Here is a 115020-nt window from a genome sequence, read left to right on the forward strand (position 1 = left end):
ATCGGACGATATACAGACCGTTCTCGACGACCGTGATACCGGTCGGCTCGGCGAGCCCTTCGAGTTCGGCGGCGTCACGAAACGTCGGGCCAGGCGGTGTGAGCTCCATCCCAACGACGTACCCCGTCGTGAGGACCAATCCAACGACGGGCAGTACGAGGTGGTATCGACTCGCGAGATACACTGGCAGCGCCGCCACGACGATCAGCCCACCGTACCGCCATCCGAGTCCAAGAACCGAATAGTTCGCTGGGCCGACCTCGTACCCGAGGCTGCTGGCGACGATGAGTAGTCCTCCCGCGTGGACGAGCCCGAGAGCGAGACTACCGGCTGCCGCTCGGCTGGCGGGCATACGTGTACCGTCGAATGCACGTGCCTTCTGTGTTTGCCCGGCGCCTCTGACGAAATTCTGAACTACCACTGGCTGAGGACAGACGACTCGCTGAATACAGCAGGTATCGATCTCAGGGGGCTGCGTTCACAGCACTGCGACGGGATTCAGCAGTCCCGGGTTGGCATCGCAGTGACGAACGGGTGGCTCGATTCGAATACAGAGCCACGCTCACACGTTAGGCAGTCTGTGAGGGCGACCACGTGTTCAACCGGTAGATCAGCCGGCCCACATCCAGCACGATGACCGCACCGACTACGGGTTCGAGATACGCTGGTGGGGTCGTCACGGACGCGAGCACGCCGACCACGACGGTGGCAATCCCGACGCGGAGGATCGTGTTCCCAGCCATGTCTCGGACGACGTCATCGGACACCGACGAGGTGGACTCGCTGTAGCCAGCCAGCAACCACGTCCAGCCCGCGAACTTGATGAGAGCACCGAGGAGCACGACGAACGCACCACTTGCGAGCCATTCGATGGCGACGGAGTCGAGGGAGGGCATATCTGGAAAATGTTCCAATAGCAGAATAAAGATTAGTGAAACAGAACAAACATCGCCAACGATCGGTCTACGTGACTATCGGACCGCCGCGGAGATCTCGATCGATACCCGGCGCGATTTAGCAGACGAGGTGGCCGAGCGTGAGACGATGGTCCATCGATTGGCGGTCGACGACTCACCCCCAGGATTACGTTAGCGCGATCACCGGCGTGACGGCTGCCGACGAGGAGTTCGTCGCCGCGACAGTGACTGATCTCCGTGTGAGGCAGGCGTTCGACGTGGCGAAAACCCCGTCTACGCGATGAACGGGTAATCGGTCGGCTGCAGGAGGGAGAAGAGGAGAACGGCAGAGACGAATCCGGAGGCTGGCATGGTTCAGGGACCCCGAGGCAGTACAGGTGCGCACTCGTCGGCGCTTGCGCAGCACCGCTGGCAGAGGCGTGCAGGCCGCAGGTGCTCACAGTTAACTCCTCACGAGGCGATGAGAACGACCGCGACAGCACCGAACGCGATACCGAGGGCCTTCTTGGCCGTGAGTCCTTCGCCCAGAAAGACGATGCCGAGGAGGGCACCACCGACGAGGAACATCCCGAAGATCGGGACGACGACGCTCACCGGCCCAGTCGAGAGCGCACGGAAGTACCCGACGACAGCACCGGCGAGACAGAGGCCGGCTGCGAGTGCGAACTGCACCGGCCGCCCCGTCAGTGACGGGACCGACCACTCGCCGACCAGGAACGCCACGGCCGTCGCCCCCGCTGCGAGGGTGAGGATCGCGATCGGCATGACGGTAAACGTCGGCAGCCCACGCAGTGCGAGTTTCATGAAGAGAAACGCAAAGGAATAGCAGACCATCGCGACCACGGCCCAGAACACGTAGCTCATAGACCGTTCACCACCGAATCTCTCCGTTCCAGGTGCCATCGAAAGGTGTCCATACGGTGAGATATCAGGGGAGGTCACCAAAAATCCCAGTGCCAGGTGAGTGACGAGCCTCGCAGGCGACGGGACACGAGAGCGGGTGGATGACGCGGCCGTCACCCGCCGACGCACGGGTGTGAAGCGTCGGATGACGTCCCACAGAGAGACGATCGTGGTCGGGACGAGGCGGCGAGCACTGCGAGGCACGGGCACCCAGTTCGTCGGTAAGGAGTCCCTCTCGAAACAGCGCCGTCCTCGGATCAAAGGGGGATCTGTCTCGCTGACCTGCTCTGCAAGAGAGCCCAGGGAGGCCGAGTCGTAGTCCTCGTCGACGATGAGGTGTTGCGCGAACCGCCGACAGAGGTCGTGACTGCTGACCTCCTCGAAGTCCGGATCACCAGTCTGTGCGGCTGCGGCCTCAGCCGTGCGCTTCACTGCGGCCCGAATACCACGCTCTGTTAGTAGCTCCACCCGTATCCGGGTGGGCAAGACCTTTGTGTAGTACCGCTGTATCACAGTATATGAGCACCGACACGGACGCCGGCGACGATCGAATGGAGAAGATCAACGTTCGCGTCCCTGAGGCCCTGCTGAAGCGTCTCGATGAAGAGTGGGAGCGGCGTGGCTACTCCAGCAAGTCCGAAGCCATCCGCGATGCGCTGCGTGACTGGGTAAACCCGCCGGTCACGCTGTCCGAGGAAACGGTCGATGCCCTCGAAGAGAGCCGCGAGCAGCGTGAGCGAGGCGAGACGCGGTCTCTCGACGAGGTCGCGGAAAAGTACGACGTGGATATCGACGAGTAGGCACGCATGACCGATGTCGAGATTACGCCGCAAGCAGACGAGCAGCTGGAGGAACTCGAGGCCGAAGCCCGCGAACGCATCCTGAAGAAACTCGCCGAGGCACGGGACTGGACCGAACACCGCCTCGACCCACTCACCGGGTGGCCCTACTACAAACTCCGAGCCGGCGACTACCGCGCCATCATCACCTGGGACCGGAACGACGATTGCCTCATCGTCGAGGCCGTGGGTCACCGAAAGAACGTCTACGATCGCCATCTGCCGCCCTGACGCTGACTAGCTATCCGAAATGAATAACTTCGTTATTTTGCAACAACGCTCGGAGCGCGGATCAGAGACGACTTCTCCCAGTCGTTTGTTGACCGGTTTCGATGATCGATCCCGGTAACCCGTCACGAGGGACCAGTCGGTGTACCAACGCGTCCAAAACGTTATTTCCGGTCGTAGATTCCAGAACGAATACACGGGCACGCCGCTGTGCGACCGCCTTCATCGAACCAGCGCCTCGACTGCACACCATGGACATCACTGAGAGCACGATTCGAGACCGATGTACCGATGCGGTTTTCGAGCGCGGCCAGACCTATCGTGACGAGGGACGAATCCAGCGGATCGAGCGGTACGGCGACGTCGTCACTGCGGCTGTCAGCGGATCACAGCTGTACGACGTCACTATCGACCTGGACGACGAAGCCAGCACGCCACACTGTACGTGTCCGTACGACGGGCCAGGAGATTGCAAGCACGTCGTCGCAGTATTGCTCAAAACAGCTGTGACTCCACCGACAGACGAGAGCGAGCGCGTCGAGGCCATCCTCGACGACGTTCCGGCGGACGACCTACGTGCGTTCGTCACCGACGCACTCGCCACTGACCGGGACTTCCGCGACCGATTTCTCGCTCGGTTTGGCGACACGACAGCCAAAACCGTCGACGAGTACCGTCCCGAAGTCGACCGGCTGTTCGCTCAGCACACGGCGGACGATTCGGTCGTCACGGAGGCCATCGACTTCTCGCAGTTGTTCGACGTTGCCGAGGAGTATCGCACACGAGACGAGTATCAGGCGGCAGCGACCGTCTACCGCGCGCTGTTCGAGGGCATCGACGACAACATCGACCTCGTCGACGCTGCCTACGACCACTATGCCAGGGCGTTTCAGACGGCACTCGACGGCTATGTCGACTGTGTGCTGGCGACGGACTCGGATGCCGAGGCGTTCGAGTCGTACGCCGATGTCGTAGCCGAGCGGGCGTCGACCGGTGCCGCCGTCCACCGAGAACGCTTTCAGAAGGCGCTGGGAGACCTCGAAGCCCGGCGATAACCGACGTCGCCACACCCACGGAGGTAGCGGTTCGGTGACTGACCAGCGCCAGCGCGTTCCGCTCGACGTAGGCCCGCTTGCTCTCCGTCCCCGGTTCGTCGTCGATGGTCACCCAGCAGGAAGGTGAGGTCACGGATGTCCTCGCTGACCCGGCGTTCGAGGTCGAGTTCCGCCATGCGTCGGTCCCGATCCCCAGTCGAGCCGACGCCCCACTCCAGAGACTCGTCCTGAAGATTGTCGAAGTCACCCTCAGACCCGTGTTTAGCGGAATCTGTCGAGCGGTTCTCTGAGAGCCCACTCGTCCCGTGTCGGGTCGAGATTCGACGGTTCGACGCCGCTTTCGGTCAGGATCCCAGCGTGATAGAGCATCGTCTTCAACTGGAACACTGTCGGTGAGTGATACACGTCGCCGTTCTCGAGCTGGTCCCGCTGTAGGTCGCCGTCCGCATCGAGGACGCGTTGCCGCACGTCGTCGGTCCCCCGGATGAACAGTTCGACGGTGAAAGTGGGGCTCTGGTCATGGAGATACTCGACGAGTTCGACGATGGATGGCTCCGGGATGCCGTCGTCGTGCATCGTCTGCAGTTCCTCGACGAGCAGTTTCGTCCCCGGATACTCGTAGACGACGCGGCGAGCCACCTGTCCCCACGTCGGAGCGAGGTCACAGAACCGTGTCCGCGAGCGTTTCCAGTCCGCGAAGCCGTCGAGTGCCGCATCGACCGAGCCGTACTCGCGAAGGGCGAACCTGACGACCTCCCTGCCGAGCGGGCGCAGCTGCACGCCGTCGGGTTCGACTGCGATGAGATCGAGGAATTCCGCCCCCGTCCGCGCCCCGTCGACCGCCTTCACTACCCTCTCCGCGAGGACGTCTTCGGTCCGCGCCTCGTGATATACGGCCAGAGGATAGGCGAGATAGTTCTTCGGGTGGTTGAGACTGAAGTTCGTGTCCGCGACGCCCTGCGCGCTCGCCTGGAAGCGAATCGCCGACACCTCGCTGGACGTTCGATTCCCGACGACCCGCGGTTCGAGTGCTGCCGTGACGGCCCCATCGCCGTCGACGGCCAGGATACCGACGTTCAGTTCGCGAGCCAGGGTTCGTGCTGATTGCGACAGCGAATCCTGGGGTGCCGCGAGGAATGCGACGTTCGCCTCGCCGAGGCGGTCGTACGCCTGGACGATCCCGCGTTCGACGTCCGGCCGTTGGGTGCCGGTGTAGCCTTTCGCCTCGATGGCGATCAGTGGTGGCTCCTCCCCGACGCGGTCGACAGCCAGGAGGTCGTTGTCCACCGGGCGGACGCCGACCAGGTCCGGGTAGCCCGAACCGAGCTGGACGTGGTTGAACGGCGCCAGGCGGTCGCGGACCTCGTCGTCGATCCGCTGGTCGTCGATCCAGCGCTCCTGGGCGAACTGCGTGTCGACGACCGCATACGTGTTCTCCGTATCCTCGTCCGGGAAGAGCCGCCGCTTCGTGTGCGCGAGGACGTGCGGTTCCGTCAACTCGGGGGCCGCACTGGCCATGCGCTGGGTATCTCAGAGTGGTAACTTGAAGATACAGGCCACATCGATACCTCCGGTCGAGGGCTGGGAGTTACCTGGTCTGGCCGATCATATGGTCGGTGACGTCCCATTCCGACTGTCGATCCATACGAGAGATTGCTTCTCTGTCCCACTGAAATTATACTGGAAATTTTATCTGTTGTTCGTATGTGATGTCACGGAATGGGTGACAGTCACTGGACGGCTGCCCTCCAGCAGCTTGACGGTGAGTCTGCTGGGTTGTATGGGCCGGAGTCGTTTCTGGACTACCTGCGGGACAGTGGTGAAGACCCGGGCGACTATCGTACTGCCGCGGAGATTTCGATCGATACCCGGCGCGACCTGGCGACCGCCCTCGCCGAGCACGATACCATGATCCTTCGCTTGGGGCGTGCATCGGAAGGCCGGGGCACGCAGTTCGCCCTGGTCAGGGTTCCGGGCCAACTGGACGACTTCTTCATCGACGAAGCCGGGTTCGACACCGACCAGCGTACGCACCTCGACTTTTCGCCCGGTGGGGCTGACGCCGACGCGATCAGTCAACAGGCTCGAGACATGCTCGAGGTGTATCGAATGCTCCCAAAGTTCTCCGAGTCCTCGCTCGTCAATTTCGCCCTGTCGACAGGGCTGCTCAGTCGGGCGCTCGATCTCGACGTCGAGCAGATCGGGGCCGCCCCCACGACGATCGCCTCCACCTTCGACTTCGAATTCGAGCCGCATCGTGCGCTCCCGACAGTCCTCCACCACAACGGCGGCCAGGTGGAGATCGACGCCATCGTGATGACGCGCCAGGACGGGGAGCGTGTCCTAGTCGTGCTGGAAGCCAAGACCGGGCGAGAGCGAGCGCTCGCCAAGCACAAGCTCTGTTATCCGTATCTGGCGGTCGAACAGGAGCTGTCACCGACAGTTGCCGAAATCATTCCCGTGTATCTCCGCGCGCAAGCGACGGACCGCGGGTTGCTGTACGACATCTACGAATGTACTGGCCCAGGGGAGGGCGAGGAACAGCCCTGTCTCAGTGCAATGGAGGTGGTTGCAGACAGTCACTACTTGCTCGAACTGGACTGACGCTTTTGGACTTCTCTTCTGTGCCACCGTGACGCCGTCTGATCCGGTCGGGGCTACGAGACCGTTTCTCAGTTCTGCCAGTTCCGGAGTGGTTCGAGTGGAAACGGTCGTGGCTGCCGGCCGAAGGCCGGGAGCGGAGGGTGGGGTGGTGGGTCGTGGGCTGGCTGGTTCGCATACTTGGGAGAGAGGGATTTCGCCTTGAGAGACTGGCAACGTTGAGAGAATCTCCCAGGTTCTGCAAGACGACCCGCTGAGTAGTCGATCAGTACAGAAATGACAGCGTGATTTTCGGACATAACTCCCAGTTTTCCATCATTGAAATGTGTGCCTTCGGATAAGAATTAAACCGGCATACAAAGCTCTAAGGAGCGTAATTTCGGTAGTAAAGTAGTCTCGGGAGGATTCGAACCTCCGTCGTTGCCCCCAGAAGGCAACAGGATTGGCCGCTACCCCACGAGACTTTGACATGTTTCGCCGGTCACCGTCATCCGGTTCCCAACGAGACAGTCAATGGTTAGCCGCAGTGGTTAATATGTATTGCGGAGTCCGCGGGCTAACAGCACTGTTACCGAGCCCCATAGTCCGAGAATGGCACAACGATTGCTACCTGAAGAGAAGTGGGCCTCGCACTGGGACAGGGTTACAGAGATTTCTCAGATCGGAATACGGCCCTTATCACGAATCTACTCCTCAGACGGGCTCTCGCCCGGTACGACCTCGTAGTGTTCCTTTCGGTGGCAGTTCGCACAGAGCACAACACACTTTTCAACCTCTGCCAGAACCTCTGCGATCGGATAGCTGTCCGAAATCATCTGCCCAACGCCTAGCCGTTTCTCACCATTGTGATGGAACTGGAGGCAGATCGCCGCATCCTCGTTACAGCAGTGACAGCCACGCGCTCGCTTGTAAGCGTGCGTCCACGCCCGGATTCGTTCCTCTTTGGTCAAAGGGATTTCAGCAGTTGCGAGCTGGGTTGCGACCTCCTCGGTGGCTCTGGTTTCCAGTGACGCACGGGGATCTGCGACGTGTTCGATACTGTCCATGTAGTCGGACGCAGTATGGTGTGATTTCCAGTGGCAGTTCGCACAGATCAGCTCGCATTTCTCCACCTCAGCTCGAATATCCGCCTTCGAGTAGCCACGCGGAACCATCTTGTTGACGTCCGCCTCCTTGTCTTCGCCGTCGAGGTGATGAAAATCGAGGCAAGCTGGATCCGACTCGTTGCATTCGGAACACCCATCACTCGAACTCTTGAGCGTGTGAAGCCACTGTCGGAGCTCTGTTCGCCGCTGGAGCGTCCGCTCCGCGTTCTCGTCTTTGTGTCTGTAGTGCCAGCGTTGATCCTGGGAGAGTTCGGCCCACTCCATCCCATCGGGTAACTCGACGTCGTCGGGCTTGTCCTGGACACGTTTCCCTCTGGAAAAGTTCGTTTCCAGTCCGGCCTGCTCTTTCGCGTCGTTCCACCCATCACAATGCCTGAGGATCGTCGATGCTGACGGCGTGATATCGAGATTTTCGTATTCGGCTTTGGTCGGGGACTCGCCGAGGATCTGTGCAGCTTCTCGAAGTGCCTCAATACAATCTTCTTCCGTAATCATAGCAATCAGTGTTGGACGCGTCTTCGGATTTGAAGTCGCGCCCGCACCCCTCAGGGGCACATAAAATTCACATAAGAGAGTATGAGATTCACCCTGCTATCGTGATAATTTACGTTATCTACGTCTGTCCGATCAGTATCCTGCAGTGCTTCGATGCAGTCTTGTTCGGTCGCCACCGCCCATTCCTGGCGACAGAAAGATCACCAGCGGCGAATGGCGGACAACAGCGGTCTACGCCGGCGAATACACGTAGTACTTCTCGTGACCGGATCGTTCCATCGAAACGTCCGGTAACTCGGTCAGCCACGACCGAACCGTACTCCCACGCCGATCAACACTCGCACCCGAAAGCGTCGTCTCCTCGCGTAGGAACGAATCGATCGCATCCATCGAGAGTTTACCTTCGGCCCGAAGCTGTTCGTAGACCAGTTCGACGACCTCGACGGAACGGATCGCCGCACACCGAAGCTCACGCTCCCGCGGCGAACCCAGTTCGGCGTCGAGATACTCGGCGCCGGCAGCCGTCACCCCCCAGCGCTGGACGTCCCGCGAGCCGACGGGAGGCTCTTTCCGCGCCCAGCCCAGCGCCGTCGCCGAATTGGCGTTGATGTAGGTGTGGCGGTCACTCAACTCTCCCGCGTAAAGCGTGCCCTGATTGACCCAGGAGCGGAGACTGGCCGCCGTCCCATCGGTTTCACGCATCGCCGCCAGCACGGCACGCATCCGCTCGAAGTTCGGCGACAATGGAACCTCACTCGCCGGGATGGCCTCGTCACTCCGTTCGAGCGTCTGCCAGAAGCCGTCGTGGAGCTCGAACTCGTCCCCGTGATCAGTCGACACGACACCCAACTCGCGATCAACCATGGCCGCCGAGAGGTCGCGACCCGACACCAGCTTCACAGGGAGCCGCTCGGCCGTCTCCACCGCGGGGCCGGTGAACGAACTCGTGGTGATGAACGTCCCGATCTGATAGTCGCTGTCGAGCAGGGCTCCGGCGAAGCGGTGGACGCGATCACTGCCGACCGTGTTGTCGGTCGCGTTCCGTTTGGCCTGCACGCCGAAGTCGGCCGCCACCCAGTCGTGATCGAGCCGTCCCTCGATATCGATGCCGCCGTCGTGTGACTGGGGCGTTACCGACAGCGAGGCAAAGGACAGTGACTCACCGAGGACGACCTTACAGAGGACCTCGAACTCCGTGGGGGACAGTGAGTACGCCCGGTCGAGCACCTGGTCCTGAGCGACCGCACGTTGCATACTACCTACTATCGCGGTGACCTGATAAGTCGATTACCCATCGGGAGACAACACAGGATCAGTAACGTCGATCCCGCGGCCGCCGCCCACGTAACCGGCCTGGCGTCTCCCCGGGCGGCTTCGGTGCCCGCCCAGTATCCCGAACGCTCGACTCCCAGTGACGCACTTCGTATCCGGCCTGCGTCTCGGAGATGGAACCCTCGTAGTCACGATACACCACACGACCAGACTCCTCTATTCTGGAGAACGAGAATTTGTAGTCCGCGCTGTGATCGGCGGGATCGGACTCGATCGACCGGTCCTGATACGAATACGATTTCGCGTCCAGTTCGTTAGCGCGACAGAAGCCGTTGATGAACGCCTCGAGCGCCGCATCGGGGGTCTGGCCACTGTAGCGTTGCTGTGTCATCTGTTCAACCCTCCACGAGACCGGCTGGGCCGGTCTTCACTGATAGGTGTTTGCTCGCCATCACCCATTTTGGCGACAGAAACCTCACCGGCGACGAGTGGAAACCACCGGCTATGGCGCTCGAAGTCGGCTCCTAGCGCTCGGTAGCAGGGCCAGACAACGAACTTCGTACTCCTCGACGCCCGGGGGGTCGAGACAGCGAAGATACTTATCGAAGGCGTATCACACCCTGCGTAGACGGACGATGCCCTCCACGCACGCAGTGTCTGCAGTTCCTGATCGAGGTCACCAATGAACCGACGCACCGCACTCAAAAGCCTGGCAGCAGTTGGGAGTGTTCCGCTCGCGGGGTGTGCAGCCATCCGTGGGGCCGGTCAGTCGGGAACAGTCCTCGGCAAGATTACAGTCGTCAATTCGTCTCTCGTCCCGAACCGGATTCGCCTCCTGGTGGTCCGTGATGAGACCGACCTGCTCGATCGGACGCTCTCGCTACCCGCGATCGACGCTGCAAACGGCACGCCTGGGACGGTTATTGCGCCGTCGTGGCCCGAGACGCAGGGAGAGTATACCATTCACGCCCATCACATCGAGGAGTCCGGCGAGCGAGAGTCCACCTCCTGGGAGTACACGTTCACACAGGACGACTACGACAGGTACTACGGGGACAGTCACGAGGATCCGGGCTGTCTCGGAGCCGTCGTCACGGTCGGCAGTCTCAACGAGAGTGCGAACCCCGCAATCGGGATCAGTCCCACGTACATGGAGACTCCCTGTGGCACACCGGAGTCCCGATAGGTCGGATGCACGGAGGGTGAGCGGCTGATTCATCTTCTCCTGGCAGACCCCAATCCACTGAAATATGGTCATCCAAACTCCCGATGAGACGGGTCACGCCACCCACGACGAACGAGCAGGAATCGGCCGCCAGCGACCACGAACTGGTCAGCCGCGTGCTCGCGTCACTCGACCGGACGAGATTCAGGGAACTGGTAGCCCCCGTCGAGGATCTCCTCGTGCGGCTGGTAGAGTCGGACCAGATAGGTCCACTCCGGGGGCGTGTAGAGGAAGTTCGGTTGATCGGGGTCACCGCCGAAGTGGATCGTGACACCGCCGTCGTCGTTGCGCGCCGCGGTCACGTTGTTCACCGAGTACGCGTCGTACTCGTTCGCCGCGAGATACCAGTCGCTGTCGTAGACGGTGACCGACCAGAACCCGTCGACGGGGACCTCGTCGACGGTGAGGGTATGTGGCGTCTCGCCGTCGTTCTGGTCGGGAACCCGCGAGAGGTAGAGCGCTTCGGATTCCGGAAACCCGAACGTCGTCACGCTCTGGAGCAAGAACTTCACGGGGTGAACCTCGTCGACGTCCCCACAGGCGCCCCGAAAGTCGTCCATCGTTTTGCTGATCGTGACGATCGCGTCGTGGAGGTCGTCGCGGGAGTGGGTGTCCCAGTCGGGAAGCGCCAACGTACCAGCCGAGTCCTGGCTCACTGTGAGGTCGTCCTGTAATCGCTGGGCGGTCGCTACGTCGTCCGGATCGTCGGGGTCGACGAACGTGCGGACTGCGACACAGACGTACCGGGTCCCGATGTCGTCCTGTGTCAACGTGTACTCGCCGGGACCATATTCGAAGAGCTTGACGTACTGATCCTCGTTGAGGACGATCATCGACTGGTAGCGGTCACCGGAGTCCGGCATGGTGATAGTGACCGGGTCGGTCAGGTCGAAGACGGCGAGCGAGTAGAGCGTGTCACGGTTCATCATGGCTTCGACCTGCTTGTCGAGGGGAGTGAGCGTTCGGTAGTGATAGAACTCGCCGAACCCGCCCCAGTCAGCGAAGCGCTCCATCTCGGCGTGCAACTGTGCGCGCGGGAAGGTCTCCCACGTAACCGGGGTCGGCCCGTCGTCTGTGCTCATGACTCCCGTCTTCGGCCTCGTGGCACTTTGTTAATTTCTCGAACCCCATACCGAATAGATATCGCTCGCTTACTTGGAGACTGGAAAGGTTGGGTTGCAACCGCAGTGAGAACCACGGTGAATCGCGCGACCGCGTGAGGGGGTGCGCTCAGCGGCTCTCGCGAACGCGCTGGGAGAGTTCGTCGGCGGTCTCGAGCGCATCACGGACCATCGGCGGGGTGACTGCGAACGGCTGGTTGTGGATCGTCTCGTCGTCGGCACAGGCCGCCTCGGCGACGACGTCGAGGTCCTCGTCGGCTGGGGCGTCGAGCCCGATGTCCGAGAGCGTGACCGGGAGCCCGATCTCCAGCGAGAAATCGACGTAGTCCTCGATGAAGGCGTCGTCGCGGCCTTCGAGGACGAGCTGTGTGATCGTCCCGATGTTGACCTTCTCGCCGTGGGTCGCGTCGTGGGTCGCCTCCAGTTGGGTGAGCCCGTTGTGGATCGAGTGGGCTGCCGCCAGGCCGCCGCTCTCGAAGCCGAGACCGCTGAGGAGCGTGTTCGCCTCCGTCACGGCCTCGACGCTCTCGGTGACGGCGTCGCGCTCGACCGCGTCGACGGCGGCGACGCCGTGGTCGCGCAGCGTCTCGTAACAGAGGTGCGCTAGTTCGTGGCCGGCTCTGGTGGGCGTCCCGCCGACGACGTTCTCCCCGTCCGAGCGCGCGGTCGCGTCGGCCTCGAACCACGTCGCGAGGCCGTCGGCGGTCCCCGACCGGAAAAAGCGGGTGGGCGCGTCCGCAACGACGTCGGTGTCCACCAGCACGAGATCCGGGTGATCGTCGTAGAACCAGTACTCCTGGAACTCGCCGGCCTCGCTGTAGATGACCGAGAGCGCGCTCGTCGGCGCGTCGGTCGAAGCGACCGTCGGCATCGACACCATCGCACACCCGAGGTGCTGCCGAACGGCTTTCGCGGTGTCGAGCGCCTTCCCGCCGCCCGCTCCGATGAGTATGTCTGCCCCTCGCTCCTCGGCGAGCTCGGTGATGCGGTCGACCTCGGCTTCCGAGGCCTCACCGTTGAATTCGACTGCGGTCGCAGTGAGGCCCGCAGCCTCCAGACTCGCCAGGACGCCGTCCTCGAGGATGCCGAGGACGACGTCGTCGGCGAGCAACAGCGCCTCGTCGCCGAGTGACTGCGCGTGCGTACCGATCTCGTCGGCGACGCCACGTCCCTGGACGTACGACGCCGGCGATTTGAATATCCGTGCCATCGTGTATCAGCGAGTGTAGGCTCGGCGCGCCGATAGTGCTTGTGCTCGCACGACCAGTATGACACGCCAATAGTGCTCTATCCGTCTATTGAGGGTGGTTTCCCACGGAAGAAATCGGCACGTATGAGCATCCCCCACCGCGTGAACACCGCCCAGACACCCGCTCGAACGCGCTGAGGAGGGGTACTGGTTGTAGTTGGAGGGGGAACGAGGGGGTTCGTGGCGAGGGTCTCGGCCAGCCAGCGCACGAGCGCGGTCACCGTCAAAGGAGCAAAACACCGACGCTCGTGAACTACACCACGAAGCCGACCGGTCAAATCCCAGAGCGAGGGTGAAACGGGCCGCAGGACCGGAGTCGCGAGGGCCTTCGCAGTCACTGACATCGCCCCTCGCTCGACCGTCTCCACTGAACCCATCGCCGGCTGTGTCACGAGTCAGTCCCGACAGCATCGTGTCGCCGGGAAGGAAGACGAACCAGTACTGAGGGAGCACTCACCGGACCGGGCTCGCTCCCGAGCCCCCTTCCTGCTCACGCGCCGAGAGACGCTCTTCGAGGTCGGCCACGAACTCCATCGTCGCCAGGTTGAGCGCCACACCCACCGGGGCGACGCCGATCGTGCCGAGCACGATTCCAAGTGGTCCAAGGTTCACCACCACGACCGTCACGACCGCCGACACGGCCAAAACGAGGGCAGCGAACCGCAGTGCGAACCCGAGATACGGCCCGCCCGCCGTCGCGAGCGCGTACGATCGCTTCGCCGCTGGCACGAGCCCGGTTTCGTGGAGGACCAGCAGATACGGCGTCGCGAAGAAGAGGTACGAGCCGACGATGATCGCGGGGAAGAGGACGACGAACAGCGGCCCGGCAGCACGCAGCCCGCCCTGCATTGCGAGCAAAACGAGGGGCCCGACGAGGACGAGTGGGACGAGTTCGTAGAGGAGAAACTCCCAGAAGTACGTGCGCGCGTTCGCGGCGAAGTCGAACGCGTCTGTCGCGAGCACGTCTCGGAGACTGCCGAAGTAGCCCGCCAGCAGTCCGGCCTTCACCGCGATCCCCAGCGGGACGAAGAGCAGGGCCGCAGGCGTCGAGACCGGGAGGCCGGTCGACACCGTGACGCCGGTGTTCGGGACGCTGGTGAACTGCCAGACGTCGACGACCCCCACCGGCAACCCGAGTTTGAAGCCGACGTGCTGGCCGTCGAACTGGAGGACCTGCTCGATCTTCCGGGTGTTCAGCAGCGCCGTCACGAAGGGCACGAGCGCCAACGCGAGGTGACGCGACGCACGCTCCCAGCCAGCGACGAGCCGCTCCGTGAATGCCGACATCACGACCACCCCCGGACCGAGTGCGTCGGCGTGGACGACGACGGCGCGGGACAGTGCCCGTAGGTGGGCCGGAGAGGACGATACCAGAGACTGTAGCGAGTACCGACGGGGAGGGGGACCATACGGCATCGTCCCCAGCCACGGCTGATAATTGCATCGGAGGGATGACAACTGCACAGATGTGTCCCAGGAACTGCACGACGGAGACCTGCAGCCGACGAAGACGAGACGACTCCGCCATCAGTGGTTCTCGGCGTCGCGTGTACTCGGAGGCTGACTGACCGCCGCGCTGCCGAACAGTCGACTGACTACCCCGTGCAGTCCGTGTGACCCGACTACCAGGCACCCACCCCGGCAGTAGTTATAATTCTGTCACAACAGAAGATATATTATAGCGAATACTCATTAAAACGAGTATGCACGACTTGACAGGATTCCAACGAGACCTGCTGTACGTCATCGCCGGAACGGACGAGCCACACGGCCTGGAGATCAAGGACGAACTCGAAGAGTACTACGAGACGGAGATCCACCACGGGCGGCTGTATCCGAATCTGGATACGCTCGTCGAGAAGGGACTCGTCGAGAAAGGGGAACACGACCGGCGGACGAACTGGTATCGCCTGACCAGGCGGGGGAAGCGTGAACTCACGGCCCGCGCCGAGTGGGAACGGCAGTACGTCGACGCGGTGCCAGAGGCAAAAACGGCGTGAACACTGCGGCGAGCGGGTCGACTCGCCCGTCCTACTCCGTTGCGAGAGGGTGAGGGTAGCGGACGCGATGGGTTCAAACGGCCACCGCCGCTAGCCCGACGCAGGATGGTGTCCGAGGCCGAAATCGAACGCTTGCGCCGGGAGGCCGATACCATCATGACTCGGATCCAGGCGGTCGACGAGGCCCTCGAACGGGCCCGGCACGAAGCCGGCGACCACTGGGACGACGGCGAACTCGAACTCACGCTGGAGACGCCCCAGGGCGACTCGCTCGACGTCCAGCTCGATCTCGACGCGGACGCGGCGACCAACGCCCAGTCCCGCTACGAACGCGCCAAGGAACTCGAAGCAGCACTCGAACAGAAACAGGCTGTGGTCGGCCAACTCGCACCGCTGCCCGCCGACCCAGTGGCGTACCTGCTCCTCTATCACCTCGATACCGTCGAAGGCAACTACCCGCGGTCGATGGCCGGCCACCTCGACGCCGAGCGGAAACACGTCGAATCCCTCTGCGAGGAGATGGTGCAGTCGGGGCTGCTCGAACGGGTCGAGTCGGGGACCGTCAAGCAGCGCCGCGTGAAAGCCAAGAAGGCTGACGAAGTCCGCCAGCACCACACCTATTACCGGCTGTCCCGCGAGGGCGATCACCTGCTCCGGTTCCTGGACGACGATGAAGGGCAACTGAACGTGCTCCGACATCTGCCGGACGGCCGGACGCTCGCACAGCGACTGGCACGCGGCGGCCCCGACTACCCGCGGATGACCGCCGAGGAACTCGACATGGAGTTCGAGTACGTCCGCCACCTGTACCGGGCGCTCCGGCGCGTCGGTCTCGTCACCGTCTACGAGGGCAGTACGATCAAGGGGAGCGAGCGAAAGCTCAAACCCAAAGACGAGACCCATCGCAAACACACCTATTATGTCACCACGGCGTCGGCCGAGCAGTTGCTCCGGGAGTTCGAGGACTGAGCAGAGATTCCTGGGAAAGCAACAGTACGAGAGCCGTAGCATCTAAATTCCCTCGAAGGACGCACCAGCTCGGAACGTTTTTAACCAACGGTGAAACGACCAGGCGTGGCGTTGGTTAAGAGAGGGAGAACAGCGGTTCCGCGACCAGCGTCAACCGTCTCGGCGCCGATCGCTGTCTGCAGGGAACTCGAGCACGACGACGCTCCCGCGTGGATCGTTGGCCTCGAAGCTGAGTCGGCCGTTCGAGAGCTGGACGACCCAGTAGACGAACCAGAGACCGATCCCCGAGCCGTGATACAGCGAATCGATGTCGCCCTGTCCGGAGAGAATCTGCCGTTCCTGCTCGGGAATGCCGGGGCCGTTGTCCGCGATGCGAACCGTGACCGAGTCGGACGCGACAGAGACGGAGACCGTCACGACGGGGGCACGGTCACAGTGTTCGATCGCGTTCTGGAGCAGTTCCGCGATCGCCTCGTCGAGTTCGTCGATGGCGACGGCCGTCGCCTCCGCAGGTGCCTCGACGTCGATCGTCGCCGCTGGCCAGGTCTGTCGAGCGGCTGCGACCTGGTCTTCGAGGACCGTCGTCACGTCCATCGCCCGCGGGCGTTGGTTCTCCGCGATGAGGCGGACGATCTTCCGTTCCGTGTCCGCTTTCGAGAGAAGCGACCGGACCGTCTCGCGGACGACGGACGCGTCGGCTGCGGCGTCGGTGTCGGCCGCCGCTTCGATCTGTTCCACGTGGCCCAGAATGACGTTCATGTCGTTGCGGAGGTTGTGACGGAGCACGCGGTCCAGGACCAGCAGGTGACGTTCCCGGTTTTTGCGCTCCGTGGTGTCGATCTGGATGGCGACGAACTCGTCGATGCTGCCGTCCGCGTCGACGATCGGCGTGATCGTCTGATTGGCGTAGTACCGCTCGCCGGATTTGCGCTCGTTGACGATCTCTTCCCGCCAGGTCTCTCCGTCGAGAATCGTCGCCCACAGGTCCTCGTAGTACGACGCGTCGTGTTCGCCCGAGGAGAGTATCCGCGGCGTCTCGCCGAGCGCCTCGGCTTCCGCGTAGCCGGTGATCTCCTCGAAGGCGGGGTTGACGTACTGGATCTCCTCGTCGCGGTCGGTGATGTAGATGGCCGCGCCGGCGGCTTCGACGGCCTGCCGGAACCGTCTGAGCGTCTGTTCGCGCTCTCGCCGATCGGTCACGTCGCGCCTGATAAACAGGACGCGGTCGTCGGCTCCGACCGTTCTGATGCGGGCGGTCCGCCCCTCGTACCAGCGGGGTTCGTCGCCGTCGTGCAGTGCGTACTCGATCCGTTCGGTGGCACCCGTCTCGACCGTCGTCTCGATCGCGTCGCGGATCGCGTCAGCCACCACGTCGGGGCGCACGTCCGCGACACGCTCCCCCGCGAGGTCCGCAGACATCTCGGACGGGCCACTCGCGAACACGTCTCGACAGCGGCCGTCGGCGTCGAAGACCACCAGATCGTCCGGGGACGCCGCCACGGTCGCTTCGAGGTACGTCTGGTTCCGTCGGAGTTCCCGGTTCGCCTCCCTGAGCCTGTCCTTGATCGCTGCCTCGCGACGGGTGTACTGCAAGAGGTAGTAGACGACCACGACCCCCAGGACGCTCACGACGAGCCCCGGGAGTTCAGCGAACCGCGGCACGAGATCGAACAGCGTGAGCAACTGCCGAGTCGCCATGAGCGAAAGCAGCAGCGTCAAAAACCCGAAGCGGAAGTCACGGACGCGATAGAGGAGATAGAGAGAGAAAGCCACGCCACACAGCCGCAGACAGATCGAAACAGCCAGTGTGACGCTTAACGGTTCGAGCATTCGTCGGTCGAGACAGAACGTAAGCAAATCGAGACGAATAATCTGTTGGTATCGCTGCCATAATCGAACTTTCCATCAGTTTAAAATACATGTGTGTAGTTCTATGGTTCTCGGACACAGAGATCCAACCGACGTGCGCTTCCAGTTAGACATACAGACAGTCACGGACGGAAACACGTAGTATTGACTGTGATAACACTGCCACCGCCACCGTCATCCGAGTAGCGAGACAGGGAGTGGAATCGGACACGGTCTGTGTCATTGCAGTGGCTTTATCCGTCGTCTGTAAGATATCGAGTTCGAGAATGCCGCCCCTCGACGCTCGAGATCTGTTGGAGAACGTCGCCGATGGCGTCGTGGTCCACGACGCAGAGACCGGGGAGATACGCGACGTCAACGGCCGTTTCTGTGACCTGTCCGGCTATGACCGCGAGGAACTGCTCGGAGCGACCGTCGATCTGGTGAGCGTCGAGGCACCTGGCTACGAACACGAGGCCGCTCAGGAGTTACTGGCCCAGGCACAGCGAGAAGGAGCAGTGAAGTTCGAGTGGCGAAACGAGACGAAGGCAGGCGAGGTCTACCCCGTCGAAGTGCACCTCTCGATCGGTCCCGATGGCGAGTTCGCTGTCGCGACCGTTCGCGACAGTAGCGAGCGCAAAGCGCGCGAACGGGAGCAGCGAGAGATGGCTGAGTACCGCGATGCGATCTTCGAGAGCATTCCCTTTCCCGTCTACGCGCTGGACGTCGAAGACTACGCGGTCGAACACGCGAACACGCTCGCGAAGGTGCAAGCGGGGGACACCTGCTACGAGGTGACACACCAGCGAGACGAGCCCTGTGACGAGGGAAGCGAGGAGACCCTGGCGTGCCCGCTCTCGGAAGTCCAGCGAACGGGCGAGTCAGTGGCCGTCGAACACACTCACTACGATGCGGACGGGACCGAGCGCATCTACGAGGTCCACGCCTCCCCGATTTTCGACGACGACGGCAACGTCGCACAGATCGTCGAGAGTAACGTCGACATCACCGATCGGGTCGAGTACCGGCAACGGCTGGAAACCCAGCGCGACGACCTGGAACTGCTCAATCAGGTAGTCCGTCACGACATCCGGAACGACCTGCAGCTCGTGCTCACGTACGCCGAGCTACTGGAAGATCGCGTGGCTGCCGAGGAGCGAGCCTACGTGGAGACGCTGCTCGAAAGCACGCGCAACGCGATCGAGGTGACCACGACGGCCCGTGAGATGGCAGACGTGATGCTCCGGGACGACCACACGCGACAGCGGGTCAGTCTCAGACAGACGCTGCTCAGCGAACTCGACGAGGTTCGCTCCGCGCAGTCGAGCGCCCTCGTGTCCGTCGATGGCGCCATCCCGGACGTCACCGTGCTGGCGAACGACATGTTGGACTCCGTGTTCCGGAATCTGCTCCAGAACGCGATCCAGCACAACGACGCGGAGATTCCCGAAGTAACCGTCTCGGCGACGGTCGGTGCTGACACGGTCACCGTCGAGATCGCAGATAACGGGCCTGGGGTGCCCGACGAGCAGAAAGAGGCGATCTTCGGGAAGGGCGAGAAAGGGCTCGACAGCAGTGGCACGGGACTGGGCCTCTACCTCGTCCGGACGCTCATCGAGAGTTACGGTGGCGACATCTGGGTGGCGGACAGAGCAGAGCATCGCTCCGCAGGCAACCGGCCGCAGACCGGTGACAGAGAGGGACAAAGTCCCTCAGCCAACCGAACTTCGTCCGACGACGACCCGGAGGGTGCAGTTTTCGTCGTCGAGTTGCCGCGCGGCGAGTGAGACGCCAGGCGTCGCTCATCGCCCGTGTCGAGGACGGACGAGACGCCGAGGGTCTCGAATCTGGTCAGCCGACGTGCGTGACGAAATCGTAGCACAGTTCCCGGCAGCGGTCGTCGATGGTCTCCGGCGTCGCGTACCGGACCGAGTCGAAGTACCTGTCGTGGTCGCCGTGGCGGTCCGTGGACTCGTCGATGTACACGCCGTACACCGGGACCGACAGCGAGGAGACGTACTGCCGATACGCGGCTTCGTGATCCGGATAACCGTCCGTGACGACGAGGATCAGGTGGTTGTCGAACGACCCGTCCAGCAGTTCCGCTCGCGCGAAGGCGAGACTGTGCGAGAGCGGCGTCCCGCCTCGGGTTTTCGCCGAAAACAGGCGGTTGCGGTGGTCCGCCGGATCAGCACCAAACGGCACCTCGAGGTGAGGGACGTTCTCGTACACCGAGAGCACTGACACGTCGGCCCCGACCGAGTAGAGGCCGCGGCCCAACTGGTACACCGCCCGCTGGGCGTGTTTGATCGCAGCGCCGCGCATCGAGACGGACCTGTCGAGGACGAACTGGACCGAGTACTCGTTGTCCTCGCCGTCGCGCATCTCCGAGCGAACGTTCCGCCGGCCAGTGACGGCGTAGGGGAGCTGTGACGATTCGAGCCGACCACGTTCGGTCCCGTAGCGGCGACTGCTGGTCCGCTCTTGCTGGAGCGTGGCGCGGAGAATCCGGGCGATCGTCTTCGCCTGCCGCTCGCATTCGTTGATCTCGTTGATCGTGATCCCCGTCCGCGACCAGTCGGTCGGGATCGTGATGCCGCCGTCGAGGCCGGTGAACGAGTGGGTCACCTGCTTCTCGTCCGGGGCAGCGTCGCCGCCGGACCGATCCCGGGCGGCCCGACTCGCCTGCTCGTGGTTCGCGAGGGTTTCCTCGTACTCGTCCGTGTCGACCGCCGTGTACGACTCGAAGGTGACCGGGTCGTGGTCGGGCGTAGCGTCGTCGCTGTCGTCGGTGGCGTCGTCGTCGGCTGACCCGTCACACAATTCCGACAGCAACTCCGTCGCGTCCGGATCGCCGTCGCCAGCGTCGGACCCACCGGCCTGCGCACGCTCCCCGCGACCGTCCTGGGGCTCGTCAGTACCCGGCGACTGCGTCGTCGACCGGGCCGCAGCAGCGGGCGTCGACTGCTGGCCGATCCCGACCGAAAAGTCGCTCCTGATGCCGGTTTCCGGGATCGCGACGTCGGGGAGGTCCGCGTGGACGTGCCGGGCGAACTCGAAGAACAGGGCGGCACGCTCCGCGCCGTCCGGTTCAGTCACGGCCTCGGTCATCACGGTCTCGATCCGGTCGTCGAACTGGTCGACGGAGACCCGTCTGGAGAACACGTGACTTCCGACGAACGCCGAGACCCGTCCGGCGTCGGCGTCCGGTTCCCACGCGACGACCGTGACGTCGCCGTCGACGACCGATTGCCAGATCCCCGAGTCGTAGAAGCCGTGGTCCAGCAGGCCGAAACCGATCGCCTCGACCGCGCCGAGACAGGTCCGCTGCCGGTGCGGGGCGACCAGGTTCTCGTAACTCAGGATCAGCTCGTCCCGGAGGTCGAACTCGCGGTCGAGAAACGCGTCGATACAGGCGTCCTCGCCCGCGTTGAACAGGAAGCGAAACAGGGACGCGAGCTCGGGGCTCGAATCCGACGCCGATCGCGCCTCGGCGAGACACTGCTCACTGTGTCGCCTGTAGGCGTCGAAATCGCTCCAGCGGAGGTGGCCGATGCCGTGGAAGGTCAGCGTCTCCTGTTCGACGAGAGTCCACACCGGCGCCGGCAGCTCCGAGACGCGCTGGTCGACCGGGTCGGCAGGCACGTCGATGCGGTGGCCGTCCTGCAGTCGGCTGTTGCGAGCGTGGTCGCCGAGGCGGACCTGCGTCGCCGTGCTGGTGCTGATCTTCGCCAGCCTGTCGAGGTGCTCCTCGCGGCGATCGCCGTGCCGGAGCGCGTCGTCGACCGGTGGCGCCGCCTCGTCGTCGTCCGCGTCAGTGCCTGAAGAGTGAAACGGGAGTCGCATGACTACCCGGCGTACGTTTCGATCGTCTTCTCGACGGAGCTCCGGTGGCCGGACTGTTCGGGGAACCGGTCGACGTACGCCGTTTTGGCGGCCTCTTTCGGCCGCATGAAGCCGTCTTCGAGGAACTCCGCGGCCCGAATCATCGAGCGGAGGGTGATCGGCTTCGGGAGCGCACCGTCGAGATAGGCCTGGCGCAGTTCGCGGCCGATCTCGACGACCTGCCGAACGTCGACCCGCCGCGTCGACGACAGGTCGACTTCCTCCAGGACGATCTCGACCTCCTGGTGCTGGTCGAGGTACTCGAATCTGAGGCTGTGCAGGCGGCTCTCGTAGGCCTTGTTGAGCTGGTTCGAGCCGGCGTAGTTCACGTTGCGCGTCCCGATGAACCGGAAGTCGTCGTGGACGGTGATCGTCTCGCCTTTCTCGGGGATCGTGACCACGGCCTCGCCCTTCTCGGTCGCCGAGTGCAGCAGCGAGGAGACGTCGCCGGAGATCATGTCGTGTTCGTCGGCCACGAACCAGCCGCCGTAGCGCATGCACTTGGTGAGGACGCCGTCGACCCACTGCATCTCGGTCGCGCCGTCGTGGCTGTACACCTCGTAGTGGCCCAGCAGATACGACATGCGGACTTCCTCCGAGAAGTTCACCTGCTCGACGCCGACGTTGACCTGCTGGGCGAGGTGGAGGATCGCCTCTGACTTCCCGGTGCCCGTCTCGCCTTTGAGATCGAGGTGGTTGCCGTGTTTCAGGGCGTGTGCCATCACGTCGAGTTCGGTCTTGCCGGCACGCACCGGGCGCTCGTAGTAGGTGTCGTGACCGGTCGGCACGGTCAACGCGTCGGGCACGTCCGTGCGAATTGCCAGCCCCTTGTACGTGCCAGCGGCGGCGTCCGTCGTCGCCGACTCATCGTCGGCAGTCGTCTCGCCCATGGACGACAGCGCCCCGTCGCGCTGGACCCACTGCATGAACTGCGCGGGGCCGAGGTCGTCGAGTTTCGCTGCCGCCGAATCAGAGCGCTGCCAGGTCGTGAGCAGCGACACGCCCTGCTGTTCGAGCACGCCGGCGTCCGTGATCCAGCCCCGCGACACCCACCGCCCGAACGCGTCCGGTCGCGACCCGGCCGCTTCGAGGCTCCCGTTCGGCCCGTCCTCGGGGTCGTACGTCGCCCGTTTCGCGTAGTCGACGAACCCCAGCACGTCCGACCGCAACTGGTCTGGGCCGTCGTGGCTTCGACCCGTCTCTGACCGTGCCACGTCGGTGGTCTCGCTTTCAGCGTCGGACTGGGACGATGAGGAGTCGGACATGTGATTCGTGGTCGCTACTGCACTGGTGGAGTGGAGGTCGTCACACCCGGGCCGTCTCCGTCGGTTCGCCGGCGGACTGCCGCTCGCGTCGGCTGCGAGTGGGGCGTGCCCGCGACTCCGAGAGCGGCAGTGTGCATGTGTTCGTTCGGGCGAACTTGGGCCTGGGAAATCATAAACCTCTGGACTAGAGTCGCGAGTCGAGAGGGCAGCAGCCGTTCGACTCGCGCCGTCCGGTTCGTCGATCTATTGTGTCTATAGGGGGTGATTTCCCACGGAACGAGTCCCAGAGAGCGACCGACAACGGACTGGCGAGGGGGACTGAGACGCCCGCTCGGGCGTGTTCCGACGGTTACACTGATCCTGGCTGGACACGAAACGAGGGGGTTCACGGCGGGCGCTCGGGCAGCGATCCCGGGCGACGCGTCGGCCGATCAGGGAGACCCAGCGACCTCGACTGCGACTTCGTTCCGCCGCATGAACGGCGGCGTCCACGGGTCGTTGTACCGCAACAGCACGGGCTCGCCGACGGGGTCCAGCCCCGCGGCGTCGAGCGTCGACAGCAGGTCCCGCTCCTGCCGCTCGACCCGCCAGTCAGGGGCGTACCAGGAGAACCGCGTCACCGCCATCGTCTTCGCCGGCTCGGTCCGCAGCGACACGGTCTGATCTGTCGGTACCGGCGCCGTGTCGGGGCTGTACGCCGCGGGCAGGTAGAACGCCATCTGCACGTCCTCGCTCCCAGTCGTTCCGGACTGGACGGGCCCCGTCATCGCGATCGACTCACTACCCTGGGTTTCGACCGGCGCGGTCATCGCGATCGACTCGCTCCCCGCGTTTTCCCCCGAGATGTACCGGAAGAGCCGTCGGAACGCCGTTCGCTGATCCGGCGCCGTCGTTTCGACGAGGACAGTCTCCGGGTAGCGCCGCAGTTCGACGCCGTCCAGCGTCTCCAGCCGCTCGTACGGGACCGATTCGGCCGAGCGCGTCGAGTAGAGTCCCCAGGTGATCCAGCCGGCGAGCAGTGCGCCGCCGCCGACGAGCGCGGCTTTCGTCCGCCGTTGCATACGCGCTCATTCGCCGGCCACGGGGAAGAATGACGCGCCCGGACCGACGGGACTGGACTCTGGCGGCCGATCCGGGAATCACCGCAGTGACCGCGGCTCAGACGCTCAGCCGTTCGGTCGGACCGTCTTCTCGCCGCTGTTGGAGACGTTGATGTTCACCGAGCCGTTGACGGGCACCGTCACGTTCGACCGGCGGACGACGGTCCCCTCGCCGTCGGTCACGACGAGGCGCACCGAGGTGCCGCTGCCGCCGCTGTCCGTCTCGTTCCGGTCGGTGATGTTCACGTCGCTGCCGGTGACGAACGCGCGCACTTTGTTCGTCTTCGAGACGAGGATCGTCTTCCCGCTGTTGGCGTTCACGAAGCCGGTGTAGGTGAGCCCGTTGCTGCTGTCCGGGATGACCTTCACCTGCCAGTAGAGCGTGTCACCGCGGACGACCGGAACCGGCTCGACCGCCTCGACGTTGTTCAGGCGCGCGACGTCCTTGTGCTGGCGGATGAACTTCGTGGCCTTCTGCGGGCCGATCTGGGCGTCGTCGTAGCGTTTGATCGCCGCCGCGCCCGTCTGGCCGTCGAACGTCCAGACTTCGTAGACGCCGCTGCCCGAGCCGGTCGGCTCGGTCGCGACGTAGTGGGTCAGTTCCGGGCTGTCGTCGGACTCGGTCGGGACGGTGACCGGCCAGTCGTTGCCGTCAGCCGGCAGATCGGCCATCTCCAGGACGCCTTCCTTCCAGAACCACTTGTTCAGCGCCCCCTGCTTGTACTTCATCGAGTTGACCTTGTAGCGAACGAGGCTGTAGGGGTAGACGCTCTGGCCGTTCAGTAGGTCGACGCTGGCCACCTTCTTCGCGGGGATGTCACGGATAGACCCGTCCTGGTCCACGACCTGCACGCCGCCGAAGTGCGGGACGGCGTACAGCTGCGGGAGCGGGAAGAGCTTGAACTGCCACTCGTGGGTGACGTACGACTGGGCGAGGTAGGCCTCGCCGTCCTGTTCGAACACGAACCGGGTGTCGGGCTGGTGGTTCACGTCCAGCCGATCGAGGTTGGTGCGGTACCCGAACGAGTCGGTGAACACCTGCCCGACCCCGTGTGTGAACTCGGTTTCGCGGACGCTGACGCGCTTTTCGGACTGTTCCATGTCCACGTAGACGGCCCCGTGCTGGGTCCCCAGCCACGCGACCATCGGATTGTCGGGAGCCAGTCCGTACGACCACGTGTACGTGTCGTTGGTGTACGTGATGTCGGATTCGGTCGTCCGATACTGCGGGAACTGCATCGACGACTGGGCGTACTTGTCACCGACTTGCCGCGGCAGCACGCGCGTGTGTGCTTTCGAGCTGTTGGGGAGGGTATCGACCGTCTGGACGTTCGCCTGCATCGCGTCGGCCGTGTGCTCGTGGGCGTAGATGCCGCCGACCACTGGCCCGACGAACAGTCCCATCACGACGACGATCCCGAGGCCGAGCGTGACGCCCGCCGTCGTCGCTCTGGCCCCGCCGACGGCGACGCCGACCACCAGCACGAGCAGCCCGATTCCGGTCCACCACACCAGCGACGGCGTCGCGACGACCGCCAGGTAGCCGAGCGACTGGACGACCGGGAGAAAGAGGACGACGCCGACCAGCAACAGGACCAGTCCGAGGACGGCGGCGACCGCCAGGGCTCTGCCGGAGAGGTCGGGAATCTCATCAGGGCGCGGTGGCTGTCCACCGTTGAGGAGGGTAATCAGCTCGCGTAACATAGGTGGCATTAGCAACATCGCTGACATTACTCCACTGGTTTCCGACTGGCCCCCCGGACGAGCTCGCCGCACTGCCCAGACAGTCGACTCGTGGCGAACGTCAGTTCCCGCGCCGACGAGAAGCGAGTCCGGCAGTTGTCGGTGGGTGTCGACCCCACACGGTGCACCGCTCCAGACAGAGCTGCATTCATAGTGAGGTGAAAAATAGTCCCATCCGGAACCTGTGGAGATCGACGTACTGTATATATTTTCACACATTGAGAACGCTCGATGCGCTTTCTTTCCGTCCCCTGGAAGTCGTCATCGTCGCGGGACGGATCCAGCTCCTTCAGCCCGACTGCGCCGTATCCCGTGATTGCGGGGCTCATGTCATCCCGCACTCCGATTTCTCGACGAGACCGAGAAGCGCGTAGATATTACGTCTCGCCGACGCGAGAGACGAGGTCGTCCCGCACTCGGTTCGCTCGACACTGGACTCCGCATGGCCAACTCAGCATAACTGGGAGGGCAGAACACGCACCCAGGATGCGCAATTGACAATTGTTGGGATGTGAAGGAGAGGTGTGTGCATCGACGTACACCGTCGAGGTTTTCGAATTATCTTCCATGAAAATGGAAAATTGCAGAACATACCAAAACAGCTAAACAGCTAGCTGTTGGCTCTCCAATACAATGGAGGAAGTTGGGAGGGGCTCCAACGTGTGTGAACATGCGACGCTCTCTGAGAAAGTAATTACAGACATCGCGAAGCGGGAAGGCGTCTCGCCGACGGAACTGACGCCGCTTCACGCGGTCGTCGATCCGGACGCGCTCGACGCACTGTTTCAGCCGACGCCGGACTCGGTCCGCATGGACGGCGACGTCTCCTTTCGCTACTGTGGCTACAGGGTGACGGCCAACGCGGACGGCTGCGTCGAGTTGACGCGACTGGACGGGTAGCCCGGAACGTCGAGTCGAATCGTATTTACTCGCGAGAAAAAACCACGAACCGAATGGCAGCGACCGTGCGGCAGTACGTCGACGTCTGTCTCCACCCGCAGCATCTCGTCCGAACGCTCGCGATCACGGCCCTCGTCGGGACCTGGCTCACGCTGTACAACCAGGGACACCTCCTCGTGGCTGGCGAGGTCTCGACCGCGCTGCTGGGCAAAGTCGCGCTCAACTACCTCACCCCGTTCGTCGTCTCGAACTGGGGGCTGATCTCCCGCGAGGCCGACGACGAGTAACTGCCGCCACCGAGGAACAGACGGCGACGACCGAGGACATCGAGACACTCCGAGCGGAAGTCGAAGAGCAGGCCCGGTGACGCCGGACAGGTGCGCGTGAACGGTTACAGTTACTGAAAGAGGCCTCATTCTACAACGTTGTGAGATAGTGTCGGCGCGTGAGAGGGGAATCCGTGTAACCAGCGGAGAGAAACGAACGATCTTGCAACACAGCCGCTGCACGGTTATATAAAGCGTGTCCAATTACAGCACCACAGATAACAGGTGTTTTTGTGTCGACACTAGTGATGGCAGCTCAGTCGGGAGCAGGCACGCTCGCACCGGACGGGGAAACTGACGCAGGCGCGTTCTGGCGGCACACATTCGAGACGCTCATCGAACAGCTTCCCGAACCCGCGTTCGTCGTCGACGACGACGGCACCATCACGCACTGGAACGACGGGGCGGAAGCGTTCACCGGATACGACGAGTCCGAGGTGCTCGGCAGGCCGGCCTACGACGTGTTCAACACGAAGGGGCAGAGCGAGACGCTCGCCGAGACGGTCGCACGCACGGGCGAGGTCGTTCGGGAAGACGACATCCGGTCGGCGGAAACCGCATCGGGCGAGACGTTCCACGCGCGCGTGCTCGGCGTTCCGATCACCGCGCCGTCGGGCGAGATCGTCGGCGCCGTCGAGATCATGACCCGCGTCACCGAACTCATCGAACAGCGGGAGGCGATCCGGGAACTCCAGTCGCAGATGTCGACCGACGTCGAGAGCGCGGTCGAGGAACTCCGCGACTCGGCGACCGACGTCGCGGAGAACTCACAGGAGATCAGCGACCTCGCCCAGAGCCAGACGGACAACCTCACCGAGGTACAGTCGGAAGTCTCGACGTTCAGCGCGACCGTCGAGGAGATCGCCTCCAGCGCCGAAGAAGTGAGCAGCCAGAGCAACGAGGCGCGCGAACTGGCCGAGGACTCGGCGGAGACGGCGACCGAGACCATCGACACCATGAGCGAGGTGACCGCGTCGGCCGACGACGTCGCCGACGACGCCCAGCACCTGCGCGAGCGGATCGAGGACATCGACGAACTCGTCCACGTCATCAACGACATCGCCGACCAGACGAACATTCTCGCGCTCAACGCCTCCATCGAGGCCGCCCGCGCCGATCAGAGCGGTGACGGGTTCGCCGTCGTCGCCGACGAAGTCAAAACCCTCGCCGAGGAGTCCAAACAGCAGGCCGACGAGATCGACGAGATCGTCACCGAAATCCGGGAGCTGACGATCGAGACCGTCGAGAACGTCGACGCGACGAACGACGAGATCCACCAGTCCGTGACCAAGCTCCGGGAACTCGCGGACAATCAGCAGGCGATCGTCGAGGCGATCCAGGACACCGACGAGGGCATCCGCGAGATCGCCACCACGACCGACGAACAGGCCGCCAGCGCCGAAGAGATCGCCAGCATGGTGGACGACGTCGTCGCCGACAGCCAGAACGTCGCCGGTGCCGTCGACGACGTCGCCGCGGCCAACGAAGAGCAGACCATGATGGTCCAGGACATCGAGGAGAACGTCCAGCAACTCGAAGCCGAGATCGAGGCACGCCTGGACTGACCGGCCGGCGAGTCCCCAGTCACCCGTCTCGGAATCGGTATCTGGGTCCGCCCCATGAAGATCGGTAGTAGATGCTTAGTGCTGGCCCGTGAGCGTATGCGACGGGTAACAACGGGACGCGGCGACGTTTCACCGCCGTGAGATGGGGACCTCGCGTCCGTCGCCGCCGAGTACTGGCGAGTCTCGGTGTTGTGAGCACCGGCGTGGTCGGAGGGTGTTCCCTCCTCGATCCAGCGCGGAACCAGGACCCGTCGTCCCCGCTGTGGACGCCACAACAGATCCCCCGGCGCGAGAAACCGACGGTCGACCCGGAGTTCGAGACGCGCCTCGACGCCGTCGAAGCGGGGGCCGACCCGACCGGCGAGACGCCGATCGATCACCTGCTCACCGACCACACCGAGGAGACGCTGCTCGTGTTTCCCGACGGCCAGTACGCGGTCGAGAACGTGACGATCGAGCGTCCGAGGAACCTCGGCTGGCGGGCGGCCGACGGCGCCACGCCGACGCTGGTCCCTGCCGAGTCGACGCCGGCCGGTGGGTCCGAGTGGCTCTCGTTCAGTGACGCGGAGAACCTGGTACTCGACGGGCTCACCTACGACTTCCGTCGGCCCGGAACCAGTGGCGGGACGGTCATCAGCGGGCCGGGCGACGTGCTCGTCCGCGACCTGACCGTGCGCGGTGAGTTCGATCGCCACGATCAGCAGTTGCTCCGGATCGACGTGACCGACGACGACGGCGTGGCGCTCGTCGAGCGACTCGTCGCCAGCGGCACTCGCCAACCCGGCGTGAACACGACCGGTCCCTACGTCGGGCGCCACCACGCTGGCACGGTGTTTTTCAGCGACTGCCGCCTGTCGCAGTTCTCCGACAACGCGATCTACGCGTCGCCCCCGGGCGGACAGAACGGCGAGTTCGACGCCGAGGACGGGCTGGTCGTCGTCGACGGGGGCCTGTTCAGAAACAACAACATCGCCAGCATCCGCCTTGGGTCGACGGGGGCGACCGCGCGGAACGCGACCATCGTCGTCGACGAGACGCCGCCCCACCCGAACGGGCTCGACGTCCGAGGCATCAGACTCCGGGGCATGCGAGAGCAGGTCGTCGACAACTGCACGATCAAGTACGGCCCGAACGCGGGCATCGGCACTGGGGCGATCGCGATTCACGGCGACAACGGGCGTGCGACCGTCCGGAACACGCAGATTCTGATGGACCGGAACGAGATGGACGCGATCCGGGCGAAGGCCCCCGACGTCGACGGCCCGGTCGGCGTCGTGCTCGAGAACGTCGACATCACCGGGTCGGCCGGCGGCAAGAGCGCGATCCGCATCGACGAGCGCCCCGAGACGGTCCTCCACCGCTGTTCGGTCCAGCAGACCGGTCGTCACCGGAACGGCGTTCTCCTGGTCGATTCCGGCCGCAGCGTCCTCTCGGAGACGACGATCGCCGTCACCGGCCAACCGCTCGTCACGCGGAACTCGCCGGTCGAGACCGCCCACCTGGAGACAACGCGGCTCCCGTCTGACGACTAGCTGTCCGCAAGAGTTGCCGTTTTGCCCGTGACCGGACGTAGTCCACACGTAGAACTGGTGAAAGCTACAGACGTGTAAAGCAATCTTGTTGTTTCCATCTCTAGAACGTAATCAAATATTTGCCAAACTTAGCTGACTGGTAAGTAGACCTATCCAAATAGCGTGTGAGTATTGGTATCTGATAGTTGTATAAATCTACTCTGACAGAAGAGAATTAATTAAGGCATCTATTCCTCGCGCTATGGTGAAACGGCAGCAACCAGAGCGTGATCGATCTAACGTGGATTCGGACAGTAAGCGGGGACTACTCGGGCGGCGTTCGATGCTGAAGCTGGTCGGGGCGACGGCGGCCGTGGGGCTGCTCGGGTCGACGACCGTCACGGCCCAGCAGATTTCGACGGACTTCATCAGCGAGGTCGAAGCGGTTCGGACCGCCAGTGCCGGCTACGGGGCGACCGTGACGGCCGCCGACGCCGACTACACGGTCGGGACCAGCGACGAACTGCTCGACGCGCTCGGGACCGCATCGAGCGGCGAGATCGTCTTCGTCCGGGGCGACGCGGAGATCGACCTGAGCGGGCGCGAAGACGTCGAGATTCCCGGCGGCGTCACGCTCGCCTCCGACCGGCGCGTGAACGGTGCGAGTGGTGGACTGATCTACTCCGACGACCACGTCGGGCGCTTTCTCACCACCGGCGGTGACGACGTGCGCGTGACCGGACTCCGAGTCCGCGGCCCGCACCCGGAAGGGTTCTTCGAGACGGACGACATCTGGGACCACCTCGGCATCGGGTTCCAGGTCGACCACGACGACGTCGAGGTGGACAACTGCGTCATCGAAGGGTGGCCCATCGCCGGCATCAAGCCCGAAGACGGCAACGACACCCACATCCACCACAACCGCATCGAGAACAACGCCGGGGACGGCATGGGATACGGCATCCAGGTCCAGAGCGATCAGATCATCATCGAGTACAACTCCTTCGGCCTCAACCGCCACTGCATCGCCTCGAACGGCGGCAGCGGCGTCGGCTACACCGCCCGGTACAACGTCACCGGACCGGAGCAGGAGGACCACGCCTTCGACGTCCACGAGCCCGGCGGAGACTTCTTCGACATCCACCACAACTGGTTCCAGCACACCGAGACGATCCACGGCAGCGAGATCGAGGCGATCAAGATCCGCGGCGTCCCGGACGACGTCTGTACGGTCCACCACAACCTCTTCGCCCACGAGGACCCGGCGGAGGGTCCCGACTCCGACGAGGGGATCGTCATCAATCAGGACGCCGGCAGCAGCGACTGGGAGAACATGGAGGTCTACGAGAACGAGTACGGCGTCACCGATCCGTCGGGCATCTCCTCACCCGACGACGGCAGCGACTCCGGCGGCACCGACGACCCGACGACCACGAAGACCCTCGAGTATCAGGCTGCGGCTAACCCGGACCCGATGACGGTCTCGTTCACCGTCGATGGGTCCGTGAGCCGGGGGAGCGAAGCGGAGGACGTCGATACGATCGAGGCGGGCAACAACGGCACCGTAACGGCGACAAGCGTCAGCTTTGATCCGGAAGCGCTGGACTCCTGGCACGTCACCGGCGACATCGTCGACTACGAGATCAGCGGCGGCGACCTCGAACGCGTCACCTACGACGGGACCGACACCACCTTCGAGGAGATCGTCGGCCAGCAGTCGAGGGACGACGGGAGCAGCGGTGACGGGTCGAACGACGGCTCGGACAGCGGCTCCGACGGCTCCGACGGCTCCGACGACTCCGGCAGCGACGGCGGGTCTGACGGCGGCTCCGACGGCGACACGCAGACGCTGTCGAACACGCTCATCGTCGACGGGACCGAGGGCGACGACTTCGGCACCTACGAAGTCACGGTCAGCGGTCGCATCGAGGCGGCGGAGTCACTGAGCAGCGACGGGACGTGGGGCACCCAGCAACACGTCTCTCCGGACGGAACGCGGGCCTACGGCCTCATCTACGGCAACGCCGACGGGTTCCGGTTCTCCGGACAGCTCACCGGCATCAGCATCGACGGCGACGCAAAGGTGACCGTCACCAGCGCCGAATAAGCGCTGCTCCCCGGTCGATACCGATTCGGAGCGGCGAGCGACGCCGGGCGTTCGGAAGCAACTGCTTTCAGCCGAGAAGCAACCACTAACAATGGGGTACTACGCTGGAACTTCGGAGCAAATGAGCTTCCGCGTCCGGTCGTATATCGTCTCACCAAAAGCGCTCGTGCTGGTAATCGTCGGCGCTGGCGTGTTGGGGATGCTCGTCCAGCAGGTGTACTCCAACCCCTACTCGACGGCGATTCCACCGCTGCTCATCTGCGGTGGGATCGTCGGCTGGGGCGTCCGGAACGAAGCGGAGTTTCACGCCCCGATTACGGTGTCGGACAGGGGTCTGGTGATAAGCTACGTTTTGGTCGCCGCCGGCGTCCTGGTCGCCTACGCCAGCACGGGGTTCCACAGGCCGTTCGATCTGCCTGTGTTACTGCTCCTCCTGTACGTCGTCACGCTCGCGTGCGTGTTCATGCTCGAGCGGGCCGACGTCGCCGTCGCGCTCGTCGCACTCACGGGCGTGTTGCATCGCGGCTTCGTCTACTATTCGAGTTCCGTCCAGGTCGGGTTGGACCCGCTCTTTCACACGAGCGTCGCCGCTGCGATCAGAGACACCGCACAGCTCACACCGCTCGCGTACTCGAAGTACTGGTACGCGCCCTTTTTCCACCTGCTGACGGCGGCGACCTCGGGCGGCCTCGGGGTGTCCGTCCGGGACGCAGCCTTCCTGACGACGATCATCGCGACCGTCGTGCCGGTCGTCACCATCGCGATCGTCCTCGGTCGGATCTGGCAACCCCACGTCGGCGCGCTCGGCGCCTTCCTGTTCGTGGCGTCTCGACTGAGCGTCGAACAGACGGCCAACACCGGTCCCGAGTCGCTCGGGATCACGCTGTTCGTCCTGCTTCTCGCGCTCGCGATCAGCTACCTGGAGTACGGGACCGACTCGCGGTCGACGCTGTTCGCCTTCGGGGTCACCCTGCTGGTCCTCGTGTTCACCCACCAGTTCAGCCTCTTCGTGGCGGCGCTCGCGATCAGCGTCTACACCGGCGTTCAGGTGCTGTGGCGAGGGCGACCGGGGAGACGAGAGATCACCCTCTGGGGACTCCTGGTTTCGGCCGTCGCGTTCCAGACGTCGATCACGAAGTACGACGGGCCGGCCGGCGGCGGCGAGCCGTTTCTCGTCGAAGTCGCGGGCGGCATCCTGACCGACCTCACCACGTCGGTGTCCCGCGGCGGTCGGGTCGAATCGCTCCCGCACCTCCGGGACGTCACGCTGTCGGGCGCCGACAGCAGCGGCCTCCCCCTGGTTCTCAGTCTCGCGATCCTGTACGGCTTCGCCGTCGCGGGCGCGATTTACTGGATCTCACAGGATCGGGAGTTCCACGTGCGGACCGGGTTGGGCCTCGGCGTGGTCGTGACCACGCTCAGCGCGATCGGTCTCGGCACGCCCCTGCTCGGGATGAACGCCCTGCTGCCCGGGCGGTGGTTCCTGTACCTGGTGCCGCTGCTCGCGATCTTCGCGGCGCCTGGGGTCGCGATGACCGCCAGCGCCGGCGCCCGACTGCTGTCCGGGCGACGCGCGAGCCGCGGCAGCGTCGTGTTGAGCGTGGCGCTCGTCCTCGCGCTCCCGTACCTCCTGTTCGCCATCGGGAGCGTCGCCACGTCGGTCGATGGCCCGTACTTCGACGACGCACCGGGTGCGGCGCGCGCCGCGACGAACGCGACCGAGGCCGACCTCTACCGCTTCCTCGACCAGCACGGCCCCGGTGAGGAGTTACCGGCCAGAGGCGCGGAGAACCCGTACGACGACTCCCGAACGAACATCGTGGCCGACCACGTCGCCAAGCAGGTCATCTCGCGGCACTACCACCAGCCGGCAGTGTACTACAAAACACACGTGGGAGACTCCGGGCCGGCCTACGAGACGAACGCGCTGCTCGTCCACCGCGCGTACGCTCGGACCCCCCACGTCTCCTACGACATCGAGTATCTCGACGAGGAATACCGCGTGTTCGGGCCGCTTCCGACCCCCAAGCACCCCCAGATCGTGTACTCGAACGGCCCCGATCGCGTGTTGTTCGTGAACCAGTCGAGTTCGGACTGACCCGCCGAGACGCCCCACGTCCGAGCAGCGGTCTGCCGGTCGCGGAGCGCGTGACCGCTCCCGACAGCCGCATCGCTCGGGTGACAGAGACCCCCAGCCAGCGACCCACCCACCCATGCCAGACAGCTCCGACACACGCACCGACGAGTCCCGTCCCTCCAGACGCGATTACCTCGTGACAGCCGGCAGCCTCGGCACCGGATTGGCCGGCGGCTGTCTCGGGGCCGACCCGCCCCAGCCAGCGCAGTCCGACGCCGACCCCACCGCGACCAGCCAGCCAGCGAACCGACGGGAAGACTTCCTCTGGCTCGGCAGCGGCCTGTGGCGCGACGAGGCGATTCGGCGGAACCTGTTCGCGTTCGCACGTCGCCACGACCTCGCGGTCGTGCTCGTCCAGCCGACGCCGAGCAACGGCTCGCTCGTCGAGGCGTTCAGGCCGCCGCTCGAAGCCGCCAGCGAGTTCGGGCTCGACGTCTGGCTCAACGCCGGCCTCGTGACCCAGGCGTCGGCAGAGACCCTCGTTACGGACGACGACGCCCGCGCGGACCACCTCGACCGCCTCCGGGCGGTCGCGCGCCTGCACGGCGAGTTGTTCGAGAGCGGCCGGATCATCTGCTGGCAGGAGGCGCCGGTCATGGGGCAGTGGACCGCAGACGGCGACTGGAATCCGCGGTCCGTCGACAACCTCCTCGAGTTCGGGCCGGACCTGTTCGCCGCCCAGCAGCGCGCCGTCGCCGCGGCGAACGACGCGCTCGCCGTCGGGATCTTCGTCCACTACCCCTACATCGTCGACTCGAAGTGGCCCGAGGTGTTCCCGGAACTGACGGACCGGCTCCGGGCGCACGACGCCCCGCCGGACTTCGGCTTCACCGACTTCTATCGCGGCTGGTACGAGATGGCCGCCGGACCGGAGCCGGCCAACGCGGCGGTTCGCAGCCTCCTCTCGAACGCCCGGGACGCGCTCGGCGACCGCCCCGTGTTCTACCTCGGCCAGAGCCACACGATCAATCCGGCCCACACGCCGAGCAAGCAGGCGCTGCGGATGAATCTGCGAGCCGCCACCGAGACGGGCGCAGCCGGCATCGGCTGGTACCTCGGCGGGAACTACGTGCCGACCAAGCAGGGATTCGACCCGTTCGTCCCCAACGACGAGGGGGTCGACTTCCGGAGCGACGCCGTCAACACGCTGACCGTCGCCCGCGATCGCTTCCTGTACGCGTGGCTGGCGACGCGGCAGGCCGCGCGCGACTTCAGCGCCGACGACGCGTTCGACCTCTGGCTGGTCGGCGACGAGTTCGGGCTCTACGACCACCGGCTGTCGGTGCGGACCGTCGACGGCGCCTGGGAGTACCTCGGGGACTTCGGCGGGTACGCTGACGGCGACTACCCCGGCGACAGCGCGGTCACCAACCGGGCGACCGCGTTCCGCGGGCTCAGTCGCGAGCGCTTCCTCGCGGACGGGACGCTCACGTGTCGCGTCGAGACCCGCACCGAGAGCGACGGCGCCCGCCTGCAGGCAGCGGCCGTGATGCCCTGCGACCCGGCCGCCTACGTGACCGAGCGCGAAATCGCGGCGGTCGCTGGTGGCGTCGTTCCGCTGTGGCCGTTTCAACTCGGGCGAACGACGGGGGGAACCACGTTACCACCGGGGTCGACGCGCCGCGTCGCGGTTCCCGTCACCGACGACGGCACGCGGTCGCTCGCACACCTCCGTCACCCCGAGTTCGTCGCGGCGTACCAGCGACTGGCGTCGCTCGAAGCGCGAACCGACCTCGATCCGGCAGCCCGGTTCGACCTGTGGGTCCGCGGAAGCGGCCTCGCGGACCCGTCGTCGCTCCCCTCGCTCCGTGACCGGGACGGCACTGCGAGAGCGCCGGCTGAGCTGGGCGTCACCGCCACGACCGACGGGCTGGCCATCTGCCACGGTCTCGAACGGACCCGGTTCCTCGACGGGGACGGCCTGCAGCCGGTGAACGACGCCGACGCGGCCGTGGAAGCGGTCTACGCGATGCCCTACGCCGGAACCGCCGCGTTCCGCTCGCCGACGCGAGCGGCCGCGCTGCTGGCAGCACAACCCGAGGAGGCGCGGCTCTTCAGCCTCGACGCCGTCGGATCGGTGTGAACCGCGTCCCGGGGACCGAGCGGCCCGCGGACGAACGCCCGCCCGCCGAAAGATTCATGGTATGCTAACCCATACCATGAGATGTCGAGGTGATCTAACAGTCTACTCGAGACGCGACCCGTCGCTCCTGGCCGTACAGACCGCTGACACCCAGTCATCTCGTTCCTGCACGTGAGCCGCCAGTGCCACCCTGGCCTATTCGCTCGTTTCCGTTGGACTCGCCGCCGAGCAACTGCGCGCGATACGAGCCGAGCAGACCTGTCGCCGTCCAGTGTTCCGGCTCGCTCGTCTGCACTCGGGAGCGTCGCGACACGTCGGACTACGACCGCGTAAAAGATGGAGACGACCGCCAGATGTCGCGGGGAAACAGATTGTCCCGATTCCATGTCGACGCCGATTCCAGAGTGGGGTGGAGCCACGTTGCCGTCCCGCGACACCAGAACCCAGCCACGGGTTGGTAAAAACTGACGGGGTGCGTTTTCAAGATGTTAGAATCCCTGTGAGTCGGGGCCAGAACGTGACACTCGTCACCGAGTTTCGTGCTGTGTTTCTGAACGTTCTTTAGACTGGGTTCCGAAGGCGAGGTAGTGGCCCCTCGACAGAGGCTGACGCGGGAACTGGTTGCCGGAGTCGTGAGTGGCGTCGGCGCAGTCGCGAGCGCGGTCAATCTCCTGCACCTGTTCGAGGAGACCGGCGTCGTCGCGATCGTGACGGGCGTCCTGGTACCGATGGGGCTCTCGGTCACGCTCGTCGGCAGTGGCTACTGGCTCTATACGAGCGCTATCGAGACGGAGTTCGTCCCGCGAGTCGGCGTGTGGTTCGTCAGTGGCGTCGTCGGCATGGCAGCGATCGGAGCCGTCCTGCTCGTGTATCAGTCCGCCGAAGACGGGGTGATTCGGCACGGTTGGTTCGTCCTGGGGAACTTGCTGACGACGGGGGGCATCGGTGGCTTCGTCGTCGGTGTCTACGACGCGCGACAGCGCCAGCACCAGCGCGACCTCTCGGATTCGCGCGCACGGTACCGGACGCTGACCGACGTGGCACCGGACGCGATGGTCGTCGCCGACAGCGAGACCGGGGAGATCATCGACGCCAACGCGGAAGCCGAGACGTTGTTCGGTCGCTCGCGAGACGAACTGGTCGGGATGCACCAGACTGCGCTCCACCCCACAGACCGGACCGACGCGTATCGGGAGCTGTTCGAGCGCCACGTCGACGCCGAGAAACAGGTGATGACGGCGCTCCCGGACGGCTCTGACATTCACGTGGTGACCGGCGACGGCGAGACGGTGCCGGTCGAGATCAACGCCGCAGTCTTCGAACAACGCGACCGGTCGCTGGTGCTGGGCATGTTCAGAGACGTCTCGCGACGCAAAGCACGAGAGCGGGAGATGGAACGGACCACCGAAGAACTCGAAATCCTGAACCGCGTCGTTCGACACGACATCCGCAACGACATGGAAGTCGTCAGCAGTTGGCTCGACCTGCTCGACGACCACGTCGATCCGGAGGGCGAGGAGATCATCGACCGCGTCACGAACGCGACCGCCCACACGATCGAACTCACGGACGTCGCGCGCGACTACGTCAAGGTCATCACCGGCCAGGAAACGCAGGACCACACCCGGGTGTCTCTCGCACGCGTGCTCACCGAGGAGGTCGAAACCCGCCGCACGACGTATCCTGACGCCGAGTTCACGATCGAGGACCCGCTCCCGTCCGTCGAGGTCGTCGCGAACGAAATGCTGTCGTCCGTCTTCCGGAACCTGCTGAACAACGCCGTCCAGCACAACGACAAAGCGACGCCTCGAGTGTGGGTCTCGGTCGAGACGTCGCCGGAGACGGTCACCGTCCGCATCGCGGACAACGGCCCCGGCGTCCCGGACGACCGGAAGGACGACGTCTTCGGCAAAGGAGCGAAGGGCCTCGAGAGCCCCGGCACCGGGATCGGCCTGTACCTCGTACAGCAACTCGTCGCCGAGTACGGGGGCGACGTCTGGGTGACCGACAGGGACCCACAGGGAGCCACCGCCAGTCAGCCGGTAGCCGACGCCGGCACGACGACGGCCGCCGGTTCGGACGCGCAGGCCGAGCACGCGGCCGACGCCGACGGCGCCGTCTTCGTCGTCGAACTCCAGCGCGCCGACTCCTGACGCTGGACGAGTAGGTGACCGAGAAGCGTCACCGTGACGGACGACAGCATCGCCGACGAGCAGCGACGAGAGAAGGCGTCGCTCGAAACCGCTCTCAGGAGAGGTCGGGGACGAGCGGGGCGTCCGCTACGCGCGCCTCTGCCGAGCGTTTGTGGAGGCCGCCGTCCGCGCGAATGGTCGGCTGGCTGGCGGTGGTCTCGCTCGAAACGTCGGGCACGATCGGTGCAAACGCCTCGTTTCGCATCGTATCTCTACCGTCTACCTCCTCCACCATAAACCTTCATCATCTATCATCGCATTCCCGGCAACGTTTGTCGGCAACGGCGTGGTACCACTTGTCTCGGTTGTTTGCCGACCTTCAGCGACGTGCAGGAGTCACAGAGCACAGGCTCACCGAATGCCGTAGAAGACTGCTAAGAACGTTGCGAGACGGACGGCCGCTATCGTGCCGTCAAGGACCCCAGCACGTCGCGCAGTTCGGACGCGCCGGCGACGCTGACACAGGAGATGAAGGCGACTGTCCCGAGTTTGCCGCCGGCGCCCGCGAAGACTGGTGTGACCACGACGAACACCAGCCCACACAGCACTCCAGCGAGGGCGACGGCGCGTTCCGTCACCAGTCGGTCGGGCGAGGACATCCCGACGAACGAGGCACAGAAGGCAGCGGCGGCGAGCGTGCCGCCGACCGTCGGCAGAGCCACGGGGAGCGCGACGCCGGCAACGACGCCGACGAGCGCCGAGCCGATCACGGCACCGAGATCGAAGCGGACGGACAGCGCGAACGTCGCGACGGCACCGACGACGGTCACCGGCACGATCAGGGAGGCACGCCCCCACTGGATCGGCGTCCCGCTGGCGAACGTGGCGCCGGACAGGGCGACCGTCGTGAGGCACCCGAACAGCGCGAGCGTCCCGAGTTTGCCGCCGTAGCCACCGAAGGACTCGGTCGCGGCGACGAACGCCAGCCCGGCGACCACGCCCGCGACGCCGAGAGAGGCGACGGACGGAAACACCGCGGGTGACGCCATCCCGACGAACGAGCCGCAGTAGACCGGGACGTCGACCTCGGGGAGCGCGACGCCGGCCGCCAGCCCGACAGCGGCCGACGCGAGCACCGGCCCGAAGCCGGCGTGGACGCTCAGCCCGTAGGTGAGAGCAGCCCCGGCGACAACGGCCACCACGTCGCGGCCGTCGCGGTGCGTGAATCCGGTCGCACCCAGTTGTCCGACCACGTGGTCGCGCTCCACGACGGCAGCGAACCCGCCGACGAGCAAGACGCCGCCCTCCAGGGTGAGCGCACCCATCGAGAGGGCAGCCGGTGCCGCGAGCGCGTTCACCAGCAGGGCGACCGGCGTCACCACGAGGGCGACGTAGCCAGCGCGCTGTATCGTCCCGTACACAGACGCCACTACGGAGCGTGCAAGGAGAGCGTTCTGGTTCACGGCGGCCGCGCCGTCACGAGACGGCCGACCGGCTCACGAAACCGAACGAGCCGCAGAAACGGATGGTTGGGTCGGACGCCGACCTCAGGAGAGGTCGGGAACGAGCGGGGCGTCCGCTACGCGTGCCTCTGCCGAGCGTTTGTGAAGGCCGCCGTCCGCGCGAATGGCCGGCTGGCTGGTGGTCGTCTCGCTCGAAACCTCGGGCACGATCGGTGCAAACGCCTCGTCTCGCATCGTATCTACACCGTCGAACTCCTCCACCATAAACCTTCATCATCTATCATCGTATTAGCGGCAAGGATTGTCGCCAGCACTCCGTCGCCACCCGACGGACCCGGGTCTCGTTACGCTGCGGCGGACTCGACCCACGAGAGGAGGTCCTCGGCACCGATGAACCCCTCGGCGCGCTGGTCGACTGGCTCGCCGTCGACGAAGAGGACGAACAGCGGGACGCTCTTGACCGTGAAGCGGTCGACGAGCGGCGGATCGTCGCGGGGATTGACGAGCGCGACCGCCGCCTCGGTTTCCCGTGCGACGTTCCCGAGCACCGGTTCCATGCTCTGGCAGATGGTGCACCCCTCGGTGTAGAACTCGACGAGGGCGAGGTCGTGCCCCGAGACGAACTCGTCGAGCGCGTCCTCGTCGGCCAGGTTCGTCGGGCGGGTCGTCGGCGATTCGTCGTCGGACATACCTGTCCTAGGAGACGACGCTGGTTAAGGACGCTGCGAGAGTGACCCCCACACCCGTCACAGCAGCGCCGACACGGCGAGGCCGAGCGCCAGCACCAGGCCGGGCGCGTCCCGCCGGCCCAACGTCAGGCGCGGCAGCGTGGGGTTCCACGCGAAACAGCGGGCCTGCAACGCCAGCGAGAACGCGTCCGAGCGAGCGAACGCCCGCCGCAGCCCCGCCGTCGCGACGAGTTGCATTCGGTCTGTCAGCGGCCGCTCGGTGCCGAGGCGCGCGTGGAGCGCCTCGCGAGCGCGCACCAGATCGTCGATCAACACCGGCAGGAACCGGAACACGAAGGCGACGCCCATCCCCAGGAACTGGCCGGGCTTGCCGGGGACCAGCCACTGGACCGCCGCCCGGGACTCCCGGGTCGGCGTCGTGTGGACGTACGCCGCGCTCACGAACAGGATCAGGAGCACGCGATAGCTCGCCAGTGCCGGAAAACGCGCCTCGGCAATCGAGAACCACGGCGACCCCAGCGTCAGCCCCTCGAGCAGCGGCGCGACGAGGAGGATCGGAAGCGCGACGCGAACGTCCGACAGCGTCGAAAGCGGCGAGAGCCGCGCCGCTCCCACGATCGCGAGCGCCACCACGGTCAGCACCGCGAGGCCGCGCGGCGTCGTGTGGGCGAACGCGGCGACGGCGAAGCCCGCCTGGATCGCGAGTTTCGTCCGCGGGTCGAGCGCGTGGCCGACCGACGATCCCGGTTCGTATCTCAGCATGGTCGAACGTCGAACCCGGACAGGTCGTCCATGACGGCGTCGGGCGTACCGTCGAGCGCCACGTCCCCGTCGTGCAGGACGACGACGCGGTCGGCCACCGCGGCGAGGTCGCGCAGGTCGTGCGTGACGACGACGACGCCGGTTCCCTGGTCGTGGAGTGCGGTCAGTCGGTCGAGGACGGCCTCGCGAGCGGGCGCGTCGAGGCTCGCCAGCGGTTCGTCCAGCACGAGGTGGTCCGGCTCCATGGCGAGCGCGCCGGCGATGGCGACCCGGGCCTGCTCGCCGCCGGAGAGCTGATCGACGCGTTCGTCGCCGCGACCGGTCAGTCGGACGGTGTCGAGCGCCTCGCTCACGCGGCGATCGATCTCGGCGTGGGAGAGCCCGAGGTTCTCCGGGCCGAACGCCACGTCCGCGCGGACGGTCGCCGCGACGAACTGGTCGCGCGGGTCCTGGAACACCATGCCAACGGCCGTGCGTGCGGCCACGAGATCGTCACTGACGGGCCGTCCGTTGACCAGCACCTCGCCCGCGTTGGGGTCTGCCAGCCCGTTGAAGTGCCGGACGAGCGTCGTCTTCCCGGCGCCGTTGGGACCGGCCACCAGGACGAACTCCCCGTCCTCGATCGCGAGGTCGACGCCGTCGAGGACAGGGGTCTCGTCGTAGCGGTGGACCAGGTCGCGCGTTTCGATCATTCCGCGACGAACGCGTCGCTGCGGACGATGCCGACCGCAGCGGCGATCTTGAACGCCTCGGCCGGGATGAACGCCGCCGAGCCGGCCATGAAGGCCGCGACCGGCCCCATCCCAAGGACGAGCATGAGTCCGACGGTCCCGAAGGCGTAGATGAGCGCCGTCCCGACGAGCATCGCGCCGACGAGCCGGACGAGTCCCGCCTCGCGCGGGTTGCCGACGGTGAGCCCGCCGTGGACCACGGCGCCGACGACGAACGCGGCGACCGGCCAGGCCCACAGGTAGCCGGCCGTCGCGCCGACGAGTTGGCCGAAGCCGGCCGCGCCCCCGCTGAACACCGGTGCGCCGACGGCGCCAGCGAACAGGTACAGGACGAGCGAGGCACCGCCCCAGACCGGCCCGAGGAAGATGCCCGCGAGGAAGACGCCCAGCACCTGCAGCGTGACCGGCGCCGGCGAGAACGGGTTGGGGAAGCTGACGTACGCGAACGCGCCAACGAGCGCCGCGAACAGCGCCGCCCGTCCGATGTTTTCGACGACCTCCTCGCCGACGAGGTCCACCTCGTGCGTGTCGGTGCTCACCGCGACCACCCGGCGTACCGAGCCTGACGTGTCATTGGTCGCCACTCACTCGTCGACCGGATTGAACACTTCGGTTGACGGCTCGTCGTGCGCCAGCCGCAGCAGACCGAGTGGCAAAACGGGACTGGAGCCGGCTAGTCCTCAGTCCAGTACCCGAGGTCTTCTTTCTCGGTGCCACAGTTCGGGCAGGTCGCCGGGAGTCCGCCGTCGATCTCACCCATCTCGCCACAGACCGTACACCGCCACACGAGTTCGGCCTCCCCGAACTCGTGGCCGGACCGAGCGTGTTCGATGCTCAGCCCTTCGACTCCCTGGCGAGTCGTGACGAAGAACCCAGCTTCCTCCATCCCCCGTATCTCGCCGAGGACGTTCCCGTCGTCGTTGTAGACGACTTCGCCGAACGAGATCGATTCCGCCGCTTTCTCTGCGTCGTGCTCGCCCTCTTCGGCGGGCGTCTCTCCGCGTCCACTCATGCGCGCGTTTCGCGCTCGACGCGCTTGAATGCTCTGACACGTGCAAGCACGTCGCAAGGTCGTGGCGCTCACCGCGCTCGTGGCCGACGAGACGTCGTCGAGCGATGGCCGAAAGCGCATTTGCCAACCCCTATTGTCCGGCCGTCCGTGCCCTCGCGTATGCAGGAGTTCGTCGCCGAGAACCTCGAGTACTACGGCGAGACCCAGGGCGTGCTCCCCGAACGGCTGGACGCGTTCGGCGAGCAGTACCGTGAACAGGGGTACCTCACGCGCGAGCAGTTGTACGACGTCGCCTACGAGTCCTCGACGCGCAGCGCCTACCACGTCGAGTCGAACCCCGAGGCCCGCTGCCGGGAGGTCACGGCGAACGTCCTCACGGTCGACGGTGACTTCTCGAAGATTCAGCTCATCACCGGCCTCAGCGGGTTCAAGGCGCCCACCGCCTCGTGCGTGCTGGCCGCTCTCGATCCGGAGCGTCACGCAGTGGTCGACACGCGCGTGTGGGCCTCGCTGGACCGGCTGGACTACCTCGACGGCCGCAAGGAGAGCTTCGACGCCGCGGACTACGTGACGATGATCGAGCCGATCAGAGCGATCGCCGCCGACACCGACTACACGGCGGCCGAAGTGGGATACGCCCTGTTCGCCTACGACGACAAGGTCCGCGAGGGCACGCTCCACTAGCCACGGCCGAACTCACTGGTCGGAGTCGGAATCGTCGTCCTCCTCGTCCGCGTCGGACCAGTCGTCGGCGTCGATCGCCTCGCCGTCCGGGTCCGCGTCCCACATCTCGTCGAGGTCGTCCGTTCCGTCCTCGGTTGCATCGCCCATCCAGTCGTCGTCGAGGTCGTCCGTTCCGTCCTCGGTTGCATCGCCCATCCAGTCGTCGTCGAGGTCGTCCGTTCCGTCCTCGACGTCGGAGAACTCGCCGTCAGTATCGCCCGACTCGTCGGTCTCGTCGGCCCACGAGGTGTCGATGCCGCCGAACTGGGACTGCTCGGAGTCCGTGTCGGCGTCGTCGCCTGCCGACTCGGTCGCTTCGTCCGACTCCGTGGACTGTGCAGCGTCGAGTTCGTCCGCCCACGCGAAGCTGCGGTCGTCCGACTGCGGCGGGTCGACGTCGACGTCGTCCACCCAGGACGCCTCATCCGAGGATTCGTCCTCGACCGTCTCGGCCCACGACTCCACCACGTCCTTCGTCTCGCCGTCGCCGTCGTCGGCCACCTCGGCACTGCTGTCGCCGCCGGTCGAGGCGTCGTCGACGTCCGCCCACGACCCACCGTCGTCCCGTTCGGCGTGGTCGTCTGCCGGCTCGTCGGGTTCGTCGGCTGGCTCCTCGTCGAACGCGTCCGGCTCGACGGCCCCGTCGTCGGCGACCGACGAGACGTCGATGTCGCCCGCTTGCGAGGTCTGAATGCCGTCCGTCCACGGATCACCGGTCGAGTCCGCCGCTGACTCGTCGATAGCTTCGTCCCAGCCGTCGTCCGGGAGGTCCCGACCAACCTCGGCCTCGTTGTCAGGACCGCTGGCCGTCCGCTCGTCGGGAGCGTCCGACATCGAGGGATCGCCCTCGTCGGGTTCGGCGCCAGCCGCGTCTGCGTCCACAGCGGCATCGCCCTCGTCGGTCTCGAAGTCGGGAGTGTCCGCCGATTCGTCCGGCTCGAACTCGGGAGCCTCGTCGTCTCCCGCGTCCGGTTCGGCGACGTCGATGTCCGGCGTCCAGTCGTCGTCGGCGTCGACCAGTGCGTCGTCGAGGTCCGCCAGGTCGGCGGCCGCGTCCGCCTGGTCCTCGTCGCGGACGGCGTCGTCACCGTCGTCCAGCGTCTCGTCGACCACCGACTCGTCGCCGGAGTCCTCCAGGTCGGTTGTGTCCACGTCCGCGAGCAGATCGTCGTCGATGTCCGCCGGCCCGGCGATCGCGTCGTCGGGCGACCACCCGTCGTCGCCGGTGTCATCGTCTGGCGCCCCACCGAACGGCCCGTCGTCGGCCACCGGCTCGTCGAGCTCGCCGGGTTCGGACCCAACGTCGTCGAATACCGCGTCCGCGTCCGTCATCGGCTCGTCGGCCTGGGCATCCACGTCCGGCGCTGACTCTTCGGTCTCGCTCTCGGCGGTGACGGCGTCCTGGGACCCGTCGAACGGCGCGTCGTCGAGGTCGTCCGTCGGCGAGATGTCGATCGCGTCCTCGCTCACCGTGGCCGTGACGCTCGTCCCGCCGCGGTCCTTGTTCACGAACACCAGGGACGAGATCCGGTCGTCCTCGACGTTGATGAGGATCGTGAACGGGTCGTCGGTGGGCGTCGCGTGCGCCTGCCGCCTCGCGCCCGGCGGAATCTCGACCCAGTAGTCGAAGACGACTTCGTCGATCGTGTGGCAGCGGAATCGACAGATCAGCGCTCGCTCCGCGGCGTTGCGGAGGGTGAACGTGCCCGGCACCGGCGCTCTCGTCGTCGGGACCGACGCCTCGGCCTCCTCGTCGTCGGCCACGACCAGATCGGTCGCGTCGGCCGCCGCGTCCTCGCCGGCAGCGTCCCAGTCAGCGGCCGCGTCCATCGGGTCGTCGGTGGCCGAGTCGTCGTCCCAGTCGGCGTCGGTCCCGGTCGCGGTAGCGGTCTCGGACTGGGCACCGCCCCCGGCGGCTGCCGCGTTTGCGGTTGTCTCGCCGCCACCGACGTCGATCGGTTCGTCGGTCGGTCCCCCCGTCGCGCCGCCGGCACCGCCTGCGGGACCGCCGGCCGCAGCCCCGGCGGCTCCAGCACCACCGAAGTCGCCAGTGCCGCCCCCTGCGTCGGGACCGGCCCCGCCCGGACCGCCGAACCCGTCGGCGTCGCCGCCAGTCTCACCGAAGCCGTCGAAGTTCCGGCCCGCACCGGTCGAGTCCGGTCCCGAGTCGCCGCCGATGTCGAAGCGGTTGAACACGACGGTCAGGTCGACCAGCGGCGTGCGCCTGTCCAGCGCTTCGAGCGGATCGTCCACGAGGTCCCACAGCAGAAACAGGAATCCCGCGAGGAAGATCGAGACGATCGCGACGACGATGAAGATCGACAGCAGCGACATCTCGTCGTCGCCCGACGTGTTCGCGGCCGATCCTGCACCCGGCGTCGCGGTCGTCGGCTGCTCGCCGAGCGTCGACGCTGAGTCCGGCGTGACCAGCGGGGGCTGTGGCAGCGCAGACGACGTGCGACCGCCGAGTTTGAGTAACCAGCCGGTTCCCGGCCAGCCACGAGGGCTCCCACTCTCCCCGGCGAACACGTAACCGCCGTCGGGCGCAGCCGCGACCCCTGCGAACGAGTCGTAGCTCTGTCCGCCGTAGCTCCGGTTCCACGCCCGCGTGCCGTCGGCCCAGACGTTCACCGCCACGGCGTCGGTCAATCCGGACGCTTCCCGGCTCGTGCCGGCGAGCAGGTATCCCCCGTCCGCAGTCGGCTCCACGTCGTTGAACAGGCCCCCGGTGTACGCCCGACTCCAGCGCGTCGTTCCGTCGGCGTCCATCCGGAGCGCCCAGCCCCGCTCACCCTCACCGAACGACCGACTCGCCCCGGCGAGGATAACCCCGCCGTCGGCGGTTCCCTCCGCGGCCAGGAAGCGGTCGCCGGATCGGCCACCAAAGAACAGCTTGCGCTCGCGCTCGCCGTCGTTTCCGACCAGCAACACCAGTCCGTCGGGTCGCGGGTAGGCGATCGACGACGTCTGTCCGGCGAGCACGTAGCCGCCGGCCTGTCGCGGCTCGATCGCGGTCAGCGCGTCGCTGACCCTGACGTCGTAGCGTCGCGTCCAGTCGAGTTGGCCGTCCGACTGCAGCTTGACCAGCCACCCGTCGGTGTTGCCACCGTCGGAGTACGTCCCGACGACGAGGAACCCGTCACTCGTCCGCTGCACGTCGGCGAAGCGGTCGTCGCCGGGACCCCCGGTCGCGATTCGCCACTCGACGTCACCGTGACGATCGATCTTCAGCACCCAGCCGTCCTCCTGGTCCGTTCCCCGGTCGACGGTCGCGCCGACGAGCAGGGCACCGCCGTCGTCCGTCGGAGTCACGTCAGTGAGCACGTCGTCCGTCTCCCCGCCGTAGCTCCGGTTCCAGCGCTCGGTGCCGTTGATCGAGGCGGTCAGCACCCAGCCGTCGAGTTGGGACCCGTCCGCCGTGGTGATCGAGCCGACGGCGAACGCGGTTCCGTTCCGGGTGACCTCTACCTGATTGATGGTCCCGGCAGTCGGTCCGTACGTGCGATTCCACCGTTCGGGTGGTGGGTCCGCCGGCGTCGCCGCTGCATCCGTCGGAGTCGCTGTCGCCGCGGCTGTCGGTGCGGCCACGCTCCCGCCGACCGACGGCAGCGAAAGCAGCGCCAGGACCGCGACGAACGCGACGAGTCGCCGGCGAGACCCCATCGTATGCTGCCTCTCGGGTACCAGACACTAAGTGTTCGGGGCCGTGTCGAGCATCGAGACGCCACCAGCGAGGGCACGTCGCCGGCACCGGCCGGCCGCGCGAGTCAGTCGTTTCGGTTGAAACCGGGCTGCGACCCCGCGTCCGGCGGCGACGCGGCGACCCAGTTGGCCTCGTCCAGCACGAACGTCGAGATTCGGGCGGCGACCTCGCGCGCGGACTCCTCGCTGGTGAAAAAGGAGAGCTGTCCGAGTGACTTGCCGATGCTCCGACTCACTTCCGTCGTGGGCCGACTCTCGTCGCCGACGATCGACTCGACTTCGCGGGTGACCCGTTCGTCCAGTTCCGACACCGCCGGCTCGGCGAGTTCAGAGTCGGCCGGAAGCAGGTCGTACGTGATGGCGAACCCTTCCTCGTACTGCTCGATCGCGAAGAAGGGGAGTTCGTCCGCTTCGGCCGCCTCGTACTGCTCTTCGACGGTCGTTCGGTTCTCGTACAGTGGAACCTCGGAGGGATCGTAACCTGCTGGCACAGCTAGCCCTAGCAGCCAATGCGGTATGTACCTGTTCCCGCCCCGGCCGTCAGATGTTCGTGGCACCGTCAGACTGAAAACATCTCGACTCGAAACGAAGGATGGCGCAGTCGCTGTGTCCGTGCCAGCACACGACATCGTGGTCACTGTGCCAGTGCGGTGACAGGCCAGCCCGAGCAGACGACGCGACGACATGGGGATTATCACTGATCCGTCCGCCTGTCACCGCGGTATTCCACTTTCGAGCGCGTGAGCCACGGCTGTCCCGCCGGCTACTCGGCGAGCGCGAATGACGCCGGCGACACCTCGCGCACGAAGACGACGCCGTCGTACACCGTCCCTGGAGCGGCCGGCAGCGGAACGGCGCCCTTCTGCGCTGCGCGCGGGACGGAAAACTGTATCTTCGAGGTGCCGTCGAGCCACGACGCGATAGCGGATCGCTCACGCGCCGACGCGACGTCCAGGAACAGCCGCGGCGAGGAAGCGTCCGCGAGCGTCGCCGCGAGCGTTCCCTCGACTGGCCCACCGAGTTCGTACGTTCCGAATTTAGTCCGATCGTGGTTCTTCGGTGCCGTGAACGAACCCGTCCCGAACAGCATCCCCAGCGAGTAGTAGTCGTCGCCGAACCGCTCGGTCAGGTACTGGCCCATCCGCGCCCCCTGCTGATCGGGGTTGCTGTAGCCCCGCATCGTGTGGTTCGAGTTGCCCATCACGACGGCGCGCTCCGAGCCAGTCCAGTCGCGAAGCCACGCGACGTTCTCCGCCATCATCTCGTCGCGGACCTCCTTTCCCCGGAGGTAGTTTTGGTCGGCGAGCGCCGCCTGGAACTGCAGTCCCGTCTCCAGCGTCTCGACGTGCCGCTCGACGAGTTGCCACTCGGACTCCGAAGTCTGTTCGACGTACGCCCGTTTCCGAGCCTGCAACCGCTTTCGGAGGTCCTCGACGAGCGACGCCCGGGCGTCGGTCAGCAGGTCGCCGTGTGATCCCTGGTAGAGGGGCTTCGTGAGCGGTTTCAGTGCGTCGTCGATCGTCCCCAGGTAGTCCGGGTCGACGCGCTCCAGGTACGACCTGATCGCAGCGGCGTTGCGGTCGAAGTGCTGGGCGTCGTACCCGCGGACCACCACCTTGTCCGATTCGGAGCGACCCTCGTTGAACCCCCGGAGCCACTCGAACAGCTGCTCGATCCGGTCGCTCTGCCAGAAGTAGAACTGCAGCGACGACATCGCCGTTTCGAGGTCGCCCTCGCCGCGCGTGACGTAGGCGTTGACGGACGCGAAGTCGCCGAGCGTTCCCTCGATGGCGAGCAGCCGGTAGCCGTGGTCGCCGACGAGCCGGCGAACGAGCTGGCCGGGGATCGCCTTGAACTCCCGGACGCCGTGTGAGTTCTCGCCGATGCCGACGATGGGCGTCTCCGCCAGCGTCTCGGCGACGGCGTCCAGGTTCTCCGAGTCGTCGGTCAGCTCGAACGGGACGGCTTCGCGCTCGATGGCTCCGAGAAGCGCTGACGACCCGTCGGCCGTGGTCGTCCGCGTCGAGTCTGCCGTTTCCTCTGGACCGGGAGTCCCGGTGGTCGTGCCAGTCGTCTCGGTTTGTTCGCTGTCGCTCCCGGCGCACCCGGCGAGGACACCGCAACTCGCCGCGGCGGCCAGGCTGACGAACCGTCGACGTGAAATGGAGGGCGTCGATCGCATTGGTCTCACGCCGACCTATCACCGTCGGCGTAAAGGAGCCGGGTGCAGAGTTTCGAAGCCTGAAGTCGTGCTGTCAGCGGCAGGACGTGACACGGTCCACTCACGGCAGTCGGAAGCAGGAACGCGGGGAAGCCTCCACAGCGGCTGTTCGACACCGGAATCACCGGCGGTCGCCCAGCCAGCGACGAGTTGGCGAGATGGCGTCAATCGACACCTACTTTCCCCAGAGGCGGCGAGAGAGTCGTATGTACGTCGGACGCTTCATCGTGGTCGCACCGGATCGCGCAGCATACCGCGTCTCCTCGCGGTCGTTCCCGAACCGCCAGGTCATCGAACGCGAGGGCGGCACGCTCACGGTCGTCCCGACGGACGACGCCGAGGAGACGGACAACCCCTACATCTCCTACAACTGTCTGCGCCAGACCGACGACGCGGCGGTCATCGGCAACGGGACGCAGGTCGATCCCATCACCGAGAAACTCGAGCTGGGCTACCCCGCGCGGGACGCGCTGGCGGAGTCCCTGCTCGCGCTCGACTACGAGAAAGACGACTACGACACGCCGCGCATCGCGGGCGTGGTCGGCGACGAGGAGAGTTACATCGGCATCGTCCGCCGCGACGCGCTGCTCGTCGAAGCCGTCGACGAACCGACGCTCGTCGCGACCTACGAGAAAGACACCCCGGAAGCCCACGGCCTCGTCAACGAGGACGCCGCGGGCATCGCCACCGAGCTGTACGACCTGGAGTTCGAGCACGCCGTCTGTGCCGCCGGCGTCGCGAAAACCGACGACGGCTTCGAGACGGCCGTCGAGAACGGCGAGTAAGTCGGCCACCAGTTCCGCGGGGGACTTTTCCGCCTCGGCTACGAGGACTCGACCATGCAACTGGGCGTCGTCTCGGACATCCACAGCAACAGGGTGGCGTTCGAGGCCGTCCTCGACGACATGCCGGCCGTGGACGGGTACGTCTGCGCGGGCGACGTCGTCGGGTACGGCCCCTGGCCGGCCGAGTGTCTCGACCTCGTTCGGGACCTCGACGCGCCGACGGTGATGGGCAACCACGACCGGGCGGTCGCCACCGGCGCCTCGTTCTCGTTCAACAGCATGGCCGCCGCCGGTGCCGAGTACAGCCGCGACCAGCTCTCCGAAGAACAGGTCGACTGGCTGTACGCCCTCCCGACCGAACGGACCGAGTTCGAGGGCCGCGTCAAGATCGTCCACGGTCATCCCGACGACCCCGATCGCTACACCTATCCCTCGCTGTTCAAAGCTGACCTGCTCGACGACGAGGACGTCCTCGTGATGGGCCACACGCACGTTCAGGCCCACGAGGCCTTCGACGAGGGGATCGTGATGAACCCCGGCAGCGTCGGCCAGCCCCGCGACGGCGACCCCCGCGCCGCCTACGCGATCGTAGACCTCGACGCGATGACGGTCGAGGAACACCGCGTCGAGTACGACATCGCAGCCGTCGAGGAGGCCGTCGCGGATGCCGGCCTCCCCGCGAAGATCGGGAAGCGGCTGCACAGAGGGCGCTGACTAATCGTCACTCCGCGACCGGTTCCAGGCGCGCCGAGAAGTGGCGCAGTTCCTCGATCGGCGGCTCGTCGACGATCTCGTAGCCCGAGACCTCGTCGCGACGCTCGAAGACGGCTTCGACGGTTTCGGCGACGTGTTCGATGTGTTCGCGGTGATACGTGCGCCGCGGCAGCGCTAGCCGGACGTACTCCGGGCGGTCCGTGTCCGGGAACGCGAAGCTCCCGAGTTCCACCGCTCGGACGCCGCCCTCCCGATACAGTTCACAGACGAGCGCCTGCCCCGGGAACTCAGTCGACGGAATAGCCGGGAAGAACGCGCCGGCGTCGACGTACACCGCGTGGCCGCCCACGGGTTCGACGATCGGGATTTCCGCGTCCCGAAGCAGACCGGCGAGTTCCCGGACCTGGCCGATGCGGTGTTCGAGGTAGGGCAGTTCGACGGCTTCCCGCAGCCCGACGGCCAGCGCCGCCAGGTCCCGGCCCGCCATCCCGCCGTAGGTTGGAAAGCCCTCGTAGAGGATCGCGCGCTGTTTGCAGTGCTCGAAGAGGTCCGGATCGCGCATCGCCGCGAACCCGCCGATGTTCGCGATGCCGTCTTTCTTCCCGCTCATGACGACCGCGTCCGCGAGTCCGAGTTGCTCGCGCGCGATCGCCTGGATCGACGCGTCCTCGTACCCCGGCTCCCGGCTCGGGGCTTCGTCGCTCGCACCATCCGAGGGACTTCGTCCCTCGCGTTCCCGCACGAAGTACGCGTTCTCGGCGAACCGACAGGCGTCGATCACGAACGTCGCGTCGATCTCGTCTGCGAACTCCCTGACTGCGCGGGTGTTCTCGACGCTCACCGGCTGGCCCGCGTTCGAGTTGTTCGTGATCGTGAGCACGACGACCGGGACGGCGTCGGCACCCACGTCGTCGACGTGCTCGCGGGCACGCTCGACGGAGAAGTTGCCGTCGAAGGAATTGCCCTCGTCTGCGGATTCGGCGCTATCGACGGGACAGTCCACGGCGACGCCGCCGTTCGCGGCGACGTGGGCGCGGGTCGTGTCGAAGTGCGTGTTGTTGAGGACGTGGTCGCCCTCGGAGACGAGCGTGCCGTAGAGGACGTTCTCGGCACCGCGGCCCTGGTGTGTGGGAACGACCTGCTCGAACCCCATAACGTCCTGGACGGCCGCTTGCAGGCGGTCGAAACTGTCGCTCCCGGCGTAGGCCTCGTCGCCTTCCAGCATGGCGGCCCACTGGGCGTCGCTCATCGTTCCGGTGCCGCTGTCGGTCAGGAGGTCGACGAACACGTTCTCGGAGTCGAGGTTGAAGACGTTGTACCCGGCCTCTGCGAGGGCAGCCTCCCGTTCCTCGCGTGGCGGGAGAGTCGTGACGCCGGCCATCTTCGTGACGTACGATCGCATATCCGCCGCCAGGGCAGCCAGTGACTTAGTCCTCGGCGGCCAGACGTGTGCAGAAAAGCACCGATGTGTGCGGCAACGTCGGCGATCGGACGCCGACGCGGTTAGTTGTCGAAGACGCCCTGGATGAGTCGGAGCGCGTCCTCACCGTTCTCCCAGTCGACGAACACTGCGACCGAGGTCGCCGAGGTGATGACGTCCTGGACGTTGATGTGGTCCTCGGCGAGCGGTTCGACGATGCGGTGGACGATGCCCGGCTCGGTCTGGAGTTCGCCGCCGGTGACCCGGATGACCGCGAACGGGTCCGCGACGGTGATCGACGAGAGGGTCTCGGAGTCGACGACCGCGTCGTGGAGCAGCGTCTCGGCCTCTTCGGCGTAGTCTTCGTTCAGATAGAACGTGATCGAGTCCATCCCCGAGGAGACCGCGTCGATGTTGATGTCCTCGTCTGCGAGCGCGGTCGAGAGTTCCGAGAGGATGCCCGGGCGGTTCCGGATGGCCCGGCCGGCGATGGTCAGGCAGGCCAGTTTGTCCTCCTGGAGGTCGATGAGGTTCTCGAACTCGCCCTCGATGTTCGTCCCGCCGGTCATGATGTCGCCGTGCTGATAGTGGACGACGCGGACGCCCATCTCCGAATCCTTGTAGGTGAGCGCGCTCGGTGCGACCACTTCGGCACCGCGGAACGAGAGGTTGCGGAGTTCGTCGACGGTGATCTCGCCGACGTTGCGCGCGCCTTCGACGACGCGCGGGTCACCGGTCATGACGCCTTCGACGTCGGTGACGATGACGACCTCGTCGGCGTTCATGTACTTCCCGAGCATGACGGCCGAGGTGTCGGAGCCACCGCGGCCCAGCGTCGTGACGTTCCCGGCGTGGTCCTGCGCGAGGAAGCCGGTGATGACGGGCACGACGTCGTCGTTGTGCATCTGCTCTGCGAGCACCTTCGCGCGGCGGGTGGTCTCCTCGACGTCGACCTCACCGTGTTCGTTCGTGATGACCGGCCAGTCTTCGCTGCCCGGTTCGAGGAAGACGGCGTTGACCCCGCGTGCGGAGAGCGCGCCCTTGAGCATGCGGACGGAGGTCCGCTCGCCCATGCTGACGATCTCGGCGCGGTCGGCCTCGTCGGCCTCGTACTGGATCTCGTCGAGCAGGAAGTCCGTGGTCGACCCCATGGCGCTGGCGACGACCGCGACCTCGTGGCCGTTCTCGACGGCGGCCGTGATCGAGTCGGCGGCACGGTTGACCCGGTCGCCGTTCCCGAGACTGGTTCCGCCGAACTTCGCGACTACGCGCATCCGCCCACCTCCAGGTGTGTGTGGTTGTGGCTCATGTTCGCTGGCTTGTCTAGCGGCGGGGATAACTGCTTTCATTTGCAGGATGTCGGACCGGTTAGCAGTCTCACAGCACGGGCGACAGAAGCCGGGGAGTGCCCGACATCGATTTGTGGATAAACGTTTTGGCCAGTGAGGGGAAACACGAGTGCATGGACGTCCGCGACGCCGTCGAGGCAGACGCCGACCGTCTGGCGGAACTCACCGGCGCGCCCACCGACGTCATGACGAACCTCGTCCACGACCGGACGGTCAGGGTCGCGGTCGACGACGACAGCATCGTCGGCTTCGTCAGCTACGACGCCCGCGAGCGAACGGTCCACGTCACCCAGCTCGAAGGGTCGCCGGACACCTGCGACCGGCTCCTCGAAGAGCCCGTCCGGTTCGCCGAGCGCGAGGACATGGCCGTCGAACTGCTCGTGCCCGAACCGAACGACGACATCAAAACCGCCGCCGACGACGCTGGCTTCGACCAGGTTGGGTCGGGGCCGCTGTTCGACGGCACCCCGACCGTGAAGTACCGACTCGATAGCTAACCCGTTCCACCCGAACTGTTCGTGTCCCGAGTCCGTGACGGCGCGCTCGCCCTCAGCCGGCGAGTCGCACCATGGCAGGTCCTCATCGTGTCCGCCGTCGTCACGGTCCTCCTCCCGCTCGACATCCTGCTTATGATCGAAGACCCGATCTTCGTCTGGCACGACGACCAGCTGCTGTTCGTCTTTACCTCGGGGATCGACACCTGGGTGCCGCCACTGTCGGTGACGGCAATCGCGTTCGGGTTCGGGATGGCAGGCGCTCACGTCGGCACGAGCGCCAGCGAGCAACCACGGCGAACCGCAGCCATCGGGATCGCTGCCGGGTATCTCCGGTGGGTGGTCGCATTCGTCGGATTGTCGCTGGGCAGTTTGCAACTTGCCGGGTACGCGGCAGTAGCAGTAACTGGTGGTCCTTTCTGGTACGGATTAGTGTTTTTCTGGCTTCTATTCTCCGCGGTCGCCGCGATTGTCTTCACGACCGGCGTCGGAGTTGGGTTCCTGTCGAAATACGTACGATGACTACGCGGTAGTGAAGAGCAGTAACGACGGGAAGAGGCTCACGCGAACTTTCGGATCGTCAGGTTCAGCGTGTCCAGATCGACGATCGGCGCCATCGCGCAGTCCGGGTCGATGTTCACGCTCTTCTGGAAGTCCGTCTGGGCCTGCCAGCACCCGGAGTTGATCGTCAGCACGTTGTGGTACTTCCCGTAGCCGAACTTGTGGACGTGGCCCGAATGGAACACGTCCGGCACCTCGTCGATGACCAGGTAGTCCTTCTCTTCGGGTGCGAGGCGGGTGTGGCCGCCGAACTGCGGGGCGACGTGGCGTTTCTTCAGGAGCTGGTACATCGCCTTGTGGGGCTCGTCGTAGCTGGCCTTGTCCTCGGGGAGTTCGGCGATCACTTCGTCCAGCGAGACGCCGTGGTACAGCAGGAAGGAGACGCCCTCGACGGTGATCGTCGACGGGTTCGAGTGGATCGAGCAGTCGTGGGCCGACATGATCTCGCGGAGTTCCTCGTCGAAGCCCGGCTGGGGTTCCGCGAGGCGGACGGCGTCGTGGTTGCCCGGGATCATCCGGATCTCCATGTCGCCGGGGACTTCCTTGAGGTGTTCGCTGAACGCCTCGTACTGGTCGTAGATGTCGATGATCGAGAGTTCCTCGTCCTGGTCGGGGTAGATGCCGACGCCCTCGACCATGTCGCCGGCGATGAGGAGGTACTCGACGTGTTCGGCGTCCTCCGTGTGGAGCCAGTCGGTAAAGCGGTGCCAGGCGTCGGCCATGAACTCCTGACTGCCGACGTGGACGTCGCTGATGAGCGCTGCACTGACCTCGCGGTCGGCCGTCGACGGCTGGTAGGTGCGCGGGATCTCGGGGAAGTAGAGGTTGTCCACGAACAGAATGCCGTCGCCGTCAGCGTTGTCGTCCGAGAGCGTCCCCTCGACGGCGATCACCTCGTCGAACAGCAACTCGTCGACGAGGTCCGCGATGTCCCTGTCTTTCATCACGAGACAGGGGTACGTTCCGTTCGTGTCCTCCAGTTCGATCAACCAGTGCCCGCTGGCGGTCGAACGAATGTCAGACACCATCCCGACGATCGCGGCCTCGCTCCCGCCCGCCATGGCCTGGAGCGCGTCCGTCGGGCGGTGATTGATCCGCCCGCGCAACTGCCCGGCGAGTTTCTCGTAGCGGTCGCGAAACACCGCGACGAAGTCGCTGTACTCCCCCGTCCCGGTCGACTGTCCGGTCATGTCCCCCGCCACCTCGACGACGTGCTGGGACGTGTCGATCGTCCGGCCAGTTTCGGGTGCGTCACCCTGTCCCGGTGACCCCCCTGTTTCGACTGGAGTCTCTCCACGGGGAGCGTTTGGTTCACTGGACGTGTGGGATTCGGTTCCAGTCGAACCGGAGGGGTCGTCGGGCGCAGGTGCGGTCGTCGCAGGGGGTTCGCCTGGCGACGCAGTGGCAGCGGCACTTCCGTCGGTCGTCCCACCACCAGGACCGTCAGTGGCGCTGGCCAGGGCCGTTCGAACGTGATCGACGGTGAGTTTGATCGCGTCGTCGGGGGCGGTTTCGAGTGCGCGGTCGAGCGCGCGTTCCGGATCGCCGGCGTTGGCGAGCAGCGTCACGGCTTCGCGTTCGGCGTTGTACCCGCGCTTGGCGAGGGCTGTGACGATGCGAGCCGGCGTCTCCAGTGGCACGGAAAGTCAGTGGAGTCGACCAAACAAAAAGGATAGCGAATCGAGGGTGGTGGACATCGACCGGAACGTACCGGGCGGGACCTGGGCACAGAGTGTAGTACGAATGTGTGCCAGGAGACACCAGTGCGGTGACACACAAAGTTGAAGCAGTGGCCGAGATAATCCTGTTTCGATGAGTGATCGTAGTGAGGAGCGGAGGGGGCCGCGGTCCGAATCGTCGTCGTCCCCGGGTGACACACGGGGGGGTTCCTTTCTCGACGATTTCCTCGGGAGTATCTTCGCCGTTCTCGGCATCGGACTCCTGCTGTTTGCGATCAGTGGCGTCTGGCCGCCGATGGTCGCAATCGAGAGTCCCAGCATGGAGCCCAACATCGACACCGGTGATCTGGTCTTCGTCATGGAAGAACACCGGTTCCCGGGACCGCGATCGGTCCGGGACACGGGGGTCGTCCCCGTCTACCGGGCACAGAAGTCCGGCTACGCGAAGTTCAACCTCCCCGGAGACGTGATCATCTACGCACCTGACGGCGACACGGAGGCGACGCCGGTGATCCACCGCGCCGTCTTCTGGGTCAACGAGAGCGAAAACTGGTACCAGACGAAGGCCCAGAACAAGTTCCTCCCGGAAGACAAGCGCAGCTGTGAGGCGCTCGAGTACTGTCCGGCGAATCACTCCGGGTTCGTCACACTCGGAGACAACAACCCGACGTACGACCAGCTCGGGTCGTCCGGCGTCTCCGGCATCGTCAAGCCCGAGTGGGTGATCGGCACCGCCGAGTTCCGGATGCCGATCATCGGACGGCTCCGCCTGGGCGTCGGCTCCGTCTCACCGGTTCCGAGCGTCGAAGCAGCCGAGATCGCGGTCAGCTAAACGCCGCAAAAAGTTTCTCTCAGTTGTCGAAGCGCGCCTGCACGAACGGCTGGATGTCCTCGATGTCCCCGAGACGCGAGTCGCTGAGAAGGACCGCTTCCGTCTCCTCGATAGGAACCGAGAGGCTGATCTCCTTGGTCCGGCCGTAGCGGCCTTTGCTCACGACGACGGCGTTGACGATCCCGAGCATGTCCAGTTCGGAGATGAGGTCGGTGACCCGACGCTGCGTGAGCGTGTCGGCGTCGATCTCCTCGCAGAGCCGCTTGTAGATGTTGTACACCTCGCCGGTGTTGATGTTGTGGACGCCGTTTTTCTCCAGGAGGATGATCGAAAAGAGGACGAGTTTCGACTGCGTGGGGAGCGTCCGCACGACCTCGACCACGCGGTCGAGTTCGATCTTCTCCTGGGCGCGCCGGACGTGGTCTTCCTCGACGCGTTCGGTCTGGCCGCGCTCTGCGAGTTCGCCCGCCGTCCGGAGCAAGTCGAGCGCACGCCGGGCGTCACCGTGTTCCTGTGCGGCGAAGGCGGCACACAGCGGGATGACGTCGTCCGAGAGCGCGTCGTTCTCGAAGGCGACCTCCGAGCGGTGCTGGAGGATGTCCCGGAGCTGGTTGGCGTCGTACGGCGGGAAGACGATCTCCTCCTCGCCGAGGCTCGACTTGACGCGAGGATCGAGGAAGTCGGTGAACTTCAGGTCGTTGCTGATCCCCATGATCGACACCCGGGATTTCTCCAGTTCGGAGTTCATCCGCGAGAGGTTGTAGAGTGTGTCGTCGCCGCTCTTCTCGACGAGTTTGTCGATCTCGTCGAGCATGATGACGACCACGCGTTCGTGGTAGTCGACGGCGTCGAAAAAGGTGTTGTACACGCGGTCGGTCGGCCACCCGGTCATCGGCACCTCCTCGAACTCGTCGCGGTCGTCGCGGAGCTGTTCGATCTTCGCGTCGAGGTCCGCCACGGTCTCGACGTCGAGGTCTGACTCCCCGAGCACTGTGTCGTCTTCGCGTGCGCGCTCGCGCAGGTCCTCCAATTCGTCGAGGCGGTCGTCGATGACGCCACGGTTCTTCTCGATGAACTTGTTGGCGAGTTGGGCGAGGACGCGATACTGGGTGTCGGTCACCTCGCAGTTGATGTACTCGACCTCACAGGGAACCTCGTACTTCTGGGAGGTCGTCTCCAGTTCCTCGCTGACGAACTTCGCGCTCGCGGTCTTGCCAGTGCCGGTCTTCCCGTAGATGAGGATGTTCGACGGCGTGTCCCCGCGCAGCGCGGTCACGAGGATCGTCGCCATGTTGTTGATCTGTTCTTCGCGATGGGGAAGCTTGTGTGGCGTGTAGGAGGGACGCAACACCTCCTTGTTCTCGAAGATCGGGGCGCCACTCAGGAGATCGTCGAACAGGCCCCGTGAGGCCTCGTCCGCGTCCTCACCACTGGGCGTCTCTTCTAAGACCACGTCGTCGAGTGACGGGCCGTCGTCCTCGCCACCGAGTGACGGCCCGTCACCGGTCGTCTCGTCTGGGCCGACGCTTATCGAGGGGGCATCATCGTCGACCTCGTCCGCGAGGTCGTCGACCGAAGCCCGACCGTCAGGCCGGTCTGAACCGCCCGTGTTCACGCCGGAGTCATCTGATTCGTTCCCGCCGTCTGTCATATGTGCGACCCCTCCGTTTCAGGTGGAGAGAGATACCTCGCGCCCCAGGAAACACCGCGAAACAGGGTAGAGATGCGATCATTACGCTGATTCGCGAATTTCGGGACGTCCAGTTGAACCACAAGAACCCGTGGTTGACTTCGTATTAAACATTTCGATAGTTAAGGATGAACGGGGGGACAATCGGACCTTGCTGCGACCATTGGAACGCAGCAGTCCTCTCTGAGAGGACAGCATACGGAACCAGTTGCGTCCACACGATCCGATCGAGAGTCTCCGCTATGCAGTCGGACTACGGGTCGGAGAGCAGCGGTTCCCGTCCAGCGCCTGCGGTGTGCTGACGCGAGATGAGAACCACCGACCCGAGCAGCGACTGACTACTCGGTCGATCATATATGATACCTATTTGAGAGAATAGAGAGTCGAGCAGTCAGCCAGCTCGACCCGGTTAGAGTGTCGCCATCCGAGGGGGTCGACATGAAGCGTCGGCACCGTGCAGTGCAGACGACCGAATTGCATCGAGAGAGATTCTCTCCCACAGAACCCCCCCACCCCTTCGTTTCGGGTGGAGTTGGGTTCAAAGGGGGGTGGGGGGACCCCCTCCAGCAAAGAAGTCTCTAGATAGAAGAAAAGCTTAAGTTATACCCAGCAAAACCAAATCCGTACTAGACAAAAACAGACTAGAGTTAGGGAGTTTGCTAGGGAAAGGCCTAGAACAGCAGTGTGAACAACTCTAGCTAGAGGTTTCGAAGTTGCGGGACACTCTTGCGGGACCCCCCTCCCCTCCCTCTTCTCACCGTTCCAGTTGAAACAAGGGGGTGGGGGGCTAGTCCCCGCCAGTCGATCCGGCCTTGCTCCACGGTACTCGTCCCGTTCCCATCGGTTGATCTGTTGACCTCTGCTATGATGCTCTCTGGTAAAGGACCCCTTCTTTCAATTCGAACGCCCTTCCCGGAGTTCTTCGATCACTGCTAGAGGCTGTTACTCGAGGGTGTCTTGATACAGCGGGAAGATCGGTTCGAGTCGAACCGCTCCCCTCCTCGTACAGGTATCTCGTCGAAGTGAGAATTTCGAACGGGAGACATCCACGCACAGTCGCGTCTGGGACGTCAGCTGGCCGCAGGACCTGTCCTCCCCGTCGTTTCGCGTCCGCTCTCCCTCTCGCGGTTTTCCGTTTACATATCGGAATATTTATGTATGTCTGACGTACACTTAAGTGAATCCGATAGGCAAGTTTCCTCAGAGGCTCTCTCGAGTCGATTCGAGGGAGCGGGAGGCACCAGGATGGGACTGATCACGGACATCCGAGACAGCATTTCGAGAGCGATAACGTCGTTGTTCTCCGAGGAGGACCCGAAGCGGATCGGCATTTACGGGCCACCGAACGCCGGGAAGACGACGTTGGCGAACCGAATCGCGCGCGACTGGACTGGCGACGCCGTCGGTCCGGAGAGTCACATTCCCCACGAGACTCGTCGCGCACGCAGGAAAGAGAACGTCGAGATCGAGCGCAACGGCAAATCCGTCACCATCGACGTCGTCGACACCCCCGGTGTGACGACCAAGGTCGATTACACGGAGTTTCTCGAACACGACATGGAGAAAGACGACGCGGTCAGGCGCTCGCGCGAGGCCACCGAAGGCGTCGCCGAAGCGATGCACTGGCTGCGAGAGGACGTCGACGGCGTCCTGTACGTGCTCGACTCGACGGAGGACCCGTTCACGCAGGTCAACACGATGCTGGTCGGCATCATCGAGAGCCAGGATCTGCCCGTCTTGATCCTCGCGAACAAGACGGACCTGCCCGAGTCGAACGTGCGCCGGATCGAGAACGCGTTCCCGCAACACGAGACCATCCCGCTCTCCGCGCTCGAGGGTGACAACATGGACGAGGTCTACGACAAGATTGCGGACTACTTCGGGTGATATCGATGGCAGAAGTCAAAAAAGCAGACGACGGCGTTCAGATCGACCTCATCAGCGGCGAACGGATGGAGGGCATGGCCTCCATGGAGAAGATCCGGATGATCCTCGATGGCGTCCACGACGGCAACATCGTCATCTTAGAAGAGGGACTCTCGCCCGACGAAGAGTCGAAACTGATCGAAGTCACGATGACCGAGATCAGTCCCGACGAGTTCAACGGCATCGAGATCGAGACCTACCCCAAGTCCGATTCCTCTGATGGCGGGTTGTTCAACCGCCTGATGGGCAAAGACACCGATACGAAGAAACTCACCGTCATCGGCCCGGCGAACCAGATCGAGACGCTGCACAAAGACGAGACGCTCATCAGCGCCTTGGTATCCCGGAAATAATGCCCCACCAGTGTACGAACTGCGGCCTGTCGTTCGAGGACGGGTCGAAGGAGATGCTCTCGGGCTGTCCCGACTGCGGTGGCAACAAGTTCCAGTTCCACCCGTCGGACGACGACGTCCCCGAGGAACCCGACACGACGGCCGAGCCACCGGAGCCACCCGGCCCGGACAGTTCGGTCGCTCGCACCGTCGGGAACGCTGCGGCGACCGTTCGGAACCTGGTCGGCGGCTCCGACGCCGGATCTCCGGAGCCAGACGCGACGTCACTGGACGACGCCTCGACGGGTGCACGCACAACTGACTCGTCTGACGCCGCCCCGACGACCGAGGACACGGCACAGGCGAACGCCCGCAGTGAGGTCGTCAGCCCCGACGAGATCCCGAGCAGCGGCTGGGGCCCGACCGACGACACGGACGCCGTCCAGTCGGACGCACCGACGGTATCACCATCCGCCTCCGACGCCGAACCCGCTGGGGAACAGCAGGCCGACGAACTCGCCGAAGACCGGCCCGACCTCGCCCAACTCCGCGAGGAGCTCAACGATCAGTTCGAGAGCATCAAGATCCTCAGCCCGGGCACGTACGAACTCAACCTGATGGAACTCTACGACCGCGAAGAGTACATCATCGCCCTGCAGGAAGACGGTCGTTACACCATCCAGGTGCCCGAAACCTGGCACGAGTAATTCTTTCCCGCCGATCGTGAGTGCTGTACTGCCTGTCCGCTCCGTTACCTGACGGACTGCCCGGCACAATCGTTATATTCGATGCCAAGGATTCTCCCACCTGTAACTCATGCGCCGACGAACCGCACGCCTCTGCGAGTGGGCGGCCCTCGTCGGGGCGGACCTGCCCGACGAGTTCGCCTGCGACCGCCAGGACCCGCCTTCCACTGACCGGTAAACAGCTGTCGCTGGGGGGATCGCCGTCGAAAGAAATCGTGTGTTCGCCTGCAGCGACGACTGCCGATCAGGAGATCTTGTCGTACTGCTCGGAGAGCTTGTCGGCAGCCTCGTCGAGCAGGTCCTCCTCTTTCTCGGAGAGGTCCCAGTCGACGACTTCCTCGACGCCGTCGGCCCCGAGCTTGACTGGGACGCCGAGACCGACGTCGTCGTAGCCGTACTCGCCGTCGAGCTTGAGGGAGGCGGGCAGCACTTCCCCCGTGTCGCGGATGACGGCCTCGACCATGTGGGCGACGCCCGTCGCCGGACCCCACTCGGTCGCGCCCTTGCGCTCGATGACGTTCATGGCGCTCTCCTGGAGGTCTTCGAGGATCTCTTCCTGCTCGTCCTCGGAGAACTCGAGATCCTGGCCGTTGACGCGAACCTTCGAGAACACGGGGACCTGTGCGTCACCGTGCTCGCCGAGGATGGTGGCTTCGACGTTCTGGACCGGCTCGTCGAGGCGCTCGGAGAGGACGTAGCGGAACCGCGCGGAGTCGAGGCGGCCACCGAAGCCGATGACTTTGTGACGGTCGCGGTCGCCGACCTCGTACTGGTGGCGGTTCAGCAGGTCCACCGGGTTCGAGGTGGTGATCGAGACGAAATCATCCGAGTGCTCTTCGAGCTGGGAGATGATGTCGTCCATGATCGGGGCGTTGTCGCCCGCGAGGTCGATACGCGTCTGGCCCGGCTGGCGCGGGATGCCCGCCGTGATGACGACCACGTCGGAGCCGGCGGTGTCCTCGTAGCCGCCCTGGCGGATCGTGGTGTTCGCGTCGTACGCGACGCCGTGGTTCGTGTCGGCCGCCTGGCCGACCGTGACGTCTTCCTGCTCCGGGATGTCGACGTAGACGAGTTCGTCGGCGATGTCCCGCAGCGCGATGTTGTAGCCCGCTGCCGCACCGACGGTGCCCGCCGCACCGACTATGCTAACTTTCGTCATATCGCCTGGAACTGGCGCTCCCGAGGGATTAACTTCTTTCGATACCCCGTCACACCTGTCATGTCCAGTGGTTTTTGCGACCGCCCGCTGGCAGCGTCGGGCGTCACTCGCTCTCGCAAAGCCTTTTCCACCCGAACCGACTCCCTACGTATATGAGCGAGTTCGACAAGGAAGCCGAACGCGAGAAATTGCGCGAGAAGTACGAGCGCGACAAGCAGAACCGAGAGTCGACCGAGCGCATGAGCGACCTCCTCCTCAAGGGCGCGACGATGACCAACAGCCACTGTGGCACTTGCGGCGATCCGATCTTCCGCCACGAGGGCCAGCAGTTCTGTCCGACCTGCCAGGAAGTCGTCGGCGAAGACGAGGGCGAGCAGTCACAGACCACCCCCCAGGACGTCTCGGCCAGTGGACCTGAAACGGAGGGGGTGGGGGGTGTCGAACCGGACGAACCGGCCGACGCGACAGATTCGGTCGACGCCGACGCGACCCCTGAACCGACCTCCCCGTCTCCCTCGCAGCCGCCGGTTCCGTCGGAGAACGAGTTGCCCGATACTGCGCGTGCACGCGACGGGACAACGGGAGTTCCGGACACGACGACTCCACCTGCAACGGACGTTCAACCCCAGCAACAGGAACGCGTTTCCGACGTCGACGGCGAGTCACTGGCGAACGCTCGTGCGTCGCTCACTCGCACGGTAACCCGCCTCGCACAGCAGGCCGAGGCGAGTGAGGACCTCGAACGCGCCCGCGCGTACCTGGCCGCAACTGAGGAGGCGGCCGACGCGCTCGCGGCGGTCAAACGAGCGGACAAATAACCCCTCCGTTTCCAGTCGAACTCTGCTGTCACCCGTCGTAGTCGCTGCCGACCACGTCGCGGATGCGGTCGGCCGTCACCTGGCCGACGCCGTCGACGTCCAGCAGGTCCTCCTCGTCGGCGGTCATGACCGCTTCGACGCTGCCGAAGTGGTCGAGCAGCGATCGTGCGGTGACCGGCCCCACGTCGCCGATCGAGGCGACGACGTACTCCTGCTGTTCGGCCAGCGTCTTCGACTGTTTCTCCCCGTGGACGCTCACCTCGCGGTCGGCGGTCTCCTGTTCGCGGGTGGCGATGACCTCCAGCATGTCGGCGGTCTCGTCCTCGTCGGCGGTTCTGAGGACGCTCACGCCGAAGTCGATCACGAGCGCCGAGAGCGCGCCCCGGACGGCGTTCGGGTGAACGTTGCGCTCGCCGTAGAGGTCGCCGCCCTCGATGATGACCACCGGACGCGTGTAGTGACGACTGGCGTCGCCGACCTGCTCGAACATCGAGCGATCTCCACCGGTGAGCGTGTCCAGGAAGTCCCCGACCGTCTTGCGTTCGACGACGACCCGGTCCGAGAGGACGTAGTCGCCCACTTCCAGCGTCTCCAGCCGCGTCTCGACGCCCTCGCGCGTCGAGAGGTCGCGGGCGATGGTCGAATCGAGTTCGCGCTGGTCGGCCACGATCTCGACGCCCTCCGCCTGGGGTTCGGCCTCGGCGACGACCCCCTCCGTTTCGTCTCCACCGTCGGACCTGTCACTGCTTTCGCCCCCCGTTTCGTCTCCACCCCCCGACCCATCTCCGGTCGACCCCCCGGTTTCGTCTGCAGCAGCAGACCCGTCGCCCGTCTGTCCCGCGCTGTCGGCGGCGGTGGCTTCGTCGGCAGCGAACGCAGTCAGTCCGGACTGTCCCGCGTCCGGCTTGGTTGCGGACTCGCCACCGTTCGTGGCCGTTTGCCCCTTCGTTTCATGTGCAACACCTTCACTAGCGGGGTCGGGGGCGGCTGTCTCGCCCGGATCGGTTTCGCCGGATTCGTCCTCCTCGGGATCTCCCCCGGCTGCGGCTCCGTCGTCCCCGTACTCGTCGACGCCGGGCTGTTCGACGAGTTCCGCCTCGATTTCGCCTGCGACGGATTTGAGGTCGCGCAGCTCGCGTTTCATCCGTTTCTCGTCGTTGCGGGACTTCCAGAAGTACGCCTCGTCGCGGGTGTCCTCGGCGAGCAACACGACGACCTGGCCTTGGGTCTGGCGGCCGGTCCGCCCTTTCCGCTGGATGGACCGAATCGCCGTGGGCACTGGTTCGTAGAACAGGACCAGATCGACTTCGGGCACGTCCAGTCCCTCTTCGGCGACGGACGTCGAGACCAGCACCTCGAACTCCCCGGCCCGGAAGTCGTCGAGGGTCTCCTGCTGCTGTGTTTGCGTCATCCCGTCGCTGCCCTCGGTGTCGCTCTGGCCGACGAACTTGTGCGTCTCGAAGTGCTGGCCCAGAAACTCCGTCAGGGTCTCTGCCGTGTCGCGGGACTCCGTGAAGACGATGACTCGCTCGCCGTCGTTGAGCCCCAGCGTCTCCGCCAGGAGGATGCGCGTCTGGCGGAACTTCGGGTGCAGGTCGTCGTAGTCTTCGGCCCGGCGCATCGACTCGCGGACTTTCGGGTCCGACACCAGTCGCTGGTCTGCCTTCGAGGCGCCCGAACTCCGGGCGGCGTTTTTCAGCCGCTCGAAGTAGCGCCGCAGGGACTCGACGCTCTGGGTCTCGACGTAGTTCACTGCGGTGTTTAACTTCCGGATCTCGGCGTGGAGGCTCATCCCCTTGTACCCCTCCGACTGGTCGTTGTCCATCAACTCCCGCAACTTGCCCTGAATCCTGACCAGCTCCTTTTCCGAGAGGTCGGGACTCGTCTTGTTCGTCACTCCCAGTTCCTTGAGTTTGGTCAGGCGGTCTTTGATGACGTCGTTGAGGGAATCCCGGATCTCCAGCACTTCCTCGGGGAGTTCGACGCGCTTCCACTCCACGTCGGTGTCGTGGGTGTGTTCGGCCACGTCGGCGTCGCGCTCGGTCATCACCTCGACCTCACGAACACCGAGGTTCTCGCACACCTGCAGGATGGCTTCCTCGTCGCCGCCCGGTGAGGCGCTCATCGCGGTGACGAGCGGGTCCTCGGCGTCGGCGTGATAGCGCTCGGCGATGTAGTTGTACGCGTAGTCGCCGCTGGCGCGGTGACACTCGTCGAAGGTGCAGTGCGTCACGTCGGCCAGCGAGACCCGATTGCCGACGAGGTCGTTCTCGACGACCTGGGGCGTCGCGATGACGATTCTCGCGTCGTCCCACAGTTCGGCGCGGTCGTCCGGACGGACCTCGCCGGTGAAGACGACGATCTCGTCGTCGGGGATCTGGAGGGCTTCCCGGTAGAAGTCGGCGTGCTGGTTGACGAGCGGTTTCGTCGGCGCGAGAAAGAGCGCTTTCCCGCCGCGTTCGTGGAGGCGATGGGCGGTCACCAGCAGGCTGACGGACGTTTTCCCCAGCCCCGTCGGGAGACAGACGAGCGTGTGGTCGGCGAGCGCGGCGTCGGCCAGTTGGAGCTGGTACTGGCGTTCCTCCAGCAGCCCGTCGGTCAGGAGCGGGTGTTCGATGTTGTCGACCTCGTCGGTCGCTGCCATTATCCCCCGTATCCGTCCATCCCGGTTAAGGGTTCGCGTACCGCGGCGAAAGTAATCAGAACGTGACTGCGGGGAGATACAGCAGCCCGACGGTCATCGCGACGGCCGCGTAGATCGGAATCGTCAGGTTGTCGTCGACGACGAAGCCGTGGACGATGGGCTTGACGCCGTCGGCGACCATCGCCGCGAGGCCGCCCAGGATCGCCGCCGGCAGCGGCACCCAGATCGACGCGATGAGCGTGCAGACGCCGAACATCGTCACGAGCACGAGCGGTCGCTTGATCGTGCGCAGTTCGTCGGCACTGAGCTGCCCGCTGATCGGATCGGCGAGCGTGAGCATCAGAATCGCCGGAATCGCGATCCGCGGCTCGAAGACGATGCCCGTCAGCGACCCGCTGAACACGTACATCGCGTAGCCGGCGACGCTGTCCTGTTCGTACTCCCGGGTGAGCTTCTCGAAGACGATCCAGTTCCACCCGAAACCCAGGCGAACGATCTCTAGAACGACGGTGATAGCGACGCCTGCGGCGAGAACGTAGCGGATGGACTCCCACGTGAGATACGGCGAGTGGATGAACCGCTGGTTCAACAGGTACAGCGCCGGAATCCCCGCACCACTGGCGTGGACCAGTTTGCGGGCGATCTCGTTGGCCATTAGAGATCGGCGACGGACGTCTCACCTGCACGGAGCGCCCGCAACTGCGCTGCTAGATCCCCGATCCCCACCCTCGCTTGTGCCGTCGAGTCACGGTCCCGAACCGTGACGGTGTCGTCTTCGAGCGTGTCGTAGTCGACGGTCACGCAGAAGGGCGTCCCCACCTCGTCCTGTCTGCGGTAGCGTCGACCGATCGACCCCGATTCGTCGTAGGCGACCTCGAACCCGGCCGCGCGCAACTCGTCAGCGACCTCGCGTGCCCGCTCGCCCAGACCGTCCTTCGCCATCAGCGGGAAGACCGCGACGGTCTTGGGCGCGACTTCCGGCGGCAGCGAGAGCACCGTCCGCTCTTCGTCCTCGTCGTCGGTCTCGCTCTCTTCTTCGCTGACCTCGTCCTCGCGGTAGCTGTGCGCCAGGACGGTGTACACCAACCGATCGACGCCGAAGGACGGCTCGACGACGTGAGGCGTGATGTGCTCGCCCGATTCGGTCACTTCCTCGACGCCGAACCCCGTCTTTTCCACTGGAACCGTCTTCTCGTCGCCGTCGACCTCGACGGTGACCTCGTCGCCCTCGAAGGCAGCCCGGTCGCGTTCGGCCAGGGCTTCGAGCGCGTCGGCCACGGCAGCGGCGTCGCCGCCGAACTCCGGCCCGAGGTAGCTCATGTCCGGATCGACGGTGGCGCGCTCCACAGTAATGGGATCGTCGTACTGTTTGAAGACGGTGAAGTCCTCGTCTGCGTACTCGCCGTGTTTCGAGAGGTCGTAGTCGCCCCGGTAGGCGAAGCCGGTGATCTCGATCCAGTCGCCGCCGATCTCGGCTTCGGCGTCCCAGCAGTCCGCCGCGTAGTGGGCGAGTTCCCCCTCGTTGTGCTGGCGGTAGCGGAACCGGTCCATGTCCACGCCGATGCGTGCGTACCAGTCCTTGGCGACGCCCAGGTAGTAGGCCACCCAGTCGCTGGCGATGACGTCCTCGGCGACGGCGTCCCCGATGGTCATCGACGTCGGCTCGCCGTCGTCGTCGGCCTGCGCGGCGGCCGAGTACAGCGTCACCTCGACGTCCTCGACCTGCGAGAGCGGCGGTTCGTCGGTCTCGGGGTCGATGAAGTGCTCTAGCTCTGCTTGCGCGAACTCGCGCAGTCGGATCAGGCCCTTCCGGGGGCTGATCTCGTTGCGGTAGGCCGCGCCGACCTGCGCGACGCCGAACGGGAGCTGTCCGCGGGCGTACTCCTTGAGTCGCGGGAACTCCACGAACATGCCCTGGGCGGTCTCCGGGCGGAGGTAGCCCGGCGAGGAGCTGCCGGGACCGATGTTCGTCTCGAACATGAGGTTGAAGTCGTCGACCGACTCGCCGGCGAGTTCGGTGCCACAGGTCGGACAGACCAGGTCTTCCTCGGCGATGATGTCCTCGACCTCGGGGATCGGGATGGATTCCGCTTCCTCGATGTCGGTGTTGTCCTCGACGAGGTGGTCCGCGCGGTGGGAGGTCCCGCACTCGGGGCACTCGATGATCATGTCGTCGAAGCCGTCCAGATGGCCCGACGCCTCGAAGACGGGTTCGGGCATCACGTTGGGCGATTCGATCTCCATGTGGCCCTCGCGGCGGACGAACCGATCGCGCCAGGCGTCCTGGACGTTCTCCTTGAGCGTTGCACCTTCGGGGCCGTAGACGTAGAAGCCCGCGACGCCGCCGTAGGCCTCGCTGGACTGGAAGAAAAAGCCCCGGCGTTTCGCCAGTTCCGTCAGTCTCGCTGTGTCGTCTGTCATAGCGCTCGCAGTAGGTCGATGTCCTGGACGATGCCGGTGAGCGTGTCGCCGCCGACCAGCGGAATCTGTTCGATGTCGTTGTCGATCATCTTCTGGGCGGCGTCCTGTGCGGTCCGGCGCTTCGAGACGGTGATGAGGCCATCGGTCATGAACTCACGGACCGGCCGGGCCGGAATCTCGACGTTGCGGGTCGGCATGTAGCTGTTGCCGACGGCCTTGACCGACTCCCACTTCCAGTCGTCGTCCTCGTCGGCGATGGACTCGCCGGTGTCGTCCTCGCCCTCGACGACGCGGGCGACGTCTAAGATGTCGACCTCGGTGATCATCCCGCACATCTCGCCGTCCTCGTCGAGGACGACGCCGTAGGGGACGTCCGCGTGGGACAGTTCCTGTTCGGCGACCGGCAGCGGCGTCTCGACGTAGACGCAGTTGACCTCGCGCGTGGCCAGGTCGCCCAGTTCGGTCTCCCCGTCGACGTCACCCGTCGCGATCGCGTGGACGACGTCGGTGATGGTGACGATGCCTTCGAGTTTGCCGTCGACGACCGGGACCCGACGGGCGTGTTCGTCCACCATCAGCTTCGCGACCTCGGTGATGTCGGTGTCGGCGGTCGTGGTCGGGACTTCTTCGACCAGCAGGGCGAGCTGGTCTTCGTCCGGCTGTTCGATCAGGGCGTCGCGGGAGACGATGCCGCGGAACTCTTCGCCAGCGTCCGTCTGTTTGATCACTGGCACCGACGAGAACGCCCGCTCCTGGAGGTACTCGAGCACGTCGTCCCGGGTCCCCGGAATCTCCACGGTGACGACCTCGGAACGCGGCGTCATGGCGTCTGCGACCTTCATATTGCCCCTAACTCCTGTCTGCTCCTACAAAGTCCTTGCACATTGGTCGGCTTCCGGCCGACGGGTTTGCTCGCCGCGGACTTGGCCCGCCAACCGACCTTTTCCGTCCTCGCGTTCGGGCTCTGTGCCCCGTCACGACGGACTCACCGGCCGCCGCGTGCGTCGCCGTCGACGCTCTCTGCCGGTGATTGCTGGTTCTTACCGTCCAGGCGGCGTCTTCCTCACTGCTCGCTCGAGCTCTCGGGAGTGTCCGTTGCGCTATGTATGCGTACAGTTCCCTTGCCATATGTGGATACTTGGCACGAATTCGGCACGTTTATATGTGGGTGTGTAACAGTAACACACATGGCGCCCGACGCAGCCATCACGGAAGAAGTCGCGCAGTGTGAAGTCATGGGTTCGGTCGACAGCGGCGAGGTCGACCAGTTCGTCCTCGCGGACCCGAGCCAGGACGACTCCTGGATGACGGTCGCACTGACGGACGCGAAAGGCCTCAACGCGTGGTGCTGACTGCGTCTCGGGCTCTCGGCCCTCGTTTCTCTTCGACCGGTCGGTGACTCGATCGGGGACGGCCGCCAACAGTCAAGATTTTTGAGCGACCGGTTCGTTCAGGTCGATATGGATTATCGCGAAGTCGAGGGTGCTCGGGAGTACGTCGCTCGACTGGAACACGGTCGGGGCTGGCGCGAACAGATCGAGGACTTCGCCGACGAGGAGGGCATCGACGCGGCCTTCTTCATCGGCCTCGGCGCGGTGCAGGACGCCACCCTCATGTTCTACGACCAGGACGACCAGGAGTACTACGACGTCGAGTTCGACGAGCCGTTCGAGGTCGTCCCCGCGGTCGGGAACATCTCCTGGCTCTACGAGGACCGCTTCGCGCACACCCACATGACGCTCTCGCGCGAGGACGGTAGCGTCGTCGCCGGTCACCTGGACGAAGCGACGACCTTCGCCGGCGAACTGTACGTTCGGGAGTTCGACGCGGAACTGGACCGCGAACACGACGAGACCACCGACCTGGACCTCTGGCCCCTGTAGATGCGCGAGGAGGACGAACAGTACTTCGAGCGGCTCGAAGCCGAACTCGACGATGCGTTCGACGTGGCGACGGCGGCCCGCGAGCGCGGCGGCGACCCCACGAAAGACGTGGAGATCCCGACCGCCCGCGACATGGCCGACCGCGTCGAGAACATTCTGGGCATCGACGGCGTCGCCGAGCGCGTCCGCGAGTTAGAAGGCGAGATGAGCCGCGAGGAGGCGGCCCTGGAACTCGTCGAGGACTTCGTCGAGGGCACCGTCGGCGACTACGACACCGACGTCGAGAAGGTGGAGGGCGCGGTCCGCACTGCGGTCGCGCTCCTCACTGAGGGTGTCGTCGCCGCCCCCATCGAGGGAATCGACCGCGTCGAAGTCCTCCAGAACGACGACGGCTCCGAGTTCGTCAACGTCTACTACGCCGGTCCGATCCGGTCTGCGGGAGGCACTGCGCAGGCGCTGTCCGTCCTGGTAGCCGACTACGCCCGGACGCTGCTGGGCATGGACGAGTACAAGGCTCGCGACGACGAGATCGGCCGCTACGCAGAAGAGATCGAACTGTACGACAAGGACACCGGGCTCCAGTACTCGCCCAAGGAGAAGGAGACGAAGTTCATCGCCGAGAACATGCCCATCATGCTCGACGGCGAGGCCACGGGCGACGAGGAGGTCTCGGGCTATCGGGACCTCGAACGCGTCGACTCGAACTCCGCCCGCGGCGGGATGTGTCTCGTCCTCGCAGAGGGGATCGCGCTCAAGGCCCCCAAGATCCAGCGCTACACGCGCAATCTCGACGAGGTCGACTGGCCCTGGCTCCAGGACCTCATCGACGGGACCATCGGGAAGGACGACAGTGGTGACGAAGCAGAAGGCGACGGTGACGAGGAGGCGGCCGACGGCGACGACGCCGACGACGAGGAGGAGTCAGAACCCGCTGGCCCGCCCCGCGTCGAGGAGTCCACGAAGTTCCTCCGGGACCTGATTGCCGGTCGCCCGGTGTTCACCCATCCGTGCGAACCCGGCGGGTTTCGACTCCGCTACGGCCGCGCACGGAACCACGGCTTCGCGACGGCGGGCGTCCACCCCGCGACGATGCACCTCGTCGACGATTTCCTCGCGACCGGGACCCAGATTAAAACTGAGCGCCCCGGGAAGGCCGCGGGCGTCGTCCCCGTCGATAGCATCGAAGGGCCCACGGTGAGACTCGCCAACGGCGACGTCCGGCGCATCGACGACCCCGCAGAGGCGCTGGAAGTCCGGAACGGCGTCGAGAAGATACTTGACCTCGGCGAGTACCTGGTGAACTACGGGGAGTTCGTCGAGAACAATCATCCACTGGCTCCAGCCAGCTACACCATCGAGTGGTGGGAACAGGACTTCGAGGCGAGCGGCGCCGACGTACAGGCGATGCGCGATTCGGTCGCCGTCGATCTCGACGATCCCTCTGCAGAGGAAGCCATCGAGTGGGCCGTCGCGTACGATGCGCCCCTGCACCCGAAGTACACCTACTGCTGGCACGACGTCTCCGTCGATCAGTTCGAGACGCTGGCGGACGCGATGGAGGACGCCCGTGTTGCAGAAACAGACGGCGCAGCCCTGTCGGGTGACGCAGGTACCACAGGTGACGGTGACCTCGTCGTCCCCCGGCAGGACGACGCCGAGGTGGCGACGATCCTCGAACACCTGCTGGTCGAACACCACCGCGGCGAGGACCGACTGACCATCCCCGACTGGAAGCCGCTCGTCCGATCGCTGGGCTTTACCGAGCGACTGGATCGAGAGTGGGCAGTCGAGGACCTCTCGACGGCGGCCCGCGAGTACGCCGACGGCGAGAACGCCATCGAGGCCGTCAACGAGGTCGCCCCCTTCGAGATTCGGGAACGTGCGCCCACCCGCATCGGTAACCGGATGGGCCGGCCCGAGAAATCGATGTCGCGCGACCTCTCGCCGGCCGTCCACACGCTGTTTCCCATCGGTGAGGCCGGCGGCAGCCAGCGTGACGTGAGCAAGGCGGCCTCGGCCGGTGACGACATCGACGGCACCCTCGGGGAGGTCGAAGTGCAGGTCGGCCGCCGCCGCTGTACCGAGTGTGGCACCGAGACCTACAAGGCGCGCTGTCCGGACTGCAACGGCACTACCGACGCCGTCTACATCTGCCGCGACTGCGACATCGAGGTCGAACCCGACCCCTCCGGCCGCGCGGAGTGTCACCGCTGTGAGAGCATGGCCTCGCCAGTGCAGACGAAGACGGTCAACATTCGCGAGGAGTTCCACGAGGCCCTCGAAACCGTGGGCGAGCGCGAGAACGCCTTTGACATCGTCAAGGGCGTCAAGGGACTGTCCTCGAAGATGAAGACGCCCGAACCCATCGAGAAGGGGATCATGCGGGCGAAACACGGCGTCTCCTCGTTCAAGGACGGCACCGTCCGCTACGACATGACCGACCTCCCGGTGACGGCCGTTCGTCCGGAAGAACTCGACGTCACCGCCGACCAGTTCCGCGCGCTGGGCTACGAGTACGACATCCACGGCGACCCGCTCCAGCACGACGACCAACTGGTCGAACTCAAGGTCCAGGACATCGTCCTCTCGGACGGCGCGGCCGAGCACATGCTCAAGACCGCCGACTTCGTCGACGACCTCCTGGAGAGCTACTACGGCCTGGAACCGTACTACGACCTGGAGGACCGCCAGGAACTCGTCGGGGAACTCGTCTTCGGGATGGCACCACACACGAGCGCGGCGACGGTGGGGCGAGTTATCGGATTTACGTCAGCTGCCGTCGGGTACGCGCATCCGTATTTCCACGCCGCGAAACGGCGGAACTGCTTCCATCCGGAGACGGAGATCACATACGAGGACGAAAGCGGAACGCTACGACGGCAGTCCATCGCACAGTTCGTCGAACGACGACTGGACGATCCACGTGTCGACGACTTTGGGGCGATCGTTCAGGAACTGGACGGTGAGATTCGCGTCCAGTCCATCGATGACGACGGAAATTGGGTGCGAAAACCAGTCGAAGCAGTCTCGAAACACCCGGTACCGGACCACCTGGTCGAAATCGAAACCGGTAGTGGACGAACGATAACTGTCACGCCGGACCATTCGATGGTGCGGTGGGACGATGGACCGAGCGACGTCGAGGCACACGAGTTGGCTGAGGGCGATGCAGTCCCGCTGTTCGGGGATCGCTGCGTGGGTTCTGAAACCGCTTGCTCGAAGCCGTCGGTCGCTGACGGCGGGACGAACGTTGAAATAGTAGAACGGGTCGAATTCGTCCCGTCTGATGTCGAAAATACGTACAGCCTCACGGTCGCGGACACGAACCGAGTCGTTGCGAACGGAATCGGTGTCGGCCAATGCGACGGCGACGAGGACTGTGTGATGTTGTTGCTCGATGGCCTCCTCAACTTCAGCAAAAAGTATCTCCCGGACAAGCGCGGCGGAAGCGTTGCCGAAGACTCCAGACTCGTCGCGGTCGACCCCGACGACAACGTCCGGTTCCTGACCTTCGAGGAGTTCTGGAACGAACTCGAGTCGCCGCTGGATGTCGACGGGAAGTTCCGGAAGCGTACTTGCTACGAAGAAGGCTGGCAGACCTACGCGTTCGACGAGAACCACGAGGCGTCGCTCCAGCCGATCGAAAAGGCAATTCGCTACCGCGCCGACGAGGAACTCGTCCGAATCGAGACGCAGTTCGGCCGTTCGCTCGAATTGACCAAACATCATAGCCTCTTCCGATACGACGATGGTGTCGAGGAGGTCGCGGGGGCAGATCTCTCAGAGGGCGACCTTATCGTTGCACCTCGGGAACTCGATGTCGAGACCGAACAGACGACGATCGATGTCACAGAGTGCGTCGACGAACCGTACGTCGTTATCGACGACCACGTCGAGGATCTGCTGACGACGGCTTGGGAGACGACCGAACGGGGGAGCCAAACACATCAGGCGTTCGACTCCGGCCTCGCATATCGCCTCTCGAAAAGCAAGATTTCTTACGACCGGTTCGAGCGTATCCTCGATCTTGCTGGTTTTCAGGTCCCACGAGACGTGGAGATCGGTCTCAAAGGATCGTCTGCTGGAATCTCAGGAACTATCGAGGTCGACGAGGACTTCGCGTGGCTGCTTGGACTGTTCGTCGCGGAGGGAACTACGTCTAGCGTCTGTCCGGCGATTCATAACGCCGACGAGGAACTGATCGACCGGGCTGCTGAGATTATCGAGACGACGCTCGGCCACGAACCCGGCCGTCGCTGGTCGAACCGTGCGTACGAACTTAGGTTCCCAGCTGTATTCCGAGAGGTGCTGTACGAACTCGGTTTCGAGGACGCCGACTCCTACAATTCCAGTCAAAAGATCGTTCCGGAGTGCATCCTGAATGCTCCTCGCGATACTGTTATCGCGTTCCTCCGTGGTTTTGTCGAGGGTGATGGGAGCGACTCAGCCGACGGCAACGTGACGACGGTCGGATTCCACACGACGAGCGAGGACGTCAAAGACGGTATCGTCTTTTTGCTCCACCGGCTGGGGCTGGTCGCGAACGTCTCGGCAAAAACCAACCGTGAGGGGAACCGACAGGATATCTATACCGTAACGGTTTCCGGTGGCGCAACCGATAATCCGCTCCACAGGATCTTTGCCGGCGAGGACCCGTACTACCCCAAGAGCCTCGTCGTCTCTATTCCTGACGCGTTGATGGATATTCGCGAGATGCACATCGAGGGGGTCAAGCAATTGATCCCGAAGTACCTGCTGCGTCGGGAGAACATCTCACTGGAGAAACTCCGAGATATCGTCCGGGAACTCGAATCCCGTGACCTTCCCGAACCCGCCAAGGAGAAGCTCAAGGAACTGCGGCCACTCGTCGACGGTGACCTCTCGTATCTCCGCGTCAAGACCGTCGAAACCGTCGACTACGACGGGCATCTCTACGACCTACAGGTCGGCGGCGAGCCGATCTTCACCGCAAATTGGCTGTACGCCCACAACTCTATGGACGCGCCGCTGGTGATGTCCTCGCGGATCGACCCCTCGGAGATCGACGACGAGGCCCACAACATGGACATCGTCGACCAGTACCCCCGGAAGTTCTACGAGGCCACCCGGGAGATGGCCGACCCCGAGGAGGTCGAGGACCTCATCACCATCGCCGAGGAGAACCTCGGCACCGACCGCGAGTACACGGACTTCCGGCACACCCACGACACCTCGAACATCGCGCTCGGACCGGATCTGTCGGCGTACAAGACCCTCGACGACATGATGACGAAGATGGACGCCCAACTGGAACTCTCCAGGAAACTCCGGGCGGTCGACCAGACCGACGTGGCCGAGCGGGTCATCGAGGGCCACTTCCTCCCGGACATCATCGGGAATCTGCGCGCGTTCTCGCGCCAGGAGACCCGCTGTCTGGACTGCGGCGAGAAGTACCGGCGGGTGCCCTTGACCGGCGACTGCCGGGAGTGTGGCGGCAACATGACGCTGACCGTCCATCACGGCTCGGTCAACAAGTACATCGACACCGCGATCCAGGTCGCCGAAGAGTACGGCGCTCGCGAGTACACGAAACAGCGCCTGCGCATCTTGGAGAAGTCCATCGAGCGCATCTTCGAGAACGACCACAACAAGCAGAGCGGCATCGGCGATTTCATGTAGTACCTTTTTACTTCGTCGGGGTTCCTCGCTCGCTAGCGCTCGCTGCGGGAACCTCTCCTCGTAAAAATCTACGCTCAAAACTGCTCCGTGCTCGCGATGCTCGCACGGAGTGAACCGCGCGCCACGGGCGCGCGGATGCTGGTGGGGACCGCACCGCCGCTTTCGCTTCAAGGGTACTGAAAAACTATCGGTAGAACGCCACTAAGCAGCTTTATCTCCCTTGCCACCGAATAGCACGGTATATGAGTGATTCTGCCGAGAGAGACCGGCTCGCGTTCGGTGAGACCGTCTACGACGAGGATGGCAACGAACTGGGGCGCATCCGCGGCTTCGACGAGCACGGCTTCTACGTGACCCTGGAGGAGGGTATGGAGGGCCTCTCCGAAGAGCACGTCACGTCGGGCCACGAGTTCGGCGAGGCCGAACTGATGTGGCGCTGCTGGGAGTGCGGGGAGATGGGCGAACTCGACGAGGACATCCCGGAAGCCTGTCCGTCCTGTGGCGCGCCCAAAGAGGACATCTATTACTGGACCGAGGACTGACGGGCCACCGTGGACGTCGTCGTCTTCGGTGCCGGAAGCCTCGGGTCGCTCGTCGGTGGGCTGCTCGCTCGCGAGCACCAGGTGACGCTCGTCGGCCGCGACCCGCACGTCGACGCGATCGCCACCGACGGCCTCCGCGTCGACGGGGAATTCGAGTTTCTCGTCCGGCCCGACGCAGTCACGTCGCTGCCGGCCGACGTTCGGGCTGATCTCGCCGTCGTCACGGTCAAAGCCGACGACACGGCCGCCGCCGCCAGCGCACTGGCGGACTGTGACCTGCGAGCGGCGCTCTCGCTCCAGAACGGCATGGGCAACGAGGCGACGCTGGCCGCCCACCTCGACTGTCCGGTGCTCGCCGGCACGTGTACGTACGGCGCACTGCTGGCCGAGGCAGGTCGCGTCACCTGCACCGGCGTGGGTGAGATCGCGCTCGGCCCACCCGAGGGCGGTACTGCGGCGGAAGCAGACGAGGTGGGTGACGCCTTCGAACGGGCGGGATTTGAGACGACCGTCGCCGACGACATGCCCCGGCGACTCTGGGAGAAACTGGCGGTCAACGCGGGCATCAACGCGACGACGGCGCTGGCTCGCGTCGAGAACGGTGCGCTGCTGGACGGGCCGGCGCACGCTGTCGCGACGGCCGCCGCCCGGGAGGCGGCACGCGCTGCGCAGGCCGCGGGCGTCGATCTCCCGGTCGCCGACGCGGCGGCTGCGGTCGAGGCCGTCGCCGACGCGACGGCGGCGAACACGTCGTCGATGCACCAGGACGTGCGCGCCGAGCGACGGACCGAGGTCGACGCGATCAACGGCTACGTCGCCGACCGGGCCGAGAACGCGCCGGTCAACCGGACGCTCGCTCGCCTCTTACGGGCCTGGGAACGGTCGCGGGGCCTGCGATGACCGCGTCGGACGTGACGGAGTGCGCTCAGTGCAGTCGCCGTCGAGCCGCGGCCCCGTGCAGCAACGAACGTGTCATGTGTTGTCAAAAGCCGAACGAAGATGTTCGGAACGAACGTTTTGCGCCTCCTCTTTGAACGTCCTGTCGCAACGATGTCTCAATCGATCTACGGCGAAATCGGTGGCCGCGACGCAGTCGAAGCAGTCGTCTCGGACTTCTACGACGCCGTCCTCGCCGACGAGCGTATCAGCCACTACTTCGAGGACCAGGACATGGCGGAACTGCGCGCACACCAGATTCAGTTCATCAGTTCGGTCACGGGCGGACCAGTCGAGTACTCGGGTGCGGACATGCGCGAGGCCCACGCACACCTCGACCTCGACGAGCGCGACTTTCGGGCAGTGGCCGACCACCTCGAAGCGGCACTGCGGGCGAACGGCGTCGCCGATTCGAACGTGGAGCGGATTCTCGAACGCGTCGCGGATCTGAAAGCACCAATTCTCGATCAGTAGTCGCTCGCACGGCTCGTTGCCGGTCGTCCCTCGACGACGTGGGTGAGATACCGGTCGCACATCCGTTCTTTCACTGACACGTCCGTGTCGACGGCGGAGAAGTTGCAAAAGTTTAGTGGGGTCCCGCGCCGAGTCGCTGGTGATGGAAATCTTCGGGTCGAGTGGCGTCCGCGGGGTGGCAAACGAGTACCTCAACCCGGAGTTCGTCTGCCACATCGCCCAGGCCGCGGGGTCCGTCTGGAACACCGACCGCGCAGCGATCGCTCGCGATACCCGCGCGACCGGGCAGATGCTGGCCAATTCCGCGTCCAGCGGCCTCGCCAGCGTCGGCTGTGACGTCGACCGCCTCGGCGTCGTCCCGACGCCCGGCCTCCAGGCCTACTGCGAGGCCGAGAGCGTCCCCGGCCTCATGGTGACGGCCTCGCACAACCCGCCGGCGTACAACGGCGTGAAACTCATCGGGGCGAGTGGTGTGGAACTCTCCCTGGGCACGCTCGAACGCGTCGAAGAGCGCCTCCTCTCGGAGGACTACGCGACCGTCCCGTGGGACGAAACCGGCGCCGAGACGCGCGTCGAGAACGCGCGCCGGGCCTACGTCGACCAACTCCTGGCCGCAGTCGACCGCGACCGCATCGCCGACGGGAACCTCACGGTCGCGCTCGATCCCGGCCACGGCGCGGGCGCGCTCACCAGCCCGGATTTCTTCCGCGAACTCGGCTGTGAGGTCGTCACCGTCAACGCCCAAGAGGACGGTCACTTTCCGGGGCGTAATCCCGAACCGATCGCCGAGAACCTCGCAGACCTCGGGCGACTGGTCCGCGTGGCCGACGCCGACGTGGGGATCGCTCACGACGGGGACGCCGACCGCGCGATCTTCTTCGACGAACGCGGCGAGTTCGTCGAGGGCGACGCCGCACTCGCGGCGCTGGCGGCGGCTGAACTCGACGCTGGCGACGTGGCCGTCTCCGCGGTGAACGTCTCCCAGCGGCTGGTCGACGTCGCCGACGTCGCCGGTGCGGACCTGTCGCTGACGCCCATCGGCAGCACGAACATCATGACTCGCATCCGCGACCTCCAGGGCGAAGGGGAGTCGGTCCCGATCGCCGGCGAGGGCAACGGCGGCATCATCTTCCCGAACTACCGGATGACGCGCGACGGCGCCTACACCGCCGCGCGCTTCCTCGAACTCGTGGCCGAGCAGCCGGCCAGCGAGATCGTCGCCCCCTACGACGACTACCACCTGCTCCGGATGGACATCGAGTACGAGGACGACGGCCAGCGCCGCGCACTGCTCGACGCTGCCGAACGCGTCGCGACCGAGTCCGGCGCGACGCTGGACACCACGGACGGCTACCGCCTCGACTACGGGGACAGCTGGGTGCTCGCCCGCCCGAGCGGCACGGAACCGGTCGTCCGCATCTACGCCGAGTCCAGCGACCCCGGTCGTGCGGCCGACCTCGCAGAAGAGATGCACGAGGCGATGACCGACGCGAAAGCGCGGGCGTAACGCGCCTACGCGTCCGGCAGCTCCGCCAACGTCGCTTCCAACTGTTCTCTGGCCTCCCGCGTGTTCGCCAGTTTCTCGGCGACGGCACCGCTCGCGAGGCGCTCTCGCTGTTCCTCGGTGAGTTGCTCGCGGGCGCGGGCGCTCTGGCGCAGCCGTTCGAAGTCCTCGTCGCCGAGCAGGTCGCGAACGTCGCGGAGCCGTTCGATCACGTCGTCGGCTGCGAACCGGCCGACGACCTGGACCAGTTCCCGGATGCGCCACTGGAGTTCCGCGGCCGGCTTCGGCGGCCACTCGATCTGGAGCGGGCCGGCGTCGAGCCGTCGGAGGTACGTCTGGCTGGTCGCGACGTTGCGCTTGAGTGCGTCGGCGTCGTCGACGTAGTGGTCGAGCTTCGATTTCGAGTAGTCGGCGTACTCCTGGATCTGAGTGATCGATTCGGTCCCGGCCTCGGCGGTCTCGACGTACTCACGGAGGTCCGGCGGCGGGTCCCGATAGGGAACCAGCGGGAAGGCCGTCGTCGCCGCGACGAACGACAGCACGTCGCGGGCGCTCGCCTCCCGCTTGAACGTCTTGAACGCCTCGGCGATGGCGTCGTTGTAAGTCTCGATCGGCTCTCGAATGCGCTCGACGGGCGCGTCGAGGTCCGCGTCCCCCAGTCGCTGGAGCGATTCGAGGTCGTCGACCTGTTCGCCGAGTTCGCGCACGCGCCGGCGCGCTCGTTTGCGAAGCTTCCGATACCGACTCTTCGTGGCGTCTCGCTCCGTGAGCAGCGCTACGTCGTCGGCGACTGGCGAGAGGATCTCACGTGCCTGCGCGAAGTCCGACTCGGTGAGCCGGCGCTGTTGCATCACGTCGTCGACCTCCTCGAACCGCTCGCGATGCGGGAGGTCGTCGGGCAGGTGGTCGATGAACTGCGCCATCGCTTCCTGGAACTCGATGAAGACCTTGAAATCGCCGTCCCCGGTCGCTTCCTCCTCGTAGCGGTCGAACAGCGACTGCAACTCCTCGTAGTGGTCGGCGATCCGCTGGAGCTGTGCCTCGTCGCGCTCGTCGACCCGGGCCGTCGCCCGCTCGTAGGCGTCGTGTGCGGCGTCCAGGTCAGCGATCAGTTCGGCGACGTCGTCGCGGTCGGTCGCCGGGTCGTCACTCATCGTAGACGTCGTCGGGATCGAACACCTGTTCGCCGACGACGTCACCCTCGATGGTCCGATAGAAACACGACTCGTAGCCAGTGTGACAGGCGCCGCCGGTCTGTTCGACGACGTACAGCAGCGCGTCGCCGTCGCAGTCGACCCGAATCTCCTCGACCTCCTGAACGTGCCCGCTCGATCCCCCTTTCTGCCAGAGTTCGTCGCGGCTGCGCGAGTAGTAGTGCGCGAGGCCGGTCTCGCGCGTTCGCTCGACTGCCTCCTCGGTGACGTAGGCGAGCATCAACACCGCCCCCGACGAGGCGTCCTGTGCGACCGCTGGCAACAGTTCCTGCTCGTCGAAGGCCAACTCGACGTCCGTTTCGTCCATACCCCTCCTGTCTCCCTTCCGGCCGATATGTCTTGTGTCGGGTCCCCTAGAAGCCCATGGTGCCGATGAGTGCGTAGAGGACGTCCCCGTACACTAGGCTGACCACCAGACCGACGAACATCGGGACGAGGAAGGGCACGCCCGGCGTGAGCCAGACGGTGTCTTCGGTGGTCAGCACCTCCAGCCCACCGCGGAGTTCCTCGGCCGACGTGCCGTAGGCCGTCCCCGGAATGTCGTCGAGGAACGCCTCGGCGCCCCACGGGTCGTCTGCGGTCTCGAACTCGGGGATCACTGCCCGGTCCCGCCGCTCGGCCAGTCCGTCCGCGTCGGGCGTCGATCGCTCCTCTTTCACTGATTTGCCCCCGTCAGTCACGGGAATCGACCCGTCGCCGGCGGGATTCGGGTCCTCGGGAAGCGTGGTGGGATCACGGTAGTGGTCGGGGTTCTCGCGCACCTCGGCGAGGGTCACGCCGCGCCACCGGAGGTACATCCGGAGGGCGTCCAGGTCGAGGCCGCCGCGCGTGAACCCGTCGGGATTCTCCAGGAGGCGGCCGTACTCCTCGGTGGCCGCGTCCCAGGTGATGGGCCGGCCGACGAACATCGCCTTCCCGACGTGGCCGCCCAGGGCGTTCCGCACCATCAGCACGAACGGGTAGGCGATGCCGATGACGACCGTGTTCGAGAGGACGGTCATCGAGAACACGCCGAGCGTCGGGACGACCTGCGGGAACGCCATCGTCGGCAGGAAGTACGTCGGGTAGGTCGGGAACAGCAGCGCCAGGGTGATGAGCCCCTTCGCGTCGGCGCCGCCGAAGCCGCCGAGCCACCAGAAGCCGTAGGCTAGTGGGACGATGAACCCGACGCTGAACAGCACGCGGAAGAGAAAGCGCGCCTCGTTGACGTAGGTCATCGTGCTGCCGGTGTAGACGAGCCACCCCTCCCAGGCGAGCGTGAGCACGCCGAGGACGAGCAGCGGCAACCACGTCTGGTTGGGGACGCGCCGCGTTCGGATGTCGAGCCAGGCGGCCCACCCGAACACGGGGACGGCGAGAAGGCGCAACAGATCGGGCGCAGAGCCGAGCGACGACAGCTCGGATGCGAGGTCAAGCGAGAGCACGTTCGCCCGGTGCCGCGGCTAGACATTAGCGTTTGCGGCAATGTGCGATCCCGAAAAGGCGAGAACCGCGTTAGATGACGCGGTTCTGCAGGTAGTCGAGGTGCTTTGCGTTGTAGACGATCTTGACCTCGTCGGCGTCGGGGCTGCCGATGCAGGTCAGGCGGACGTTCTTGTCTTCGACCTCTTCGTCCGAGAGGATCTGCTGCATGTCCATGTCGATTTCGCCTTCGACGACGATGGCAGCGCAGTTCGCACAGGCGCCGGCGCGGCACGAGAAGGGCCAGTCGTAGCCCTGTGCCTCGGCGGCTTCGAGGATGTACTCGCCTTCGTTGACCTCGAGAACACCGTAGTCCTCGTCGTCGAGGCCGGCGTCTGCCGCCTCCTCGAAGGTCCCCTCGTCGTACATGTCCCAGCCGTGATCGTCCAGTACTTCGTAATTAAGGTACTCTACCGTGGGCATCAACGTGACCGTTCGACCCCCTGACTGTTAGACTTTGCTGTTCCTGAGCCTCGCTCGCGGAAAAAATGATGACAAACACACCTGCAATCCGGGCGAACAGTTAAAAGAGCGGGACGAACCGGAAGATAAGGTACGAGGCCGCGGTCGCGATCCCCGGCACGATGTTCTGGAGGAACACGACCCGCGCGGTCGTCGACGGCTCGAACAGGTCGGCCGCCTTCGGGATGTCCTCCGATTCCTCCTCGCCGATGGGCTTGCGATCCGTCTCGCTCGGGGTCCCTCCTTCGCCGCCGACCGTCGGCGCGTCGTCCGCGTCGGCAGTCAGCGCGCCGACCGAGACGTCCACCTCTTTCCCACCGCTTTTGACCGTCTCGGAGAGTTTGACCGTCCGGGTCGCTCGCCCCCAGCCCAGGCCGACGATGCTCATCGTCGCGATGATGACGAAACTCGCCGGGATGCCCAGCGCCGAGAGGAAAGTCACCAGCGTCGAACTCACGGTCGCCACGACGAGCGCGGCCAGAATGGGCAGATCCGTCAGGTCGTTCCCCACCGTGTCCATCGTCCGCCGGGCGATGGTGAACGCACCGAGGCCGATCGCTGCTCCCCCGAGCAGGATACCGTCGATGAGTCCCAGTTGGTTACTGCCGACTAGGGGCGCGACGGCGTTGGCGACGTTCGACGCCCCGGCCGAGAACGCCATGTAACAACCGATGAGGATGACCAGCACCGTTCCGATGAACTCCCGCTGTGTCGTCCCCGGGCCGAGCGTCGGCCGGGGCACGGCGCCCGAGCGGTCGACTGCCAGCAGCGACCCCTCCGACTGGGTGATTGCGAACCACTCGACCAGTCGCGGGTAGAAGTACCGGCCGACGACGCCGCTCACCCAGAACGCCGCCAGCGGGGAGACCAGCCACCAGGAGACGATCTCTCCCATCTTCGCCCAGTTGAGCGTCCCCTGGGCCAGGCCCAGGCCGGCGATGGCTCCCACGGCCGTCATCGAGGTGGAGGCGGGGACGCCGACGATGTTCGAGAGGAACAGGGCGAACCCGATGAAGAACAACACGGCGATCGAGGCCTCGATGGTGAACGCGCTCTGGGGGACGATTTCCCCGCCCATCGTCTTGACGACCTCGGTGCCGACGGTGATGCCGCCCAGCAGCGCGAACACCGTCATCAGAACAGCGGCCCCGAACTTCGAGATCGTCTTCGCACCGACGGCGGGCCCGAACGCGACGCCCGTCGACGACCCGCCGATGTTGAACCCCACGAAGACAGCGACGAGAAGGCCGATTGCCAGCAGTACCGATACCATATTACTGCGTGTGGTTCCCGGCGGTTAAACGGTGGCGTTTAGCCACCTCGCACCGCCCCGCCGGCTCACGATCACTCCCCGGTTGCGTCGCCCGGCTCGTCGACCGCGTCCGGGTCCGGCTCGCCCGGCAGCCGTTCCCGCTCGGAGGCCAGTTCGTCGCTCACGTCTTCGGTCGTCTTCTTGACGTCCTCGCTTTGGGCTTTGGCGTCGGCCGTCTCCGCGCGGAGGCTGGCGGCTTCGTCGCGCAACTGACTCGCCTGTGCTGCGAGTTCGTCTTGCGTCTTTCCCTCGATCTGGCCAACGTCGGCTTCGGTCGCCGTCTCGGCCAGCGTCTCGGCGGCCGATTCCAGTTTGTCAGCCCGCGCTTCCAGTTCGTCGGCAGTCGTCGCCAGTTCGTCGGCGGTGTCGGTCACCTCGCCGGCGTGTGCTTCGAGCGTCGCCGCCTGCGTGGCGACGTTGGTCGACTCCCGGTCGAGGACGCGTGCGAGGACGAGGAGTTGCAGGGTGCCGACGACGACGAACGCCGCGATGGCGATCGCGCCGGCCGTTTCCAGCACCGCGACGGTCCCGGGTGCTACGTCGACGCTGCCGACTCTGACGACGGCGTTCGCGAGAACGAGCACCACCGTCACCAGCACCACTGCGCGGACGAACTGCCGGTACAATCGCGCGTGGCTGCCGAACATGAGCCGTTCGAGCGCCCGACCGAGCCAGCGGAGTCCCGGGACTTGCGGTGTCATTGCCCGCAGGTGTCGCCCGGGCGTGAAAAGCCTTTGTCCGGACCGCACACGATGTCACCCGTTTACAAAAAACCCATATCGGATGTTTGCAACGGGATTCTCATGGAACGGAAACAGGTTCTCGCCTGTCTCGCGGTCGCCGTGCTCGCGTTCGGTGCGGGGTGTAGCGGGTTCCTCGGCAACTCCGAGTCCACCGCGACGCCCGGAACGGGAACCGACGCGACGGAATCACAGCGGCCCGTCGCGGTCGACGGCTCGCTCGACGCGACCGCCCTGTTCGCCATGCACAACGACACCGTGCGGTCGGCGGAGACGTTCACGCAAGTGGGCACTGTCGGTGGTGTGTTCGACACCACGATGCGTGCTAACGTCTCGTCCGGTGAAGTCCGCGCCACGATCGAGCGATCCGGGGGACGCAACTCGACTGCCGTCTACGTCGACGAGACCGGGACGCAGTACTCGCGAGTGGTGACCGCGAGCGGAACGGAGTACTACGTCACCGATGGACTGAACGACGGGCCGGACGACCTCTGGAAGGTCACCGCCCGGCCCGACGAGAACCCGATCGGCTCGGCGACGATTCGCGCGATCACGGCGACCAACTGGACCGTCCAGGGGAACACTACCTCCGAGGGAACGACGCTCCTCCGGTTCACCGCGAGCGGTCTCGACGCGACGGACCGGTACGACGCCGCGACCGCGTCGTCGTTCACCGCCGAACTCCTGGTCGAACCCGGCCGCGGAATCCGGAAACTGAACGAGACGGTCACCCGACCCGGAGAGAACGGATCGACGAAGCGATTCAGCATCGTCGTCGAGTACACCGACTTCGACACGACAGCCGTCGACGCGCCCGACTGGACCGACGAGGCGCGCGCGCAGGCGGCCGACGGCTGACTCGCGAGCCGCCCGCCGACAGCGAACCGATATGTTTTCCGCCGCCGGCGTCACAGGTGCTGGCATGTTCCCCGAGTTCGAGGTCGTCCCCGCCGTCGACATGCAGGACGGGCAGGTCGTCCAGCTGGTCGGTGGCGAGCGCGGCACCGAGACGACGTACGGCGATCCCGTCGAAGCCGCCGAGCGCTGGGTCGACGCCGGCGCGCGGACGCTCCACCTGGTCGATCTCGACGGTGCCTTCGAAGGCGAACGACAGAACGCACCCGCCGTCGACGCCATCCTCGACGCGGTCGACGTGCCGGTCCAGCTCGGCGGCGGCATCCGCACCGTCGACGACGCGACCGACCTGCTCGCGCGCGGCCTCGATCGCGTCATTCTCGGCACGGCAGCCGTCGAGAACCCCGAGATCGTCGCCGACATCAGCGAGGAGTACCCCGGCTCGGTGACGGTCAGTCTCGACGCGAAAGACGGCGAGGTCGTCGTCTCGGGCTGGACCGAGAGCACCGGTCTCGATCCTGCCGACGCGGCCGAGCGCTACGAGGATCTGGGTGCCGGCGCGATCCTCTTCACCGACGTCGACGTCGAGGGGCAACTCGAAGGCGTCCGCACCGACCCGGTCCGGCGCGTCGTCGAAGCCGTCGACATCCCCGTCGTCGCCAGCGGTGGCGTCGCGACCATCGACGACGTGGTCGCGCTCAAGAACGCCGGTGCCAGCGCCGTCGTCGTCGGGAGCGCCCTCTACGAGGGACAGTTCACGCTCGACGAAGCGATGGCCGCGGTCGACGACTAGCGCCGGGCGTCCGCGGGCGTCACGCGGTCGCTCGTGAGGTCGCCCAGCGGTTGCTCGACGGTGTAGGACGGCGTCTCGACCCGGATGGACGAGTCGTCGGTCACGTCACTGAAGTGCAACTGCAGTTCGTAGCTGCCGTCGGCGGCGATGGGCGCGGCTTCGCGCTGGCCGGTGGGGTCGTGCCACGCCCAGGCGTCGCCGCCGGCGTCCGCCGGGGCCGTTTCGCCGCGGATCAGGCGCTTGGGCGGACGGGTGGCGACCTGCTGGCCGTTCATCGGATACTCCCGCTCGTGCCACTCGCCGAACCCCTCGTCCAGGGCGAACACGTTCTCGTAGCCAGCGTCGATGAGCGTCTCGGCGCGCATCGAGGAGAGGTGGTGCGGGCAGCCGCAGTAGGTGACGATGAAGTCGTCTGTCGGCCAGTTTTCGACCGTGCCGAGCGGCGTCTCGACCGAACTCAGCACCGCGCCGCGGACGTGGGATCGCTGATAGCTCAGCTGGCCGCGCGCGTCCGCGAACCGCGCTGCGCGTGCGGTGTACCAGTCGTAGGCGACGTCGATGGGGACCAGCGAAATCGTCGTTCCGTTGCGGTCGAGCGTGTCGAAGGAACTCGGATCGACGGTGGAGGGCGGCGCGCTCCCGTCGGCTACGTCGGCAGGCGGGCAGCCGCCCGTCTCGTTTCCGGTGCAGGCGGCTGACGCCCGGATCGTCGACCCGGAGTTCCCACCGAGTCCGAGACACCCGGTGAGTCCAGTTGTGATACCCAGGGCAGCGAGGTACCGGCGGCGGTTCATCGCCTAGTATTCTGCAACCGAGTCACAAAAACGCTGGTACACCCAGCAATCGGCTGAGGGGTACTCGGTCAGAGTTGTTCGCGACGACCGTGCGACTGCTTGACGTTCGGCCGACGGCTCCCGATGTGGGGCAGCAAGAGCAGGTACGTTCCCGCGGCGACCAGTAGCGCGCCCAGCGGGACGGTCGTCATCGTGTTGAACAGGAGCACCCCTGTCAGCAGTACCAGAACCGCGACCGCACTTCGCTTGCCCATGGCTCCCCGTTTGCGATTGTTCCCCATATAGCTATGTCAGACGATCGTCATCCTCGCGTCATCGTCCCGCCGCCCGCGTGCGGTTCGCTCCTGACGGGGGTGGCGCTGGGCTGTGCGACGGCGGCTGGACGAGCGGAATCACCTTATGGCAGGACTGTCTTGAGAGAGGTATGACCGAGCGGACTGGGGCAGTGACGCGCGAGACCGCCGAGACGGAGATCGAGGTCACGCTGGCCCTCGACGGCGACGGCGACGCGACGGTAGACACCGGGATCGGCTTCTTCGACCACATGCTGGAATCGTTCGCCAAACACGGCCTGTTCGACGTGACCGTCCAGTGCGACGGCGATCTGGAGATCGACGATCACCACACCATCGAGGACGTGGCGATCACGCTCGGCCAGGCCATCGACGAGGCGCTGGGCGACAAGCGGGGCATCCGCCGCTACGCCGACCGGAAGGTCCCGCTCGACGAGGCCGTCGCCGAGGTCGTCGTCGACGTCTCGGGCCGGCCGTACTTCGCGTTCGACGGCGCGTTCGCCCAGGAACGAGTCGGCGAGTTCACGAGCCACATGGGCAAACACTTCCTGCGCTCGCTGTCGACCAACGCCGGCCTGACGCTGCACGCCAGCGTCACCGGCGAGAACGCTCACCACCAGATCGAGGCGCTGTTCAAGAGTCTCGCCCGCGCGCTCGACGACGCCACGCGGATCGACGAGCGACGGAGCGACACGCCGAGCACGAAAGGCGAACTGTAGGGTTATCCCTGGCCGACCATCTGGTCTTCGTCGTCCCACTCGCGCTGGCGGAGTTCGTACTTCTGAACTTTCCCGGTGGCAGTCGTCGGAATCTCGTCGACGAACTCGAACTCGTGGACGGCCTTGTAGCCGGCCAGGCGCTCTTTCGTGTACTCCGTGAGTTCCTCTGGCGTGACGCCCGGGTTCTCCGTATCACCGTTCGCGGGGATGACGTACGCTTTGGGCGTCTCGCCCCACTCCTCGCTCGGCGCCGGGATGACGGCGACGCTGCCGACGGCGTCGTGGTCGAACAGCGTGTCCTCCAGTTCGACCGAGGAGATGTTCTCCCCGCCGGAGATGATGATGTCCTTCTTGCGGTCCTGGATGGAGATCATGCCGTCCTCGTTGACCACCGCGAGGTCGCCCGTGTGGAACCAGCCGTCGAGGCGGTCGTGGAACGCGTCCTCGGTCTCTTCGGGTTTGTTCCAGTAGCGCTCCATCACCTGGTTGCCGCGGACGACGACTTCGCCGATGGTCTCGTCGTCGCGGGGGACGTCCTCGCCGTCCTCGTCGACGACGCGGAGTTCCGTGCCGATCGGGGCGATGCCCTGGCGCTGCTTGAGGGAGAACCGCAGGCCGCCCTCGTCGGGGATTAGCCGGCGGGCGTCGGACGTGGCGATGAGCGGGCCGGTCTCGGTCGCGCCGTACAGCTGGGTGAACTCCCAGCCGAACTCGTTTTCGGTGTGGCGGATCGTCGCGCTCGGCGGCGCGCTCCCGGCGGCGGTCACGCGCACCGGGTTGTCACCGCTGTACGCCGGGTCGTTCTCTTCGGCGTACTCTTTCAGCATCGAGAGCACCGTCGGCGCACCGCAGAGGAACGAGACGTCCTCGGTCGCGATGGCGTCGAACACGTCCTCGGCCTCCACGCCGCGCGTGCAGACGTGTTTCGCGCCGCGGCCGGTGACGGCGTAGATGTGGCCCCAGCCGTTGACGTGGAACATCGGCAGCGTCCACAGGTAGACGTCGTCGTCGGTGAGGTGGTGGTGGATCGTCACCAACTGGGCGTGGAGCGACTCGGTGCGGTGGGTCCGACAGACGCCCTTCGGGTCGCCGGTGGTGCCCGACGTGTAGTTGATGGTGATGACGTCGTCCTCGGACATCTCCGGGCGCTCGTAGTCGGCGGGGTCGGCGTCGTCGAGGAACGCCTCGAAGTCCAGCCAGTCGCCGTCGATGGCCGCGGGGTCGTTCGTCACGAACACGTCGGCGGGCACTTCCTCACGGATCGCCTCGATCTTGCTGGCGTACTCGTAGTCGGCGTAGACGACGTCACACCCGGAGTCGGCGAGCAGGTACTCGTAGTCCTCGGGCGTGAGCCGGTAGTTCAGCGGCACGTGAATCGCGCCGGTCTGCATCGCCCCGAAGGCGGCTTCGAGGTGGTAGTGTGTGTTCGGATCGAGGACCGCGACGCGGTCGCCCTTCTCGACGCCGCGCGCCTGGAGCGCGGCCGAGAACCGGTCGACGCGGTCACCGAACTCGTCGTAGGTGAACCGCTCACCGTCGGTGCCGACGATGGCTTCGTAATCGCCGTAGTACGTTCGGGCGCGGTCGAGAAAGTCCGTCACGAGCAATTGTTTTTTCATTCATGAGGGACTCGACGCTCGAACGAACTAAACGCTACGCTTGCAACTTCGATCCGACAATTGGGAGTAACTTACGGATTAGAGTCAAATAATTGCACTTTAGTTGTAGAATAGAACCAACACACTCGCGGCGTGCGTTCTCAGGCTGGCAGACAGTACTGTGCCGCGCCGATGAGCGTGTCGATGGGCTGGTAGATGAGGTCGTGAATCGGCGGGTACGGAACGGGCACGCCGAGCAGGACGAGGCCGTGCGAGAGGGGAAGGTACCCGAGCACGAGGAACGCGACGCCGAGGCCGCGGTGGACGCGCCCCAGCCACTGTTTCGGCGCGGCGTTGACGACCGTCCCGTACACGAACAGCGACGGGAACGTTCCCGCGCCGAGGACGCCGAGCGCGACCGCTCCTTCGACGGGGTCGCCCCGTGCCAGCGCGTAGAGGTACGCCGGGAACAGGAGTGGACAGGGGAGCGCGGCGTGCAGTGCGCCCAGGCCGAGGATACGCGGCCCCTCGACCCAGGTGTCGACCCGCGCGGTGAGTTTGGCCGCGACGCCGCCGGCAGCCTCGATGCGCGCCAGCGGCCCGCCCGCGCCGCCGCGGAGGTAGCTCACGCCGACGAGAACCACCACCGTCCCGACGACGACGCCGACGACCGCGCGGACGCCGTTGGCCGCCTGGGCGATGGCCGCCGCGTCGTAGACGACCGACCCGATCGCCCCCATGAGCCCGCCGACGAGCGCGTACGTCGCGGTGCGCCCGGTGTTAAAGAGCAGGTGCTGGCGGATCTCGCCGAACGAGACCGGCCCGTCGTCGCCCATCCGCGAGGCGTACATCGTCACGAGCGGGCCGCACATCCCGAGACAGTGGGCGCCGCCGAGCAGGCCCACTGTGAAGAACACGACGAGTTCGAGCTGCGGGGCGAAGGCGTATGCGCCCCCGACCATCTCACTCCTCCCGCTCTCGCAGGGTGGCCAGGTCGCTCTGGACGTCCCTCCAGGTCACCGTGTCGCTCTGGGTGCTCTCGGAGCCGCCCGACGCGGCCGACAGCTTGTACGTCCGCTCGACGTAGCCCTGTTTGTTCGCCAGCAACACCACGCCCGAGTGGGCGAACATGTACATGTCCATGTTCTGGGGCGTCGTCTTGGTGAAGCTCACGCCGTAGGTTTCCTGCACGACCTCCTTGGCCCGCTGTTTGTTCTCCGGCCGGAGATACTCCCAGGTGCCGGTGTCGAGGTCGACGTTGTAGCTTTCGGCGTACTCGCGGAACCGCTCCGCGTCGTCGCGCGCGGGGTCGAAGGTGATCTCGGCGAACGCCACGCTGTCGGCGTAGTCGTTCTCGATCGCGTGGTCCTGTACGCCCTCCAGGATCGCGGTCAGCCGCGGACACATCGTCTGACAGTACGTGTAGATGAACGTCATCACGAGGTCCTGGCCCGCGTAGTCGTCCGGAATCGACCGCGTCTCGTCAGCGAGCGCAGCCGGGACGCTCGCCGAGGGTACCTTGTCGCCGTGGGTCGGGAAGGGAAGCGCGTCGGCGTTGCCGCCCCAGTCTTTCGCGTCGAGATAGGTGTTCCCGTCACTGGCGCTCCCACCGCTTCCGCCCAAGATGTTCGAACAACCGGCGAGGCTAGCGAGCGTGCCGGCACCGATGGTCCCGAGCACTGATCGCCGCGAGAGAGGTGACCGCGTCATGCCCGTAGCTTCGACTCGCCCCTCTTTAATGCTGTAGTACGTTCCTCGAACGCGGGACTGCGTGGTCACCCGCTCGCGTCTTCGAGCAGTCCGTCGACCAGGCGCATGAACCGGTCGACGAAGCGCTCGGCGTACGTCGGGGCGACTTCGGCCAGCAACAGCGCGGTCTCCTGGGGCCGTTCGAGATAGAGCGTGACGCGACCCCGGTCGTCGCGGCGTTTCTCGACCACCTCGCGCTCGACCAGGCGATCGAGGTGGTACTCCAGTGTGGAGCGCGCGACGCCCATCTCGTCGGCGAGCGCGCCCGGACGGCGGCCGTCCTTGGCCAGCAGCGCGGCGACCAGCTCCCGCGTGGTCTCGCGTCGGAGCAGCGCGATGGTGCCTTTCTCCCACTCGTCGTAGCCCGTCGGGTAGTAGTGGGTCTGGCCGTACAGCGAGACCCGTTCGAGGTCGCCGTTGCGCACCAGCCGCGAGACGTGGTGCTGGACCTGGCCCGTCGCCTGGTCGAGCGCGTCGACGATGCCGCGGAAGTGACTCCCCGGGTGTTCGCGGACGTACTGGTCGACCTCCGTTCGGGAGCTAGTCATGGCTCACCTCCTCGTCACGCTCCTCGGCAGGGGGCCGGCGCGCGACCGTGTGGGCGGCTGCCGCGAGCAAGATGACGATCGTAGCGTCCGCGAGCAAATCCACCTGTCGATCCACCGCCGGGACCAGCACGTCGGCGGCGACCAGCCGGCCCACCAGCACTTGCCCGGCGAACGCGAGCAACGCCAGGACGACGAACAGGTACGCGAGCGAGCGTCGCCGCACCAGCGCGGTCACGCCGACGCCGAGCAACAACAGGGACCCGACAACGGCGATCGGCATCGCGACGACGACCGGCAGATTCGTTGCTCCGACCGAAACGGTGGGAACGGTGACCAGGCGTCCCACCGGCAACCCGAGCGAGCCCAGCCCCGCCAGGACCGTGCCGGCACCGAGCAGCAGGAAGGCGCCGCCGACCGCGCGGGCACCGACGCGACCGAGTCGAACGGAATTCACGACGAGTCCGAACGCGAGCAGCGCTGGGAGCGTACCGAGTCCGAGCGCCGCGAGCGCCGCGGCCCCGCCGAGCGGGTCGCCGAGCGCGAACGCGTAGAGGTACGCCGGGTACAACAGGGGACACGGGAACAGTCCGTGTGCGAACCCCAGCGCGGCGGTCCGTGGCCCGCCGAGCCAGGCGTCGAGGCGGCGACGAACCGTCCGGCTCACCCGGCCCAGCGGTGCCCAGAGCGTCTGTGCGTTTCCAGCGAGCAGCGGGTTCGGCGTCCCCGCGAGGTGGGCGAGTCCCGACGCCGCGACGACGAGACCGACGACGACGCCGACGACGCCGCGAAGCGCCCCGAACGGTGCCGGGAACGTGCCGACCGCACCGGCGACGAGGCTGCCGGCGAGACCGAACACCCCGCCGAGCAGCGCGTAACTGCCCGTCCGGCCGAGATTGAACAGGGCGTGCTGTCCGAGCGCGCGACGCCGACCGTCTGGCATGCGATCCGCGTACAGCGAGACGAGCGGGCCACACATCCCGACGCAGTGGCCACTCCCGAGAAACCCCACGAGCGCGAACAGTCCGAGCGTGACCGGCGTCTGTTCCAGACCCGTCCCGACCATACCGTCACTCCGCACCCGACACCCAGAAAGCCCCGCTCCGTTCTCACCTTCGAGGAACGTACTCCAGCATTTAAGTCCGCGACGAAGGTTAGCGTGTCCGCTCGGCTGCGGCGAACCAAACGGATATACCCGCTGCGTCCGTCGATGCCCGCATGTTCGAGGACATTATGGAGAAGTTCGAGGGCAGCCCGAGTCAGCAGGCTGTCATCCGGCTGCTGCTCGAACGCGGGTTCTCCGTCAACGACGAGGGGCGGGTCGTCTCCGGCGGGATCGAGATCCCCAACACCGGCATCGCCCGGGAGATCGGCGTCGACCGCCGCGTCGTCGACTCGACCACCGACGCCATCCTCGAGGACCCCGAACTCCGCCGCATCTTCCAGAACATCTCCCAGATTCCCAGCCTGATGGATCTCGCGCCGGTGCTTGACCTGAACGTGCTCACCGTCGACGTCATCGACACCGAGCAGCCGGGCATCGTCGCCGAGATCACCGGCCTCATCTCCGAGGAAGGCATCTCGATGCGCCAGACCGTCAGCGAAGACCCCGAGTTCGCCGTCGACCCCAAACTGTACATCATCACCGAGACGGAACTCCCGGGCCACCTCATCAACGAGATCCGGAACCTGGAGTACGTCAGGAAGATCGAACTGCAGTGACTACCGCAGTTCGACGTAGGGCGGTGCTTCGCGCGGCTCCACGACGCGGGCGTGACCGGGCGTTCCGGCGGGAGACTTCGGCACCGAGAGGTACTGGAGTTGGTCGGCGCCCCGCCAGGTCCGGATGACCTGGTCGGCCGCGCCAGCGAAGAAACTGGTGAGGCGATCGCCGATCACCTCCCGATCGACGGTCAACACGAGCGTCAAGGTGTAGGCGTCGTCGTTCATGAGGTTCCCGCTCGTCCAGTAGAACAGCTGTCTGGCCTGATTCGCGTCGACCAGGTGCTGGAGCGTCGCCTGTTCGAGCACCGCCACCGCCTCGTCGACCTGCCCCCTGAGCCGGTCGACGAGCGTCCGAATCGCCTCCTGGACGCTCCCCTCGACTTCCTGGAGGACGACGTTCTCGCTGGGGAGCTCCGCCAGCGTCGGATCGTCCGGGCCGTGGCTGATCGGGTCGATCAGGTACAGCTGGTTGCGCTCCATCAGCTCCCGGACGGGACCGACCTGCTCGGCGAGCAATCCGTCGACGCGGTTACACAGTTCCCCGGGCGCCGTGATGAGGACGACGGGCCTGTCCTGTTCGACCGCCCGGGCGCACAGCGACGCGGTGATCGGCCAGTGGTCGGCGGTTCCCTCGTGTTCGAAGACGGTCGTCCCGCCGCGGACGAATCCCCCCGTCAGCTCGTCGAACGACGTGATGCCCGTCCGGAAGGGCCGCTCGCTCGTCGCCCACTCCCGGGCGGCGACCGTGACGCCGTCGTCGTCGTGGGCGAGCGCGTGCCGGCGCGTGTCGTGGTCGACGCCGCGGAGTTTCTGGACGCGAAGGAACGTGCGTGCGTCCCCTTCGACCTCCTCGCGCCAACAGCTGAGGACGCCGTGAGCGGCCCGGTCCAGGTCACTCGACTCGTCTCTCGTCGTGGTTAGCAGTGCCGTGGCGTCGTGGGCGTCGAGCCGTTCGAGCAGCCGGAACAGCCCTTCGCGGCCCCGCTGGCGGTCCGGAGCGACGTGGACCAGCCCGGGTGCCCCGTCGACGACGACCCGGTCCCAGTCGGCCTCGGTGAGGCGCTCGATGAGCGCCCCGTAGGCGGTCGTCGCCGTCTCGTCGGCGGTCTCGAACCGGACGCCGCCGCGCTCGTCCTCGCGGTGTGCGGCGGCGACCGTGAGCCCGTCCGCTTCGGGCAGCGACAGCGACGACCTGACGACCTCGCGCGGCTCGTCGGTCGTGACGTACAGACAGTCCTCGGCGGCGGCCAGCCCGGCGTCGAGAAACTGGACCGCGAGTCGGCTCTTGCCGACGCCGGACCGGCCCCGGACCAGGAGCGTCCGCCCGTCCGGGATGCCCCCACCCAGCATCTCGTCGAGTGTCGCATCACCTGTCGAACACGGCATACTAGGTACGTGTTCTCATCGCACATATAAGCACGCCTTCACTTCGCCGGGTCGGCGATCGCGAAACCCGTATCACAGTTCCGCTCGAACGGACGGCCGTGACCGACAGCTACCGGACGCTCGCCGGCCGCGGTGAGGCCGCCTTCGAGATCTCCGGCTCGGAGTTCATCGGCCACGCGGCCCCCGTCACCGACGTGGACGCCGCCGAGGCGTTCATCGCCGAGGTCTCGGCCGAATACGACGACGCCACCCACAACGTTCCGGCCTACCGCATCCGCGCGGAGCCGCTCAAAGAGTGGGCGAGCGACGCCGACGAGCCGACCGGTTCGGCGGGCAAACCGTCGCTGAACGTCCTCCAGCAGGAGGACCTGGAGAACGTCGCGGTGGTCGTCACCCGGTACTACGGCGGGACGAAACTCGGCGTCGGCGGCCTCGCCCGAGCGTACGCTCGCGGGGTCAAGGAGGCGATCGACGCCGCCGGCATCGTCGAGGAGCGGCCCCACGAGGAGTTCGCCGTCACCGTCGAGTACGACGACTCGGGGACCGTTCGCGGCATCTTAGAGTCCTCACCCGGCGAGTTCGAGGCGGCCTACGAAGCCGCGGTCAGCTTCGCCGTCCGGATTCCCGTCGAGGACGCGGCGGCCGTCCGGGATCGAATCCGAAGCGCGACCAGCGGCCGGGCGACCATCGAGCGGGAGTGACCCTCGGGCTACCGGAACACGAGGACCTGCTGGGCGCCGTCGTGGAGTTCGACCGAGCTCGGGATGTGCTCCCTGAACTCCTTTTTGTTCTTCCCGTTGATGTAGCCCCCGCGCGTCTTGATCTCCTCGTTCCCGGCGCTTTTGAGCATCCTGTCCGTGGTGATGGCGACGTTCTTCTTGCCCGCTTCCTCGCCCGCCAACAGGAGCGCCGGAATCCCCACTGTATCGATCATGTAGTTGGTACCATCGTAGATCCCTGCCGGAAGCTGTGCCTCGACGAACCAGTCGTTACTCTTGACCACGTTCGAGCGGACGCTCCCGCCCAGTTCGAGGAGCTTCAGGTCGGGCGCCGCCTCCGCGACGGGTTTGATCGGCCAGTCACCGATGGCGAACGTCACGTCTAACGACCCCTCCTGTAGCTTCGTCATCGCCGTCGACAGCCCGACGTTGCGCAAGCTGAACTCGGCGCCGGACTGGGTCAGGATCTGATTCGCGTTGGACGCTAACCGACTGTTCGTCTTCCCGACGTTCACCGTCGCGCCGGAGAGGTCGCTAACTTTCTCTGCCTGCAGGTCCGGCCGCGCTACGACCGTCACCGGCATCGGGTACAGCGACACCACTGCTCTGAGCTTCGTGTTTTTCGTACTGATCCCCTTCATCCCGGCCCCTTTCTTGGCGAACACGGCGGCGTCCGCGCCCGCGACGGCGAACTCGCCCGTTCCGTCGTTCAGGCGCTTGAGCGCCGTGGCCGCCGTCACGCCCTCTCGGAGCTTGAACTCCCGCGCGTCTCGCGTATTGAGGATCGAAACGAGTTCCTTGGACAGCTGTTTGTTCGTGTCTCCGTAGTACCAGTCTGTCGTTCCGTTGCCACCACCACCACCGCCGATACCGCCTCCCCCACACCCCGCGAGGGCAGCGGCACTGGCAGCGCAGCCAGCGGCGAGAAATTGACGTCGCGTCGACTCCCTCGACATGTATAATTTCTATTTGGTTTGTAGATATTAATATTATGTGGCAGAGTCGATATCCGCGATACTCGCCGCGGAGTCTCCGCAGACCTCCGTTTCGACTGCGCCGACAGTCCCGTTGCTGCACGGGGTTTCCAACTGAAACAAAGGGGTTGCGACGCCGCCCGACGAGTCGGGGTGCGCGGTCCGTCGCTCCCGTCAGGTCGTCCGGAACGCGCGGTCACCAGCATCGCCGAGGCCGGGAACGATAAATCCATCGTCATCGAGCCGGTCGTCGATACTGACCGTCACGACGTCCGCGGCCGGATACTGCTCGGTGACGCGTTCGATCCCCGGCGGCGCGCTCACAGCAGAGAGGACGAACAGCGCGTCCGGCGTGCCCGCGTCCAGCACCCGGTCGAGCACGGTGCACATCGTCGACCCCGTCGCCAGCATCGGGTCCGCGACGACGACCGTGTCCGACTCGGTGATCTCGGGGAGTTTCGCGTAGTCGATGTCGATCGGGAACTCGCCGTCGCTGTTCATCCCGGCGTCCTCGTTGCGCCCGGCGCTGATGACGCCCTGTTTGGCCGTCGGGAACGCTTTCAGCAGTCCCTCGACGAACGGCGTCGCCGCCCGGAGCACGTTGACGATGACCACGTCGTCCAGGCCGGAGACCCGTTCGCCCGTCGTCTCCGTGAGCGGCGTCTCGATCGGGACTTCCTCGGTCGCCATCGCCCCGTCGATGAGCTCGTACCCGCAGATGCGCCCCAGTTTCACCAGTCCCTTCCGGAAGGCTACCTGTTCCGTGTCGGCGCTCCTGAGCTCCGAGAGCGTGTGGCGCGCCAGCGCGTGCGTGACGACGTGCGCTGCTCCCCGTTGCTCGATGGTCATACGTGGGCTATCGACTGCTGTCGGCTTATACTTTCGAACCGTCCGAGGCGGCCGCCCGCGACGACGAGCCCGGTCCCGTTCACCCGTCGCCGGGAACCTGAATCGTCTCGCCGTCGTAGATCGCCGTCTCCGGGACGGAAACGGTCGCCGTCGTCGGTGACGAGCCGCCGACGCGCACCGTGTACGACCCGACGGCGCTGACGCCGCTGTCCGTGCCGCCCTCGCTCGGCGACACCCCGTCGGCGGTGGGGTACGGGACCGTGACTGCGAACGTCCCGTTCTCCGAGACCGTCGTTCGCTGTTCGTACGTGAACGTCCGTCCGGTGTTGGTTCGCAGCTGGAGCGCGACGCGCACGGGCGTCGTTCCGTTCCCGCTGGCCGTCTCGACCTGGCCGGTGAGCGTCGCGCCGGGCACGCGCTCGAACGACTTCACGCGCGACTCCTGCCGGACGTTGTACGCGTACACGTCGGGCCGCTGGAGGAGCTGTAGCGTTCGCGACGTGAGCATGCTGTTGTACCAGCCGACGGACTGAGCACCTCCCGTCTGCGTGGTCTGTGCGAGGTTCAGGAACTGCGTGGTCTCGTTCGACTCGTGGACGAGCCGGTAGTGGGACAACCCGCCGGCGTCCTGGAAGTACAACCGCGACATCATCGTCCGCCGGAACTGCTCGTTGAGCGCGTTCACGCGGACCTGTTGATCGGTTCCGACGAACCGGTCGCCGCTGACGCGCTGTAAGGTGACCTCCTGTGGCGAGACGTACTCCTCGAAGCCCGGTCCGATCCACGTCGCGATCGGCCTGAACTTGTTGTTGCGGTCTCCCGGACTGGCGCCGGACGCCGCGACCATCTGGTCGTCGATCACGACGTACCGGACGTCCTCGCTCGCCTCCTGGGCGGTCCGAGACTGCGCGTACGACTGCAGCTCCGGTCGCATCGACTCGATCTGGCCCGACTCGTCGACCATCGACGTCACCGAGGTCGACCCGTTCATGGCTGGCAGGGCGTCGAGCAGCAGGTTGGCGGTCGGTTCGGACTTCGCCTGGAAGAACGCCGCGGCGACCCGCGGCCCTTGCTGGAACGGGTTCGCCACCGGCACGCGCCGTGCGCTGTGGGTGATCCAGTGCCCGTAATCCCACCAGGACATGACGCCGTAGGCGCGCTCCGGATACGCGAAGTCGCCGTCTGCGGGCCGGTCGTACTGTTCGGTGTAGTCGAGACCCGGCTCCGGCGTCCCGTCGTGCATCCACTCCAGCTCCTGTTGCCACGCCATGTCCGCGCCGCTGGCGTACTCGGCGGTCTGCCACGACGGGTGGAGGCCGCCGGCCGCCACGACGTTCCCGGGGACGATCAGCAGGAGCACGATCAGCCCGGCGACGACCTGCGTGGTCTCGGGCCGCCGCAGCGCCGCCCACGAGTCGAGACCCAGCTGGCCGACCAGGAGCCACCAGATGGCGAGCGCCGCGAGAATCACGACGTTGACGGCCAGATAGTAGCCGAACCGGACCATCGTGAAGTACGCCGACAGCATCGTGAGCGTCCACAGCAACAGGAACAGTTCCGCGGGGCGGTCCCGCCGAACGACTCGGCGGACCAGGACGAGAAAGCCCACGAGCGCGAGCAGGACGATCGGTCCGTAGGCGCCCACCAGACCGCCGACCGTTCCGGGGGACAGCTCGGCCACCGTCAGCCCGGTCGCCGATTTGAGGAGGCCGAAACTGTAGACCCGGACGACGAGTTCTTCGAGGAGTCCGAGCACGCTCGGCGCGACCAGCGCCGTCACCGCGAGCGCTGCGACGAGCAGGCCGACCACGATGCCGGGATACGCCAACGGGTCGTAGTTGTTCCGCGAGACGTACCGCGAGATGCCCAGGAGGACGACGGCGCCGGCGGCGATGCCGAAACAGACGAGCGGCTGCAGCAGCGAGAACGCGGTCGCTTCCAGGACGTACTCCGTGGCGTACAGTAGCGTCAGGACGCCTGCGACCGTCATCGACCCGACGACGCCGAACGCCAGGTAGTCGAGCGGCGTCCGGTGGAGGTGGTCGCGGATCGCCTGGAGGACGACGAACACGCCCATCGTGAACACGAGCATCACGCCTGGCCCCCAGGTCATGAGGTAGGAGGCGATGAGGACGCCCCCCGCGGCCGCGGCGACGACTGGTCGTTTGAGCGCCGCCCAGTCGCCCGCTCGGAGGTCGGCGACGAGCGGCGTCTCGCGATACCCGCTGGTCAGCGCGTACACGAAGCCGAACGCGGCGAGCGTTCCGAAGAACGCCTCGGCAGACTGGTGGTCGGCGACCCCGATGACCGTCCGGTAGAGGAAGCCGCCGCTCACCAGCGCGAGCAGGGCCGCGGCGACGACGCCGGCCCGGCGGTCGTAGAGACGCGCCGTGACCAGATACACGGGGATCGCCGTGACGGCGCCGAAGACGGCCGGCGCGTAGGCGGTGACGACGTTGCTGAGGTAGGGCGACGGCGAGCCGAGACCGACGACGAGCGCGGCGAGCGCGATGAGCTGGTCGAACAGCCCACCGAAGCCCGAGTGGCGCCCGGTGCCGTACGGGAACTGCGAGTAGGGGTCGAACTGCTGGGTAGCGGGGAAGTTGTCGACGACGAACTGCACGACGCGCGCGTGGTACCAGGCGTCGTTACCGCTGAAGTAGACCTGGCCCTGGAGAAAGACGCTGTCTGCGTCCAGGGTTCGGACCCAAAACATGAATCCCACGATCGCGACGAGCGCGATGGGAACGCTGTACTTCTCGATGAGGGAGGGCATCCGACGTTGGCTCATCGGTTGTCCGATACCTCTTCTGGCGGGGTGATAACTCCGATGGAATCCAGGAGTGGTTCGGTGCCGGCGCCGCCGAGGCAGGCCCTCGACCGGCCGTATCGACAGTCGCCAGTCAGTACTCGACGCCCAGCTCGTCCAGCAGCGTCAGCGCCGCCTCGTGGGACGACGGCGGGCCGCGGCCGGTCACGAGGTCGCCGTCGACCCGCACGGAGGTGTCCGCATCGAGGTCGGCGTCCCAGTTCCCGCCGGCGGCTTTCACCTCGTCTTCGACCCAGTAGGGGAGTTTGCGGCCGTCGGGCATCAGGTCGCGGTCGTCGACGATCCCTTCCTCCCAGGCGTTCGGGAAGCCGGTCACGTCCCGGCCCGCGACGAGCAGGTCCCCGTCGGAGCCCCGCGTGAACGCGAGGATGCCGACGGCGTGACAGACGACGAGCGCCTTTCTGTCACCGTCCTCGACGGCGGTCCGCAGTGCGTCCCGCGCGTGGCGGTCCTGCGTGATGTCCCACTCGGTGCCGTGGCCGCCCGGGAACACGACCGCGTCGTACTCGCTGGCGTCGGCGTCGGCCAGCGCGATGGGATCGTTCAGGCGGTCGTCGGTCTCGTGGACCTCTTTGACGTGCGCCGCGGTCTCCTCGCCGACCTCGTCGGGGTCGATCGACCGCTCGTCGATGACCGGCGGATTCCCCGTCGGCGTCGCGACCGTGACGTCGACGCCGGCGTCCGAAAGCGTGGTGAGCGGCTCGACACATTCCTCGCCCCAGTAGCCTTCCTCGCTGACGATGAACAGTGCTGTTGTCATCCGGGGGTCCGTATGGCATCGAACCCTAAAAGTTCAGGCGTGCTACTGGCGGAGCACGACCAGGTACGTCAGGACGGCGACCAGTATCGTCCCGGTCGCCACGTTCCGCAGGGTGAACGAACTCAGGTCGAGGAACGCCAGTCCCCAGACGACGACGGTGCTGAACAGGGCCGACAGCAGCAAATCGAGCACCAGCAACACGCGGATGTCCCCGTCCGACATACCGTGGTCGTCTCGCCCCGTGCTGTTATCTCTGTGGGTCCGCGCTGGGACCGCCCTTCGATCCGCGTCGCCTCACGCCACAGTAGCTTTAGGTGCCCGCTGCCAGGGTCCGGTATGCGCGAGGTCGAGGCGAGCCGGTTCGTTCGCGCGACGCTCCCGGAACTCGAACGGGCAGTGTCGCCGAGCGACGTCATCGAGCACGAAGGGACGTTCACGGTCGCCGAGGTCACGGAGACGGACGACGGCCAGCGGGTCACCGCGCGGGCCGGCGGGATGGAAGTGACGTTCGTCGTCGAGGAGCGCGACGACGGCTACTACTACGCGCAACTGGGCGATCAGGGCCCCTTCGAGTCGATGGAGACGACGGTCACCTTCGCCCGGCGCAACGAGGGGACCGACGTGACGATGCGGTCGACGGTCAGCCTCGGCCTGCCGCTGTCGACGCTCACCGACCGCATCGCGGCCTGGAAGCGGCGCGGCGAACTACAACGAGCGCTGGACAACGTCGCCGCCGCCGTCGAGTGAGGCGGCCGGCGACGGGTGCCAGACAGTGGGTTTATGCCTGCAACGAATCTACCGTCTCGGCACGAACGTGACCGCACGCGACGCAATCGAGACGAGCCAGCAGGCGACGACCCCGCCGGTGCTCCCGGCCGGCCGTGACCGTTCTCGGGGGGCGTGAGACGATGAGCGTGGAACGCCGCATCGAAGCGTATCTCGACGCGATCCGGGAGTGGCTTCACGGCCTGTATCACGGGATGATCGAGCACCCGTCGACGGAACTCATCGAGAAGGAGGCCGAGGACACGGAGGACGTCTTCCTCTTTGCCTGCTTCGCCGACGCCTTCGGCATCCCGAGCCCGGTGTCGTACTACACCGCCGAACTGCTGCCGTATCTCAGCGAGGAGTTCGAACAGTGGGAGCGCCGGATGTGGGACCGCCAGTCGATGCTCGAACGCAAGGGCCAACAGTATCACTTCTGACATGCACAGGTTCGTCTTCTTCGGCGGCAAAGGCGGCGTCGGCAAGACGACGGTCTCGTGTGCCTACGGCCTGAAATGTGCCCAGGCCGGACTGCGCACGCTCGTCGTCTCGACCGATCCGGCACACAGCACGTCCGACGTGCTCGACCAGTCGTTCGGCGACGACCCGGCGGCCGTCGACGGCGTCGAGAACCTCTGGGCGATGGAGATCGATCCGGACGAGGAGATCGAGGCCCACCTCACGGAGACCAAGCGGGCGATGACCGATCAGGTCAGTCCGAGCGTCGTCAACGAGATCGAGCGCCAGATCGAACTGGCCCACCGGACGCCCGGCGCCTACGAGGCGGCGCTGTTCGACCGCCTCATCGACGTGATGCGGACGAGCGACGAGTTCGACCGCGTCGTCTTCGACACGTCACCGACCGGCGGGACGCTCCGCCTGCTCTCGCTCCCCGAGTTCCTCGAAGACTGGGTGGAGCGACTCGCTGCCAAGCGCGAGCAGAGCATCGACCTGTTCGAGAAAGCGGCGATCGGTGACAAGGAGGCCCGCCGGAAACGGGAGGACGACCCCATCATCGACCGGTTGCTGGAGCGCAAGGAGATGTTCGAGTTCGCCGGCGAGACGCTCCGGAACGAGGCCGCCTTCTTCCTCGTGTTGAACCCGGACGAACTGTCGATCAACGAGACCGGCCGTGCGGTCGACAGCCTCGACGAGCACGGACTCGCGATCCGGGGCCTCGTCGTCAACAAGGTCGCGCCGGAACCGGACCCGGACGAGACCGGCCGCGGGGCGACGTACCTCCGGGAACGATACGAGACCGAACAGGACCGTATCAGTCGGATCCGCGAGGAGTTCGACGAACCCGTCGTCGCGGTCGTCGAACAACGAATCCGCGAAGTGAAAGGTGACCTCCTCGACGCGGTCGCCTCGGAGCTCGATATCGACGTCGACCGTCCGACGGAACAGTCCTGACGCCCCAGCTCCCGATCGTCGCTCTCACTGACGACGTTCTTACCATTCCTCGTCCAACTGCCTGCGGCACGGGTCCTTTCTGTGCGGACTAGTGTCTGGTTTGATACGTCCCCTGACAGTTCTTGGAAACTCTTAAGTCCGAATCATCGACTAACATTCATGAGAGTTAATTTCATGGTCCAAGCACTCTGGCTCGTGGTCGCGACGTTGATCACGTTCAGCCTCGGCTACCTGGGGTACTCGCGGTACCTCGTCCAATTCGTGGAACTGGACGAAGATCGCGAAACTCCGGCACACAAGTACGAGGACGGGCAGGAGTACGTCCCGGCGAAGAAGCCGGTCCTGCTCGGCCATCACTACTCGAGTATCGCTGGCGGTGCGCCCATCGTCGGTCCGATCACGGCCGGCGTCGTGTGGGGCTGGGTCCCGGCCCTGCTGTGGATCGCGATCGGGAACCCGCTCCTGGGGAGCGTCCACGACTTCGTCTCGCTGTCGGGGAGCCTCCGTCACGAGGGGAAGTCGATCGGCTACATCATCGGCGAGTACGTCGGCGATCGCGGGAAGAACATGTTGCTGTGGTTCGCGTTCCTGACCATCATCCTCGTCGTCGCCGTGTTCGCGCTGGTGGTCGGCATCGTGTTCGACGCGTACCCGCAGGCGGCGACGGCCAGCCTGGTGTACATCCTGCTCGCGCTGGTGTTCGGCGTCTACCTCTACCAGCTCGACCTCCCCTTCATCGCCGGGACGATCGCGTTCGTCGCCGCCGTCTTCGGGGGCGTCTATATCGGCATCCAGTACCCGCTCGCGCTGTTCCCGGCCGGTCCCGACGCGGCGTATCCGGCGGGGACCATCGTCCTGTTCAGCGGCGGTGCGGCGCTCCCCGGCGCGAGCGCGCTCGGGGCCAACACCGCCGGCTGGGTACCGGTGATCCTGATCTACGCCGCCATCGCGGCGGTGCTGCCGGTGTGGACGCTGCTCCAGCCGCGTGACTTCCTGTCGTCGTTCCTGCTGTACGCGGGCGTCGGCGGCGCGCTGCTGGCGATCATCGTCGGCACGTTGTTCGGGACGTCGTCGGAACCGCTGACCATCTCGCTGGAACCCTACTACGGGTTCATGGGAACCGCGGGCCTGCCGCTGTTCCCGCTGTTGTTCGTGACGATCGCCTGCGGGACCATCAGCGGCTTCCACTCGCTGGTCTCCTCGGGGACGACTGCAAAGCAGCTCAACAAGGAGACCGACGCGCGCGTCATCGGCTACGGTGGCATGCTCGGTGAGGGGCTGCTCGCGACGCTCGCGCTCGCGACGGTCTCGATCGCCGGCGTCACCGCTGGCAGCGGCGTCGGGCGCGCCCTGCCGAACTTCGCGTCCGGTGGCGGCGTCATCCTCACGAGCTTCGGCATCCCGCCGTCCTTCGGCGCGCCGTTCATGGCACTCGTGCTGGTGAGCTTCCTGCTGACGAGTACCGACACGGCGGTGCGGCTCGGCCGCTACATGGCCGAGGAGATCGTCGGCACGCCGGACGCCGACAGCGTCATCGTCCGGCAGGCACAGGAAGCCGGCTCGAACCGGTACTACAACGCCATCATCCAGGTCGTGCTCGCGTACCTCCTGGTGTCCAGCGGGACGTGGTCGGACCTCTGGCCGCTGTTCGGCGGTGCGAACCAGCTCCTGGCCGCGCTGGCCCTGCTGACCGCCACCGTCTGGCTGGCCAACTGGGACGACAACAAGCAGCTCATCAGCACCGGCGTCCCGATGGCGCTGATGACCGCGATCACCGTCGTCGCGCTCCTCTACCTCGCGCTCTATCAGAACTTCTACCAGAAGTTCGTTCTGGGCAACTGGGGCGAGGGCGGCGCGACGATCGCCGCACAGGCGTCCGTGGCCGTCCAGATCGTCATCGCGCTCGTCCTCGTCGGCCTCGCGCTGTCGCTGGCGCGCATCGGCTACGACAACATCAAGAGCGTGCGTCGCGAGCCGTCAGCGGCACCCGCCGACGACTGAGTCCTCGACCGTTTTTTCAGGACCTGAACACCGACACCAGCCGTTCGAGGAGCCCCCGCGACCCCGCGTCGAGCGGGTCCCAGGTCGCGAAGGCTCGCCCGACGTCGGCCTGCTCGCTGGCGACCAGTCGCTCCTCGTCGGGTGCGACCACGACGAGGTTGACCTCGTACTGGCCGTAGTAGCCGTACTTGAGCAGCGTTCGGTCCCGGAAGCCGGAGACGTAGTCCGCGACCGCGTCGGGAACGGTCGGGGCCACGACGACGAACGTGAACTCGGTGCCGTGGTGTTCCTCGTCGGCGGTGATCCACTCCTCGGCGAGCGCGTGCCCGAGGTCGACCAGTCGGTCGAGATCGGCCGTCGTCACGCGGTCCCGACGCGTGACGAACAGGTGTTCCTGGGCCTCGTAGTTCGCGTAGTTCAGCGCCGGGTGAAACAGTTGCTTCTGGCTCTCGACGTGGAGCCGACCGTACATCTCGAATCGCTCGCCCTCGACGCTGTAGGACTGGTCGAGGTCGTAGTTGAACATGAGTCGGTCGCTCACGCGGTCGAGGTACTCGTCGTCCCACTCGGGAACGTCGGACGGCACGTCCGTTCGGTCCTCGTCACTCATCGCTGGACGTGTGAGCGGGCGCGTCGTCGACCGTGCTCTCCCGGGCTCTCATACAGCACCCAGGGCGTCAACGATACAAAAGTCACACTCTTCTCGGGGACCCGACGCCCCACGTCGCGGGGTCGCTGGAGGGACGACCGGGGCGCGGTGACGGACGCCACAAACGTTTATACGCTTGCTCGCCCAAGCCTGGCTGGTATGGGTAGCAGCGACACGGAGGCCTGCGGCCGCTGTGGGATGACGACCGTCGTCAGTGCGACCGAGGACGGCGACGGCGAGGGCGGCGCGGACGTCTTCGACGGTGGACGCATCGAGGTGGCCGAAGCCGACCTCCGAACCGTGGCGTGGCCGGCCCGCTTGCTCGGCCGCGCGAAGCGCAGACTCAACGAGGTCGCCATGCGGCTCACCTACGATCGATGAGTCGCGGCCCGGTGCTGCCGGTGAGAGCGGGACGCGCCTCTGGCAGCCGGCCCGACCGGGGCCGCCGGCCGCGGGAGGAAGACGTATATCTCTCGGCGGCCTGGATACTGGACAACTGATGGAAGAGAGCGTTTCGGGCTTCAAAACCCGCGGACGATGGGTCGACGTCGTCGAGCACGGCGAGCGCATTAGCCGTGCTATCAGAGACATCGAGGCAGACCCGGAGGTCGAACTCGCCACCGACGTCGGTGCCCTCGAGGAGTTCGACGAGTGGCGACCGAAGGCCGACGAGCGACTCGACGAGGACGTCAACGAGAAGACCGCCGAGCAGGCCAGCGTCGACGAGGGCGAAGGCGAGAAGGCGGGCAAAGAGCCCGACGAAGACCTCCAGACGGCCGGCGAGAAACTCACCGAGTCCTACGAGAAACTCGACGAACCCGACGAGGCCGTCGACAAGTGGGGCGAATCCCTCGACTACGTCGCCCGCGCGGCGGACTCGGCCGGGCGGAAAGCCCTCCGCGCCGTCGAGGGCGCCGTCTACCGGAACGTGATGACCCAGATGTCTCCCTATTATTTCGACAACGAACTCGTCAGCGCGAACCTCCAGCGCGCCGGCCGCGGTGACGTCCCCGAGTACGTGTTCGAGGTCAACGTCAACGACGACGACCTGAAGATCCGCGTCTCGAACCGCCTGGCCGACTACGAGCAGTCCGTCGACCGCTGGCACGTCGACACGCCCAAAGAGACCGATGTCATCGAAGCCGTCGAAGGCGTCGAGATGCCCGAACCCAACGGCGAACTCGACCCCGAGACGAACGATCCGTCCGACCCCGACGCCGAACCCGACGACTCCTGACCCCACTCGATCCCGGGCCGTTGGCCGCTACCGGCGTCCTCGTGGCTCCGCGCTGCGCTCCGATCGGACGGTCCCACGGCTCCCGGTCGATGAGCGTCGGTAGAACGGCCGGACGTCGCAGTCCCCCCAAGACCTGCGACGTCCGACTGCGATTACCAGTCGACGCGCTCGATCCGATACCCGCCGCATTCGGGACACACCTGTCGTCGCATCTCGAAACCAGTCTCACACCCCTGACATTTGTAGTCGGTACACCCCGCGTCGGCCGGTCTCGTCAGTTGTTTAAGACGCTTGAACACCATTGGCCCCCACCATGGTGTTTCAGAGTGTGACCATCCAGTCGCTTAATAATTCGGGTCTACCGTGGGTGTAATTATCTACCACGGGCGAAGGCGGGCGAAACCGAGAGACGATCACCGTGTCGGCAGGTTATTACCGTTGCTGGCGTTATTCGAACCAATGAAATGGTAGCCGCAGGGACAGTCGCGACGTTTCTGATCGCTGGTGGGGCGAGTCTGTTCATGGCCTGGGCGATCGGTGCCGGATCGTCCGGGTCGACGCCGTTCGCCCCTGCGGTCGGTGCCAACGCTATCTCGGTGATGCGGGCAGGATTTATCGTCGGCCTGCTCGGTCTCGCTGGCGCGGTCCTGCAGGGAGCCAACGTCACGGAAGCGGTCGGCCGGGAACTCATCCGGAACGTCACGCTCTCGCCGACGGCGGCGACGGTCGCGCTCATCACCGCCGCGGTCCTGGTCGCGATCGGCGTGTTCACCGGCTACCCGATCGCGACGGCCTTTACCGTCACCGGGGCCGTCGTCGGCGTCGGACTGGCCATGGGCGGTACCCCCGCCTGGGCGAAGTATCAGGAGATCGTGACGCTGTGGGTGCTCGTCCCCTTCGTCGGCGGCGCAATCGCGTACGCCACCGCCCGCGCCCTACGGAACGACCGGGTGGCCGAACGCTACGCCGTGCCCCTGCTGGCCGCCGTCGTCGGTGCGATCCTCGCGAACGTCGAGTTCGTCCTGCTGGGCCCGCCCGGTGAGGCGGCGTCTCTGGCGGCGACTGCCGCCACGACCGTGCCGTCGGTTTCGCCGTCCCTCGCCTCCTTCGGTGCCACGCTCCTGGCGGCGCTCCTCGTCGGACTGGTGCTGTTCTGGGACATCCGCGGCGACCCGGCCGCCGGCCAGCGGCACTTCCTGCTGGCGCTGGGCGGCCTCGTCGCGTTCTCGGCGGGCGGCAGCCAGGTCGGCCTCGCGCTCGGCCCGCTGCTCCCCTTGCTCGACCCGTTCGAGGTTCCGCTCGTCGCCGTCCTGCTCGGTGGCGGCTTCGGTCTCCTGCTCGGCTCCTGGACCGGCGCCCCGCGGATGATCAAGGCGCTCGCCCAGGACTACTCGGCGCTCGGCCCGCGGCGCTCGATCGCCGCGCTCATCCCCTCGTTCGCCATCGCTCAGACGGCCGTCTTCTTCGGGATTCCCGTCTCGTTCAACGAGATCATCGTCAGCGCCATCATCGGGAGCGGCTACGCCGCCGGCGGCAGCGACGTCAGCGGCTCGAAGATGGGGTACACCGCCCTCGCGTGGGTCGCCTCCCTCGCGCTCGCCTTCGCCGTCAGCTACGGCGTGTTCACTGCGGTCGACTTCATCCTGTAACGGGGAGAGTGGACCGCCTACTCCTCCTGAACGGTGGCCGCCTGCAATCGCAGCGTGACGGTCGTCCCCCGCTCGCTCACGTCGAACTCGAGCGTGCCGTCGGATTTCATCACGACCCAGTTGACCAGCCAGAGCCCCGCACCGCTGCTGTGATCGAGAGCCGTCTCCTCTAGCTGATCGAGGACCGCGACCTCGTGCTCGGGGATGCCCGGCCCGTCGTCCGCGACGGTGATTTCGACCGTGTCGTCGCGTCGCTCGACGCTGATCTCGACCCGCGGCGTTCCCTCGTTGTGGACGATCGCGTTTCCGACGAGGTTCTCGAGCGCGGCGTCCAGGTCCTCGTGGGCGGTGACCCACGCCGAGTCCGGGTGTGTCGTCTCGATCCGCGCGTCCGGGTGTTTCGCCTGCATCGCGTCCGCGATCGTCTCGACGAGACAGCAGGCGTTGAGCGTCAGCGTTTCGCTGTCCGTTTCGATGATTCGCATGATCTGGCGAGCCTTCTCGCTGGTCCCGACGAGTTCGTCGCTCCGCTCCAGGATGGTCCTCGCGAACTCGGCAGTCTGGCCCTCGTTGGCTCTGACGATCTCCTCGGCGCTGCCCCTGATGATCGTGAGCTCGTTCCGGATGTTGTGGCGGACGATTCGGCTGTGTACCTGTCTGTGCAGGTCTAACTCCTGTTCACGGCTCTTCAGCGCCGTCACGTCGCGCAGGACGATCACCGTCCCGGTCCGCGTCCCGCGCTCGGTGATCGGCGTCGTCGTGGCCGCGAAGTGTTTGACGGCCCCGTCGTCCAGGAACTGGATCGCGGTGGTGCCGTCCTCGCCGTTGCGGTAGTGTTCGAGCAGGTTCGGATGATCGGCGAACACGGCCGAGACTGACTGTCGTACGGGATTGCCGTCCAACAGGGCGCGGGCGGCCGGATTCGCGTCGACGATTCGTCCGTCCCTGTCGGCCGTCAGCACCGCGTCGGGCATCGTCTCGACCGCCGTTCGCCGCCCGATCGGGACGAGCTCGAAGAGACCGTGGCGAAACAGTGCCAGCCCCCAGAGGGCGCTCCCGAGAAGGAAGCCGACCGGTGTGACATCGACGTACGGCGGAAACGGCCACGCTCCGACCTGTTCGAGGAAGAAATCGAACACGGCGACCGTGGCGACGAGCCACCCGCCGAACAGCAGCGTCACCTGGCGCCGGAGAATGCCGCTCGAACCCGGGACCTCCCGGATCAGGGTCGCCGCAGCACCGACGCTCACCGAGAGGAGGTAGACGGTGTGAATCGGATACCACGGACCGAACTCGAACTGGAGGTACCCCTGGGCGGTGACGTGCGTCCCGGCAGCGTACATTAGGTGATGCCAGTCGTTGGTCAGCGCGAGGCCGACCGTACAGACGGGGACCGCCAGCACGGCAGCGACGCGTTTCGACGCCAGGCGAATCCGGCGACGGTGGACGAACTCGACGACCAACAGCGCCCAGCCCAGGATCGTCACGTTGGTGAACACCAGCTGGCCGACCGCTGTGCCGAACCGAAGCGCCGGCGCGTGGACCAACACGCGAACGCCGGTCGCCAGCGACCAGCACCCGAGACCGACGACCGCGACGACGAACCCCCGCACGCCCGGCTTGCCGCTGTACCTGGCTGCGACAGCGACCAGGGCGAGCGCCGGGAGGAGAACGCTCGCCAGCCCGACTCCCACTGCGTCCGCTAGCCCGACCATCGATACGCGAGATAGCTATCTCTGCACTGATAAGTTCTCCGTCCGCAGAATCAGCAGCGAGAACGTATCGGCGCAGGGTCACCTTCCGCCCGGTTCGCCCCGGAGTAGCAGGGAACTGCCGTCAGTCAGTCAGTCTGCGCTTCTTCGGGTTCCGGTTCGCCCTCGCCGTTCTCGTCGTCTTCTTCGACCGGTTCGAGTTTGCGGGTGACGCGGGCTTTCAGAATCCGGGTGTTCTCGACCTGTTCGACGCGGATGTCGACGCCGTCGAACTCGATCCGTTCGCCCTCTTCGACGAGCCGACCCGCCCGGTTGAAGATGAAGCCGGCGATGGTCTCGAACTCCTCGCCCTCCGGGAGGTCGATTTCGAGGGCCTCGTTGACCTCCTCGATGTTCACCTCGCCTTTGACGATGGCCGTCTCCTCGTCGATGAACTCGATTGGCTCTTCTTCCTCGCCCTCGAGGATCTCGCCGACGATCTCTTCGGTGAGGTCTTCCATCGTCACGAGTCCCTCCGTCGTCCCGAACTCGTCGATGACGACGACCATGTGGAGCCGGTTGTCCCGCATCTCCGCGAGCAACTCGTCGACGTTCTTCGACTCGGGGACGTGCAGCGTCGGCTGGATGAGGTCGTCGAGTTCGACCTCGCCGGCGTCGCCGGCCCCGTAGTTCAGGTCGCGCACCAGGTCGCGGATGTGGACGATGCCGATGATGTTGTCGAGGCTGCCCTCGTACACCGGCATGCGCGCGTGGCCGCTCTGGACACAGGTCTCGATCGCCTCGCCGACGCTCGCGTCCGCCGGAACGGCGGTCATGTCCAGGCGCGGCGTCATCACCTCCTTGGCGATCGTGTTGTTGAACCGGAGCGTGCGCTGGAGCATCTCGCGCTCTTCCTCGTCTAAGACGCCCTCGCGCTCGCCGGTCTCGATGATGTCTCGAATCTCCTGGCGCGTCACGTAGGACGTCTCGATCGCCGACTGCCCGCCCGTGATGCGGTTGACCTGCTGGGTGAGGAAGTCGAAGACGACGATGAGCGGGAAGAGCACGCGCTCTGCGGCCTTCAGCGGCCGCGCGATGCGCAGCGCCCACGACTCCGTGTTCTCGACCGCGTAGCTCTTGGGCGCGCTCTCCCCGAACAGCAGGACGAGCGCCGTGATCCCGAACGTCGAGATGGCGACTGCCACGCCCTGCGTGAAGTAGATGGCGAGCAGTCCCGTCGTGATCGAGGTCATCGCGATGTTGACCAGGTTGTTCCCGACGAGGATCGTCACCAGCAGGCGGTGCGGGTCCTCTTTGAGATCCTGGAGCGTCGCCGCACTGGGAACGCCGTCGTCGACGAGCGCCTCGACGCGGTGGGCGGCCAGCGAGAACATCGCGATCTCCGAGGAGGAGAAAAACGCCGACAGCACGAGCAACCCGAGTACGGTCACGACACCCAGTCCGGTCACGAGGCTATCGGTGAGCGGGAGCCCGAACACCTGCGTGACGAGCAGTGTCGCGGCTTCGAACGGCACAGCAGAAGCCGAAGTGACGGCCATTACCAATCTGACTTTGCTGCCAGTATGATTAAGGCTTGTCATAGGCGAAACGAGTTCCACGATCGCCGTCGCCGGCTTCGCCCCCTCATTTCGCGTCCGCGTCTCCGCGATGCATGCCCGAAGGGCTTACCGGCCGTTCGTCCCAACGGACGCGTGATGAGCGATCCAGCGATCACCCTGTACCGACTCCAGGCGTGTCCGTTCTGTGAACGCGTCGTTCGCGTGCTCGACGAGCACGGCGTAGAGTACCAGTCGCGGTTCGTCGAACCGATGCACTCCGAGCGCAACGTCGTCAAGCGCATCGCGGGCGCCCGCACGGTCCCCGCCCTCGTCGACGAGAACACTGGCGTCACCATGGCCGAGAGCGCCAACATCGTCGAGTACCTCGACCGGACCTACGGTGAGGGAGCCGACGCGAACGGAGGTGCCGCCTGATGGACCTCGGTTTCGACGTGGTCGACCTTCCGCCTTCGGGCCATCCAGACGTGGGCGAGCAGGCCCCGGACTTCGAGCGCCCACTGGTCACCGCGGAGTTCTGGGAGGACCGCGCGCTCTCTGACCTGACTGCCGAGGGCCCCGTCCTCCTGGTTTTCCACACCATGGACGGTGCCTTCCCGACGACCTACATGTGGAACGAGATTCGGGACCGCGGCTGGGGCTCCGGGAACGAAGACGGAGGCCTGCAGGTCGTCGGCCTCTCGATCTCGACGCCATACGAGCACAAGACCACCATCGCCGACCGGGAGATCGACTACCCGCTGTTCTCGGACCCGCAGAACGGCGTCGCCGAGCAGTACGGAATCGTCCACGACCTGGACGGGATGGCGGGCGTCAGCGAACCACGGCCCGCCGCGTTCCTGCTCGACGAGGAACGCGTCGTCCAGTACGCCTGGGTCGCCCAGGAGTGGCCCGCGTTCCCCGACTACGACGAGATCGAAGCCCGACTCGATTCGCTGTAAGCGGCAGGGTTTTTCCACGCCGGTCGCCGACTAGTCGGCAATGACCGATTCCGACGTCACCGACGCCGCCGACGCCGTACGGAACGGCGAGCTCGTCGTCTACCCGACGGAGACCGTCTACGGCCTGGGCGCCGACGCCCTCGACGCCGACGCCGTCGAGCGCGTCTTCGACGCCAAGGGCCGCAGTCGCGACCAGCCGGTCTCGCTGGCCGTCCCCGACGCCCAGGCCGCGCTGGCGTACACGGCCCCGACCGCCCGCGAACGCCGGTTCATGCACGAGTTCCTCCCCGGCCCCGTCACCGTCCTCGCCGACCGCACCGAGGCGGTGCCTGACGTGCTGACGGCCGGCCGCGACCGCGTCGGCATCCGCGTCCCTGATCACGACCTCGCGCTCGAACTGCTCGACGCCGTCGCACCGATCACCGCGACCAGCGCGAACGTCAGCGGCGAGGGGAGCGTCCGCGAACTCGACGAACTGGGCGAGCAGGTCCGCGAGGCCGCCGCCGTCGTCCTCGACGGCGGGCGGACGCCCGGCACCGAGAGTACGGTCGTCGACGTCGAGGCCGGCGAGATCGTCCGCCGGGGTGCGATGGCCGACGAGATCGAAGCGTGGCTGGCCGATCAGTAATCAGTCGTCGTAGATTCGGCCTTCTCCGCGGGCGGTCATGACGACCTCGCCGTCCTGATTCGTGCAGGTGATGTCGCCGACGACCTCCAGGTAGCCGTCGGCTTCCGACACCTCGACGCAGTCCCACTCGCAGGTGACGGTGTCGCCGGTGTACACCGGCTTGCGGAAGTGGAAATCTAGCCGACTCGCCAGGACTTCCAGGTTCCCGCCGATCTTCGTCGGGAGCGTCGCGGTCAGCA

At 65.8% G+C, this 115020-nt stretch carries 104 protein-coding genes, 1 tRNA gene and 2 pseudogenes (2 of these 107 cut by a window edge); 48 read left to right on the plus strand and 59 right to left on the minus strand.

Annotation, left to right across the window (positions count from 1 at the left end; translation table 11 throughout):
- The 3 genes from MU553_RS16940 to MU553_RS16950 form a co-directional block, all read right to left on the minus strand.
- Positions 1-352, minus strand: partial view of a hypothetical protein gene (locus MU553_RS16940; protein ID WP_247379658.1) — the start only. Its footprint begins 512 nt before the window's first position; only the first 352 of its 864 coding nucleotides appear in the window; the start codon lies at positions 350-352; its stop codon lies beyond the left edge, outside the window.
- 217 nt (positions 353-569) lie between these two features.
- The gene (locus MU553_RS16945; protein ID WP_247379660.1) at positions 570-896 is read right to left on the minus strand and encodes a DUF3784 domain-containing protein; all 327 of its coding nucleotides are present in this window, start codon (positions 894-896) and stop codon (positions 570-572) included.
- Between the two features lie 471 nt (positions 897-1367).
- The gene (locus MU553_RS16950; protein ID WP_247380111.1) at positions 1368-1781 is read right to left on the minus strand and encodes an EamA family transporter; all 414 of its coding nucleotides are present in this window, start codon (positions 1779-1781) and stop codon (positions 1368-1370) included.
- Positions 1782-2338: 557 nt separating this feature from the next.
- On the opposite strand from MU553_RS16950, the gene MU553_RS16960 reads away from it, so the two are divergent.
- From MU553_RS16960 to MU553_RS16970, 3 genes are all read left to right on the plus strand, one after another.
- Positions 2339-2620 (plus strand): ribbon-helix-helix domain-containing protein, encoded by a 282-nt coding sequence (locus MU553_RS16960; RefSeq protein ID WP_247379663.1) that lies wholly within the window; start codon positions 2339-2341, stop codon positions 2618-2620.
- 6 nt (positions 2621-2626) lie between these two features.
- Complete coding sequence (locus tag MU553_RS16965) at positions 2627-2890, plus strand: type II toxin-antitoxin system RelE family toxin (protein WP_247379665.1); 264 nt, start codon at positions 2627-2629, stop codon at positions 2888-2890.
- 248 nt (positions 2891-3138) lie between these two features.
- Positions 3139-3942 carry an SWIM zinc finger family protein gene (locus MU553_RS16970; RefSeq protein ID WP_247379667.1) on the plus strand — a complete coding sequence of 268 codons (804 nt, stop codon included), beginning with the start codon at positions 3139-3141 and terminating at the stop codon, positions 3940-3942.
- Positions 3943-3973: 31 nt separating this feature from the next.
- Here MU553_RS16970 and MU553_RS23965 read toward each other — a convergent pair.
- Together MU553_RS23965 and MU553_RS16975 are read right to left on the minus strand one after the other, a co-directional pair.
- A pseudogene (locus MU553_RS23965) lies at positions 3974-4240 on the minus strand (GIY-YIG domain-containing protein); the annotation flags it as partial.
- Positions 4204-5460: a hypothetical protein gene (locus MU553_RS16975; protein ID WP_247379670.1), complete on the minus strand. Its 1257-nt coding sequence runs from the start codon at positions 5458-5460 to the stop codon at positions 4204-4206. The gene MU553_RS16975 and the pseudogene MU553_RS23965, both read right to left, overlap by 37 nt.
- 201 nt (positions 5461-5661) lie before the next feature.
- On the opposite strand from MU553_RS16975, the gene MU553_RS16980 reads away from it, so the two are divergent.
- The gene (locus MU553_RS16980; RefSeq protein WP_247379672.1) at positions 5662-6546 is read left to right on the plus strand and encodes a DUF6997 domain-containing protein; all 885 of its coding nucleotides are present in this window, start codon (positions 5662-5664) and stop codon (positions 6544-6546) included.
- A 388-nt stretch (positions 6547-6934) separates the two neighbouring features.
- On the opposite strand, the gene MU553_RS16985 is transcribed toward MU553_RS16980, so the two are convergent.
- The 3 genes from MU553_RS16985 to MU553_RS16995 form a co-directional block, all read right to left on the minus strand.
- Positions 6935-7007, minus strand: a tRNA-Gln gene (locus MU553_RS16985).
- Positions 7008-7229: 222 nt separating this feature from the next.
- The gene (locus MU553_RS16990; protein ID WP_247379674.1) at positions 7230-8144 is read right to left on the minus strand and encodes a homing endonuclease associated repeat-containing protein; all 915 of its coding nucleotides are present in this window, start codon (positions 8142-8144) and stop codon (positions 7230-7232) included.
- A 231-nt stretch (positions 8145-8375) separates the two neighbouring features.
- The gene (locus tag MU553_RS16995) at positions 8376-9398 is read right to left on the minus strand and encodes a restriction endonuclease (RefSeq protein ID WP_247379676.1); all 1023 of its coding nucleotides are present in this window, start codon (positions 9396-9398) and stop codon (positions 8376-8378) included.
- 700 nt (positions 9399-10098) lie between these two features.
- On the opposite strand from MU553_RS16995, the gene MU553_RS17000 reads away from it, so the two are divergent.
- Positions 10099-10602 (plus strand): hypothetical protein, encoded by a 504-nt coding sequence (locus MU553_RS17000; protein WP_247379678.1) that lies wholly within the window; start codon positions 10099-10101, stop codon positions 10600-10602.
- A 164-nt stretch (positions 10603-10766) separates the two neighbouring features.
- On the opposite strand, the gene MU553_RS17005 is transcribed toward MU553_RS17000, so the two are convergent.
- From MU553_RS17005 to MU553_RS17015, 3 genes are all read right to left on the minus strand, one after another.
- The gene (locus tag MU553_RS17005; RefSeq protein ID WP_247379680.1) at positions 10767-11723 is read right to left on the minus strand and encodes a DUF1214 domain-containing protein; all 957 of its coding nucleotides are present in this window, start codon (positions 11721-11723) and stop codon (positions 10767-10769) included.
- Between the two features lie 148 nt (positions 11724-11871).
- Complete coding sequence (locus MU553_RS17010) at positions 11872-12972, minus strand: glycolaldehyde reductase (protein WP_247379682.1); 1101 nt, start codon at positions 12970-12972, stop codon at positions 11872-11874.
- Between the two features lie 492 nt (positions 12973-13464).
- A complete protein-coding gene (locus tag MU553_RS17015) occupies positions 13465-14298 on the minus strand; it encodes a hypothetical protein (RefSeq protein ID WP_247379684.1) in 834 nt (277 codons plus the stop codon).
- A gap of 416 nt (positions 14299-14714) precedes the next feature.
- Here MU553_RS17015 and MU553_RS17020 point away from each other — a divergent pair, with 416 nt between their 5' ends.
- Together MU553_RS17020 and MU553_RS17025 are read left to right on the plus strand one after the other, a co-directional pair.
- A complete protein-coding gene (locus MU553_RS17020) occupies positions 14715-15011 on the plus strand; it encodes a PadR family transcriptional regulator (protein WP_247379686.1) in 297 nt (98 codons plus the stop codon).
- Between the two features lie 156 nt (positions 15012-15167).
- Positions 15168-15980 carry a DUF2250 domain-containing protein gene (locus MU553_RS17025; protein WP_247379688.1) on the plus strand — a complete coding sequence of 271 codons (813 nt, stop codon included), beginning with the start codon at positions 15168-15170 and terminating at the stop codon, positions 15978-15980.
- A gap of 150 nt (positions 15981-16130) precedes the next feature.
- Here MU553_RS17025 and MU553_RS17030 read toward each other — a convergent pair whose 3' ends face one another.
- Positions 16131-17753, minus strand: a complete 1623-nt coding sequence (locus tag MU553_RS17030) for a PAS domain S-box protein (protein ID WP_247379690.1) — start codon at positions 17751-17753, stop codon at positions 16131-16133.
- A 362-nt stretch (positions 17754-18115) separates the two neighbouring features.
- Here MU553_RS17030 and MU553_RS17035 point away from each other — a divergent pair, with 362 nt between their 5' ends.
- Positions 18116-19615: a sensor histidine kinase gene (locus MU553_RS17035; RefSeq protein WP_247379692.1), complete on the plus strand. Its 1500-nt coding sequence runs from the start codon at positions 18116-18118 to the stop codon at positions 19613-19615.
- 64 nt (positions 19616-19679) lie between these two features.
- On the opposite strand, the gene MU553_RS17040 is transcribed toward MU553_RS17035, so the two are convergent.
- The 4 genes from MU553_RS17040 to MU553_RS17055 all read right to left on the minus strand — a co-directional run bounded on the left by MU553_RS17040 (position 19680) and on the right by MU553_RS17055 (position 25782).
- A complete protein-coding gene (locus MU553_RS17040) occupies positions 19680-21674 on the minus strand; it encodes a vWA domain-containing protein (RefSeq protein ID WP_247379694.1) in 1995 nt (664 codons plus the stop codon).
- 2 nt (positions 21675-21676) lie between these two features.
- The gene (locus tag MU553_RS17045; RefSeq protein ID WP_247379696.1) at positions 21677-22978 is read right to left on the minus strand and encodes an AAA family ATPase; all 1302 of its coding nucleotides are present in this window, start codon (positions 22976-22978) and stop codon (positions 21677-21679) included.
- Between the two features lie 431 nt (positions 22979-23409).
- Positions 23410-24039, minus strand: coding sequence for an SOUL family heme-binding protein (locus tag MU553_RS17050; protein WP_247379698.1), 630 nt, complete (start codon positions 24037-24039; stop codon positions 23410-23412).
- Positions 24040-24144: 105 nt separating this feature from the next.
- Positions 24145-25782, minus strand: coding sequence for a hypothetical protein (locus MU553_RS17055; protein ID WP_247379700.1), 1638 nt, complete (start codon positions 25780-25782; stop codon positions 24145-24147).
- Between the two features lie 699 nt (positions 25783-26481).
- Here MU553_RS17055 and ddfA point away from each other — a divergent pair.
- The 8 genes from ddfA to MU553_RS17095 all read left to right on the plus strand — a co-directional run bounded on the left by ddfA (position 26482) and on the right by MU553_RS17095 (position 38603).
- On the plus strand, positions 26482-26721 hold the full coding sequence (ddfA, locus tag MU553_RS17060; protein WP_247379703.1) for a DdfA family disk-determining factor: 240 nt from the start codon (positions 26482-26484) through the stop codon (positions 26719-26721).
- 53 nt (positions 26722-26774) lie between these two features.
- Positions 26775-27008, plus strand: a complete 234-nt coding sequence (locus MU553_RS17065; RefSeq protein ID WP_247379705.1) for a hypothetical protein — start codon at positions 26775-26777, stop codon at positions 27006-27008.
- Between the two features lie 287 nt (positions 27009-27295).
- Positions 27296-28612, plus strand: a complete 1317-nt coding sequence (locus MU553_RS17070; RefSeq protein ID WP_247379707.1) for a methyl-accepting chemotaxis protein — start codon at positions 27296-27298, stop codon at positions 28610-28612.
- Between the two features lie 191 nt (positions 28613-28803).
- Positions 28804-30144, plus strand: a complete 1341-nt coding sequence (locus MU553_RS17075) for a right-handed parallel beta-helix repeat-containing protein (RefSeq protein WP_247379709.1) — start codon at positions 28804-28806, stop codon at positions 30142-30144.
- 322 nt (positions 30145-30466) lie between these two features.
- A complete protein-coding gene (locus MU553_RS17080) occupies positions 30467-32230 on the plus strand; it encodes a right-handed parallel beta-helix repeat-containing protein (protein WP_247379711.1) in 1764 nt (587 codons plus the stop codon).
- A 121-nt stretch (positions 32231-32351) separates the two neighbouring features.
- Positions 32352-34328 carry a hypothetical protein gene (locus MU553_RS17085; RefSeq protein WP_247379714.1) on the plus strand — a complete coding sequence of 659 codons (1977 nt, stop codon included), beginning with the start codon at positions 32352-32354 and terminating at the stop codon, positions 34326-34328.
- Between the two features lie 115 nt (positions 34329-34443).
- Positions 34444-36450, plus strand: a complete 2007-nt coding sequence (locus tag MU553_RS17090) for a hypothetical protein (protein ID WP_247379716.1) — start codon at positions 34444-34446, stop codon at positions 36448-36450.
- A gap of 587 nt (positions 36451-37037) precedes the next feature.
- Entirely contained in the window at positions 37038-38603 is a 1566-nt protein-coding gene (locus MU553_RS17095) for a sensor histidine kinase (RefSeq protein ID WP_247379718.1), read from the plus strand.
- A 94-nt stretch (positions 38604-38697) separates the two neighbouring features.
- Here the strand turns inward: MU553_RS17095 and MU553_RS17100 are convergent, their stop codons facing one another.
- From MU553_RS17100 to MU553_RS17135, 8 genes are all read right to left on the minus strand, one after another.
- Entirely contained in the window at positions 38698-38847 is a 150-nt protein-coding gene (locus MU553_RS17100; RefSeq protein WP_247379721.1) for a hypothetical protein, read from the minus strand.
- Between the two features lie 196 nt (positions 38848-39043).
- Positions 39044-40003 (minus strand): hypothetical protein, encoded by a 960-nt coding sequence (locus MU553_RS17105; RefSeq protein ID WP_247379723.1) that lies wholly within the window; start codon positions 40001-40003, stop codon positions 39044-39046.
- Between the two features lie 126 nt (positions 40004-40129).
- Positions 40130-40279, minus strand: a complete 150-nt coding sequence (locus MU553_RS17110) for a hypothetical protein (RefSeq protein WP_247379726.1) — start codon at positions 40277-40279, stop codon at positions 40130-40132.
- A 110-nt stretch (positions 40280-40389) separates the two neighbouring features.
- Complete coding sequence (locus tag MU553_RS17115) at positions 40390-40734, minus strand: thioredoxin family protein (RefSeq protein ID WP_247379728.1); 345 nt, start codon at positions 40732-40734, stop codon at positions 40390-40392.
- 57 nt (positions 40735-40791) lie between these two features.
- Positions 40792-41496: an energy-coupling factor transporter transmembrane component T family protein gene (locus MU553_RS17120; protein ID WP_247379730.1), complete on the minus strand. Its 705-nt coding sequence runs from the start codon at positions 41494-41496 to the stop codon at positions 40792-40794.
- Positions 41490-42188 (minus strand): energy-coupling factor ABC transporter ATP-binding protein, encoded by a 699-nt coding sequence (locus tag MU553_RS17125; RefSeq protein WP_247379733.1) that lies wholly within the window; start codon positions 42186-42188, stop codon positions 41490-41492. The genes MU553_RS17120 and MU553_RS17125 overlap by 7 nt, the downstream gene beginning before the upstream one ends.
- On the minus strand, positions 42185-42766 hold the full coding sequence (locus MU553_RS17130; RefSeq protein ID WP_247379735.1) for a biotin transporter BioY: 582 nt from the start codon (positions 42764-42766) through the stop codon (positions 42185-42187). The genes MU553_RS17125 and MU553_RS17130 overlap by 4 nt, the downstream gene beginning before the upstream one ends.
- 134 nt (positions 42767-42900) lie before the next feature.
- A complete protein-coding gene (locus MU553_RS17135) occupies positions 42901-43239 on the minus strand; it encodes a DUF7130 family rubredoxin-like protein (RefSeq protein WP_247379737.1) in 339 nt (112 codons plus the stop codon).
- Positions 43240-43398: 159 nt separating this feature from the next.
- Here MU553_RS17135 and MU553_RS17140 point away from each other — a divergent pair, with 159 nt between their 5' ends.
- On the plus strand, positions 43399-43923 hold the full coding sequence (locus MU553_RS17140; protein WP_247379739.1) for a hypothetical protein: 525 nt from the start codon (positions 43399-43401) through the stop codon (positions 43921-43923).
- A gap of 12 nt (positions 43924-43935) precedes the next feature.
- Here MU553_RS17140 and MU553_RS17145 read toward each other — a convergent pair whose 3' ends face one another.
- From MU553_RS17145 to MU553_RS17155, 3 genes are all read right to left on the minus strand, one after another.
- A complete protein-coding gene (locus MU553_RS17145; RefSeq protein ID WP_247380123.1) occupies positions 43936-47625 on the minus strand; it encodes a midas domain-containing protein in 3690 nt (1229 codons plus the stop codon).
- A 104-nt stretch (positions 47626-47729) separates the two neighbouring features.
- Entirely contained in the window at positions 47730-48155 is a 426-nt protein-coding gene (locus MU553_RS17150; RefSeq protein ID WP_247379741.1) for a hypothetical protein, read from the minus strand.
- 272 nt (positions 48156-48427) lie between these two features.
- Positions 48428-49846, minus strand: a complete 1419-nt coding sequence (locus tag MU553_RS17155) for an erythromycin esterase family protein (RefSeq protein WP_247379743.1) — start codon at positions 49844-49846, stop codon at positions 48428-48430.
- 245 nt (positions 49847-50091) lie between these two features.
- Here MU553_RS17155 and MU553_RS17160 point away from each other — a divergent pair, with 245 nt between their 5' ends.
- Complete coding sequence (locus tag MU553_RS17160) at positions 50092-50670, plus strand: IMP cyclohydrolase (protein ID WP_247379745.1); 579 nt, start codon at positions 50092-50094, stop codon at positions 50668-50670.
- A gap of 54 nt (positions 50671-50724) precedes the next feature.
- On the plus strand, positions 50725-51384 hold the full coding sequence (locus MU553_RS17165) for a metallophosphoesterase family protein (protein WP_247379747.1): 660 nt from the start codon (positions 50725-50727) through the stop codon (positions 51382-51384).
- A gap of 7 nt (positions 51385-51391) precedes the next feature.
- Here MU553_RS17165 and MU553_RS17170 read toward each other — a convergent pair whose 3' ends face one another.
- Positions 51392-52786 carry a tryptophanase gene (locus tag MU553_RS17170; protein WP_247379749.1) on the minus strand — a complete coding sequence of 465 codons (1395 nt, stop codon included), beginning with the start codon at positions 52784-52786 and terminating at the stop codon, positions 51392-51394.
- 101 nt (positions 52787-52887) lie between these two features.
- Positions 52888-54078, minus strand: coding sequence for an aspartate kinase (locus MU553_RS17175; protein ID WP_247379753.1), 1191 nt, complete (start codon positions 54076-54078; stop codon positions 52888-52890).
- Positions 54079-54266: 188 nt separating this feature from the next.
- On the opposite strand from MU553_RS17175, the gene MU553_RS17180 reads away from it, so the two are divergent.
- On the plus strand, positions 54267-54650 hold the full coding sequence (locus MU553_RS17180) for a hypothetical protein (protein WP_247379755.1): 384 nt from the start codon (positions 54267-54269) through the stop codon (positions 54648-54650).
- Positions 54651-54671: 21 nt separating this feature from the next.
- Positions 54672-55169 (plus strand): hypothetical protein, encoded by a 498-nt coding sequence (locus MU553_RS17185; RefSeq protein WP_247379757.1) that lies wholly within the window; start codon positions 54672-54674, stop codon positions 55167-55169.
- Positions 55170-55207: 38 nt separating this feature from the next.
- Here the strand turns inward: MU553_RS17185 and MU553_RS17190 are convergent, their stop codons facing one another.
- Positions 55208-56848 carry a DNA-directed DNA polymerase II small subunit gene (locus MU553_RS17190; protein ID WP_247379759.1) on the minus strand — a complete coding sequence of 547 codons (1641 nt, stop codon included), beginning with the start codon at positions 56846-56848 and terminating at the stop codon, positions 55208-55210.
- 172 nt (positions 56849-57020) lie between these two features.
- Between MU553_RS17190 and MU553_RS17195 the strand changes: the two genes are divergently transcribed.
- Entirely contained in the window at positions 57021-57719 is a 699-nt protein-coding gene (locus MU553_RS17195) for a S26 family signal peptidase (RefSeq protein WP_247379762.1), read from the plus strand.
- Positions 57720-57738: 19 nt separating this feature from the next.
- Here the strand turns inward: MU553_RS17195 and MU553_RS17200 are convergent, their stop codons facing one another.
- On the minus strand, positions 57739-59370 hold the full coding sequence (locus MU553_RS17200; RefSeq protein ID WP_247379764.1) for a Cdc6/Cdc18 family protein: 1632 nt from the start codon (positions 59368-59370) through the stop codon (positions 57739-57741).
- Positions 59371-60654: 1284 nt separating this feature from the next.
- Between MU553_RS17200 and MU553_RS17205 the strand changes: the two genes are divergently transcribed.
- Genes MU553_RS17205 through MU553_RS17215 form a run of 3 tightly spaced genes read left to right on the plus strand, consistent with a single transcriptional unit; the run spans position 60655 to position 62374 of the window.
- Positions 60655-61296, plus strand: a complete 642-nt coding sequence (locus tag MU553_RS17205; RefSeq protein WP_247379766.1) for an Era-like GTP-binding protein — start codon at positions 60655-60657, stop codon at positions 61294-61296.
- Between the two features lie 5 nt (positions 61297-61301).
- The gene (locus MU553_RS17210; RefSeq protein ID WP_247379768.1) at positions 61302-61688 is read left to right on the plus strand and encodes a DUF2073 domain-containing protein; all 387 of its coding nucleotides are present in this window, start codon (positions 61302-61304) and stop codon (positions 61686-61688) included.
- Positions 61688-62374 carry a Zn-ribbon domain-containing protein gene (locus MU553_RS17215; RefSeq protein ID WP_247379770.1) on the plus strand — a complete coding sequence of 229 codons (687 nt, stop codon included), beginning with the start codon at positions 61688-61690 and terminating at the stop codon, positions 62372-62374. Before MU553_RS17210 ends, MU553_RS17215 begins: the two co-directional genes overlap by 1 nt.
- Positions 62375-62657: 283 nt before the next feature.
- Here the strand turns inward: MU553_RS17215 and mdh are convergent, their stop codons facing one another.
- Complete coding sequence (mdh, locus tag MU553_RS17220; RefSeq protein WP_247379772.1) at positions 62658-63572, minus strand: malate dehydrogenase; 915 nt, start codon at positions 63570-63572, stop codon at positions 62658-62660.
- Between the two features lie 152 nt (positions 63573-63724).
- On the opposite strand from mdh, the gene MU553_RS17225 reads away from it, so the two are divergent.
- Complete coding sequence (locus MU553_RS17225) at positions 63725-64390, plus strand: Sjogren's syndrome/scleroderma autoantigen 1 family protein (RefSeq protein ID WP_247379775.1); 666 nt, start codon at positions 63725-63727, stop codon at positions 64388-64390.
- Positions 64391-64418: 28 nt separating this feature from the next.
- On the opposite strand, the gene MU553_RS17230 is transcribed toward MU553_RS17225, so the two are convergent.
- The 4 genes from MU553_RS17230 to MU553_RS17245 are packed head-to-tail and all read right to left on the minus strand — an operon-like array spanning position 64419 to position 70297.
- Positions 64419-67034 carry a DEAD/DEAH box helicase gene (locus tag MU553_RS17230; RefSeq protein WP_247379777.1) on the minus strand — a complete coding sequence of 872 codons (2616 nt, stop codon included), beginning with the start codon at positions 67032-67034 and terminating at the stop codon, positions 64419-64421.
- A 55-nt stretch (positions 67035-67089) separates the two neighbouring features.
- Positions 67090-67689, minus strand: a complete 600-nt coding sequence (locus tag MU553_RS17235; RefSeq protein WP_247379779.1) for a diacylglycerol/polyprenol kinase family protein — start codon at positions 67687-67689, stop codon at positions 67090-67092.
- Complete coding sequence (gene glyS, locus MU553_RS17240; protein ID WP_247379781.1) at positions 67689-69455, minus strand: glycine--tRNA ligase; 1767 nt, start codon at positions 69453-69455, stop codon at positions 67689-67691. Before glyS ends, MU553_RS17235 begins: the two co-directional genes overlap by 1 nt.
- Positions 69452-70297 (minus strand): CBS domain-containing protein, encoded by an 846-nt coding sequence (locus tag MU553_RS17245; protein ID WP_247379783.1) that lies wholly within the window; start codon positions 70295-70297, stop codon positions 69452-69454. The genes glyS and MU553_RS17245 overlap by 4 nt, the downstream gene beginning before the upstream one ends.
- A gap of 345 nt (positions 70298-70642) precedes the next feature.
- On the opposite strand from MU553_RS17245, the gene MU553_RS17250 reads away from it, so the two are divergent.
- The 7 genes from MU553_RS17250 (at position 70643) to glmM (ending at position 80455) form a co-directional block, all read left to right on the plus strand.
- Positions 70643-70807: a DUF7556 family protein gene (locus MU553_RS17250; RefSeq protein WP_247379786.1), complete on the plus strand. Its 165-nt coding sequence runs from the start codon at positions 70643-70645 to the stop codon at positions 70805-70807.
- Positions 70808-70915: 108 nt separating this feature from the next.
- Entirely contained in the window at positions 70916-71338 is a 423-nt protein-coding gene (locus tag MU553_RS17255) for a PPC domain-containing DNA-binding protein (RefSeq protein WP_247379788.1), read from the plus strand.
- On the plus strand, positions 71339-76996 hold the full coding sequence (locus tag MU553_RS17260) for a DNA polymerase II large subunit (RefSeq protein WP_247379791.1): 5658 nt from the start codon (positions 71339-71341) through the stop codon (positions 76994-76996).
- Positions 76997-77238: 242 nt separating this feature from the next.
- Positions 77239-77538, plus strand: coding sequence for a DUF7130 family rubredoxin-like protein (locus tag MU553_RS17265; protein WP_247379803.1), 300 nt, complete (start codon positions 77239-77241; stop codon positions 77536-77538).
- A gap of 9 nt (positions 77539-77547) precedes the next feature.
- Complete coding sequence (locus MU553_RS17270; RefSeq protein WP_247379806.1) at positions 77548-78438, plus strand: ketopantoate reductase family protein; 891 nt, start codon at positions 77548-77550, stop codon at positions 78436-78438.
- A 150-nt stretch (positions 78439-78588) separates the two neighbouring features.
- Positions 78589-78948 (plus strand): group I truncated hemoglobin, encoded by a 360-nt coding sequence (locus tag MU553_RS17275; protein WP_247379808.1) that lies wholly within the window; start codon positions 78589-78591, stop codon positions 78946-78948.
- A 142-nt stretch (positions 78949-79090) separates the two neighbouring features.
- Positions 79091-80455, plus strand: coding sequence for a phosphoglucosamine mutase (glmM, locus tag MU553_RS17280; protein ID WP_247379810.1), 1365 nt, complete (start codon positions 79091-79093; stop codon positions 80453-80455).
- 5 nt (positions 80456-80460) lie between these two features.
- On the opposite strand, the gene MU553_RS17285 is transcribed toward glmM, so the two are convergent.
- From MU553_RS17285 to MU553_RS17310, 6 genes are all read right to left on the minus strand, one after another.
- On the minus strand, positions 80461-81606 hold the full coding sequence (locus tag MU553_RS17285) for a DUF7118 family protein (RefSeq protein ID WP_247379813.1): 1146 nt from the start codon (positions 81604-81606) through the stop codon (positions 80461-80463).
- Complete coding sequence (hisI, locus tag MU553_RS17290) at positions 81599-81973, minus strand: phosphoribosyl-AMP cyclohydrolase (protein WP_247379815.1); 375 nt, start codon at positions 81971-81973, stop codon at positions 81599-81601. Before hisI ends, MU553_RS17285 begins: the two co-directional genes overlap by 8 nt.
- A gap of 46 nt (positions 81974-82019) precedes the next feature.
- Positions 82020-83090 carry an A24 family peptidase gene (locus tag MU553_RS17295; protein WP_247379817.1) on the minus strand — a complete coding sequence of 357 codons (1071 nt, stop codon included), beginning with the start codon at positions 83088-83090 and terminating at the stop codon, positions 82020-82022.
- Between the two features lie 70 nt (positions 83091-83160).
- Positions 83161-83550, minus strand: a complete 390-nt coding sequence (gene fer, locus MU553_RS17300; protein WP_247379820.1) for a ferredoxin Fer — start codon at positions 83548-83550, stop codon at positions 83161-83163.
- A gap of 100 nt (positions 83551-83650) precedes the next feature.
- A complete protein-coding gene (locus MU553_RS17305) occupies positions 83651-84862 on the minus strand; it encodes an inorganic phosphate transporter (protein ID WP_247379824.1) in 1212 nt (403 codons plus the stop codon).
- Positions 84863-84933: 71 nt separating this feature from the next.
- On the minus strand, positions 84934-85602 hold the full coding sequence (locus MU553_RS17310; RefSeq protein ID WP_247379827.1) for a hypothetical protein: 669 nt from the start codon (positions 85600-85602) through the stop codon (positions 84934-84936).
- Positions 85603-85704: 102 nt separating this feature from the next.
- Here MU553_RS17310 and MU553_RS17315 point away from each other — a divergent pair, with 102 nt between their 5' ends.
- Together MU553_RS17315 and hisA are read left to right on the plus strand one after the other, a co-directional pair.
- Positions 85705-86499, plus strand: a complete 795-nt coding sequence (locus tag MU553_RS17315) for a DUF7537 family lipoprotein (protein ID WP_247379830.1) — start codon at positions 85705-85707, stop codon at positions 86497-86499.
- Between the two features lie 64 nt (positions 86500-86563).
- Positions 86564-87289, plus strand: coding sequence for a 1-(5-phosphoribosyl)-5-[(5-phosphoribosylamino)methylideneamino]imidazole-4-carboxamide isomerase (gene hisA, locus MU553_RS17320; protein WP_247380114.1), 726 nt, complete (start codon positions 86564-86566; stop codon positions 87287-87289).
- On the opposite strand, the gene MU553_RS17325 is transcribed toward hisA, so the two are convergent.
- A complete protein-coding gene (locus MU553_RS17325) occupies positions 87286-88083 on the minus strand; it encodes a rhodanese-like domain-containing protein (RefSeq protein WP_247379832.1) in 798 nt (265 codons plus the stop codon). The genes hisA and MU553_RS17325 overlap by 4 nt on opposite strands.
- 68 nt (positions 88084-88151) lie before the next feature.
- Positions 88152-88337, minus strand: coding sequence for a hypothetical protein (locus tag MU553_RS17330; RefSeq protein WP_247379835.1), 186 nt, complete (start codon positions 88335-88337; stop codon positions 88152-88154).
- Positions 88338-88507: 170 nt separating this feature from the next.
- Between MU553_RS17330 and hisB the strand changes: the two genes are divergently transcribed.
- Positions 88508-89095: an imidazoleglycerol-phosphate dehydratase HisB gene (gene hisB, locus MU553_RS17335; RefSeq protein ID WP_247379837.1), complete on the plus strand. Its 588-nt coding sequence runs from the start codon at positions 88508-88510 to the stop codon at positions 89093-89095.
- Positions 89096-89097: 2 nt separating this feature from the next.
- On the opposite strand, the gene MU553_RS17340 is transcribed toward hisB, so the two are convergent.
- From MU553_RS17340 to MU553_RS17360, 5 genes are all read right to left on the minus strand, one after another.
- Positions 89098-90714 (minus strand): long-chain-fatty-acid--CoA ligase, encoded by a 1617-nt coding sequence (locus tag MU553_RS17340; protein WP_247379839.1) that lies wholly within the window; start codon positions 90712-90714, stop codon positions 89098-89100.
- A gap of 140 nt (positions 90715-90854) precedes the next feature.
- Positions 90855-91655, minus strand: coding sequence for a sulfite exporter TauE/SafE family protein (locus MU553_RS17345; RefSeq protein WP_247379842.1), 801 nt, complete (start codon positions 91653-91655; stop codon positions 90855-90857).
- A gap of 1 nt (position 91656) precedes the next feature.
- A complete protein-coding gene (locus MU553_RS17350) occupies positions 91657-92403 on the minus strand; it encodes an SCO family protein (RefSeq protein ID WP_247379845.1) in 747 nt (248 codons plus the stop codon).
- A 65-nt stretch (positions 92404-92468) separates the two neighbouring features.
- Positions 92469-92990: a winged helix-turn-helix transcriptional regulator gene (locus MU553_RS17355; RefSeq protein WP_247379847.1), complete on the minus strand. Its 522-nt coding sequence runs from the start codon at positions 92988-92990 to the stop codon at positions 92469-92471.
- Positions 92983-94053: a sulfite exporter TauE/SafE family protein gene (locus MU553_RS17360; RefSeq protein WP_247379850.1), complete on the minus strand. Its 1071-nt coding sequence runs from the start codon at positions 94051-94053 to the stop codon at positions 92983-92985. The genes MU553_RS17355 and MU553_RS17360 overlap by 8 nt, the downstream gene beginning before the upstream one ends.
- Before the next feature lie 152 nt (positions 94054-94205).
- Here MU553_RS17360 and trpY point away from each other — a divergent pair, with 152 nt between their 5' ends.
- Complete coding sequence (trpY, locus tag MU553_RS17365) at positions 94206-94709, plus strand: TrpY family transcription regulator (protein WP_247379853.1); 504 nt, start codon at positions 94206-94208, stop codon at positions 94707-94709.
- Here the strand turns inward: trpY and MU553_RS17370 are convergent, their stop codons facing one another.
- Positions 94710-96098, minus strand: coding sequence for an RAD55 family ATPase (locus MU553_RS17370; protein WP_247379856.1), 1389 nt, complete (start codon positions 96096-96098; stop codon positions 94710-94712).
- Between the two features lie 98 nt (positions 96099-96196).
- On the opposite strand from MU553_RS17370, the gene MU553_RS17375 reads away from it, so the two are divergent.
- Positions 96197-96799, plus strand: a complete 603-nt coding sequence (locus MU553_RS17375) for an IMPACT family protein (RefSeq protein WP_247379859.1) — start codon at positions 96197-96199, stop codon at positions 96797-96799.
- An 8-nt stretch (positions 96800-96807) separates the two neighbouring features.
- Here the strand turns inward: MU553_RS17375 and MU553_RS17380 are convergent, their stop codons facing one another.
- The 5 genes and pseudogenes from MU553_RS17380 to MU553_RS17400 form a co-directional block, all read right to left on the minus strand.
- Entirely contained in the window at positions 96808-97773 is a 966-nt protein-coding gene (locus MU553_RS17380; protein WP_247379862.1) for a TAXI family TRAP transporter solute-binding subunit, read from the minus strand.
- A 192-nt stretch (positions 97774-97965) separates the two neighbouring features.
- A complete protein-coding gene (gene upp / locus MU553_RS17385) occupies positions 97966-98640 on the minus strand; it encodes a uracil phosphoribosyltransferase (protein WP_247379865.1) in 675 nt (224 codons plus the stop codon).
- A gap of 79 nt (positions 98641-98719) precedes the next feature.
- Positions 98720-101416 (minus strand): oligosaccharyl transferase, archaeosortase A system-associated, encoded by a 2697-nt coding sequence (locus tag MU553_RS17390; protein ID WP_247379868.1) that lies wholly within the window; start codon positions 101414-101416, stop codon positions 98720-98722.
- Positions 101417-101543: 127 nt separating this feature from the next.
- Positions 101544-102230 carry a type 1 glutamine amidotransferase domain-containing protein gene (locus tag MU553_RS17395; protein WP_247379873.1) on the minus strand — a complete coding sequence of 229 codons (687 nt, stop codon included), beginning with the start codon at positions 102228-102230 and terminating at the stop codon, positions 101544-101546.
- A gap of 42 nt (positions 102231-102272) precedes the next feature.
- A pseudogene (locus MU553_RS17400) lies at positions 102273-102455 on the minus strand (DUF8107 family protein); the annotation flags it as partial.
- Positions 102456-102566: 111 nt separating this feature from the next.
- Here MU553_RS17400 and MU553_RS17405 point away from each other — a divergent pair.
- The 4 genes from MU553_RS17405 to MU553_RS17420 all read left to right on the plus strand — a co-directional run bounded on the left by MU553_RS17405 (position 102567) and on the right by MU553_RS17420 (position 106409).
- Positions 102567-102977: an SRPBCC family protein gene (locus MU553_RS17405; RefSeq protein WP_247379879.1), complete on the plus strand. Its 411-nt coding sequence runs from the start codon at positions 102567-102569 to the stop codon at positions 102975-102977.
- A gap of 161 nt (positions 102978-103138) precedes the next feature.
- The gene (locus MU553_RS17410; RefSeq protein ID WP_247379882.1) at positions 103139-103435 is read left to right on the plus strand and encodes a DUF7990 family protein; all 297 of its coding nucleotides are present in this window, start codon (positions 103139-103141) and stop codon (positions 103433-103435) included.
- 1 nt (position 103436) lies between these two features.
- Complete coding sequence (locus MU553_RS17415) at positions 103437-104408, plus strand: ArsA family ATPase (RefSeq protein WP_247379886.1); 972 nt, start codon at positions 103437-103439, stop codon at positions 104406-104408.
- A 174-nt stretch (positions 104409-104582) separates the two neighbouring features.
- Positions 104583-106409, plus strand: a complete 1827-nt coding sequence (locus MU553_RS17420) for a carbon starvation CstA family protein (RefSeq protein WP_247379888.1) — start codon at positions 104583-104585, stop codon at positions 106407-106409.
- Positions 106410-106425: 16 nt separating this feature from the next.
- Here MU553_RS17420 and MU553_RS17425 read toward each other — a convergent pair whose 3' ends face one another.
- Positions 106426-107019: a DUF8052 family protein gene (locus tag MU553_RS17425; RefSeq protein ID WP_247379891.1), complete on the minus strand. Its 594-nt coding sequence runs from the start codon at positions 107017-107019 to the stop codon at positions 106426-106428.
- Positions 107020-107217: 198 nt separating this feature from the next.
- Between MU553_RS17425 and MU553_RS17430 the strand changes: the two genes are divergently transcribed.
- The 3 genes from MU553_RS17430 (at position 107218) to MU553_RS17440 (ending at position 109944) form a co-directional block, all read left to right on the plus strand.
- Positions 107218-107439: a DUF8007 family protein gene (locus MU553_RS17430; RefSeq protein WP_247379894.1), complete on the plus strand. Its 222-nt coding sequence runs from the start codon at positions 107218-107220 to the stop codon at positions 107437-107439.
- Positions 107440-107557: 118 nt separating this feature from the next.
- Entirely contained in the window at positions 107558-108295 is a 738-nt protein-coding gene (locus MU553_RS17435) for a DUF5828 family protein (protein ID WP_247379898.1), read from the plus strand.
- A gap of 464 nt (positions 108296-108759) precedes the next feature.
- Positions 108760-109944: an inorganic phosphate transporter gene (locus tag MU553_RS17440; protein WP_247379901.1), complete on the plus strand. Its 1185-nt coding sequence runs from the start codon at positions 108760-108762 to the stop codon at positions 109942-109944.
- Positions 109945-109961: 17 nt separating this feature from the next.
- Here MU553_RS17440 and MU553_RS17445 read toward each other — a convergent pair whose 3' ends face one another.
- Together MU553_RS17445 and MU553_RS17450 are read right to left on the minus strand one after the other, a co-directional pair.
- A complete protein-coding gene (locus MU553_RS17445; protein WP_247379903.1) occupies positions 109962-111659 on the minus strand; it encodes a histidine kinase N-terminal 7TM domain-containing protein in 1698 nt (565 codons plus the stop codon).
- A 125-nt stretch (positions 111660-111784) separates the two neighbouring features.
- A complete protein-coding gene (locus tag MU553_RS17450) occupies positions 111785-113194 on the minus strand; it encodes a hemolysin family protein (protein ID WP_247379905.1) in 1410 nt (469 codons plus the stop codon).
- A 156-nt stretch (positions 113195-113350) separates the two neighbouring features.
- Between MU553_RS17450 and MU553_RS17455 the strand changes: the two genes are divergently transcribed.
- Genes MU553_RS17455 through MU553_RS17465 form a run of 3 tightly spaced genes read left to right on the plus strand, consistent with a single transcriptional unit; the run spans position 113351 to position 114781 of the window.
- A complete protein-coding gene (locus MU553_RS17455; protein WP_247379907.1) occupies positions 113351-113629 on the plus strand; it encodes a glutaredoxin family protein in 279 nt (92 codons plus the stop codon).
- The gene (locus tag MU553_RS17460; RefSeq protein ID WP_247379909.1) at positions 113629-114153 is read left to right on the plus strand and encodes a peroxiredoxin family protein; all 525 of its coding nucleotides are present in this window, start codon (positions 113629-113631) and stop codon (positions 114151-114153) included. Before MU553_RS17455 ends, MU553_RS17460 begins: the two co-directional genes overlap by 1 nt.
- Before the next feature lie 40 nt (positions 114154-114193).
- The gene (locus MU553_RS17465; RefSeq protein WP_247379911.1) at positions 114194-114781 is read left to right on the plus strand and encodes an L-threonylcarbamoyladenylate synthase; all 588 of its coding nucleotides are present in this window, start codon (positions 114194-114196) and stop codon (positions 114779-114781) included.
- On the opposite strand, the gene MU553_RS17470 is transcribed toward MU553_RS17465, so the two are convergent.
- On the minus strand, positions 114782-115020 hold the 3' portion of the coding sequence (locus MU553_RS17470) for an FAS1-like dehydratase domain-containing protein (RefSeq protein WP_247379913.1). Its footprint extends 148 nt past the window's final position; the window shows 239 of its 387 coding nt (coding positions 149-387); its start codon lies beyond the right edge, outside the window; the stop codon is at positions 114782-114784.

The organism is Halorientalis brevis (genome assembly GCF_023077655.1).

Coding starts and splice junctions, on each gene's coding strand:
- MU553_RS17205 (WP_247379766.1), top strand. CDS start 60,655: ATGGGACTGATCACGGACATCCGAGACAGCATTTCGAGAGCGATAACG.
- MU553_RS17420 (WP_247379888.1), top strand. CDS start 104,583: ATGGTCCAAGCACTCTGGCTCGTGGTCGCGACGTTGATCACGTTCAGC.
- MU553_RS17465 (WP_247379911.1), top strand. CDS start 114,194: ATGACCGATTCCGACGTCACCGACGCCGCCGACGCCGTACGGAACGGC.
- MU553_RS17170 (WP_247379749.1), bottom strand. CDS start 52,786: ATGCGATCGTACGTCACGAAGATGGCCGGCGTCACGACTCTCCCGCCA.
- MU553_RS17340 (WP_247379839.1), bottom strand. CDS start 90,714: ATGAAAAAACAATTGCTCGTGACGGACTTTCTCGACCGCGCCCGAACG.
- MU553_RS17310 (WP_247379827.1), bottom strand. CDS start 85,602: ATGACACCGCAAGTCCCGGGACTCCGCTGGCTCGGTCGGGCGCTCGAA.
- MU553_RS17425 (WP_247379891.1), bottom strand. CDS start 107,019: ATGAGTGACGAGGACCGAACGGACGTGCCGTCCGACGTTCCCGAGTGG.
- MU553_RS16980 (WP_247379672.1), top strand. CDS start 5,662: ATGGGTGACAGTCACTGGACGGCTGCCCTCCAGCAGCTTGACGGTGAG.
- hisI (WP_247379815.1), bottom strand. CDS start 81,973: ATGGACGAAACGGACGTCGAGTTGGCCTTCGACGAGCAGGAACTGTTG.
- MU553_RS17265 (WP_247379803.1), top strand. CDS start 77,239: ATGAGTGATTCTGCCGAGAGAGACCGGCTCGCGTTCGGTGAGACCGTC.
- MU553_RS17020 (WP_247379686.1), top strand. CDS start 14,715: ATGCACGACTTGACAGGATTCCAACGAGACCTGCTGTACGTCATCGCC.
- MU553_RS17360 (WP_247379850.1), bottom strand. CDS start 94,053: ATGGTCGGGACGGGTCTGGAACAGACGCCGGTCACGCTCGGACTGTTC.
- MU553_RS17055 (WP_247379700.1), bottom strand. CDS start 25,782: ATGTTACGCGAGCTGATTACCCTCCTCAACGGTGGACAGCCACCGCGC.
- MU553_RS17260 (WP_247379791.1), top strand. CDS start 71,339: ATGCGCGAGGAGGACGAACAGTACTTCGAGCGGCTCGAAGCCGAACTC.
- MU553_RS17415 (WP_247379886.1), top strand. CDS start 103,437: ATGCACAGGTTCGTCTTCTTCGGCGGCAAAGGCGGCGTCGGCAAGACG.
- MU553_RS17145 (WP_247380123.1), bottom strand. CDS start 47,625: ATGGGGTCTCGCCGGCGACTCGTCGCGTTCGTCGCGGTCCTGGCGCTG.
- mdh (WP_247379772.1), bottom strand. CDS start 63,572: ATGACGAAAGTTAGCATAGTCGGTGCGGCGGGCACCGTCGGTGCGGCA.
- MU553_RS16990 (WP_247379674.1), bottom strand. CDS start 8,144: ATGATTACGGAAGAAGATTGTATTGAGGCACTTCGAGAAGCTGCACAG.
- MU553_RS17250 (WP_247379786.1), top strand. CDS start 70,643: ATGGCGCCCGACGCAGCCATCACGGAAGAAGTCGCGCAGTGTGAAGTC.
- MU553_RS17065 (WP_247379705.1), top strand. CDS start 26,775: ATGGCAGCGACCGTGCGGCAGTACGTCGACGTCTGTCTCCACCCGCAG.
- MU553_RS17045 (WP_247379696.1), bottom strand. CDS start 22,978: ATGTCCGACTCCTCATCGTCCCAGTCCGACGCTGAAAGCGAGACCACC.
- MU553_RS17110 (WP_247379726.1), bottom strand. CDS start 40,279: ATGCGAGACGAGGCGTTTGCACCGATCGTGCCCGAGGTTTCGAGCGAG.
- MU553_RS17050 (WP_247379698.1), bottom strand. CDS start 24,039: ATGCAACGGCGGACGAAAGCCGCGCTCGTCGGCGGCGGCGCACTGCTC.
- MU553_RS17070 (WP_247379707.1), top strand. CDS start 27,296: ATGGCAGCTCAGTCGGGAGCAGGCACGCTCGCACCGGACGGGGAAACT.
- MU553_RS17000 (WP_247379678.1), top strand. CDS start 10,099: ATGAACCGACGCACCGCACTCAAAAGCCTGGCAGCAGTTGGGAGTGTT.
- MU553_RS17435 (WP_247379898.1), top strand. CDS start 107,558: ATGGAAGAGAGCGTTTCGGGCTTCAAAACCCGCGGACGATGGGTCGAC.
- glmM (WP_247379810.1), top strand. CDS start 79,091: ATGGAAATCTTCGGGTCGAGTGGCGTCCGCGGGGTGGCAAACGAGTAC.
- MU553_RS17180 (WP_247379755.1), top strand. CDS start 54,267: ATGGACGTCCGCGACGCCGTCGAGGCAGACGCCGACCGTCTGGCGGAA.
- MU553_RS17235 (WP_247379779.1), bottom strand. CDS start 67,689: ATGGCCAACGAGATCGCCCGCAAACTGGTCCACGCCAGTGGTGCGGGG.
- hisA (WP_247380114.1), top strand. CDS start 86,564: ATGTTCCCCGAGTTCGAGGTCGTCCCCGCCGTCGACATGCAGGACGGG.
- MU553_RS17195 (WP_247379762.1), top strand. CDS start 57,021: ATGAGTGATCGTAGTGAGGAGCGGAGGGGGCCGCGGTCCGAATCGTCG.
- MU553_RS17155 (WP_247379743.1), bottom strand. CDS start 49,846: ATGCGATCGACGCCCTCCATTTCACGTCGACGGTTCGTCAGCCTGGCC.
- MU553_RS17215 (WP_247379770.1), top strand. CDS start 61,688: ATGCCCCACCAGTGTACGAACTGCGGCCTGTCGTTCGAGGACGGGTCG.
- upp (WP_247379865.1), bottom strand. CDS start 98,640: ATGACCATCGAGCAACGGGGAGCAGCGCACGTCGTCACGCACGCGCTG.
- MU553_RS17325 (WP_247379832.1), bottom strand. CDS start 88,083: ATGAACCGCCGCCGGTACCTCGCTGCCCTGGGTATCACAACTGGACTC.
- MU553_RS17355 (WP_247379847.1), bottom strand. CDS start 92,990: ATGACTAGCTCCCGAACGGAGGTCGACCAGTACGTCCGCGAACACCCG.
- MU553_RS17405 (WP_247379879.1), top strand. CDS start 102,567: ATGCGCGAGGTCGAGGCGAGCCGGTTCGTTCGCGCGACGCTCCCGGAA.
- MU553_RS17175 (WP_247379753.1), bottom strand. CDS start 54,078: ATGCGCGTAGTCGCGAAGTTCGGCGGAACCAGTCTCGGGAACGGCGAC.
- fer (WP_247379820.1), bottom strand. CDS start 83,550: ATGCCCACGGTAGAGTACCTTAATTACGAAGTACTGGACGATCACGGC.
- MU553_RS17140 (WP_247379739.1), top strand. CDS start 43,399: ATGCAGGAGTTCGTCGCCGAGAACCTCGAGTACTACGGCGAGACCCAG.
- MU553_RS17460 (WP_247379909.1), top strand. CDS start 113,629: ATGGACCTCGGTTTCGACGTGGTCGACCTTCCGCCTTCGGGCCATCCA.
- MU553_RS17025 (WP_247379688.1), top strand. CDS start 15,168: ATGACTCGGATCCAGGCGGTCGACGAGGCCCTCGAACGGGCCCGGCAC.
- MU553_RS17345 (WP_247379842.1), bottom strand. CDS start 91,655: ATGGTCGGGGGCGCATACGCCTTCGCCCCGCAGCTCGAACTCGTCGTG.
- MU553_RS17430 (WP_247379894.1), top strand. CDS start 107,218: ATGGGTAGCAGCGACACGGAGGCCTGCGGCCGCTGTGGGATGACGACC.
- MU553_RS16965 (WP_247379665.1), top strand. CDS start 2,627: ATGACCGATGTCGAGATTACGCCGCAAGCAGACGAGCAGCTGGAGGAA.
- MU553_RS17125 (WP_247379733.1), bottom strand. CDS start 42,188: ATGATCGAAACGCGCGACCTGGTCCACCGCTACGACGAGACCCCTGTC.
- MU553_RS17160 (WP_247379745.1), top strand. CDS start 50,092: ATGTACGTCGGACGCTTCATCGTGGTCGCACCGGATCGCGCAGCATAC.
- MU553_RS16970 (WP_247379667.1), top strand. CDS start 3,139: ATGGACATCACTGAGAGCACGATTCGAGACCGATGTACCGATGCGGTT.
- MU553_RS16975 (WP_247379670.1), bottom strand. CDS start 5,460: ATGGCCAGTGCGGCCCCCGAGTTGACGGAACCGCACGTCCTCGCGCAC.
- MU553_RS17380 (WP_247379862.1), bottom strand. CDS start 97,773: ATGTCGAGGGAGTCGACGCGACGTCAATTTCTCGCCGCTGGCTGCGCT.
- MU553_RS17230 (WP_247379777.1), bottom strand. CDS start 67,034: ATGGCAGCGACCGACGAGGTCGACAACATCGAACACCCGCTCCTGACC.
- MU553_RS16995 (WP_247379676.1), bottom strand. CDS start 9,398: ATGCAACGTGCGGTCGCTCAGGACCAGGTGCTCGACCGGGCGTACTCA.
- MU553_RS17210 (WP_247379768.1), top strand. CDS start 61,302: ATGGCAGAAGTCAAAAAAGCAGACGACGGCGTTCAGATCGACCTCATC.
- MU553_RS17090 (WP_247379716.1), top strand. CDS start 34,444: ATGCCAGACAGCTCCGACACACGCACCGACGAGTCCCGTCCCTCCAGA.
- MU553_RS17410 (WP_247379882.1), top strand. CDS start 103,139: ATGAGCGTGGAACGCCGCATCGAAGCGTATCTCGACGCGATCCGGGAG.
- MU553_RS17450 (WP_247379905.1), bottom strand. CDS start 113,194: ATGGCCGTCACTTCGGCTTCTGCTGTGCCGTTCGAAGCCGCGACACTG.
- MU553_RS17305 (WP_247379824.1), bottom strand. CDS start 84,862: ATGGTATCGGTACTGCTGGCAATCGGCCTTCTCGTCGCTGTCTTCGTG.
- MU553_RS17370 (WP_247379856.1), bottom strand. CDS start 96,098: ATGCCGTGTTCGACAGGTGATGCGACACTCGACGAGATGCTGGGTGGG.
- MU553_RS17015 (WP_247379684.1), bottom strand. CDS start 14,298: ATGTCGGCATTCACGGAGCGGCTCGTCGCTGGCTGGGAGCGTGCGTCG.
- glyS (WP_247379781.1), bottom strand. CDS start 69,455: ATGACAGACGACACAGCGAGACTGACGGAACTGGCGAAACGCCGGGGC.
- MU553_RS17115 (WP_247379728.1), bottom strand. CDS start 40,734: ATGTCCGACGACGAATCGCCGACGACCCGCCCGACGAACCTGGCCGAC.
- MU553_RS17165 (WP_247379747.1), top strand. CDS start 50,725: ATGCAACTGGGCGTCGTCTCGGACATCCACAGCAACAGGGTGGCGTTC.
- MU553_RS17100 (WP_247379721.1), bottom strand. CDS start 38,847: ATGCGAAACGAGGCGTTTGCACCGATCGTGCCCGACGTTTCGAGCGAG.
- MU553_RS17120 (WP_247379730.1), bottom strand. CDS start 41,496: ATGCTGAGATACGAACCGGGATCGTCGGTCGGCCACGCGCTCGACCCG.
- MU553_RS16950 (WP_247380111.1), bottom strand. CDS start 1,781: ATGAGCTACGTGTTCTGGGCCGTGGTCGCGATGGTCTGCTATTCCTTT.
- MU553_RS16945 (WP_247379660.1), bottom strand. CDS start 896: ATGCCCTCCCTCGACTCCGTCGCCATCGAATGGCTCGCAAGTGGTGCG.
- MU553_RS17350 (WP_247379845.1), bottom strand. CDS start 92,403: ATGACGCGGTCACCTCTCTCGCGGCGATCAGTGCTCGGGACCATCGGT.
- MU553_RS17135 (WP_247379737.1), bottom strand. CDS start 43,239: ATGAGTGGACGCGGAGAGACGCCCGCCGAAGAGGGCGAGCACGACGCA.
- MU553_RS17200 (WP_247379764.1), bottom strand. CDS start 59,370: ATGACAGACGGCGGGAACGAATCAGATGACTCCGGCGTGAACACGGGC.
- MU553_RS17455 (WP_247379907.1), top strand. CDS start 113,351: ATGAGCGATCCAGCGATCACCCTGTACCGACTCCAGGCGTGTCCGTTC.
- MU553_RS17445 (WP_247379903.1), bottom strand. CDS start 111,659: ATGGTCGGGCTAGCGGACGCAGTGGGAGTCGGGCTGGCGAGCGTTCTC.
- MU553_RS17010 (WP_247379682.1), bottom strand. CDS start 12,972: ATGGCACGGATATTCAAATCGCCGGCGTCGTACGTCCAGGGACGTGGC.
- MU553_RS17255 (WP_247379788.1), top strand. CDS start 70,916: ATGGATTATCGCGAAGTCGAGGGTGCTCGGGAGTACGTCGCTCGACTG.
- MU553_RS17035 (WP_247379692.1), top strand. CDS start 18,116: ATGCCGCCCCTCGACGCTCGAGATCTGTTGGAGAACGTCGCCGATGGC.
- MU553_RS17225 (WP_247379775.1), top strand. CDS start 63,725: ATGAGCGAGTTCGACAAGGAAGCCGAACGCGAGAAATTGCGCGAGAAG.
- MU553_RS17315 (WP_247379830.1), top strand. CDS start 85,705: ATGGAACGGAAACAGGTTCTCGCCTGTCTCGCGGTCGCCGTGCTCGCG.
- MU553_RS17330 (WP_247379835.1), bottom strand. CDS start 88,337: ATGGGCAAGCGAAGTGCGGTCGCGGTTCTGGTACTGCTGACAGGGGTG.
- MU553_RS17395 (WP_247379873.1), bottom strand. CDS start 102,230: ATGACAACAGCACTGTTCATCGTCAGCGAGGAAGGCTACTGGGGCGAG.
- MU553_RS16960 (WP_247379663.1), top strand. CDS start 2,339: ATGAGCACCGACACGGACGCCGGCGACGATCGAATGGAGAAGATCAAC.
- MU553_RS17440 (WP_247379901.1), top strand. CDS start 108,760: ATGGTAGCCGCAGGGACAGTCGCGACGTTTCTGATCGCTGGTGGGGCG.
- MU553_RS17245 (WP_247379783.1), bottom strand. CDS start 70,297: ATGAAGGTCGCAGACGCCATGACGCCGCGTTCCGAGGTCGTCACCGTG.
- MU553_RS17080 (WP_247379711.1), top strand. CDS start 30,467: ATGCTGAAGCTGGTCGGGGCGACGGCGGCCGTGGGGCTGCTCGGGTCG.
- MU553_RS17040 (WP_247379694.1), bottom strand. CDS start 21,674: ATGCGACTCCCGTTTCACTCTTCAGGCACTGACGCGGACGACGACGAG.
- MU553_RS17275 (WP_247379808.1), top strand. CDS start 78,589: ATGTCTCAATCGATCTACGGCGAAATCGGTGGCCGCGACGCAGTCGAA.
- hisB (WP_247379837.1), top strand. CDS start 88,508: ATGACCGAGCGGACTGGGGCAGTGACGCGCGAGACCGCCGAGACGGAG.
- MU553_RS17085 (WP_247379714.1), top strand. CDS start 32,352: ATGAGCTTCCGCGTCCGGTCGTATATCGTCTCACCAAAAGCGCTCGTG.
- MU553_RS17390 (WP_247379868.1), bottom strand. CDS start 101,416: ATGCCCTCCCTCATCGAGAAGTACAGCGTTCCCATCGCGCTCGTCGCG.
- MU553_RS17285 (WP_247379813.1), bottom strand. CDS start 81,606: ATGAGTGACGACCCGGCGACCGACCGCGACGACGTCGCCGAACTGATC.
- MU553_RS17005 (WP_247379680.1), bottom strand. CDS start 11,723: ATGAGCACAGACGACGGGCCGACCCCGGTTACGTGGGAGACCTTCCCG.
- trpY (WP_247379853.1), top strand. CDS start 94,206: ATGTTCGAGGACATTATGGAGAAGTTCGAGGGCAGCCCGAGTCAGCAG.